Origin of the sequence: Massilia sp. CFBP 13721 (assembly GCF_014842025.1) — a bacterium.
In the GTDB taxonomy this organism is placed as follows: domain Bacteria; phylum Pseudomonadota; class Gammaproteobacteria; order Burkholderiales; family Burkholderiaceae_D; genus Telluria.
On the sequence record NZ_JACYUY010000010.1, the window covers coordinates 1 to 115343 of the forward strand.

The window sequence follows — 115343 nt, forward strand, 5'->3', positions numbered from 1 at the left end:
TGATTCCTCGGGTTAAAGTGAGCAATAAGCTCAGAAAGCATAATACAAGGGTGGGCTTCGCCCACGCGGTGATACGCGACGGTGGCATCATCGTGCGGGTAATCGGAGCCTTTAATGATCCCAACTAGATCATCGGGCGCGACATCGGAGCCTGCAGCGATCACGCGTGGAGTCATGAGTCCGGGGGACTCAATGACGCGTCCACCCTACATTAACGCAATGCCGGACCTACCTCAGGGCGTGACGGCGGCGCGCTCTTCTCGCGTCAGCACGCGCACCGTGCGCACCGGCGCGCCGTTGGCGTCAAAGAAGGGATTGTCGCGGTAGCCGCCGTCGAGCCGCGCCTTGATTAGCATGGTGCCGATCTTCGCCACCGCAACCAGCGTCGCGACCGGCGTCGTCTTCGTCGGCCCATGCGCCGAGCCGGTATTGGCGGTGATGTGCGAGCGCCCAAGCTGGCGGTCTAGCTCTTCCGGCGAAGCCGCGAAGCAGGTGCGCACCAGGCCGACGTAGGATGCTTTCGGATTACGCGGCGTGTTGCCGACCGGCGTATCGCAGCAGGACGCATACCAGCGGTAGATGCCCTTCGGGCTGAGCGACATGCAGGCCAGGTGTTCGAGGCCGCCCGTCAAACGCACGGCCGCCGGCAGCGCCGCCTCGACCTCGGTGCCGCCGGATGCATCGAGCACCCGGTCCTCGGCCTTCAGGAAGCGCGCAAAGGCCTGGCAATCCTTGCAATAGCAGATCGCCCGCGCTTTTACACGCGTTGCATCGACTTCGCCCTGCAGCTTGCCGCAACGGCAGCGCAACTGAATTCCCATCGTTCCTCCGTGAAGTTCGATACAAAAAGCAGCAGCTACGACAGTTCAGAAAAAATGGCGCCAGTCTTCCAGCCAGCCGGGGAAGGCGGACGCCTCCATCGGATTGGCGATGTGATAGCCCTGCGCATAGGTGCAGCCCAGCCCCTGCAGGAAGTCCCAGTCCTGGCGCGTCTCCACGCCGACGGCCACCGACATCCGGTCCAGGCTGTGCGCCAGGCTGAGGCAGGAGCGCAGCACGGTGCCGAGCGGGCGCCGTTTCGAGGCGCCATCGACGAAGCTGCGGTCGATCTTCAGCTCCGTGAACGGAATGCGCGCCAGCAGCTGCAGGTTCGAGCGGCCGGTGCCGTAGTCGTCGATGGCGAGGCCGAAGCCCATCATGCGCAGGCGCACCAGGCGTTCGATGAAGTTCGGGTCGGTATTCAGCACCGAGGATTCCGGCATCTCGAAGGTGATGTAGTCGGGCAGCAGCGCGTGGCGGCCGAGGCAGGCGCCGATCTGGCGCAGGAAAGCCGGGTGCGCCAGCGTCTCGGGCGCCAGGTTGATCGAAATCGAGATCGGCGTGCCCTGGTCGTGCAGCCAGCGGCAGCGTTCGACCGACAGCTCGATCATGCTCCAGTCGAGGAAATCGATGCGGTTGTTCTGCTCGAGCGCGTCGATGAAGGCGGACGGGCCGAGGGTGCCGTGTTCCGGATGGCGCCAGCGCGCAAAGGCTTCCAGGCCCTTGACCTGGCCGGTGGCCAGTTCGATCTTGGGCTGGAAGAAGGGTTCGAACTGGCGCTGTTGCAGGCCGCTGCCGATTTCGGCGAAGGTGAAGCGCGGCGTGTCGTCGACCGTTGGCGGCACTGGGGCCGGCGCGTAGTTGTCGATCAGCGGTTTGAGCTTGGCGGCGGTGACCGGCTTGGAGATCGACCCGAGCAGGTCGATGCCGTAGACCTGGGCCAGGGTCTCGACCGAGAACAGCAGGTTGGCCGGCTGGGCGCCGGTGACGATCAGGCTGACGCCGGCGTCCATGGTGGCCAGGTTGCGGATCAGTTCCAGCCCGTCCATGCCGGGCAGCGCCAGGTCGACGATGGCGATGTGCACGCGCGGCGTGAAGCCGGCCTGGAAGGTGCGCAGCGCCATGTGCCCGTCGGGCACGTCGGTGACGCGGCTGGCGCCGAGACGCCCCAGCATCTCGACCAGCGCGGCGCGCTGCGCGCCGTCGCCTTCGGCTACCAGAAAATGCAAGTGCGGCAAGTGCGCGATGTCCATCTCTGCTCCACGAATTATTAGCCGGAGCTTACCCTACCGGCGGCCCTACCGTCCATGTCGATCGACTAAGCGCGCTGGCGCAGCTGTTCGAAGAAGCAGATGGCGGCGGCGGCGGCTACGTTCAGCGACTCGACCTGGCCCGCGTGCGGGATCACCACCTGGTGGGTGGCGCGCGCCATCAGGTCATCCGCCACGCCCTGCCCTTCGTGGCCGAGCAGCCAGGCCACCGGACCGCGCAGGTCGACGTCATACAGCTTCTGTTCGGCATAGCCGCTCATCGCCAGCACGGCGATGCCCGAGTTGTCGATCAGGGCGCCGAGGTCGACGTTCTCGAAAATCTCGAGCACGAAGTGCGCGCCCATCGCCGCGCGCAGCACCTTGGGCGACCAGCAAAAGGCGGTGCCGGCGCTGCAGAACACTTGCGTGATGCCGGCGGCGCCGGCGCTCCTCAGGATCGAGCCGACGTTGCCCGGGTCCTGCACGCCGTCGAGCAGCACGGCCGACACCGTGAGCGCCGGCGGCTGGACCGGGGCCGGCGTTTCGACCAGGAACAGCAGGTTGACGCCATGCTCGACCTGGCTGACGGCGCCGAACAGCGCATCCGGCAAGGCGGTCACGTGGGCGCGCAGGCTTTCGCAGCGGGCGACGATGTCGGCCACTTCCGGATTATGCAGGGCGCCTTCGGACACCACGCAATGCGCCGGGGCGCCGCGCAGGTCCAGCCAGGACTGGCACAGGTGCACGCCGTCGAGCAGCGTGCGCCCGGCCTTGCGCCGCGCCTGCGAACTGGCGGCGAGCGCCTTGAGGTCTTTATAAAACGGATTGTCGCGCGAGGTGACCGACTTCATGCGAGGGCCACGCTTTCTTCGACAGGAGCGGCGAACAGGTCGACCTGCAGCAGGTTGCGCACCGGGGCGAACGAGCGGCGGTGCACGGGAGACGGGCCGTGCAGGCGCAGGCGCTCCAGGTGCAGCGCGGTCGAATAGCCCTTGTGCTGGTCGAAGCAGTATTCCGGATACTGCGCGTGCAGGCGCACAAGTTCGGCGTCGCGCGCGGTCTTGGCCAGGATCGAGGCGGCCGAAATCGCGTGGCACTTGTCGTCGCCCTCGATCACGGCATGGGCGCGGATGTCCATCGGCGGGCAGCGATTGCCGTCGATCAGGGCGATGGTCGGCAGCATCGAGAGCGCTTCCACGGCGCGGCGCATGGCCAGCATGGTGGCGTGCAGGATGTTGAGGGTGTCGATTTCCTCGCACGAGGCTTCGCAAATCGCCCAGGCCAGCGCGTATTCGCGGATCTGCGGCGCCAGCTCGTCGCGACGTGCCTCGGTCAGCTTCTTGGAATCGCGCAGCCCCTCGATCGGCCGCTTGGGGTCGAGGATGACGGCGGCGGCGAACACCGGCCCCGCCAGCGGGCCGCGGCCGGCCTCGTCGACGCCGCAGACGATGTCGAGGTCGGTGAAGGGGCGCAGGCGCGGCGGCAGGCCGGGGTAAAAGTTGACGCGTTTTTTGCTCATGGTGCCTGTGTTTTTGATTCGGTGGTCAAGGGATGCGATTCGATCGGGATGCGTTCGTAACGCGGGCATGCCCGCCCTACGGTGAACATCAGTCCGTGACTGCGATGTACCGTAGGGCGGGCATGCCCGCCGATTTTAACGGATGATCCGCAATACGGCTTCGGCACTCACCGCGGCGCTGTCGCGCAGGAGGCTATGATGCATCTCCGTGAAGCGCACTGCAAGCCGGTCGCGTCCCGCGGCGTCATTCAGTTGTTTCCACACCGCATCGGTCAGGGTGTCCGGGGTCACCGCGTGCTGCAGCAGCTCCGGCACCAGGAATTCGCGCGCCAGGATGTTGGGCAGGCCGATCCAAGGCTGGTAACCCATGTGGCGCATGATTTCCCATGACGCGCGCATGACCTTGTAGGCGATCACCATCGGCTTCTTGAACAGCGCCACTTCGAGCGTGGCCGTGCCCGAGGCCACCAGCACGGCGTCGGCGGCGGCGATCGCGGTGTGCGAATTGTCCACCAGGTGCAGGGCGATGTCCTTCAGGCCGGCCTGGGCCACGATTTCGCTGAAATAGGCGCGCTGCTTCGCGCCCGCCATCGGCACGACGAAATGCAGGCCGGGATCGCGTTTTGCAAGCAGGCCGGCGGCGCGCACGAAGGGCTCGGCCAGGTATTTCAGTTCGCCCATGCGGCTGCCGGGCATGACCGTCACCACGCGCGCATCCGGCGCCAGGCCGAGCGCCGCGCGGGCCGCCGCCACGTCCGGCACCAGCGGAATGGTTTCCGCCAGCGGATGGCCGATATAGGTCACCGGCACGCCGGCATCCTGGTAGATTTTTTCCTCGAACGGGAAGATCACCAGCATGTGCGACACCGCGCGCTGGATCTTCTTGATGCGCCCGCCGCGCCAGGCCCAGATTTGCGGGCCGACGAAGTGCACGGTCGGGATGCCGGCGGCGCGCAGCTGTTCTTCGAGGCCGAGGTTGAAGCCGGGGTAGTCGGCGCCGATGAAGGCGGCCGGCCGTTCTTCCAGCAAGCGATCCCGCAGGCGATTCTGGATGCCCTTGATTTCGCGATAGCGCGGAATGATCTCGAACAGGCCGCGCACGGTCAGGGTGTCGATCGGCACGTCCGACACGAGGCCCTGCTCGATCATGCGCGGCCCGCCGATGCCGTGGAACCGTGCGTGCGGCAGGTGCGGACGCAGTCCGGCCAGCAGGCGCGCAGCGAGCATGTCGCCCGAGACCTCGCCGGCGACCAGGGCCAGCGAAATCTCCCCGCCGGCTCCTTTAGCGGACGATGCCACGGGTGGCGCTGCCGAGGAAGTCGCGCATGGCGCGGATGTCCGCTGCCGCTTCCGGCATCGCCTCTTCCTCGCGTGCCAGCGCCGCCTTGGCTTCTTCCAGCGTCAGGTTCGAGCGGTAGATGTGCTTGTAGGCGGCGCGGATGCCGTCGATCTGGGCGCGCGTGAAACCGCGCCGCTTGAGGCCTTCGATGTTGACGCCGCGCGCGCCGGCCGGGTTACCCGATACCAGCACGAAGGGCGGCACGTCCTGGGTCAGGCTGGTGTACATGCCGATGAAGGCATGGGCGCCGATCTTGCAGAACTGGTGCACGCCGGCGTAGCCCGACAGGATCGCATGGTCGCCGACGATGACGTGGCCGGCCAGCTGGGCGTTGTTCGAAAAGATCGTGTGGCTGCCGACCTGGCAGTCGTGCGCCAGGTGCACGTAGGCCGAGATCCAGTTGTCGTCGCCCAGGCGCGTCACGCCCTCGTCCTGGGCGGTACCCAGGTTGAAGGTGACGAATTCGCGGATGGTGTTGCCGTCGCCGATCTCCAGGCGCGTCGGTTCGCCCTGCCATTTCTTGTCTTGCGGCGCGGCGCCGATCGACCCGAACTGGAAGAATTTGTTGTCCTTGCCGATCGTCGTGTGGCCTTCGATCACCACGTGCGGACCGACCACCGTGCCGGCGTCGATGCGTACATTCGGACCGATGATCGAGTACGGGCCGACTTCGACCGAGCTGTCCAGCTCGGCCTTCGGGTCGACGATCGCAGTGGCGTGAATCCTGGTCATTACTGCCCCGCGTTGTTCTCGTTCGCGCGGATGGTGCACATCAGTTCACCTTCCACCGCAACCTTGCCGTCGACGCTCGCCGTCGCCTTGTACTTCCAGATGCCGCGCGAGACGCGCAGGATCTCGACGTCCATCACCAGCTGGTCGCCAGGGCCGACCGGGCGCTTGAAACGCGCGTTGTCGATGCCGACGAAATACACGACCGAGTTCTCGTCCGGCTTTACATCCATCGTCATGAACGACAGGATGGCGGCGCTCTGCGCCATCGCTTCGATCATCAGCACGCCCGGCATCACCGGCTGGTGCGGGAAGTGGCCGTTGAAGAATTCTTCGTTGACGGTCACGTTCTTGATGGCGGTGATACGCTTGCCCACTTCGACGTCGAGCACGCGGTCGACCAGCAGCAGCGGATAGCGGTGCGGCAGGTATTCCTTGATCTCGGTGATGTTCAGGGTGCGCTTTGGGGTCGTCGTTTCGGTCATTTCGGTTCCGTAATCGTTTTAATTGTTTTTTCCAATGCGCGGATCTTGTCGCGCATGGTGTTCAGGTTGCGCACGATCGCGGCCGACTTCTCCCATTCGGCGTTTTTCGCGAGCGGATAGAAACCCGTGTACTGCCCGGGTTCGAGCACCGAGCGCGAGACCATGCTGCCCGACGAGATGTGCACGTTGTCGGCGATCTCGAGGTGGCCCAGCACCATCGCCGCGCCCCCGAAGGTACAGCGGCTGCCGATCTTCGCGCTGCCGGCGACGCCGACGCAGCCGGCCATCGCCGTGTGCTTGCCGATGTGGCAGTTGTGGCCGATCTGGATCTGGTTGTCCAGCTTGACGCCGTCTTCGATGACGGTGTCGGCCAGCGCGCCGCGGTCGATCGAGGTGTTCGAGCCGATGTCGACGTCGTCGCCGATCACCACGCGCCCGGTCTGCGGGATCTTGATGTAGACGCCGGCCTCGTTGGCGAAGCCGAAGCCGTCGCCGCCGATCACAGCGCCCGAGTGCACGATGCCGCGCGCGCCGATGATGCAGCCGCGGTGGAAGGTGACGTTGGCGAAGAAGTGCGTGCCCTCGCCTACCACGGCGCCCTTGCCGACGAAGCAGCCATGGTCGATGACGGCGCCGGCCTTGACGATGGCCCCGGCCTCGATCGTGACGTGCGGGCCGACGTGGGCCGATGCGTCGATCTCGGCCGACGGGTCGACCACGGCGCTCGGGTGGATGCCGGGCGCCGGCGGCGCTTCTTCGAGCGCCACGAAATACTGCGCGGCGCGGGCGAAATAGGCGTAGGGATTGGTCGTGACGATGCGCGCGCCGCCATAGGTGGCGGCGACCGACGGGTCGTCCAGCGGCGACAGGATCAGCGCCGCGGCCTCGCTTTGCGCGGCCAGCGCGCGCAGCTTGCTGTTGCTGAGGAAGCTGATCTGGGCCGGGCCGGCGCTGTCGAGCGGTGCAATCGATGCCACCACCAGGTCGGGGTCACCCGTCAGCTGGCCGCCGAAGCGCTCGACCAGGTCGCCGAGGCGTACGCCCGGCCGTGTGTGTTCGCGATGTTCCAAGTTACTTGTCCAGCAGTTTCAGGATCCTGTCGGTGATGTCGATGCGCGGGCTCGACCATGCGGCTTCCTGCAAGACGGCGTCGAGCTTTTCCTGCTCGGCGATCTGTTCGATCAGTTTATACGCCTTGGTGGCGATCGCCGCGCGCTCTTCGCTCTTGCGCTGCATGAGGTCTTCGGTGAACTCGCGGTTCATGCGCTGCACGTCTTTTTCCATGTCGAACAGTTCGCGCGCACGGCGGGTGCGCTCGACGTCGGTCAGGCGCGGCGCATCGGCGTCGAACTTCTCGCTCATCTGCTTGAACTTGGCGACCATCTCTTCGTTCGTCTTCTGGCGCTTCGAAAATTCGGCCTGGATCTTGGCGTCGGCCGCCTTGGCCATTTTTGATTCCGTCATCAGGCGCTCGGTGGTCACGAAGCCGATGCGGCTAGGCGCCGTCTGCGCCGCGACGAGCGGCGCGGCGATGCACAGGGCTGCCAGCACCAGCACGTGGGGGACCATGCGTGGCAGGGAGGCTATCGGATTTTTCAACATAGTTCTCCGCGGTGAATAAGGTAAAGCAGCCGGGCGCCGGATCAGAAGCCCGTGCCCATCTGGAACTGGAAGCGCTCGAGCTGGTCGCCCGGTTTCGCATTCAGGGGCTTAGCATAACTCAAGCGCAGCGGACCGACCGGCGAAATCCAGGACAGGCCGATACCGGCCGAGTAGCGCAGCTCGCCCAGGAAGATCTTCGACTTTTCCTGGTACACCTGGCCGCCGTCGGCGAAGGTGAACCAGCGCAGGCTGCGGTCCTTGGTATTGCCCGGGAACGGGAACTGCAGCTCGACGCTGCCGAGCACGCGCTTGGAGCCGCCGATGGCGTCGCCATAGACCGGGTCGACCACGCCCAGGGTCGAACTCTCGTAGCCGCGCACCGAACCGATGCCGCCGGCATAGAAGTTCTTGAAGACCGGGTAGGCGTTGCCGCCGATGCCCTTGCCGTAATCGAATTCGCCGCGCAGGGCCAGCGTCATCCACGAGGTCACCGGACGATACCACTGGTGCTCGTAGACCACGCGGAAGTACTTGGCGTCGCCGATCGCGTCGATCTCGAAGTTGGCGCGCTGGTAGCGGCCGATGCTCGGCGTGAGCGCGCTGTCGCGGCTGTCGCGGCCCCAGGCCACGGTCAGCGGGATCGAAATGCTCTTGCCGGTACCGATACCGAAGGTGTCCGGATTGCTCGCGTCGTTCGGTCCGCCGTTCTGGGCGACGAAGTTACGGTACAGGGCCGGACTGGTGGCATCGGTCTCGAGCAGCGTGCGCTCCAGGCCGGCGCCGAAGTAGACGGTGTCGGTCTCGGAGAACGGCACGCCGAAGGTCATGTTGCCGCCGGTCTGGCGCACCGTGTACGAACCGATGTTTTCCAGCGGCGGACGGGTCGTGCGCAGGTAGAGCTGGAAGGCGCGCGAAATGCCGTCGTCGGTGAAGTACGGATTGGTGTTCGAGAACGCGATCGTCTTGCTGTATTTCGAGGTATTCAGGTCGATGCCGACGGTCTGGCCGCTACCGGCGAAGTTGGCCTGCTGGACCGATGCCGTGAAGGTGAACTTCTCGGCCTGCGAGAACGAGCCGCCGATCATGAAGTTACCGGTCGGCTTTTCCTCGACGCTCAGGTTGATGTCGACCTGGTCGCTGGTGCCCGGCGACTCCGGGGTATCGACCTTGACTTCCTTGAAGTAGCCGAGGCGGTCGACGCGGTCGCGCGAGAGCTTGACCTTGTCGGCGTCGTACCAGCTGCTTTCGAACTGGCGGAATTCGCGCCGGATCACCTCGTCGCGGGTGACGGTATTGCCCGAGATGTTCACGTGGCGCACGTAGGCGCGCTTGCCCGGATCGACGACGAAGGTGAAGGCGACTTCGCGCTTTTCGCGGTCGATCTGCGGGTCGGCATTGACGTTGGCAAAGGCGTAGCCGAACTGGCCGAGGCGCGCGGCGATGCGCTTGTTCGAGGCTTCCTGCAGGGCGCCCGAATAGGTTTTGCCCGGCTGCAGCAGGATCAGCTGGCGCAGTTCGTCCTCGCGGCCGAAGGTTTCGCCTTCCAGCTTGACGCCCGAGACGGTGTATTTCTCGCCTTCGGTGATGTTGATGGTGAGGTAGATGTCCTTCTTGTCCGGCGTGATCGCGACTTGCGTCGATTCGACGGTCGCTTCCAGGTAGCCGCGGTCCAGGTAGAACGACTTGATCGCTTCCAGGTCGCCGGTCAGCTTGGTCTTCGAGTACTGGTCGGCCTTCGAATACCAGGTCAGCCAACCCGAGGTGGACAGCTGGAATACTTCGCGCAATTCCTTGTCCGAGAAAGCCTTGTTGCCGACGATGTTGATCTGGCGAATGCGCGCCATGTCGCCTTCGTCGACGTTAAACATGACGTTGACGCGGTTACGTTCGATCGGCGTGATGGTGGTCGTGATCTTCACGCCGTACAGGCCGTGCGACAGGTACTGGCGCTTGAGTTCCTGCTCGGCGCGGTCGACCGCGGCCTTGTCGTAGATCTTGGCCTCGCCGACGCCGATGTCGCGCAGCGCCTTGACCAGCATGTCCTTCTCGAATTCCTTGGTGCCGGTGAAATCGACGGTGTTGATGGCCGGACGTTCCTCGACCAGCACCACCAGCACGCCCTTCTCTTCTTCCAGGCGGATGTCTTTGAAGAAGCCGGTCGCGTACAGCGCCTTGATCGCGGCGACGCTCTTGTCGTCGTCGAAGGTTTCGCCCACGCGCACCGGCAGATAGCTGAACACGGTGCCGGCTTCGGTGCGCTGGATGCCTTCGATGCGGATGTCCTTGACGACGAACGGATTGACGGCAAGCGCGGGAGCGGCGCACAGCGCCAGCACGGCCGCGCCGATCAGGCTGCGGCGAATGAACGGCAGGGCAAAACGATCTGGTTGTGATTTCATTGGCTAGTCAGTCATTGGACAACGTAATATTCTTGTTTGACGGTGGCGCAGTGCCGCAGCTTCGGTTACAACCGCTGCGACAGGTCATTGAAGATGGCGAGCGCCATCAGCATGAACAGCAGGGCCACCCCTGCGCGCTGCGCGAATCCCTGGATTCGCTCGGACAGGGGACGCCCGGTCAAAACTTCCAGCGAATAATACAACAAATGCCCCCCATCCAGCACGGGGATTGGTAACAGATTCATGACACCGAGGCTCACGCTGACGACCGCGATGAAGCCCAAAAAGGTCGCCAGGCCCATGCGCGCGGTCTGTCCGGCGTAGTCCGCGATGGCGATCGGACCGGTGATGTTCTTCAGCGAAGCCTGCCCCGTGACGATCTTGCCGATCATCTTGAAGGTCAGCGCCGTCATCTCCCAGGTGCGGCGCGCGCCTTTCACGAACGCCTCGGCCGGGCCGGATTGCACCATGACCCGCTCCAGCGCCGGCGCCAGCGCGACGGCGGCCAGGCCCTGTCCTTTGGCGTCCGTCGATGGCGTCAGCGGCAGCACCAGTTCCTGGCTGCCGCGGCGTACCTGCAGCTGCAGGGTACGCCCGGGCGCGGCGCGCACCGCCTGCACGAATTCGGCCGCATGGGCGAACGGCTTGCCATCGGCGCCGAGCACGACGTCGCCCGGCAGCAAGCCGGCGCGCGCACCGGCGCCGCCCTCGACCGACTTTTCCACGACCGGCATGCCGATCCAGACATCCAGGCCCAGCGTCGACATCGGGTCGGCATCCGGCCCCGGCTCGCGCATGGCGGCGGCCGGAATCGTGGCCGCATACTGGCTGCCGTTGGCGCCGCGCACGTCGAGGTGGGCATCCTGCCGCTCCACCGCCAGGTGCGTGACCTGCCAGCGCAGGTCGGACCAGCCGGCTACAGGCTCGCCGTTGACGGCGACGATGCTGTCGCCGCCACGCAGGCCGGCGACGTAGGCCGGAGTGTTCGACGCCATCGGGCGCAGTTTGGTTCCCGGCTCTTCCAGGCCATGCATGAAGAGCGCGGCGAACAGCGCGATCGCCAGCAGCAGGTTGGCGGCCGGTCCGGCGGCGACGATGGCGATGCGCTTCCAGACGTTCTGGCGCATGAAGTCGCGCGCGCGCTCGGACTCTTCCGTCGGCGCGGTGGCCGGGTCGCGGCTGTCGAGGAACTGGACGTAACCGCCCAGCGGCAGCGCCGAGACGGCCCACTCCGTTTGATCCTTGCCGAAACGGCGCGACCAGACCACCTTGCCCATGCCGACCGAGAAGCGCAGCACCTTCACGCCGCAGGCGCGTGCGACCCAGTAGTGGCCGAGTTCATGGAAGATGATGAGCGGCCCCAACGCCAGCAGGAAGGCGACCGCGGTGTAGAGGAAGCTCATGCTCAGTTCCGGGCGATCGTGGCGACGATGCCGGAGGCGGCGGCGCGCGCACGCGCATCCTGGGCCATCACGGCGGCGATGTCGCTGGCGGCGCCATGTTCGTTCTCGTCCATCACGCGGCGTACGACGCGGTCGATGTCGCGGAAACCGATGCGCTCCTCCAGAAAGGCTTCGACCGCGATCTCGTTGGCCGCGTTCAGCAGCGCCGGGGCGGTGCCGCCGGCGCGCAGGGCGTCGAAGGCAAGCGCCAGGCAGGGGAAGCGGGCATAGTCGGGCTGGTGGAAATGCAGCGCGCTCATGCTGGTGAGGTCGAGCTGGGCCACGCCGGAAGCGATGCGCTCGGGATAGGCCAGCGCGTGCGCGATCGGCGTGCGCATGTCCGGGTTGCCGAGCTGGGCCAGCACCGAGCCGTCGACGTAGGACACCATCGAGTGGATCACGCTTTGCGGGTGAATGACCACCTCGATCTGGTCGGCCGGGGCACCAAACAGCCAGTGCGCCTCGATTACTTCCAGGCCCTTGTTCATCATTGTCGCCGAATCGACCGAGATCTTGCGACCCATCGACCAGTTCGGATGCTTGCAAGCCTCGGCCGGCGTCACGCTTTCCAGCGTCTCGACCGCGCGGTTCAGGAAGGGACCACCCGATGCGGTCAGCAGGATCTTCGCCACGCCGGCCGCTTCGGGGGCGCGCCCATAATGCGCGGGCAAGGACTGGAAGATCGCATTGTGTTCGCTGTCGATCGGCAGCAGGGTCGCCTTGTGCTCGCGCACGGCGTCCATGAACAGCTGGCCCGACATGACCAGGGCTTCCTTGTTCGCCAGCAGGATTTTCTTGCCGGTACGGGCGGCGGCCAGGGTCGGCGCCAGGCCGGCGGCGCCGACGATGGCGGCCATCACGGTGTCGGTGTCGGGACTGGCGGCGATCTCGCACAGGGCCGCTTCGCCGTACGACACGTCGACCGGCAGGCCGGCCAGCAGGCGCGTCAGTTCGGCGGCCGCTTCCGGCGTGCCGACGACGGCGCGTTGCGGACGGAACTGGCGGCATTGCACCGCCAGTTCGGCAACGCGGCTGTGCGCCGACAGCGCATACACCTGGTATTGCTCGGGATGACGCGCGAGCACGTCGAGGGTCGAGACGCCGATCGAGCCGGTGGCGCCGAGGATGGTGATGCGTTGCATGTTTAAATTCCTTACAGCGTACAGCCTACAGCCAGGCGCCGATCAGTGCCGCCAGCGGCAATACCGGGACCAGGCCGTCGACCCGGTCGAGCACGCCGCCATGGCCGGGCAACAGGTTGCTGCTGTCTTTCATGCCGGCGCGGCGCTTGAGCTGGGATTCGAAGAGGTCGCCGACGATGCTGGCGGCGACCATCAGGGCCAGCACCAGCCAGGTTGCAGCCCAGCCGAGGCTGGCCTGGACGCGGACCGGGAACGTGTTGGCAAGCTGTTCGCCGCCGAAGGCGATGACCAGCGTGGCGACCACCAGGGTGACGATGCCGCCGCCGATCGCGCCTTCCCAGGATTTACCGGGCGAGATCGTCGGTGCGATTTTACGCTTGCCGAAGGTCTTGCCGCAGACGTAGGCGAAGATGTCGGCCGACCAGACGATGGCCAGCACCGACAGCAGGTACAGCGGCGAATACGCGTACAGCGCGACGATCGCGGCGAAGCAGCCGACCAGCGACACCGCGTAGGTCAGGCTGAGCAATGTGTTGGCGACGCCGTCGAGCGGCGGCAGGCCCGTTTTCAGCGAGGGCACGAAACACAGCACCCAGACCAGCACGCTGATCACGAACCAGAAGGTCTGGGCCGCACCGCTATTGTTGAAGAAGAAGGTCCAGGCAAAGGCCGCGGTCCAGGCGGCCGCCACCACGATCGCCTTGTTCGACTTCGGGTTGAACAGGCGGAAGGTTTCCCAGACGGCGGCGCCGAAGAAGGCGGTCGCCACCACCGCGAACGCCGTGAAGTTGTTGGAATACAGGACTGGCAGCAGCACTGCCAGCAGCACAAGCGCGGTGAGGATCCGGGTTTTGAGCATCAGCTTTTTTTCGTGGCCACTTGTTCGCCGGTGCGGCCAAAACGGCGCTCGCGGCTCTGGTAAGACGCGATCGCCGCGTCCAGCGACTCGACCGAGAAATCCGGCCAGTAGGTGTCGGTAAAATACAGTTCGGAATAGGCCAGCTGCCACAGCAGGAAGTTGGAGATGCGCTCTTCCCCGCCGGTGCGGATGAACAGGTCGGGCTCGGGTGCATACGCCATCGCCAGGTGCGGCGCCAGCATCTCTTCGGTGAAGTCCGTGACACCCGGATTGCTTGCCACCATCTTGCTGGTGGCTTGCATGATGTCCCAGCGTCCACCGTAGTTGGCGCAGACCGTCACCGTCAGGCGCGTGTTGCCCGCCGTGCGGCGCTCGGCGTTGGCGATCATCTCGCGCAGCTTGGCGTCGAAGCGCGACAGGTCGCCGACGACTTTCAGGCGGATGTTATTGGCATGCATCTTCGCCACTTCGCGCTCGAGCGCGGTGACGAACAGGCGCATCAGGAGCGAGACTTCTTCTTGCGGACGGCGCCAGTTTTCCGAGGAAAAGGCAAACAGGGTCAGGTATTCGACCCCGCGCAGCACGCAGGCTTCGACCACGCCGCGCACGGCTTCCACACCCTTGACGTGCCCCGCGACGCGGGGCAGCAGGCGCTTCGTCGCCCAGCGGCCATTGCCATCCATGATGACGGCAATATGGCGCGGGACGGCCGGCACATCGGGAACTACGGTCGTGGAACTCTTAAAGATCATAAATCGATTGCCATCATGGCGTGTGCGGTAAAAACGCGAACAATGCGCGGACAATGCGCAAAGCGCAGACCCTCGCGCGATTGTGCGCGCGAATGGCCTGCATGCTGCTGCCGGTTACTTCTGCTTACGTATTGCTGGGTTGCCGGGTACGGGAAAGCGCCCTCTTCGGGCGCCCCTGGCCGGGCGCCCCTGGCCGGGCGCCCATATCTTACACGGTCAGGACTTCTTTTTCCTTCTCGGCCACCATCTTGTCGATGTCGGCGACGAACTTGTCGGTCAGCTTCTGGATTCCGTCCGACTCGCGGCGTTCGTCGTCTTCCGATGCCGTCTTGTCCTTGACCATCTTCTTGAGCTGCTCATTGGCATCGCGGCGGATGTTACGCACGGCGATCTTCGCGTCTTCCGCTTCCGACTTGACCAGCTTGACCATTTCCTTGCGGCGCTCTTCGGTCAGCGCCGGCGTCGGCACGCGCACCAGTTCGCCAAAGGTCGACGGGTTCAGGCCCAGGTCGGAATCGCGGATCGCCTTTTCGATCGTGCTCAGCATCTTCTTTTCGTAGGGCTGGACGCCGATCGTGCGCGCGTCGATCAGGGTGACGTTGGCCACGCCCGACAGCGGCGTCGGCGCACCGTAGTAGTCGACCGTGATGTGGTCGAGGATGCCGGTGTGGGCGCGGCCGGTACGCACCTTGGCCAGGTCGGCACGCAGGGTTTCGATCGACTTGTTCATGCGCTCTTGCGCATTCTTTTTTACGTCAGCTAAGGACATGCTGCTCTCCTGTCAGTCAGTGTTGCTGTTTATTGTTAAACGTGTACCAGGGTACCTTCGTCTTCGCCCATGATCACGCGCTTGAGGGCGCCGGGCTTGACGATCGAAAACACCTTGATCGGGAGTTTCTGGTCACGGCAGAGGGCGAACGCGGTGGCGTCCATCACCTGCAGCTGCTTCGAGATCGCCTCGTCGAACGAAATCGACTCGTAGCGGGTCGCGCTCGGGTCCTTCTGCGGGTCCGCAGTATAAACGCCATCGACCTTGGTTGCCTTCAGCACGATCTGGGCGCCCACTTCGGCGCCGCGCAGGGCGGCCGCGGTATCGGTGGTGAAGAAGGGGTTGCCGGTGCCGGCGGCGAAGACGACGACCTTGCCCTCTTCCAGGTATTGCAACGCTTTCGGGCGCACGTAGGGCTCGACCACCTGGTCGATGCCGATGGCCGACATCACGCGCGCGGTGATGCCGACGTGGCGCATGGCATCGGCCAGGGCCAGCGCGTTCATGACGGTGGCCAGCATGCCCATGTAGTCGGCGGTGGCGCGGTCCATGCCCTGCGCACCCGGCGCGACGCCGCGGAAGATGTTGCCGCCGCCAATCACGACCGCCAGCTCGACACCCAGCTTCGCCACTTCCGCGACGTCGGCGACCATGCGGTCGATGGTCACGCGGTTGATGCCGAACTGATCGTCGCCCATCAGCGCTTCGCCAGACAGTTTAAGGAGGACTCGTTGGTAGGCTGGTTTTGTCATGATGAAGCGCTCTCCTAAGTGTTTGGTTCGAATTCGGGTCTGGCCGCAGGCTGTGCCTGGAGCCTCATCTGCAAATGTACAGATGGCGGCGAAACTGGCGCGCACGCTCGGACGTGTGGCATCTCGCTTCGTAGGGTGGACTCCCGAGTCCACGCGGTGATACGCGACAGCGAGATCGTCGTGCACGAAAGCGGAGCCGCCAGGTATCACCGCGTGGGCGGAGCCTCTCGCGGCCCGGCCCACCCTACGCAACCCGGCACAATAAAGTGTCGGGTCAAAAAAACGGGCCTTGCGGCCCGCTTTCACATTACTGCTTGTTGGCAGCCATCTGTGCCGCAACTTCTGCTGCGAAGTCGTCGACCTTCTTCTCGATGCCCTCGCCCACGACGTACATCGTGAAGCCCTTCACCGTGGTGTTGGCGGCTTTCAGCATCTGCTCGATCGACTGCTTGTCGTTCTTGACGAAGGTCTGGTTCAGCAGCGAGACTTCCTTCAGGTACTTCTGGACCGAACCTTCGAGGCGCTTGGCCAGGATTTCCGGCGACTGCGCAGGCTTGCCGGCGGCAGCGGCCGCGTCGGCATCTTCCTGGGCCTTCAGCTGGGCGACCGAACGCTCTTTCTCGATCATTTCCGCTGGCACGCCTTCGGCCGACAGGGCGACCGGCTTCATGGCGGCGATGTGCATCGCGACATCCTTGCCGACTTGCTCGTCCGCGCCTTCGTAGTCGACCACGACGCCGATACGGGTGCCGTGCAGGTACGAGGCCAGCTTGCCGGTGGTCTCGAAACGCTGGAAGCGGCGCACGGTCATGTTCTCGCCGATCTTGCCGATCAGCGCCGAGCGCAGTTCGTCGAAGGTCTGGCCGCCGGCGTCGAGCGCCGACAGGGCTGCCACGTCGGCAGGGTTCTGCTCGGCGACCAGCTTGGCTGCCAGGTTGGCCATGGCCAGGAAGTCGTCGTTCTTGGCGACGAAGTCGGTTTCGCTGTTGATTTCGACCAGCGCGCCGACGTTGCCGGCGATGTAGGTCGCGACCACGCCTTCAGCGGTCACGCGTGCCGACGCCTTCGATGCCTTGCCGCCCAGCTTGACGCGCAGGATCTCTTCGGCACGGCCCATGTCGCCTTCGGCTTCGGTCAGTGCTTTTTTGCATTCCATCATCGGCGCATCGGTCTTCGCGCGCAGTTCGCCTACCATCGCTGCAGTAATCGCTGCCATGTTTCTCTCCTAAATGTGATTCAGAGTTGCAGGCGCCATCGGATGGCGCCCACTCGATAATTTCTTAATAATTCTGTGCTTAAAAAAAGGGGTGCGCAGCCACGGCCCAGCACCCCTTTTCAATCGCGGCAGGCGTCAAGCCGACCTTACGATTTATGCCTGCTCGGAGACTTCGACGAAGTCGTCGCCGCCAGCCTTGACCATCTCGACGACGTCGTTGGTGGCGCTGGCACGGCCTTCCAGGATCGCATCGGCGACGCCGCGTGCGTACAGGGTGATGGCCTTCGACGAGTCATCGTTGCCAGGGATCACGTGGGTGACGCCTTCTGGCGAGTGGTTGGTATCGACGATGCCGATGACCGGGATGCCCAGCTTGCCGGCTTCGGTGATGGCGCCTTTGTGGTAGCCGACGTCGACGACGAAGATTGCGTCAGGAACGCCGCCCAGGTCCTTGATGCCGCCGATCGATTTCTGCAGCTTGACCATTTCGCGCGAGAACATCAGCGCTTCTTTCTTCGACAGCTTCTCGACCGAACCGTCTTCGACTTGCGCTTCCATGTCTTTCAGGCGCTTGATCGAGGTCTTGATGGTCTTGAAGTTGGTCAGCATGCCGCCCAGCCAGCGCTGGTCGACGTAAGGAACGCCAGCGCGCGCTGCTTCAGCGGCGATGATGTCGCGCGCCTGGCGCTTGGTGCCGACCATCAGGATGGTGCCGCGGTTGGCCGAGATCTGCTTGATGGTCTTCATCGCATCCTGGTACATCGCCATGGTTTTTTCCAGGTTGATGATGTGGATCTTGTTGCGATGACCGAAGATGAACGGTGCCATCTTTGGGTTCCAGAAACGGGTCTGGTGGCCGAAGTGAATACCGGCTTCCAGCATTTCGCGCATAGTAACGGACATGTAATTCTCCAGGGTTAAATTCTTGAATATCGGCCAGTCACCCTTTGGGGCACCCTTGGCGGCCGACTTCGCGATTTTGAACAAATAAAATAGATATCTCAGTAAGCAACTGAGCAACATTGCTGAACCTCAGTTCAAGCAACCCGAGATTCTAGCGGAATTCGGGCATTATTTCAAGCGTTGCGTGCCTTTTGGCTCTGTAGCGGCGGGCATGCCCGCCCTACGGCTGCAAGATGCCGGACACCGTACGGTGGGCATGCCCACCGCTGCGGCGCATGAACATCGCAGCCGCATCCCCTGCCCCGCAACGCCCGGGCACATCCCTTATAATGCAAAGAATACTTACCGTTCGTTTGAACTGCTCATCCATGTCCATCTCCATCAAAACCCCGGAAGAAATCGAAGGCATGCGCCTGGCCGGCCGCCTCGGCGCCGAAGTGCTCGATTACATCACCCCCTTCGTCAAGGCGGGCGTCACCACCGGCGAACTCGACCGCCTGTGCCACGAATACATGACCAACGTGCAAGGCACCGTGCCGGCGCCCCTGAACTACGCGCCGCCGGGCTACCCGCCCTTCCCGAAGGCGGTCTGCACCTCGGTCAACGACGTCATCTGCCACGGCATCCCGGGCGACAAGGTGCTGAAGAACGGCGACGCTCTCAACATCGACGTCACCATCATCACCAAGGATGGTTTTCATGGCGATAACAGCCGCATGTTCCTGATCGGCGAACCGTCGATCCTGGCACGTCGCCTGGCGGAAGTGACCTATGAATGCATGTGGCTCGGCATCTCGAAAGTCAAACCCGGCGCGCACCTGGGCGATATTGGCCACGTGATCCAGCAGCACGCGGAAAAGAACGGCTACAGCGTGGTGCGCGAATTCTGCGGCCATGGCATCGGCCGCGTGTTCCACGAAGAGCCGCAGGTACTCCACTACGGCAAGCCGGGCACGCTCGACAAGCTGGAAGCGGGCATGATCTTCACGATCGAGCCGATGATCAATGCCGGCCGCCGCGAAATCAAGGAAATGCCGGACGGCTGGACCATCAAGACGCGCGACCGCAGCATGTCGGCCCAGTGGGAACACATGATCCTCGTCACCGAAACCGGCTACGAGATCCTGACCCAGTCGGCCGGCACCCCGCCGCCGCCGGCCATCGTCCTGCCTGCGCGGCCCGCCCATAAAGAAGCCGTCCAGGCATAAAGGAAGCGATGTCCGCCGCCCTCGATGACGCCCGCCCCGAACTGAAAAGCCGGCTGAAAGCCGAACGCCAGGTCCTGTTCGCGGCCTTCCACGAGGACGGCAAGCCGGAAAAACTGCTGCGCGGGCTGCGCCAGTGCGTCGACGACATCCTTGCCGAAGCCTGGGTGGCGGCACGCCTGCCGGTCAACACGGCGCTGGTCGGCGTCGGCGGCTACGGCCGCGGCGAACTCTTCCCCTATTCCGACGTCGACCTGCTGATCCTGCTGGGCGCCCGGCCCGACGCCATCACCGAGGCCAAGCTGGAAGGCCTGGTCCAGCTGCTGTGGGACCTGGGCCTGGAAATCGGGCACAGCATCCGCACGGTCGACGAATGCATGACCGAATCGGCGGCCGACATCACGGTGCAGACCAGCCTCCTGGAAGCGCGCCTGGTCACCGGCGACGCGGCGCTGTTCGAACAGCTGCAAACGCGCTACCAGGAAGCGCTCGATCCGCAAGCCTTTTTCCAGGACAAGACCGCGGAAATGCGCCTGCGCCATGCCAAGTACGAGTACACCGCCTTTGCGCTCGAGCCGAACTGCAAGGAGAGCCCCGGCGCGCTGCGCGACCTGCAGGTGATCCTGTGGGTGGCCAAGGCGGCCGGTCTCGCCAACTCCTGGGGCCAGCTCGCCGTGCGCGAACTGATCACCCAGGACGAAGCGCGCCAGCTGATGGAAAAGGAACGCGCCTTCAAGGACATCCGCGTGCGCCTGCACCTGCACACGGGCCGCCGCGAAGACCGCCTGCTGTTCGACGTGCAGACGGCGATCGCCGAATCCTTTGGCCTGGAATCGGACCCGCCCGGGCCCGGCGCCCGCCGCGCCAGCGAATACCTGATGCAGCGCTACTACTGGGCGGCGAAAACCGTGACCCAGCTGAACACGATCCTGCTGCAGAACATCGAGGCGCGCCTGTTCCCGCAGGCCACCGTCCCGGTACCGATCGACGCGTCCTTCAACAACGTCAATGGTTTCATCGACATCGTGCGCGACGATACCTTCGAGACCACGCCGTCGGCGATACTCGCCATTTTCGTCGTCATGACCGAACGCCCCGAGCTGCGCGGCATGACGGCGCGCACCACGCGCGCGCTCTGGCATGCGCGCAACCTGATCGACGAGGCCTTCCGCGCCGACCCGGGCAACCGCGCCAACTTCCTGCGCATCCTGAAGGCGCCGATCGGCCTGGTGCACGCGCTGCGCCGCATGAACGACTTCGGCGTGCTGGGGCGCTACCTGCCCAACTTCCGCAACATCGTCGGCCAGATGCAGCACGACCTGTTCCACGTCTACACCGTCGACCAGCACATCATGATGGTGGTGCGTAACCTGCGCCGCTTCACGATGGCCGAACACGCGCACGAATACCCGTTCTGCAGCCAGCTGATCGCCAACTTCCGCGACCGCTGGCTGCTGTACGTGGCGGCGCTGTTCCACGATATCGCCAAGGGGCGCGGCGGCGACCACTCCGAACTGGGCAAGATCGACGCCGAAGAATTCTGCCGCGACCATGGCATCTCGGAGCGCGACACCGAACTGGTGGTGTTCCTGGTCGAACGCCACCTGACCATGTCGCACGTCGCCCAAAAGCAGGACCTGTCCGACCCGGACGTGGTGCAGGCCTTTGCCGCGGTGATGAAGGACGAGCGCCACCTGACCGCCCTGTACCTGCTGACGGTGGCCGACATCCGCGGCACCAGTCCCAAGGTGTGGAATGCCTGGAAGGCCAAGCTGCTGGAAGATTTGTACCGCATCACGCTGCGCGTGCTCGGCGGCGAGGAGCACTCGGCCGACCGCGAACTGCGCACGCGCCAGCAGGAAGCCCTGGCGACCTTGCGCCTGTTCGGGCTGGAAGCCAATGCGCACGAGGCGCTGTGGAACCAGCTCGACGTGGTCTATTTCCTGCGCCACGACGCCTCCGACATCGCCTGGCAGACACGCTGCCTGTACGACAGGGTCGACAGCGCCAGGCCGGTAGTGAAAGCGCGCCTGGCGCCGGTCGGCGAAGGCTTGCAGGTGGCCGTCTACGTGAAGGACCAGCCCGACCTGTTCGCGCGCATCTGCAGCTATTTCGACCGCCAGAATTTTTCCATCCTGGACGCCAAGATCCACACCACCCAGGGCGGCTACGCGCTCGACAGCTTCCTCGTCACCCAGGAAAACTTCGCCCGCAACTACCGCGACATCATCAGCCTGATCGAGCACGAACTGTGCGAACTGCTGATCTCGCAAACGCCGCTGCCCGCCCCCACGCGCGGGCGCCTGTCGCGCCTGTCGCGCCACTTCCCGGTGGCGCCGAACGTGGAAGTGCGTCCCGACGAGCGCGGCCAGCATTACCTGCTCTCGATCACCGCCAACGACCGCACCGGCCTGCTATATGCGATCGCGAACGTGCTCACGCGCTACCGCATCAACCTGCATACCGCGAAAATCATGACTCTGGGCGAGCGCGTCGAGGACGTGTTCCTCGTCGACGGCCCCAACCTGAACAACCCGCGTGTGCTGGTGCAGCTGGAAAAAGAGCTGCTGGCCGCGCTGGCGATCTGAATCAGACGATCTGATACAACCTATCTCACTTAATAAGTAGTTACCAATGACCGAACCGCTCCGCCTCTCCAAACGAATGTCCGAACTGGGCCTGTGCTCGCGCCGCGAAGCCGATGAATGGATCGCGCGCGGCTGGGTGCGGGTGGACGGCAAGGTCGTCGCGGAGCTGGGCAGCAAGGTACTGCCGGACCAGCGCATCACGGTCGAGCGCCAGGCCGCGGCCGAGCAATCGAAGCGCGTCACGATCCTGATCAACAAGCCGATGGGCTACGTGTCCGGCCAGGCCGAAGACGGCTACACCCCGGCCGTCGCCCTGATCAAGCCGGAAAACCGCTGGCCGGACGATCCGGCGCCGGAACAGTTCCACCCGACCCAGCTGCGTTCGCTGGTGCCGGCCGGACGACTCGACATCGACTCGGTGGGCCTCCTGGTGCTGACCCAGGACGGGCGCATCGCCAAGCAGCTGATCGGCGAAACCACTTCGGTCGACAAGGAATACCTGGTGCGGGTCGAGTACACCAAACCGGGCAAGCTGCCCGAATCCGACCTCAAGAAACTCAACCACGGCCTCTGGATGGACGGCAAGCCGCTGCTGCCGGCCAAGGTGCGCTGGCAAAACGACGACCAGCTCAGCTTCACCCTGAAAGAAGGCAAGAAGCGCCAGATCCGCCGCATGTGCGACATGGTCGGGCTGAAAGTGGTGGGCCTCAAGCGCGTGCGCATCGGCCGCGTCAAGCTGGGCGACTTGCCGGTCGGGCAGTGGCGCTATTTGCGGGCGGACGAGCAGTTCTGACGGGCGCGGCGACTTTACAACAGGAAACAGTTGCTAAAAGGAACTTTTAGCTGAACTCTGCTATAGTTCCTTTCCCCGCGTTCGCCGAGCGCCCTCCTTCCGTTCCCCATCATGCGCAAGACCCTCCGGGCCGGCTTCGCCGCGCTCCTGGCTGTTTCGTCCGCCGGCCCCGCCGTGGCCGCCGATCATCCCGCCTATAACTTCTCGCCCGTCAACCAGTACAACCTGCAGGTATCGGCCAGCTTCTGGAACCCGATCATCCGCTACGTCTCGAACAAGAGCGGGGTGCGGCTGAACCTGAAACTCGGCCGTACCTCGGCCGACACCACCAGTTTCATCCTGGCGCGTGAAGTCGATTTCGCCTTTACCAACCACCTGTTCAGCCCGGAGCGGGCCAAGATGGGCTGGAGCGTGTTCGGGCGGCGCGACGCCGACCCGGTGCGCGCGCAGATCGTGGTGCCGGCCGACTCGCCCGTGCAGCGGCTGGAAGAACTGGCCGGCAGCACCGTCGCCTTTCCCGGTCCGGAAGCGCTGGTCGCCTACAAGGTCACGTACGCCGAGCTGCTGCGCCGTAAGATTCCGGTGACGGTGGCATTCGCCGGCAACATGGACGCCGCCTTTACCCAGCTCGCGAGCGGCCGCGCCCGGGCCGCCGGCGCCAATTCGCAACTGGTGCAGAATTATGGCGGGCGCGAGGACCAGTCCTTCCGCGTGCTGTGGAGTTCGGCGCCGTTCAATGACCTGGCGCTGATGGCCTCAAGCCGCGTGCCGGCGGCGCAGGTGCGCGCCGTGGCCGCGGCTTTCCTCGGCATGGGGCGCGATCCGGAGGGCCGCCGCATCCTCGACGCGGCGACGGCGCTGATCCACGCGCCGCAGCCGGTGGGCTTCGTCGCCGCCACGGAGGCCGACTATGCGGCCTACCGCCTCTTCTACCAGGCCGCCCCGGCCGAGCTGCGCTAGGCGGCCCGGCACCCCATGCTGAAACTGGTCACCCTGCTGCTTCCGCGCACCCTGGTCGGGCGCGTCTTCACCCTGTTCGCGCTCAGCATGCTGGTGTTCGTCGGGGTCGGACTGGGCATGTTCTATCGCCACCAGTACCTCGCGCACATCGAAGAAACCCAGGATGCGGCGAATACCCTGATCGAAGTGGCGGCACGCGCGGTCGAGGACAGCGCGGTGATCGGCGACTACGACACAGTGCGGCGCACCCTGGCGACGATGATGCTGCGCTCGCCGTTCCAGAGCGCGGTCTTCATCGACCTGGACGGCGGCACCATCCAGGTGCGGGCCGCGCCCGACCAGGCGCTGGCACCAGCCCCCGCCTGGCTCAGCGAACACGTGGCGCATGAACTCTACGACGTCAACCGGGTCGTCAACGTCGGCGGCACGGATTACGGCGTGCTGCGCCTGCATTTCGACGAACACCGGCTGGCCTCGCAATTGTGGCTGCTGCTGGTGCAGTCGGCCCTGCTGGCCGGGGTGATCCTCGCGCTCAGCCTGGCGCTGGCGCGCGCGCTGCTGGCACGCTGGCTGAAAAACCTAGGCCGCCTGCGCTTCGACGCCGGCGACGGCGAAGGCGGCGCTGCGATCTCCTCCGATACGCCGCTCGAGATCCGCGAAGCCATCCTGGCCGTGAACCGCAGCGCCGCCAGCATGCGCGACCAGTATGGCCAGCGCATCGACATCCTGATGGATTCCCTGGTCCAGCACAAGAGCGCGCTCGACCAGGCGGCGATCGTCTGCGAAGTCGACCGTGCCGGGCTGGTCATCGCCGTCAACGACCAGTTCGTGGCGCAGTCCGGCTACGCGCGCGAGGAACTGGTCGGGCGGCCGCTGCCCCAGGCCGGCAACGGCTGGACGCCGGCACGCACGGTCTGGCGCGGCGAAGTCGCGGTCGCAACGCGCACTGGCGAGCGCCAGTGGTACCGCACCATCGTGCCGATCTTCGATACTGCCGCCCAGGTCGAAAAATACATTTGCATCGATGTCGACATCAGCGAGCGCAAGCAATTCGAGGATGCGATCGTCTGGAACGCCATGCGCCAGGGCCTGCTCGCACGCCTCGGGCGCAAGGCGCTGGAAGGCGGTCCGCTGGCCGGCCTGTTCGACATGGCCGCGGCGGTCGCCTGCGAAGGTCTCAACGTACGCCACGCCGCGCTGTTCGGCTTCGACCCGGCGGCCGGCAGCGCCACCCTGCGGGCAGCGCACGGCTTCCCGGCCGCTGCCCTCGGCACGGCCTTTCCCTGCGCCCCCGACGCCGGCGCGGCGCTGGCCCACTGGAGCGCCGCCGTGCTCGGCTTCGAGGGCGCCAGCATCGAGTCGGCCGTCGCCGGCGGCGGCCGCGCCTTTGGCGCGCTGGCCGTCTACGCGCACGCCGCACGCACCTTCCAGGAAGACGAGGATGCCTTCCTGGGCAGCCTGGCCAACATCCTGGCCAGCGCCGTCGAGCGCGAGGAGGCACGCAAGCGCCTGACCTGGCTGGCGCAGTTCGACACCCTCACCGGCCTGCCGAACCGCCATCGCCTCGGCACCTGCCTGGAGGAAGCGATCGCCGGCGCGGCGCTGTCGGGGGAACGCGCCGGCGTCATGTTCATCGACCTCGACCGCTTCAAGAGCGTCAACGACATGCTCGGCCACAGTGCCGGCGATGCCCTGCTGGCGCAGGCCGGCGCGCGCCTGCAGGCCTGCGTCGGCGCCGTCGACGTGGTGGCGCGCCTGGGCGGCGACGAGTTTGCCGTCGTGCTGCCGCAGCTCGCGGCAAGCGGCCAGGCCGAAGCCATCGCGCAATCCATCGTCGAGGCGCTGGCCCAGCCTTTCCTGCTGCAAGGCCAGCAGCTGTTCGTCTCGGCCAGCGTCGGCATCGCCGCCTGGCCCGAGGATGGGATCGACGCGGCCACCCTGCTGAAAAACGCCGACACGGCGATGTACAGCGCCAAGCAGGACGGCCGCAACAATTACCGCTTCTACCGCGCCGAGATGAACGCGAATGCCGCATTGCGCCTGCAGACCGAATCCCAGCTGCACCTGGCGCTCGAGCGCGGCGAGTTCGAACTGCATTACCAGCCGAAGGTGAAGTTGGCCGGCAACTCACTGAGCGGCTTCGAAGCCCTGCTGCGCTGGCACCATCCCGAACGCGGCCTGGTGGCACCGATCGAGTTCATCTCGATCCTCGAAGAGACCGGCCTGATCCTGCCGGTGGGCGAATGGATCATCACCGAAGTCTGCCGCCAGGTGCAGGCCTGGTCCGCCCTGCATGCATCGGTGCCGCCGGTGGCGATCAACCTGTCGGCGCGCCAGTTGGCGCAGGCCGGTTTTGCCGGCACCGTGCGCGGCATCGTCGCCGACGCCGGCATCGACCCGTGCCTGCTCGAATTCGAGCTGACCGAATCGATGCTGATGGCGGACCCGGAAAGCGCCGTGCGCATCCTGTCCAGCCTGAAGGCGCAGGGCATGCGCCTGTCGGTCGACGATTTCGGCACCGGCTACTCGAGCCTGGCCTACCTGAAGCGCTTCCCGCTCGACGCTCTCAAGATCGACCGCACGTTCGTGCGCGACCTGCCCGACGACGCCGACGATGCCGCCATCACCAAGGCCGTGATCAGCCTCGCGCACAGCCTGAACCTGAAGGTGGTGGCCGAGGGTGTCGAGACGATCGCGCACCTGGACGCATTGCGCGCCTACGGCTGCGACGAGATCCAGGGCTACTACATCAGCAAGCCGCTGCCGGCGGATAAGTGTGGAGCCTTGCTGAACGAAGCCGCGCCGCTGGTGGCTTGAGCGATTCGTAGGGTGGACTCCTGAGTCCACGCGTATTCGCACGGCCACCATCGGTGTTTCGACACGCGGCGGCGCAACCCCGTGGACTCGGGAGTCCACCCTACATTATCTCGATTCGACCATCGCGACCAGATCAGCAGCCCTAGGGTGGATGGCCGTCCACGCGTCCCGCAACACAATTCGCGGGCAATTCGTCGAAATCGGCCGAGCCGTCCAGCCTGCGCCATCGGCAAGCACATGTGCGAAATACGGAACACGACTGCGCCGCCACTGTCAGGATTGCTTCTTGCGTTGTCGTGGCGTAGCATGCAACGGCTTGCCGCTGGTCATGAGCCGGAGGTAACGATTTATCCAACAAGGAGAGAAATTGAAAACGGAAATCCTGCCGACCAGCCAGACCCGCTCGTTCATGACGGTGGCGCTGATCGAACTCTGGGAGCGCTTCGGCTATTACGGCATGCAGGCGCTGATCGTCTACTTCATGGTCCAGCGCATGGGCTTCGACGACAGCCGCGCCAACCTGGTCTGGGGCGCCGCCGCCGCGCTGATCTACGTCGCGCCGGCCATCGGCGGCTGGATCGGCGACAAGGTCCTCGGCACGCGCCGCAGCATGGTGCTCGGCGCCATGATCCTGACCCTCGGCTACATGCTGATGGCGGTGCCGACCGCGAACTCGTGGTTCCTGTTTTCGGCGCTGGGCGTGATCGTGGTCGGCAACGGCCTGTTCAAGCCGAACACCGCCAACCTGGTGCGCAAGATCTACGAAGGCGACGATTCGAAAATCGACAGCGCCTTTACCATCTACTACATGGCCGTCAACGTCGGCTCGACCTTCTCGATGCTGGCCACACCCGCCATCAAGGACCACATCAACGCTGCCTACGGCAATGAATTGGGCTGGCACGTCGCGTTCGGCGTGTGCAGCGTCGGCCTGATCGTCGGCCTGCTGACCGTGATGATGATGCGCGCCACCATCCGCCACGTCGGCTCGCTGCCGGACGAGCTGCCGCTCGACAAGGGCAAACTGGCCATGGTGCTGGCCGGCGGCGTGGTCGCGGTCGGCCTCTCCGCCGTCATCCTGCAATACCAGAGCCTGGCGCGCATGTTCGTCTACCTGGCCGGCTTCGTGGTGCTGGGCATCTTCGTGCACCTGATCCGCAAGAGCGAGCCGAGCGAGCGCGCCGGCCTGATCGCGGCGCTGGTGCTGACGCTGCAGACCGTGTTCTTCTTCATCTTCTACCAGCAGATGAGCACCTCGCTGTCGCTGTTTGCGCTGCGTAACGTCGACCTCGAATTCAACGTGCTGGGCACCCACCTGTGGACCTGGTCGCCGGCGCAGTTCCAGGCCCTGAACGCGATCTGGATCATGGTGCTCTCGCCCGTGCTGGCCTGGATCTACACCCGCGCCGGCCGCGCCGGCACCGACCTCTCGATCGCCGGCAAGTTCGCGCTCGGCTTCTCGGTGGTGGCCGCCGGCTTCTTCACCTACGGCTTCGCTGGCGCCTTTGCCGTCAACGGCCTGACCTCGTCGTGGATCATGATCGCCGGCTATGGCCTGTATTCGCTGGGCGAACTGCTGGTGTCGGGCCTGGGCCTGGCGATGGTCGCGCGCTACGTGCCGGCGCGCATGGGCGGCTTCATGATGGGCGCCTATTTCGTCGCGGTCGGCATCTCGCAATACCTGGGTGGCGTGGTGGCGAACTACGCCAGCGTCCCGCAAGGCATGACCGACCCGCTGCAGACGCTGCCGATCTACACCAGCCTGTTCAACAAGCTCGGCATCGCCGCCGTGGTCTGCACCCTGATCGCGCTGTCGGTGCTGCCGCTGATGCGCAGGCTGACGGCGACGCACCACGCGCACCAGTAAGCGCGTGTTGTAGATGGAGGGCCGGTTCGCCGGCCCTTTTTCATATTCACCGCTCTTGTTCTCTGCGTTGACCGTCGTGTAACGTAGGGTGGACTCCGTCCACGCGGTGCATAGATCGCATCACGGCAACGTGGACCGTAGTACGCGGCAGCCGCGTTGAGAAATGGGCAGGCGACATGCATGCGCCGGACCGCGTGGACGGAGTCCACCCTACGGTGCACCGCTGCGAACGATATTGGAAAAGGTCGTGGCCGTTTTGGCCATCACGTGATTAAACCCGCGCGGCCACCAGCGCCAGTAGCGCGTCGGGATCGACCGGCTTGACCAGGTAGTGATCGAAACCCGCGCTGGCCGCGCGGGCGCGGTCCTCGGCCTGGCCGTAGCCGGACAGGCCGATCGTCACCGGATGGGCGCCGCGCGCCGAGGCGCGCAGGCGGCGCATGACTTCGAGGCCGTCCATGCCGGGCAGGCCGATGTCGCAGACGACGACGTCGAAACGCTCGTTCAACAGCAGGTCGAGACCGGCCTGGCCGTCGTGGGCGATGCTGACCGTGTGGCCTTCCATGTCGAAGAAGGCCTTCAGGGTGTCGCAGGCGTCGGCATTGTCTTCGATGATCAGCACGCGGCAGCAGTCGCCGGCGGGGGCTTGCTGCTCTACCCGCGGCGGGGCGGCTTCGGGCAGCGCGCAGGCCGGCAGGCGCAGGGTGAAGCGGCTGCCCTGGCCGACGCCAGCGCTGTCGGCCGTGATGGTGCCGCCGTGCATGCCGACCAGGTTGCGCACCACGTTCAGGCCGACGCCGAGGCCGCCCTCGGAGCGCGCCAGCGAGCGCGGCCCCTGGGTGAACAAGTCGAAGATATGCGGCAGCACCTCGGGCGCGATGCCGGTGCCGTTGTCGATCACGGTGGCGACGACCTCATTCCCTTCGAGCCTGACCTGCAGGACGATGCGCCCGCCGTCGCCGGTGTACTTGGAGGCGTTGCCGATCAGATTCGTCAACACCTGGGTCAGGCGTACGCGGTCGGCGCGCACCCCCAGCGCTTGCTTCTTCAGGTCGGCCGGCAAGTCGAGTTCGAAGTGCTGGCTGCGCTCGACGATGCGCGGCAGTACGGTTTCCAGGGCCTGGTCGATGGTGGCGACGACCGACAGCGGTTCCGGATTCAGGGTAATTTTGCCGCTGCTGATGCGGGCGGCGTCGAGCAGGTCGTCGAGCAGGTGCGCCATGTGGTCGACCTGGCGCCGGATCACCTTGGTGAAATTGAGCAATTGCGGCGTGGCGTTGGCCGAGCGCTCCAGCATCATCGACGACATGCTGATCGGTACCAGGGGATTACGCAGTTCGTGCGCCAGCATGGCCAGGAATTCGTTCTGGCGCCGGTTGGTCGCCTCGGCATCGTCGCGCAGGCCCTGGGCGCTGACGGCGGCGACGACCAAGTGCTCGTTCGCCTCGCGCAGGCGGGCCACGCTTTGCTCGAGCGCTTCCTTCTCCCGCAGGGCCGCGCGCAGGCGCGCCACTTCGTCTTCCAGCCCGCCGATGTGGCGCAGCAGCGCGCCGGTGTAGGCGTCCGTCTGGACGCGCGCATCCTGGGTGTCATGGGAACGCTGCATCGAACTCGTATCGTCGTTGTCGAACATTCCCTGTCTCCCTCAGCTTGGCGCCAGGTTGCGCGCCGCACCGCCGCCCAGCACCCCGCCCACTTCGGTGGGGAGTTCATCCACCTCGAGGCCGGCGTCGGTGATGCGGTAGCTGCGCAGGTCGGTACTATGGCTACTGCCGCGCACTTTTACCACCGACATGAATTTTTCGATCCTGCCGTCCACCTCGGCATAACGCAAGGCAAGAACGGCGTCGCACAGGTAGGAAATATTTGCCTGTCCAAAGCTCAACTCGGTGAATGAATCGTCCGTGCCGATCGTCACCATGGCGCTCACGCCGTGCTTGGCCACGACGGTCAGCAGGCGAAACACCGCCAGGCGCAGGTCGGCATGGAATTCCGGCGCCATGTACAGGGTGAGCTCGGACAGGGAATCGATGACCAGGCGCTTGGCCCCGGTGCGTCGCAAGGTGGCGCCCAGGTCGTCGATCAGTTCGTCCACCGTCAGGTCGAGCAGGCGGCTTTCGACCACGGACACTGCGCCGCTTTGCACCATCTCCGCCAGTTCGGCGTTGCGCAGGCGCGGCGTGCCCTTCTCGAAATACACGGCGACGCCCTTCTCGCCCAGGCGCTCCCCTTCCTGCAGGAAGCGGGTGGCGATGATCGTCTTGCCGGAGCCGGTCGGACCGACAACCAGCATGGTATGCCCTTGCGGTATGCCACCATGCATCAGTGCGTCGAGTCCGGTCACGCCAGTCGAGATGCGCCGCGGGTCGCGGTCGATGTCGACCCCCGGCTGGAGGTCGGGGGCCAGCGGCGGCAGGATGCGCGGGTAGGCACGCAGGCCGTCGTCGGTGATGCGGAAATTGTGCGAGCCGGACAGGTGAGCGCGGCCACGCATTTTCATGACGCGCATCTTGCGCACCACGGTATTGTGCTCGTGCACCTGGGTCAGCGACAGCATGCCGTCAGCCACGGTCATGATCGGATTGGCTTCCGGGTCGGAATTGAGGTACTCGCCGATCAGGAAGGTCGTGGCCTGCCAGCTGGTCATGCGCGTGCCGAGTTCCTGGATGAAGTACTGGAGGTCGGCCACGCCCTCGTTGCCCGCCTTGGCGGTCTGCACCACCGAACGGAACGAGTCGACGAACACCAGCGCGGGCGAAAACGTCTCGACTTCCAGCATGATGCGTTCCAGTACGCCGCTGAAGTCACCGGTGCGCAGGCTCTCGCCCAGGTTCACGTAGCGGATCGCCGGTCCAACCTTGCTAACGTCGAAGAAGGAAAACTGCTGCTGGTAACGCAGCATCTTCAGCGGCGGTTCACCCAGCACCGTGAAGAACAGCGCGCGCCGCTCGGGCGTGGCGAGCGTGAACATGATCTGGTGCGCGAGCGTGGTCTTGCCGCTGCCGGGCGGACCGGCCACGAGGTTGAACGAGAATTCGGGCAATCCTCCTCCGAGAAGGATGTCCAGTCCCGGTACACCGGTTTGCAAGAGCCCGAGGGCTACTTTATCGCTCATTTACTTCTGCTCCTGTCCATGCGTCTGCCCGTCCCCGCCTACCTGTGCGACGTGTAACAGCTGTTTCGTTAGCGCTTCGCCGATCAAGGTGCCCAGCAGCGTGGTGAATGTCTCGAGCAAGGCGCCATTCGCGGCGCTCGCTTGCCCGGGTCCTATCTCGTTCAGGGTTCTGGTCAGGGACATGAACAGGTCGGCCGCGGGCCGGGCGCTGTCGCAGGACGACAACCCTTCGAAACGCGGGCTCGACAGGCGCAGTGCGCGTCCAAACAGCGCACAGAAGCCACTCTCGCCAATCAGGGGCACGAGCTGCTCGCTCAGGCGCAGCCAGGGCAATACCAATACCGCGGCATCATCCTTGCTCGTCGTATCTGCCTCTGAAGGCGAACGGGGCCGCTGCCCCTGGGTGTGTTCCATGCTCGCTGTCGGGCTGTCGTTCGTTATAAGTTTTAGATGCCGTGTGGCCGGCTGAAGCGCAATTATAAAGGTTAAATGAACAATTTTAACTAGCTCACATGAAGACGGCATCCACTCCTACGCCTGGCCTCTTGTTTTTCCGAGAAAGTTTCTGACGTTCATTGCTCCTCGGGACATAATGCAGAATTGAACTCGCGGCGAGGAATGGAAGATGATGAGACAGACCCTGGCGGGCGCGCTGTGCGCGGCCGGAATGGCGCTGTGCGCAGCAGCGCAGGCCGCCGACCGGCCCGCGCCGGCGGCATTATCGGTAGCAACAGCGGCGGCGGCAGCGGCGGACGCACGCTTTGCCGCGCTCCACCGCGCCGAATGGCAATGGCGCGTGGCGCAGGGCCTGGCCGACGACGAGTCCGAACGCGGCCAGGTCGACGCCGATTTCGCCCGGGTCGACGCCGCCTCCCAGGCCGTGCGCCTGGCCTACTGGGAAGGCGTGCTGCGCCAGCTCGGCGCCCTCGACCCGGCCGCCCTGTCGGCGCCGCAGCGTATCGATTACCAGGTCTACCGGGCTCAGATCGCGGCCTTCGTCGAGGCGTTGCGCTTTCGCGAATACGAGCAGCCGGTCAATGCCGACAGCGCCTTCTGGACCGACGTCACCTATGGCGCGCGCCAGCCCTTCGCCCGGCTCGAGGATTACCGCAACTACCTGGCGCGCCTCGGCAAGATGCCGCGTTATTTCGCCGAGCAGGTCGAAAACATGCGCGCCGGCCTGGCGCGCGGCTTCACGCCGCCGCGCGTGACCCTGCAGGGGCGCGACGCGGCGCTGGCGTCGGTGGCCGAGGCCCAACCGGAAGACACGGTGTTCTACACGCCCTTCAAGACGATGCCGGCGGCGATTCCCGCCGCCGAACAGGCGGCCCTGCGCGCCCAGGCCGTCAGCGCGATCCGCACCCACGTGCAGCCGGCGTATGCGCGCGTGCTCGCCTTCGTGCGCAACGAATACATTCCCAACGCGCGCACCGCGCTGGCCGCGCACAGCCTGCCCGACGGCGCCGCCTATTACCAGTCGAAGATCGTCGAGTTCACCACCACCACCCTGCGCGCGGACGAGATCCACCGCATCGGCCTGGCCGAGATGGCCAAGATCCGCGCCGAGATGATGGCGACCATCGCCAAGGCGGGTTTTCAAGGCGACCTGCCCGCCTTCTTGCGTTTCTTGCGCACCGATCCGCAGTTCTATGCGAAGACGCCCGACGAACTGCTGATGCGCGCGGCCTGGATCGCCAAGAAATTCGACGCCAGGGCCGGCCAGTATTTCGGCTACCTGCCGCGCCAGCGCTTCGCGATCCGCCCGGTGCCGCCCGACCAGGCGCCCTACTACACGGCCGGGCGCGGCGGGCCCGGCGTCTACCTGGTCAACACCTGGAACCTGCCGGCGCGCGCCCTCTACAGCCTGCCGGCGCTGACCCTGCACGAGTCGGCCCCGGGCCACGCCTTCCAGATGCCGATCGCGCTCGAACAGAAGGGCGTGGCGCCGTTCCGCCGCGCCTACATCTCGGCCTTCGGCGAAGGCTGGGCGCTCTACACCGAGCGCCTCGGCACCGAAATGGGCATCTATGAAACGCCGTACGAGGAATTCGGCATGCTCAGCTACCAGGCCTGGCGCGCGGCCCGCCTGGTGGTCGACACCGGCATCCACGCCATGGGCTGGACGCGCGAGCAGGCGCAGGCCTACCTGCGCGAGAACACGGCCTTGTCAAGCCACGAAGTGACGACCGAAGTCGACCGCTACATCTCGTGGCCGGGCCAGGCACTGTCGTATTACCTGGGGCAGATGGCGATCATGGAGGCGCGCGCGAAAGCCGAAAAGGCGCTCGGGTCGCGCTTCGACATCCGCGCGTTCCACGACACCGTGCTGCAGCTGGGGTCGGTGCCGCTGCCGGTGCTGGCGGCGCGGATCGATGCGTTCATTGCCGAAGGTGGGAAGAGTCCGTATCCGCGCGATTGAACGTGATCGACGTAGGGCGGGATGCCCGCGTGATACGTGGCGGCGAGATCGTCGGGCACGACATCGGAGCCATTACGTATCCACGCGGGCATGCCCGCCCTACGTTGCCTCAAGGTTCCGGGCGGCGAACAGACACGTTGGCCGCCCTACGTTACCTCAACGTTCCGGGCTGCGAACAGACACGTTGGCCGCTGAGTACCGTAGGGCGGGCATGCCCGCCTGATACGTGGTGGCGAGATCGTCGGGCACGACAGCGGAGCCGGTGCCTATCGACGCGGGCATGCCCGCCCTACGTTGCCTCACGGTTCCGGGCGGCGAACAGACCGATCAATCGTCGGCGTTCGGATCGAGGTCCGGGAACATCACTTCGGTAAACCCGAAGCGCGAAAAATCGGTGATGCGCATCGGGTACAGGATGCCGAGCAGGTGGTCGACCTCGTGCTGGACGACGCGGGCGTGGAAGCCCTCGGCCTCGACCCGGATCGGCTTGCCGTACTGGTCGACGCCCTCGTAGCGCAGGCGCGTGAAGCGCGGGACGCTGCCGCGCAGGCCGGGTACCGACAGGCAGCCTTCGAAGCCCTCTTCGATCTCGTCCGACAGGGGCATCAGCACGGGGTTGAGCAGCACTGTTTCCGGCACCTGGGGCGCGTCCGGATAGCGCGCGTTATGCGCGAAGCCGAAGATCACCAGCTGCAGGTTGACGCCGATCTGCGGCGCGGCCAGGCCGGCGCCGTTGGCGGCGTGCATGGTGTCGAACATGTCGGCGATCAGCGCCTCCAGCTGCGGCGTGCCGAATTCGCGCACCGGTTCGGCCACGCGCAACAGGCGCGGGTCGCCCATCTTGAGGATTTCACGTATTGCCATAGCCCTTCTCCTTTGCCAGCCCTGCCAGGAAGGCCTGGAAGCCGGCCGCCGTTTCCGGGTGCTTCAGGCCCATCGCGGCGGTCGCCTGCAGGTAGCCCAGTTTCGAACCGCAATCGTAGCGCCGTCCGGCGTAGCGGTACGCCAGCACGCGCTCGGCCTGCATCAGGGCGGCGATGCCGTCGGTGAGCTGGATCTCGCCGCCGGCGCCGGTGCCGAGGTTTTCCAGGTGGTCGAAGATGGCGCCAGTGAGAATATAGCGTCCGACGACAGCCGATGTCGACGGCGCTTCTTCCGGCAGCGGTTTTTCGACGATGTTCGACACCAGCTCCAGAGTATCGCGGTAAGGCGCGGCCTTGACGATGCCGTACTGGCGCGTGTGCTCGCGCGCGACTTCCTGCACCGCCAGCACGCTGCATTTCTCGTAGCCGTAGACTTCGGTCATCTGGGCCAGCACCGGCGCGGTGCCGGGGTCGGTGTCCATGAAGTCGTCGGCCAGCAGCACGGCGAAGGGCTCGTTGCCGACCACCGGGCGCGCGCACAGCACCGCATGGCCCAGGCCCAGCGGCGCCGACTGGCGGATGTAGATGCAGGTGACGTTCTTCGGAATGACCCCGCGCACCAGTTCGAGCAGCGCCTGCTTGTTGGCCGCTTCCAGCTCGGCCTCGAGCTCGTAGGCCTTGTCGAAATGGTCTTCGATGGCGCGCTTGTTGCGGCCGGTGATGAAGATCATTTCGGTGATGCCGGCGGCGACCGCTTCCTCGACCGCGTACTGGATCAGCGGCTTGTCGACGATCGGCAGCATCTCCTTCGGCTGCGCCTTGGTGGCGGGGAGGAAGCGGCTGCCGAGGCCAGCGACCGGAAAGACGGCCTTGCGAATTTTATTCATCTTGTGTTCTCTGGGTTTCGGGATTCGTCATGACCGCGCTGCGGCCAGCAGGGCCAGCAGGCCGGCTTCGTCGAGCACGGTCACGCCGAGCGACTCGGCCTTGGCCAGCTTGCTGCCGGCATCGGCGCCAGCCACCACGTAGGAGGTTTTCTTCGATACCGAACCGGACACCTTGCCGCCGGCCGCCTCGATCAACTCGCCCGCCGCATCGCGCGACATGGTCGGCAGCGTGCCGGTCAGGACGAACGTCTGCCCGCTCAGCGCGCCCTCCTCGGCTTCGGCTTCCTGTGGCAACTGGGACAGCAGTTCGGCGCGCAGGTTCGCGAGCAGCGTCAAGTCCTCGCGATTGCCGGGCACCGCCATCCAGGCCTCGAGCGCGGCGACGACCGTGTCGGGCAAGCCGAACACGCTGAACACTTTCAGGTGCGCCAGGTCATCGAGCGTGCGCCCGGCCAGCAGCTGGCGCGCGCGCGGTTCGGTCAGTTTCGGGATGCCGAGCGCGGCCAGCAGCGCCACCTCGTCCAGGCGTTCGCGCAGCGCGGCCTTGGGCGCGTGTTCGCCCTGGGGCGCGACGCCGGTGGCCAACAGCGCGTCGAGCGCGGCCTGGTTCTTCGGCTCGGCGAAGAAGTCGGCAATCGACTCGGCCACGGTGCCGCCGATGTCGGGCAGCACGCGCAGCAAGGCTGCGGGGGCACGCCGCACCAGCGCCAGGCTGCCGAGCCAGTCGGCCAGGGTCTTGGCGGTCGATTCGCCGACGTGGCGGATGCCGAGCGCGAACAGCAGGCGTTCCAGCGGCGGCTGCCGGCTGGCGGCGATCGCATTCAGGAGGTTGTCGGCCCATTTGGTCGGCACCTTGCCGCCCTTGACCGTCTCCGGGGTCGCGTTGTTTTCCCCTGCGTCACGTTCGTCGGCGAGGCGCTTCATCCTGAGCAGGTCGTCCAGCGTCAGCGTGTACAGGTCGGCCACGCCGTGAATCAGGCTGCACTCGACCAGGCTGTCGATGTAGCGGTCGCCCAGGCCTTCGATGTCCATCATGCGGCGGCCGGCGAAATGGCGGATCGCTTCCTTGCGCTGGGCCGCGCACGACAGGCCGCCCGAACAGCGCGCCACCGATTCGCCTTCTTCGCGCACCACGTGCGAGCCGCAGACCGGGCAGGTCGCCGGCAGCGTGTAGACCAGCGGCTCCGGCGTCGGGCGCCGTTCCAGCACCACCGACAGCACTTCCGGGATCACGTCGCCGGCGCGGCGCACGACCACGGTGTCGCCCACGCGCACGTCCTTGCGCCGCACTTCGTCTTCGTTGTGCAAGGTGGCGTTGGTGACGGTCACGCCGCCCACCGACACCGGCACCAGGCGCGCCACCGGCGTGATGGCGCCGGTGCGTCCGACCTGCACGTCGATGGCCGACACCACGGTCAGCGCCTCTTCGGCGGGGAATTTATGGGCCAGCGCGAAGCGCGGCGCGCGCGACACGAAGCCGAGCGCGCGCTGGTCGGTGAGGCGGTCGACTTTATACACCACACCATCAATTTCGTAAGGTAGCGAGCCGCGCTTTTCTCCTATATCGCGGTAATAGCCGAGCAAGCCGTCGCGGCCGGTGACGACCGCACGCTCCTTCGACACCGGCAGGCCGAGGCGGTCGAACCAGTCGAGCACCTTCGAATGCGATTCCGGCATCTCGGCGCCTTCCAGCAGGCCGATGCCGTAAGCGAAGAAGCGCAGCTTGCGCTGGGCCGTGATGCGGGCGTCGAGCTGGCGCAGGCTGCCGGCGGCGGCGTTACGGGGATTGGCGAATTCCTTCTGGCCGGCGTCGCGCTGGCGCCCGTTCAGTTTCGCGAAGTCGTCCTTGAACATCAGCACTTCGCCGCGCACTTCCAGCACGGCGGGAATGTTCTCCCCATGTAAACGCAGCGGAATCACGCGCACGGTGCGGATATTCGCCGTCACGTCTTCGCCGGTATAGCCGTCGCCGCGGGTGGCAGCCTGCACGAAGACGCCGTTCTCGTAGCGCAGGCTCATCGCCAGGCCATCGAATTTCAGTTCGGCCGCATACGCGACTTCGCCGTTGGCGCTCAGGTCGAGGCCGTCGCGCACGCGGCGGTCGAAATTGTCGACGTCTTCATCCTGGAAGCCGTTGTTCAGCGACAGCATCGGCACCGCATGGGTCACCTGTTTGAACTCGGGGATGGGCGCGGCGCCCACGCGCGAGGTCGGGGTGTCGGGCGTCACCGCTTCCGGGTGCGCCGCTTCCAGCGCCTGCAGTTCGCGGAACATGCTGTCGTACTCGGCGTCGGGAATCGTCGGCGCGTCGAGTACGTGGTAGTTGTAGATGTGGCGGTTCAGTTCCTCGACCAGCGCCTGCATGCGGGCCAGATCATCTGCTTGTTCACTCATCCAGGCCTCAGCTGAACAGGCGCAGCGCGCGGGTCGAACCGGCCGGGATGTCGGCCGCTTCCATCTCGGTATAGAACTCCTTGACCTGCTCGGCGATCTCGGCCAGGGTCGAATCGAGCAGCGGCTGCTCGAAGTCGTCGACCATCAAGGCGTCCAGGCGCAGCATCAGGTCCTTGGCGCATTTCACCATGGCGCCGAAGCCGTCGCGGCTCGGGGCCACGCAGGGCACGTCGAGCAGCAGGGTCAGGCGGTCGGTGGTATCGGCGCCCAGGGTGACGTTGGTCGAGAGCGTGAACAGCTCGCCGCCGGCGCCGTCGGGCATGGCGAAGCGTCCGCTCGGACCGACGTCGAAGCCGGCGTTTTCGAGTGCGCCGATCAGGGTCGACATCGCCCATGGCGCGCCGTTCGATTTCAGGTTGACGCCCAACTGCGCGTCGTGGCCGGCGACGAACTTGTGCAGGGTACGCGCTTCGCTCATCACCTCGATCATGTCCGGCACTTCCGGCTCGGCGCCGATTTCGTCGGCCACCGCGCGCAGACGCGTGACCAGTTCCGAGTATTCGAGTTCGTTCAGCGCCGTCGTGCGCGTGGCCATCTGCACGCCGGCCTGCAGCTTGGTATAGACGCCGCCATGGGTGATCGGCGCCCACGCGCCGCCCTCGGCCTGGCCGATGTAGTGGATCGGCTTGTTGCCGACGCGGCGCAGTTTCTGCAGCGCCGGCAGGATCCTGTCGCCGCGCGTCGCGCCCTCGAGCGCCAGCGGAATCATGCAGTCGATCAGCGGGTCGACCAGGTTCTCGGCCAGTTCGCTCGGCTCGGTGTCGGCGGGGGCCTGGGGACCGGCCGGCGCCAGCGCGGCCGGCGCATCCGCGTCGCCGCCAGTGGCAGCCCCGGCAGCGCCGGCAACGGTTGCACCGGTGGCGGGCGCACCCGCGGCCGGCGCACCGGCGGCGGGCGCTCCCGTGCCGAAGCCCGGCTCGACCGGCCCGAGCGGCGGCGTCGCGCCGATGTCGAGCACCGGTTCGCTGCGCTCAGCGGGTGTGCCGTCGGGACGCATCAGCACGTCGTCATGGTCGGAGGCAAAGGCGCGCTCGACGCTTTTACGCGCCTTGTGCTCCTGCCACTTGTTATAGGAGATGACGCCGACGACGAAGACGCCGCCCGCCGCGATCAGGCTCATTTGAAGGTCTGTCATGCTGCTTGTGCCTCTTGTGCGAAGTTGGCGGCGGACTCCATGTCCACCGCAACGATGCGCGATACGCCCTGCTCCTGCATCGTCACACCGATCAGTTGATTGGCCATTTCCATCGCTATCTTATTGTGGCTGATGAAAAGGAATTGGGTATGTTCGGACATGCGCTTGACCATGCGGCAAAAGCGCTCGGTATTGGCGTCGTCCAGCGGCGCGTCGACCTCGTCGAGCAGGCAGAACGGCGCCGGGTTCAGGCGGAACATCGAGAATACCAGCGCCGTCGCGGTCAAGGCCTTCTCTCCGCCCGACAGCAGGTGGATGGTGGCGTTCTTCTTGCCCGGCGGCTGCGCCATCACCTGCACGCCGGCGTCGAGGATCTCGTCGCCGGTCATCACCAGCCGCGCCTGGCCGCCGCCGAACAGGATCGGGAACAGTTCCGAGAAATGCGTATTCACGCGCTCGAAGGTGTCCTGTAGCAGCTCGCGCGTTTCCTTGTCGATGCGGCGGATTGCGTCTTCGAGCGTGGCGATGGCTTCGTTCAGGTCGGCGTTCTGCGCGTCGAGGAAGCGCTTGCGTTCGGACGCGGTCGCCAGTTCCTCGACCGCGGCCAGGTTGACCGCGCCCAGCGCGGCGATCGCATTCGTCAGGCGCGTGACCTCGCCCTGCAGGTACTGCGGTTTCAGGTCCGGGTCGAGCTTGGTCGCCAGCGCCGCCTCGTCGGCGCCGGTGGCGGCCAGGGCTTCGGCGAACTGTTCCTGGTTCAGGCGCGCGGCCTGTTCCTTCAGCTGCATCTCGGTGATGCGGTCGCGCTGCGGCTGCAGGCTGCGCTCGGAACCCATGCGCGACTCTTCGGCATGGCGCAGCTGCTGCGCCACCTGGTCGAGTTCATGGCGCGCATCGGACAGCGCCTTTTCCTGCGCCGTGCGCCGCTCCAGCAAGTCCTGCAAGCCTTCGTGGGCACTGCCGGACTCCAGCGCCGCCAGTTCGGACTGGCCGCCGGCCAGCGCCGCCGCCACCTGCGCCGCCTGCTGCTGGGCGGTGGCGATGCTGCGGCGCAGTTCCTCGATGCGCGCGCGGCCTGTCTTCTCGGCGAACAGCGCTTCCTGGGCGCCGCGCTCGAGTTCGCGCAGCTTGTCGCGCGCCTCGGCCAGCGCCGCTTCGCGCTGCAGGAACAGGGTCTGTCCATCCTCGAAGCCGCCCTGCAGTTCGGCCAGTTCCATGTCCAGCTGCTCGAACTGCTGTTCGGCCTCCTGCTGGACCATGCGCTGCTCTTCTTCCTGGGCCGCGATCTCGGCCAGGTCGACGTCGATCTGGCTGCTGCGCTGGTTGAAGCGCGACTCGACTTCGTTCTGGCGCACGACCTCGATCTGCAGCGCATGGGTTTCGCGCTGCAGCGTGGCGATGCGCGCGCGCGCATCCTGCAGCCGGCGCGTGAGTTCGGTGACGGCCGCGTCGGCGCGGGTGGCGCGGGTGCGCGCTTCGTCGGTCAGCAGGGCCTGGGCGCGCAACTGTTTGCCAATGTTGTCGATGTCGTGCTGGCGTGCCAGCATGCCGTCCTGCTCGGCGTCGGCGGCGTAGAAGCGCACGCTCGACGCGGTGATGACGTGGCCCTGGCGCGTGACGAACGACCCGCCCTGCGGCAGGCGCGCGCGCTCGGCAAAGGCGTCGGTCGCCGTCTCGGCGGTGAACACCAGGTGCAGCCAGTCGTTGAGCACCCCGCGCAGGCCCGGATCGTTCAGTTTCAGCAGGCTGGCGAAGGATTTCAGGCCCATGACTTCGATCGCGGCCGGCGCACTCGGGGATGGCGCATACAGGGCCAGGCGCGCCGGCGGGGCATCGCCGACGAAGGCCTTGGCCCAGTCGATATTCGACAGCTCGAGCGCGCCGGCGCGCTCGCGCAGCACCGCTTCCAGCGCGGTCTCCCAGCCCTCCTCGACCTGTACCTTTTGCCACAGGCGCGGCAGCGTATCGAGTTCGTGCTTTTTCAGCCAGGGCGCCACCTTGCCCTGGGTTTGCACGCGCTCCTGCAGCTGTTTTAATGCAGACAGGCGCGCTTCGAGTTGCGCATTGGTGGTCGACTCGCGCTGGGATTGAGCGTGGGCTTCGCGGCGTTCGGTCTCGGCCGCATCCTGCAGCGCCGACGCTTCTTCCTGGAGCAGGGTCTGCTCTTCCAGCGCCTGCTGCTTTTCCTCGAGCTGCATGCGCAGGTTGGCCAGGTGCGCGCTGTCGGGCGGGGCCAGCGTCTTCTTTTCGGCTTGCAGCCGTTCGCGCCGGGTAGCCAGGCCGCTGAGGATGTTGCCGGCGTTGCGGCCGTGGGCGGCGGCCAGCTCGATGCGCTGGCGTACCTCGCCGATGCGCGCGCGCGCTTCGTCGCCGCGGCGCTGGGCGTCGCGCCAGGCGGCGTCGAGTTCGGGCAGGCGATCGCTTTGCGCCTCCACCGCGATCTGGGCGCCCTCGGCGCGCGCGGCCAGTTCCTCGACCTGGTAGCTCGCTTCCTCGATCTGTTCTTCGTATTCCTGCGCCTGCGCCAGCCAGCCGTCGCGCTGGGCGGTGAGCGTGCCGAGCTGGTTCTGCAAACGGGTGCGCGACTCGATCACGAACTTGATCTGCGCTTCCAGGCTGCCGATCTCGGAATTGGTCCCGTACAGCGCGCCTTGCGCCGTGTGCAGGCGGTCGCCGACGGCGAAGTGATGCTGGCGCAGGTGTTCTAGTTCGAGTTCGACGTTGCGCAGCGTCGCGGTTTGCGCTTCGAGGCTGTTCTGCGCTTCTTCCATCTCGCGGAACCAGCGCGCCTGTTCGGCCTTGGCTTCGTTCCTGCGCAAGAGCCAGAGCAGCTTCTGCTTTTCTTCCTGGTCCGCTTGCAGCTGGTGGAAACGGTTGGCGACCGCCGCCTGCGCTTCGAGTTTCTCGAGGTTGGCGTTCAGTTCGCGCAGGATGTCTTCGACGCGCAGCAGGTTTTCCCGGGTATCGGATAAACGGTTTTCGGTTTCGCGGCGGCGTTCCTTGTACTTCGAGACGCCGGCCGCTTCTTCCAGGAAGACGCGCAATTCTTCCGGACGCGATTCGATGATGCGCGCGATCATGCCCTGGCCGATGATGGCATAGGCGCGCGGCCCCAGGCCGGTGCCGAGGAAGATGTCCTGGATGTCGCGCCGGCGCACCGGCTGGCCGTTGATGTAATAGGTCGAGGTGCCGTCGCGCGTGAGCGTGCGTTTCACGGCGATCTCGCCGTACTGGCCCCACTGGCCTGCGGCCTTGCCAAGGCTGTTGTCGAACACCAGTTCGACCGAGGCCCGCCCCGAGGGCTTGCGGTGGGTGGAGCCGTTGAAGATCACGTCCTGCATCGACTCGCCGCGCAGCTCCGACGCTTTCGATTCGCCCAGCACCCAGCGCACGGCGTCGATGATGTTCGACTTGCCGCAGCCGTTCGGACCGACCACGCCAACCAGCTGCCCAGGCACCTGGAAATTGGTGGGATCGACGAAAGACTTAAATCCCGACAATTTGATGGAAGATAGTCGCACGTTGCTTCGGTGACTTGTGGAGCAATAAAGGACGCATCATACCATCTGTTGCTTGCTTTTCGGCTAAGTTTGCGGCACGCGGGCGGGCGTCAGGAAGCGGGTGTCAGGCGCTGTCGGCCCCGGCGGTGGCGCCGCAGGCCAGTGGCGAAGGCGGCAGCGCGGCGATTGCCCATGTCGAGCAGACTTACACCTGCTTGCAAAATGGCAAATGATGGGACGGGGCAGCGTGTGGCTCAGCCGGCGGCGTACAGCGGCGCCGGATCGTTCACCGCCTGCAGCGCCTCGGTCAGCACGCGCCCGACCACGCCTTCCGCCGCCACCACGCGCACGCTGCCGCTGCGCAGCGAGGCGACCAGTTTCTCGAACGGCAGCGAGAACGATTCCTGGCGCCCGCTGTGCGAGAAGATGAACAGCGTGCGCAGCGGGCTGACCCAGGCCAGCTTGACCTTGCGTACGCTGCGGTCGGGCTGGGTGAATTCGAGGCGCATGCCGCGCTCCAGGGCATCCACAGTGCGAGCGGCATCGTCTTGCGGCGGCGTCTCCTGCGCGGCGTCCTCTCCCTGCGCTTCCTCGATGGCGATGCGGCGCAGCGCATCCTGTCGGGCCGCCTCGACGGCAAGCTCGAGCTGGCGCTCGGGCGACAGATCCAGCGGCGCGCGCACGATCGAGAGGTGGCACTTCGCCAGGTCGGCGAAGAACTGCAGGCGTTCGGCATCCTGCCACTTGATCGCATCCAGCCATTTGTTCAGCGCGGCCAGCAGGCCGGGCAGCTTGGCGATCAGGGTCTTGCGCTGCTCCTGGGTCGCCTTGGGCTTCACGGTCCAGACCAGTTCGTCCATGGTGCGGGTGGCGTTCGCCAGGGCGCCGGGGCGCTCGTCCTCGATCAGCCAGGCGAAGGTGAGCACGTCGACCCAGCGCTGCTCGAGGAAGCCCGAGACGGTGGCGGTCAGTTCGCCGTCGGCCACGCGCACGCGCACCGCCTGGCGCGCCGAGCGGGCGGCGACGGCTTGCCGCTGCTGCTGTTTTTCCTGCTGCGTCGCGCGGGCGATCGGGGCGGCGATCGCTTCCTCGGCCGCGCGTGCTTCGAGCGCCAGCTGCGCCTCGAGGTCCGCCACCGCTGCGGCAAACGCGGCCGGGCCGGCGTCGGCCTTGCCCTCGCCTTCGCCATCGCCCGCACGCCCGATGCGCTCGACGCCGCGCTGCATGGCCTGCACCACCGGATCGTCCGCGCCCTTGCGCCCTTCCCAGCCCATGTGCGAGAGCAGGTCGATCATGCGCCGCGCCGGGTGCGCTTCCTCGAAGAAGAAGTTCTGGTCGCGCAGCGCCGCTTTCAGCACCGGCACCTGCAGGAAGCGGATCAGTTCGCGCGTCTCGGGCGGAATGCTGTCGTCGAGCAGCACCGTTTCGAAAACCCGCGCCAGCAGGTCGAGCGTGTTTTCTTCGCCGCGCGACAGCGAACCCTGGGGCAGGCTCTGCTTGAAGCGCGGCAGGTAGAAGACCTGATGCGCGAGCGCCGCCGGATCGATGGGGGCGCCGGGGCTGGATACGGCAGCGGCTGCCGCCGGCAGTTGCAGGCCGGCCAGCAGGGCCAGCAGCGAGGCCTGCGGCACCCCTGGCGGATGGGCCGCGCCTGGTGCGGCCGGCGCCGCCATGCCGGCGCCAACAGGGGTGGCCTCGCCGGGCAGGACCAGGAAGCCGGCGGCCGGGACGCTCGCCGGCCCCTGCCCGGCAACGAAGCCCGGATACGCGTGCGCGGCTGCCGCGCCGGCAACGGGGTGCGGACTCGCCGCCGCGGCAGCGCCGCCGGCGCCCTGCGGCGCCACGCCAAATCCGGCCGCCGCGCTCGGACGCCAGCCATTACCCTGCGGCATATTCGGCAGATCCGGTACCAGGGTCGCGGCAGCCTCGCCATCCCCGGCGCCAAGCAGGCTGCGCAGTTGCCGGGCCAGGGCGGCGTCCATGCCGGATTGACGCGGACGCGCGGCGTCCACCGTCTTGCTGATGTGGAAGCGTTCGCGCGCCCGCTTGCTGCGGGTGCGCAGGGCGGCGTCGAGGGCATCGAGGAGCGGCCCCAGGTCGAGGAAGAGTTCGGGACGCAGCAAGGGCGCCAGCAGCGGGTGGTCTTCCTCTTCCGGCGCAAAGGCGCGCCAGGCATCGTGGATCGCGGCCAGGAAGACGTCGGGGCGGAACGGATTCTGCTCGGGCCGCAGCAGGGAGCGCCCGAGCAGTTGGCCGATGCGCACGCACAGGCTGGCCAGCACCTCGGAATGGGCGATCTCGAAGGGACGGCACAGGGTGCCGAAGGCGACGCGGTTATCCATCACTTCCAGCGGCACCAGCGACAGCGAAACGGCGTCGGCCCGGGTTTTCGCACCCGGCACCAGCGCGTCTACCGCTTCGCGCAGCGCGCGCTCGACCGCTTCCCCGGCCAGGTGGACGAAGGCGTAGGTATTGTTTTTCAGGAGATTGCTGGCGCGGGCGCGGCGGTAGGCGGCTTGCGCATCGATGCCGGCCGTGGTCATGTCGGCCATCGCCGCCACTAGCCGCTCGACCATGGGCGTCAATTGCCCGTTGACCGCGCCGCAGGCATCGCGGACGAGTTCGGCCAGCACCTCGCGCGGGAGCGCGGGCGGCTTCGAACTTGCCTCATGCTTGGCGGTGGTGGCCATGGTGAATTCATCCTGTGGCGCGCTGCGCCGACACGTCATTGTTGCACATTATTTCCGAAAGGCAATAGTCTGCTCGGGTTTGTGGTGACACCTGCGGCTTTTTCGCCGCACCGGGCGAAAGTGCTCCACCCCTCGTTCATTCACGGCATATCTGGCGGCATCTTTAACTTTGCGATGACGCAAACGCCGCATATTTTTCTTTCCATAACATAACAAGGTCCCCTTTCCCCTATCCCGTCCGAGAAAGCTCTTATGAAACAGATTCGTCAACTGGGCATCAGGTTCAAGATCGCCGGCGCATTCGCGCTGCTGTTCGTACTCGGCGCCGCCAGCTCCCTGTGGCTGCTGGCGCAGACGGGAGAGGCCGCCGCAGCGCTGCGCGGCAGTGCCCTGCTCTGCCTCGGCGCCGGCTTTGCCGTCACGGTGCTGCTGGCCGGCTGGGTCGCACGCGAAGCGGCGCGGCCCCTGCGCGAGGCGCTGGCGGTGGCGCAACGGGTGGCCGAGGGCGACCTGCGCCTGCGCGCGGCATCCGTCGACGCCGCTGCCGGCGCCGGCGACGCCGCCGCGCTGATGGTGGCGCTGGGCACGCTGGCCGGCAAACTGGCCGGCATGATCGGCGAGGTACGCAGCGGCGCCGCCGGCATCGCCACCGGCACCACGGAAATCGCCAGCGGCAACATGGACCTGTCCAAACGCACCGAGCAGCAGGCCGCCTCGCTCGAAGAAACCGCTTCCTCGATGGAAGAACTGACCGCCACCGTGCGCCAGAACGCCGATTCGGCGCACACGGCCAGCAAGCTGGCGCTGTCGGCCTCGGAAGTGGCGGTCAAGGGCGGCGCGGTGGTAACCGACGTGGTCGGCACCATGGCCTCGATCAACGATTCCTCGAAACGCATCGCCGAGATCATCGGCGTCATCGACGGCATCGCCTTCCAGACCAACATCCTGGCCTTGAACGCGGCCGTGGAAGCGGCCCGCGCCGGCGAACAGGGACGCGGTTTCGCCGTCGTCGCCTCGGAAGTGCGCAGCCTGGCCCAGCGCTCGGCGGCGGCGGCCAAGGAAATCAAGGCCCTGATCGACGACTCGGTGGCCAAGGTCGATGCCGGCACCCTGCTGGTCGACAAGGCCGGGCGCACGATGGACGAGGTGGTCACCAGCGTCAAGCGCGTGACCGACATCATCGGCGAAATCGCCGCCGCCAGCGCCGAGCAGACCGCCGGCATCGAACAGGTGAACGGCGCGATCACCGCCATGGACCAGGCGACCCAGCAGAACGCCGCCCTGGTCGAGGAATCGGCCGCCGCCGCCGCCACGGTGCGCGAGCAGGCGGCAGCCCTGGGCCGCGCCACGACCGGCTTCGTGCTGGCGGGCGACACGGCGCCGGAACCGGCTCCCGCGGGCAGCGTGCGCCAGTTGCCGCCGGTGAAGAAAGCATCGGCCGCGCCGCGCAAGGCGGCGCCCAAATCGGTGGTCGCGGCGGCCGCGGCGGCAAAAACGGTCACGCCGATCCGCCGCGTGGCCACCAAGCCGGACGTGGATTGGGAGGAATTCTAAAAACTGATTCAAAAATCGTCATCGAAAAACATTGACGAATTCGAGGCATGGTTTATTTTCAATACGTAGGAGCCTTTCCTACACGGGCTCAGGCGATTATCCGATTCCGGTTCAACAGTCCGGCTCGCATGATTGCAGCACCGAAAAATACTGCTGAAATAATCAGTCATTCGGCGAGCAGGCAACTATTCCCCCTATTGAAAGGAAATAATCATGGCCTCGAATCAGAAAAAAGGTAAGCAGGGCGGCACCCCGGAACAGCACGCGGAAGCGGGCCGCCAGAGCCACAAGAACGACGCGAACAAACAGTCCGGTTCGGGCTCGGGTTCGCGCTCGGGCTCGTCGGGCTCATCGGCATCCCGTAGCGGCGCCCAGGAAGAGAACCTCGAGCTGGGCCGCCAGGGCGGCAACAAGCAGTCGGGTGCGGGCGCTGGTTCGCGTTCCGGCTCGGGTGGCGGCACCCGTGGCGGCACGCCCGAGCAGCATGCCGCTGCCGGCCGTCAAAGCCACAAGAACGACGCAAAGAAGTAATGTTGAATACGCCGCCCTCCCGGGCGGCAATATAGAAGAGCCTGGCGCCCGATTCGGCCCGGCTTTTTTATTATGCGGCGCAAATAATATCGGCGCTGCCCGGCATATTCTTATTGATTGCCGAACCGCCTGGCCTGCAAATATTCTTTGCAAGCGCAGCCTTATTTGCAAATACTATTTGCACGCGTTTTTCGATATATAAACAGGGCGGCTCAGATATTGCGCAGGATGGCGCCTTTCGGCGGCATGAAATCGGCGACGTCGTTGATCATGCCGGCCGCCTTGGCATCGCGCGAATTGAGGTGCAGGTCGGAATACTGGTGGATCGCCCATTGCTCGGGCGCCAGCTCGACGTGCTTGCGCAGGATCGATTCGGTGCGCGCGTCGTCGGCGCGCAAGCCTTCGACAATGATGTTGAGCGCATCCGGCCGTGAACCCGGCGAAGCGGTCGCGTGCGACTTGTGCACCATGAAACGCGCCGTTTCGCTGGCGTAGCGGCGCGTGCCCGCCAGGTACATGACGACCGCGATCGAGGCCACCGCCCCGGCGTTGTACATCACGAATTCGATCGGCGACTTCGACATGAAGTTGTACAGGCACAGGCCGTCGCTGACGTAGCCGCCGTTCGACTGCACCAGCACGTGCGCCGTCTCGATGCCATCCTCGGTCATGTGGCCGACCGCCTCGAATACCCGGTGCACCATGTCGCTGTTGACGTCGCCTGACAGGGTGAACCAGGCTTCCTTGCTGTGTTTCGCTTGATCTTCGCTCATGGTCTGTCTTTGTCCGCAAAGTGTGTATCCCAGTTTATCAAATCGAGGAAAAAGCTTGCGCGCACATCCTCGAACAGTGCGCCAACGTTGCGCGAGGTCAAGGTGAACACGGCATTTCGTTGCGTAGCAGCCTATGCCCCCGAGATTGACAGGGACACGAGGGTGACATATTCTCCACAGTCTTGATCGGGAGAGCGCAGCGCAAGTTGCCGCCGAAGGGGCATCACCCAAAAACTCTCAGGCAAAAGGACCGGTCAGGGGTCGGCGCGCACGGCGTGTCCGGTCAACTCTGGAGAGCGGCCCCGGCAACCACCCGGGCCCACCGAAGGGGCAGGCGATGGTAGTTTTTCACCTCATCGCTATCTCTCAGGTACCAAGGACAGAGGGGCGCGCAGCCCACGTTTGGCCATCGGCCACCGTGGCAGCTCTCCTATATTCTGCCCTGAGGATTCCATGACGCTCAAAGCGACCCCGCTCAATTCCGCACACCGCGCACTCGGCGCCAAGATGGTCGATTTCGGCGGCTGGGACATGCCCGTCAATTACGGCTCGCAGATCGAGGAACACAACGCCGTACGTACCGACGCCGGCATGTTCGACGTCTCGCACATGTGCGTGGTCGACCTCGAAGGCGAGCAGGTTCGCCCCTTCCTGCGCGGCCTGCTGGCCAACAACGTCGACAAGCTGCAGGTCCCGGGCAAGGCGCTCTACTCGTGCATGCTCAATCCCGAGGGCGGCGTCATCGACGACCTGATCGTCTACTTCTTCCGCGAAGACTGGTTCCGCCTGGTCGTCAACGCCGGCACCGCCGAGAAGGACGTGGCCTGGATGCGCCAGCAGAACGACGCCACCAACAGCGGCTTGAGCATCACTCCACGTCGCGACGGTGACAACGCGATTGCCCTGGTCGCGGTGCAAGGGCCGAACGCGCGCGCGAAAGTATGGGAAGTGCTGCCGACCGCGCAAGCCGCATCGCAGGACATGAAACCCTTCAACGTCGTGATCGTCCCCGACACCGCCTTTGGCGAAGCGATGGTGGCGCGCACCGGCTATACCGGCGAAGACGGTTTCGAGATCGGCGTGCCGGCCACGCACGTCGAGGCGCTGTGGAATGCGCTGGTTGCCGCCGGCGTCAAGCCGGCCGGCCTCGGTGCGCGCGACACGCTGCGCCTGGAAGCGGGCATGAACCTGTACGGCATGGACATGGACGACAATGTCAACCCGCTCGACGCCGGCCTGGCCTGGACCATCGACCTGGTGTCGGAGCGCGATTTCGTCGGCAAGGCGGCATTGCAGGCCAAGGGCCAGAATGCCCAGTTCCTCGGCCTGATCCTGCGCGAAAAAGGCGGCATCCTGCGCTCGCACCAGAAAGTCATCGCCGCCTCCGGCGCGACGGGCGAGATCACCAGCGGCACCTTCAGCCCGTCGATGCAGCAGGCGATTGCCCTCGCCCGCGTACCGCTGGACGTCGCCGTCGGCGACACCGTGCACGTCGAGATCCGCGACAAGAAGCTGGCCGCCACCGTGGTCAAGCTGCCGTTCGTCCGCAACGGCAAAGTTTTGGCTAGCTAAGATTTATAATAACGCCACCATCCACCCTGGAGTCTTTTACATGAACATCCCTACCGACCTGAAATACACCGAGTCCCACGAGTGGGTCCGCCTCGAAGAAGACGGCACCCTGACCGTCGGCATCACCGAGTACGCGCAGGACGCACTCGGCGACATCGTGTTCGTCGAACTGCCGCAGGTCGGCAAGGCTTTGACGGCGGGCCAGGACGCCGCCGTGGTCGAGTCGGTGAAAGCCGCCAGCGACATCTACGCGCCGGTCGCCGGCACCGTCGTCGCCGTCAACCAGCCGACCGCCGACGCGCCGGACTCGATCAACGAAGATGCCTACAGCGCCTGGCTGTTCAAGCTGCAGCCGACCGATCCGAACGCGATCAACGGCCTGCTCGACGCCGACGCCTACGGCAAGACGACCGACAATTAATGTTGTAATGCCTTGCGGTGTCCCCATCTGCACCGCAAGGCTGCTTTACGCACAAAGCTGCATCAGCGCCTGAATTCCCTACCATCGACCGGCCGGCCCCGCCAGCCACCGTCACTCATTTGGCCACCACCATGACCCGCTCCAGCCTCACCCAACTCGAAGCCCGCGATTCCTTCATCCCGCGCCACATCGGCCCATCGACCGCCGAAGAAGCGGCGATGCTGGCCACGCTCGGCTACCCGTCGCGCGCCGCGCTGATCGATGCCGTCGTTCCCGCCAACATCCGCCGCAAGGACAAGCTCGACCTGGGCGAATTCTTCGAGCCGCTGCCGGAGCAGGCAGCACTCGCCAAGCTGAAAGCCATCGCGGCGCAGAACAAGGTGATGAAGTCGGTCATCGGCCAGGGCTATTACGGCACCCACACGCCGCCGGTCATCCTGCGCAACATCTTCGAAAACCCGGCCTGGTACACCGCCTACACCCCGTACCAGCCCGAGATCTCGCAAGGCCGCCTGGAAGCGATCCTGAACTTCCAGCAGATGATCACCGACCTCACCGGCATGGGCATCGCCAACTCGTCGATGCTCGACGAAGGCACCGCCGCTGCCGAAGCCATGACGCTGATCCAGCGCGTCGGCAAGTCGGCGTCAAAAGTATTCTACGTGGCCGACGACGTGCTGCCGCAGACGCTGGAAGTGATCCGCACGCGCGCCGAACCGATCGGCGTCGAAGTGCGCACCATCGCCGCCGCCGAGATCGAATCGCTGGAAGAGACTTGCTTCGGCGTGCTGCTGCAATACCCGGGCGTGAACGGCGAAGTGCGCGACTACCGCGTCGCCTGCGAAAAGCTGCATGCGGCCGGCGCCATGGTCATCGTCGCCGCCGACCTGCTGTCGCTCACCATGCTCACGCCACCGGGCGAATGGGGCGCGGACGTGGTCGTCGGTAACAGCCAGCGCTTCGGCGTGCCGCTCGGTTTCGGCGGTCCGCACGCCGGCTACCTGTCCACGCGCGACGAATTCAAGCGCTCGATGGCCGGCCGCCTGGTCGGCGTCACCGTCGACGCGCAAGGCCAGTCGGCCCTGCGCCTGGCGCTGCAGACGCGCGAACAGCACATCCGCCGCGAAAAGGCGACCTCGAACATCTGTACCGCGCAGGTACTGCTGGCCGTGATGGCCGGCATGTACGCGGTCTACCACGGCCCGCAAGGCTTGAGCCGCATCGCCCGGCGCGTGCACCGCATGACCGGCATCGTCGCAAATGGCCTGCAGCAGCTGGGTTACAAGCTGGCCAACGCGACGTACTTCGACACGCTGACGGTTGCCACCGACCGCGCCGCAGAGTTGCACACTGCCGCTACCGATGCCGGCGTCAACCTGCGCCGCGTCGACGACAACCACGTCGGCCTGTCGCTCGACGAAACCACCACCCGCGAAGACATCGCCCTGCTGTTCTCGATCTTCGCCAACGGCCAACCGGTCCCGGACGTCGAGTCGCTGGACAAGGATGCGGCTGACGCTTTTCCTTCGACTTTGGCCCGCACCAGCGCCTTCCTGACCCACCCGACCTTCAACCGCTACCACGCCGAGCACGAAATGCTGCGCTACCTGCGCGGCCTGGCCGACAAGGACCTGGCGCTCGACCGCACCATGATCCCGCTCGGTTCGTGCACGATGAAGCTGAACTCGACCTCGGAAATGATCCCGGTCACCTGGCCCGAGTTCTCGAACATCCACCCGTTCGCCCCGGATGACCAGACCGTCGGCTACCGCGAGATGATCAGCCAGCTCGAAGCGATGCTGTGCGCCGTCACCGGCTACGCCGCCATTTCGCTGCAGCCGAACGCCGGCTCGCAGGGCGAATACGCCGGCCTGCTGGTCATCCAGAAATACCACCAGGCGCGCGGCGAAGGCCACCGCAACATCTGCCTGATCCCGTCGTCGGCGCACGGCACCAACCCGGCCTCGGCCAACATGGTCGGCATGCAGGTGGTCGTCACCGCCTGCGACGAGAACGGCAACGTCGATCTGGCTGACCTGAAGAAGAAGGCCGAGCTGCACAGCGCGAACCTGGCCTGCGTGATGGTGACCTACCCGTCGACCCACGGCGTGTTCGAAGAAGGCATCCAGGAACTGTGCGAGATCATCCACTCGCACGGCGGCCAGGTCTACATCGACGGCGCCAACATGAACGCGCTGGTCGGCGTGGCCGCGCCCGGCGCATTCGGCGGCGACGTCAGCCACCTGAACCTGCACAAGACCTTCTGCATCCCGCACGGCGGCGGCGGCCCCGGCGTCGGTCCGATCGGCGTCGGCGCCCACCTGGCCCCGTTCCTGCCGAACCAGCGTTCGACCGGCTACGTGCGCAGCGAAGACGGCATCGGCGCGGTCAGCGCGGCGGCCTACGGCTCGGCTTCGATCCTGCCGATCTCGTGGATGTACATCGCGATGATGGGCGCGGAAGGCCTGACCAACGCCACCGAGACCGCGATCCTGAACGCCAACTACATCGCGCGCCGCCTGGCCCCGCACTACCCGGTGCTGTACACCGGCCACGACGGCCTGGTCGCGCACGAGTGCATCATCGACCTGCGTCCGCTGCAGGACAAGACCGGCATCTCGAACGAAGACGTCGCCAAGCGCCTGATGGACTTCGGCTTCCACGCCCCGACCATGAGCTTCCCGGTGCCGGGCACCTTGATGATCGAGCCGACCGAGTCGGAGTCGAAGATCGAGATCGACCGCTTCATCGAGGCGATGATCACGATCCACGCCGAGATCGTCAAGGTCGAGCGCGGCGAGTACGACAAGATGGACAACCCGCTGAAAGGCGCGCCGCACACGGCGGAAGTGGTGACGGCGGACGATTGGCAGCACACCTATTCGCGCGAAGTGGCAGCCTTCCCGGTGGCCTCGCTGCGCAAGAAGAAGTACTGGCCGCCGGTGGGGCGTGCGGACAATGTGTATGGTGACCGCAACCTGTTCTGTGGATGTGCGCCGATCAGCGATTACGAATAATCGTCGGTAGGTGAATGAAACGGCGGCGCAGAGTTGTTCTCTGCGCCGCCGTTGTGTTTTTGCGGGCTGTGCGTCTGTGCACGCTTCACGCTGNATCGCAAATGCGGCCTTGGCGTTTTGCGCCGCTCCACCTTGGGCGCGCTGGCGTCGCGCCGGCCGTCCTTCAATACTTCGCGCATGTCGGGTTCGGCCACGCTCGACGAGCGCGGCGGCGGTTCGGGCGGCAGCACCGCCTCGTCGAGGCGGAAGGTCGCCACCGCGCGCGACAGGGTCAGGGCCTGCATCTGCAGGGTGCGCGCGGCGTCGGCCGCCTCTTCCACCAGCGAGGAATTGCGCTGCGTGACCTGGTCCATCTGCACGATCGCCTCGTTCACTTCCGACAGCCCGCTGGCCTGCTCGGCATTCGCGGAACTGATCTGGCTGATGATGTCGCCCACCTGCTGCACCGACATCGCAATCGTCGCCATGCTGCTGCCGGCCTGCGCGGCATACGCCGTGCCGCCCTCGATCTCGGCCACCGACTGGTTGATCAATTCGCGGATTTCGCGCGCGGCGCTGCCGGTGCGCAGCGCCAGCGAGCGCACTTCGCCCGCCACCAGCGCGAAGTCGCGGCCATGTTCGCCGGCGCGCGCGGCGTCGAGCGCCGCGTTCAGGGCCAGCGTGCCTGTCTCCACCGCGATCGCATCGATCTGCTGGGTGATCTCGCCGACCCGGCAGGCGCTGCCCTTGACCGACGCCATCGTCGTCACCAGCCGGTCGGCCACGTTCTCGCCCTGCTGGGCGACGCTCGATGCCGATTCGGCGAGCCGGTTGGCGGCTTGCGCGCTGTCCGCGGTGAGGTGGACGGTGGCGGCCAGTTCCTGCATCGAGGACGCCGTGTGTTCGAGCGAACTGGCGCGGAACACGGCGCGCGTAGTCAGGTTCAGGTTGCCGAGGGCGAGGTCGCGCGAGGCCGAACCGATCGAGCGCGCCGATTCGAGGATGGTGCGCAGCGTGCCGTTCAGGTTGCGGATGCTGGCGTTCAGGGCGCGCGAGGTTTCCGCGATCTCGTCGTTGCCATAGACCCGCTCCTTGACCGTCAGGTCGCCGCTGGCCAGGTCGACCGCGGCGGCGCCGATGCTGCGGATCTCGTCGAGCAGCGCACGCCGCACCGCCACCGTGATGCGCAGCGAGACCGCGCTGGCCAGCACGATCACCAGCGGCATCAGCCAGGTCATGGCGCGAAACTCGGCGGCGGCATTGTTCGACGCTTCCTGCGAGAGCTGTTGTTCGAGCTGGGCCAGCGCGTTCAGGCGCTGGGCGACGTCGGCAAACGCCGATTCCGCCTTGCTCATCGCATTCGCGCTGATCGACTGGTCGTCGCGCGCCAGTTCGATCACGTCGACCACGGCCTGCACGTAGCGGGCATAGGCGGACGCGGCGCCGTCGACGAAGCGGCGTTCGTCGCCGTTCAGGGGCGTCATGCGCGCCAGCTGCTGCAGGCCGGTGGTGGTCAGCGCATGCTGGCGGTGGATGTCGTGGATCAGCGGCTCGATCCGGCTTTTCGGGAAGCTGCCGCCGATCCAGGTTTGCAGCTGGTAGATTTCGGCGTGCCCGCGCTGGGCGCTGAACACCAGCGCGTTGGCGGCGCGCATGTGGCCCGCGCGGCGCCCGACGATGTCTTCCAGCGAGGCGTTCTGGCGCACCATCGCATACCAGGCGCCGCAGGACAGCAACACCAGCAGCACCAGCACGACACCCGGGGCCAGCAGCAGTTTGGGGCCGATCTTCAGGCGCGAGAGCATGTCAGCGCTCCTCGGACGGGACAGGATGTACGGCGCTGGCGGGCGCCACAGGGGAATGCAGGTGCTGGAACATGAGAGCCTCGCAAGTCGAGAATGCGCGATATTTCCTTAACGCATTTGACGAATCTACGGCATCGGCCCGGCGCCGCCCTTGCGCTAAATCAACACCGTCCCGTGGGTGGACAATTGCAGACAGGTCGGTACACTAGCGCCATGAACATTGCCGTCCACCTGGCCCGGCACCGGCGCCTGGCGGCGTGGGTCGGGCTTTCCCTGCTGTTGCACCTGCTCGCACTGGCCCTGATCGACACCCTGGTCCGTTCTCCTGCGCCGCCGGAGATCGGCACGCCGCTGGCGCTGCGCCTCGCCGCCACGCACGCGGCCGCCCCGCCGGCGGATATGCAGCCGACGCCGGAAGCGCCTGCATCGGCACCCACGGCGGCGCCCACCGAAGCGCCGACCGAGCTGCCGCCGACGCCGGTTGCCGTGCACCCGCGCACGCCTGTCGAGGATAGCGCCCCGGAAGCGCCATTGCCAGCGCCGGCCGGTCCCGCTGGCATTGCAGCGATGCCGATGCCCGGCCGCTACCAGGTCCGCCCGCCGCCTTCGGCGCGCCTGTCCTACGCGGTCACGCGCAGCGCACCCGGCCAGCCGGGCCTCGCCCGCGACAGCGCCAGCTTGGTCTGGGAAAAGAGCGGCGGCGCCTACCGCCTGCGCCTCGACGGCGTGCTGGGCAGCCTGCGCAGCGAAGGCGGCGAGGACGACGCCGGCATCGCCCCCAGCCAGGCAAGCCAGGAGCTGGCCGCCAGCGCGCAGACCACGCGCTTCGACCGCGAAGCGCAGCGCATCGAACACGGCGCCGCCAGTTCGCCGCTGCAGCTGGGCAGCCAGGACCGCGCCTCGGTACTGCTGCAACTGGCCGGCATGGGCCTGGCCGATCCGGACCAGCTGCAGGACGTGGTCGAGATCGTGGTCGCCGGCCCCGGCGGCGCGCGCATCGCGCGCTGGCAGGTCGTCGGCAAGGAAGCGCTGGATACCCCTGCCGGCGCACTGGCCACCGTGCACCTGGCGCAGCTGGCCGAACCCGGCGAAGCGCGCATCGAAGTCTGGCTGGCGCCGCAGCGCAATTGGCTGCCGGTGCAGCTGCGCGTCACCGGGGTTGACGGCAGCGTGGCCAACCAGGTCGTCACCGGCATCGAGACCGCATCGGTTGACGCTGCGCCCGCGTCCTAGAGCGTCATTTCGAGCGTGGTGCGCAGTTTGACACCCTCCGGATAAAGCCAGCCGCGCTTCTCGATGCCGCCCGCCGGATCGCTGTAACTCGGCTCGAAGAAGTTGTCCTCGCCGAGCAGGTTCGACAGGGCCACGCGCAGCTGCAGCTTCAGCGTGAACTTCCAGACCGCATAGGTCTCGAGGTCGGTGCGCGCATGCGAATAGAAGCCGCGGTTGGCCGCCACCCGCACCGGGCCGCCGCGCCGGTGCGCCAGGCTGGCGCCGGCCGACAGCGCCCCTTTCTGATAGTCGATCCCGAGGTTCGCGCTGAGCGGCGTCTGCTGCTCAGCGCGGTTATGCGGGCCGGGCACCGAGGCTACGCGCGACCAGTTGCGGCTGACGCTGGCGCGCAGGTCGATCGCCGGCAAGCCATCGCCGAGCGCCGACAGCGGGAATTTGGTCTCCAGATCGAGGCTGCGCATGAGCGCGCGGTCCTCGTTGAAGGGCGTGTAAATCCAGCGCAGGCCGTCGAAATAGATGCGGTTGCTGGTGTAGTTGTCGATGCGCCGCAGCGCTGTGCTGGCCGAGACCATCGCGCCTTGCGCCCAGTAATGCTCCCATGCCGCGTCGACGCCCCAGGCCAGTTCCGGCTTCAAGGCCGGATTGCCCTGGTAGTCGGCTTCGGTCGGACTGTTGTTCTCCCATTCCGCGCGCCGCGGCACCAGGCTGTACAGGTCGGGCGCCTTGTAGGTGCGGCTGACGGCGAGGCGGAACTGGTGGCCGGTCTGTTCGCCTTTTTCATCCGCCAGCTTCCACAATGACTGCACGATCGGGCTGAGGACACTCGACCGCACCCGGGTTGGCGCGATGGTATTGCCGTTGACGTGGGTGCGCACGCCTTCCCAGCGCGCGCCGAGATACACGGACCAGCGTGGCGTCACTGTCCATTCGTCCTGCGCGTAGGCGGCGGCGCGCAGCACGCGCGCGGCGAAGGTCTCGACCTCCGGCTGGCCCGGCGGCAGCACCCGTACCGCGTCGCGCTCGGTGCGCAGGTCCTGGCTCTCGTTGAAGCCGGCATCCCAGCCGATGGCCAGCACGTGCCGGGCGCCCGCCTGGCGCGCGAACTTGCCGGTGCTGGTCGCGCCCTTGGCACGCGTCCCGGTGCCGACGCTGCCATGCGTCGCCAGGCGTCCCGCCGCATCGAACCCGGTGCGCCGCACCAGCGTCTGTGCGCGTGTGCGCTCGACGCCGAGTTTGGTCTCGAACTTGGCGCCGGAGGCCAGCGCCCGGCTCCAGCGCAGGTCGGACTTGAGCATGCGGTCGTCGAACTTGCCGTAGGTGTGCAGGTCGGGAACCGGCGGCGCGCTGCCGATCGAGGTCGTGACCAGCCCGTCGGCCGCGTTGCGGAAGCTGCTGCCGTTGACCAGGCTTTCCCATTCGAGGCTGTCGCCGTTCTCCAGCGTCCACTTGAACTGGGGCGCGAGGTTGAGACGATTCATGCGGCCGTTTTCCCCGGTCGCCGTGGCCCGGTCCAGGTCGACCACGCCGTCGGGCCGGGTATTGAGCTGGTAGCCGGTCCAGGTGCGGGACAGGCCATCGTGGTTGCCGCTGGCCACGAACGACCAGGACGAACGCTCGCCGCGGTCGGCCAGCTGGGTGCTGAAGGTCGGCCCGCGGAAGTCTTCCGACAGCAGGTAGCCGAGCTTGGCCTCGCGCTCGCGCTTGCGCACCTTCTTGCGCAGCACGAGGTTGATGGTGCCGGCCACCGACTCGGTCGAGAATTCGGCCGTGGCCGTGCGCAGCACTTCGATGCGCTCGATCATTTCGGGTGGCAGGCTGTCGAGCGTGAAGCCGGCCGGGGCGCGCACGCCGTTCACCAGCACCTGGGTATAGCCGCCGCCCAGCCCGCGCATGCGCACTTCCATACTGCGGCCGGAACCCGTGGTGACCGTCACGCCCGGGATGCGCTTGAAGACATCGAACACGCTGGCGTCGCCATGGCGTTCGATCTCTTCGCGGCCAATCAAGAATTTCGAGGCCGTATCGTCGCGGCGCGGATCGTAGGCCGCTCCCTTGACGTCGACCCGGGCAATGGCACCGTCAGCGGTTTGCTGGGCCAGGGCCGGGGCAGACAATCCGGCAAGGAGAATGACGAGATAACGGCGCTGCGGCAGCTTCATGCTCCAGTGCTCCAGTAAAGTTGTTCGACTTGTCAGAACAACTATATGCCACTAATGAGCAACATGTAAACTTGATTTGGAACTTTTTATTGCTATTAAATAGCAATTTAATCTTCCCAATGGGAGAATAAAAAGTCGCTGTCACCGTTCGCTATGGATGAGGATTGAACTGCTGAGCTGTTTCGTGGTCGAACCCGTATCGCCATCGATAGGGATCTGCCATGAAAGCGCCAGGGTTCAAGAAGTGGTTCGCGGCTTTACCGACACTGAATCAGCCGCAGCGGCTACGGGTACTTGAGGCCTTGCGGCCGGCGGCCGGGCTGCACCAGCTGCTCGCGCTGATCGACCAAGTGCGCGGCCCCGTGCGCCGCTGCCCGCATTGCTGCTGTTCCGGCTGGCACCGTCATGGCCACGCGAACGGCCTGCAGCGTTATCGCTGCCGCCAGTGCCGGCGCACCTTCAACGACCTCACCGGCACGCCGCTGGCAAGGCTGCGGCTGCGCACCAAATGGCTGGACTACCTCTCTGCGCTGCTCGCGTCGCGCCCGGTGCGTGCAGCGGCAGAGCAGCTGCAAGTGCACCGCAATACCGCATTCAGATGTCGCCACCGTTTTCTCGAGCGGGTCAAGGACGACCGGCCCGTGTGCCTGAACGGCATCGCCGAGGCCGACGAAATGTTCCTGCTCGAATCACAGAAAGGGTCGCGCAAGCTCGACCGGGCACCGCGCAAGCGCGGCGGCGCAGCGGGCAGGCGCGGCATCTCGCGCGAGCTCGACTGCATCCTGGTGGCGCGCGACCGCAGCGGCCGGACAATCGACGCCGCCACCGGGCGCGGCGCCCTGAACAAGGCGCAGCTCGAACGCCATTTGCTGCCTTACCTCGACCGGCAAGTGCTGCTGGTCACCGACGCGCATGCGGCCTACCGCGCCTTCGCACGTGCGCACGGCATTGCGCACCAGGCCGTCAATCTGCGCGCCGGCGAACGCATCCGGCGCGAGGCCGCGGGCGCTATCCACGTTCAGAATGTGAATGCCTATCACCGCCGCTTGCGTGAATGGCTGGCGCGGTTCCACGGCATCGCGTCGCGCTACCTGCCGAATTACTTGGGCTGGCGGCGGGCGCTCGATGGCGGCAAAGTGACTTCTGCAGGTCAATTGTTGCGCCTGGCGATCGGACCCATCCACAGCGAACGGTGACAGCGCCAATAAAAAAGGACCCACGTTTTACCATGAGTCCTTTCTGGCACCGGCGGCGAAGTTGCCGCCACAGTGAACGTTTTTAGCCCAGCTTGGCCGCGTGCTCGCGCGTCGCGTGGAAGGTCAGCTTCGGCCAGCGCTCCTGGGTCAGGCGCAGGTTCACGCCCGAGGTGGCCAGGTAGGCCAGGTTGCCGGCCGCATCGTAGGCGACGTTGTGGCCGAGCTGCGTCTCGAAGTCGGCCAGCGACTTCTTGTCGTCGCTCGACACCCAGCGCGCGCTGCTGATGCTGGAACCCTCGAACACGGCATCGACGCCGTATTCGTTCAACAGGCGGCTCGCCACCACTTCGAACTGGAGCACGCCGACCGCGCCCAGGATCAGGTCGGAACCGAGCACCGGCTTGAACACCTGCACCGCGCCCTCCTCACCCAGCTGCTGTAAACCCTTGTGCAGCTGCTTCATTTTCAGCGGATTCCGGATGCGCACCGTGCGGAACAGGTCCGGCGCGAAGTACGGGATGCCGGTGAAGGTCAGCATCTCGCCTTCGCTGAAGCTGTCGCCGATCTGCATGTTGCCGTGGTTCGGCAAGCCGATGATGTCGCCCGCGTAGGCTTCCTCGACCTGCTCGCGCGAGGAAGCCATGAAGGTCACCACCGACGACAATTTCACTTCTCTGCCCAGCCGCAGGTGCTTGACCTTCATGCCCTTCTCGAAGCGCCCCGAACACACGCGCAGGAAAGCGATGCGGTCGCGGTGGGCCGGGTCCATGTTAGCCTGGATCTTGAAGACGAAGCCCGAGAACTTCGGCTCGGCCGGCTCGACGGCGCGCACCGTGGCGTCGCGCTCGCGCGGACCCGGGGCCCAGTCGACCAGCGCCGACAGGATCTCGCGCACGCCGAAGTTGTTGATCGCCGAACCGAAGAACACCGGCGTCTGGATGCCGGCCAGGAAGCGCTCGAGGTCGAACGGGTGGCTGGCGCCGTGCACCAGCTCGACTTCCATTTTCAGCTGCTCGATCTCGAGCGGGAACATCGCGGCCAGCTTCGGGTTGTCGATGCCCTTGAGGATCTCGAAAGCGCCGTCGGCTTTCTCTTCGCCGGCCTTGAACAGCATGATCTCGTCGCGCAGCAGGTGGTAGACGCCGCGGAAGTTCTTGCCCATGCCGATCGGCCAGGTCACCGGCGCGCATTCGATCTTCAGCACCGATTCCAGCTCGTCGAGCAGTTCGAGCGGGTCGCGCGTTTCGCGGTCGAGCTTGTTCATGAAGGTGACGATCGGCGTGTTGCGCATGCGGCAGACGTCGAGCAGCTTGATCGTCTGCGCTTCCACACCCTTGGCGGCGTCGATCACCATCAGCGCCGAGTCGACCGCGGTCAGCACGCGGTAGGTATCTTCCGAGAAATCCTGGTGGCCCGGCGTATCGAGCAGGTTGATCACGTGGTCGCGGAACTCGAACTGCATCACCGAGGAGGCGACCGAAATGCCGCGCTGCTTCTCGATGTCCATCCAGTCGGAGGTGGCATGGCGGCCGCTCTTGCGGCCCTTGACGGTACCGGCGAGCTGGATCGCGCCCGAGAACAGCAGCAGCTTCTCGGTCAGCGTGGTTTTACCGGCGTCGGGGTGGGAAATGATGCCGAAGGTGCGGCGGCGTTCCACTTCGCGCGTGATTGCGGCGGCGGCGGTTGTGGATACAGGCGTGCTGGTAGCAGCGTCGGGCGTGTCGTCGCCAGGGACGCTTGCGGCGAGGATGTCAGGATCGTTGGACATAGTCGAGCCCCATTGGCCCAGATAAAGAAAACCCTCGATTTTACCGATTCCGGGGCGCATCGTGTGAAGAGAATGTAGCGCGCCAAAGCAAAAGCGCGGCTGCATTGAAGCAGCCGCGCCTGGAGAGCTTACCTATGGGTACAAGTTATTCGCGCACCCGGCGCCAGCCAGCGCGCGAGGCGCCCTCCGAATTGGCGGCCGCCACCTGGGTCGTGATCATGGTGCCGTCGGCATTCGTGGTGATCTGCTTGAGTTCACCCGACGGCAGGCTGATCACGATCGAGCCGACCGCCGCCGCAGTGTTCGACAGTGCCTGTCCTGCCACCATCATCATCTTGACGCCGTCGGTATCGTCGGTATCGACCGCCACCAGCGGTTCGCCGGTGCAGACATTGACCTGGTAGACGTTGCTGGTGCCGCCGACTTCGCAGGCCGATGAGCTGCTCGGCATGTTGGTGACGACGTTGAGCGAACCGGCGACGATCTTCGGGTCGAGGTTGACGCGCTCGCCGGCGTTCTGGTCGAAGTCGATGAACCAGCCGTTCTGGGTCGCGAGATCGACCTTGACGCCGTTGATCGTATAGATCGACGTCTTTGCAATCCGGCTCAGCTTCTGCTGCGCCATGCTCGAGGTCGCGCGCAGGTCCGGAATCGTCTGGCCCTTGTCGACCAGGACATAGGCGCTCTGGGTCGCCAGGTTGCCGATGTCTTCGATCGCCAGCAGGCGCCCGGTGCCGAAGGCGACCACGCGCTTCAGTTCACCCGTCTCGGTCCCGGTAGCGGCGTTGCCGCTCGGACGGCACTGGGTCACGTCGGGGCGCGTCGTCACCGGACGGCTGCTGCCGGCGTCGCCCATCTTCAGAAGCTTCGGTGCGCCGCCGGCGGTGAAGTCGAAGCGCCACATGCGGCCCAGGTTGTCGCCGCCGTAGATGTAGGTCACCAGCGGATCGGTGTTCGGGTTGGCGCTGATCGCCGTGATGCGCGCCAGGCCCGAAGGCGTGGTCGCGGTGACGTCCTTGGTGCCGGTGCCGCTGCCCTCGTACACGCGGCCGGTGCTGGTCTTCGAGAGCACCGCGCCGGTGGCCACGTCGACCACGTACAGGTAGCCTTCGCCGCTGCCGTTGTCGATCTCGTCGGTGCCCTTGATGTTGTTGTAGCCCGAGGTCAGGAACACCACCCAGCGCTCGACGCCGCTGCCATCCTTCCAGGTGCCGAACTGCGGATTGCCAAAGGAGAGGCCGATGTCGGCGTCGAAGTTGACGCCGCTGCACACGGCCGCGTCGGCGCACAGTTCCCACAGCGCCTTGGGCGCGGCCGGGTCGGTGACGTCGAGCGCATAGTAGCCGCGCCCGCCTGCATTCAGGCCGCCCACCAGCACCGAGCGCCACGCGCCGCCGATCTTCACGTCCGCCACTTCGGGCGAGCCGTCGACCGTGAACTGGTGGCTGCTGGCATAGGTGGTGCTGGCCTGCCGGTACAGTTTTTTCATGGTGATGCGCGGCGCATAGGCCCAGAGTTCGTCGCCGTCGGCGGCATCGAACGCATGCAGCATGCCGTCGTTGGCGCCCACGAACACGGTCGCCTTGCGGCCTGCATTGGCGGTCCTGAAGTCGAGATAGTCCCGGTCCGGGTAGGCCTTGCGCGGGTCGCGCAGGTAAGCGGGCTTGGACGAGGCGACGTCGCCCAGCACCAGCGGCAAGGGCACCGCTGGGCCGCCCTTGCTGGCGTCGGTCATGGTGTAGGCGCGCAGCAGCTTGTCGTCAGCGTGCTGCTGCTGGCCGCGCAACCAGTTGACGATGTTGGCGCCGTCGTTGACCTTGGCGCGATCGAGGGCGGTCAGGGTCACGCACTGCGCCAGCTGCGCGCATTTGTCGTCGAACCAGGCCTGCTCGGCAGCGGTCATCTCGTCGAACTTGAAGTTCTTGAGGACACGCGCGGCCGAATCAAACATCAGGATGGTGCGGCTATCGGCGGCGGCAGCGACCTTCTTGCCGAGCGTTTTCGACGAGGTCCACTCTGGCTCCGCGTTGACGACGCCGTCGACCGGATTGATCTTCTTGCCCTGCAGTTCGCCGAACCAGCGCACCGTGGTGAAGGTGGCCGCGAAGATGTCGTTGTCTTCGGCCGAGATGTTCGGGGTCGAGGTCGCGGCCGCCGCCGCGGCGCCGAGCGTGACCTCGATGTCCGAGAGCGCCTTGCCCAGGCCGTCGATCACCTGCAGCGGATCGGAGGCGCTGAAATACTTGCCATGGCCGTTGATGGCGGCATGCCACAGGTCGTCCACGCGCGACTGGTAGGCCGCGCTGCCGGAATCGTCGCCGGTGGACGGGTTCGGCCAGATCCAGGGGCCGTTGTTGTTCCACGGGCAGCCACTGGCGACGCCGGTGATCAGCTTGTGGAAGTCGCTGCCCGACTCGGGTTGTTTGTCGTAGTCCTTGTCATAGGTCATGAGACCGTCCACGCCGAGGCCGAGCGCATAGGTGTTCATGTGCAGGCGCGTGTTGCCGCCGGCGCCGGCGGCGACGTTGCCGTTCGGCGCGTCCCAGTTCTCGAGCGTGGGCCGCAACGAGCTCACCTTGTCGTTCGAGCCGCCGTTGTACCAGTACAGGGCGACGTCGGCCAGCGAATTGGCAGTCTGCGCGCTGGGGTCGACGCAGCCGGTGGCGCGCGAGCAGAAGCGCGCCACGCTCTCCTTGTTGTCGTTGTTGACCACGTCCGCGGCGGCGGCGCCGTTCCAGTAGCCGTCGGTGGTGACGAAGGTGAAGTTCTGCTGGCACGGGAACTGGATCACCTCCTTGCCCGACGCGTAGTTGTACGGCGCGCGGTTCGCATACATCTTGCCAACCGAATGCAGCGCCTGGCGGATCGGGGTCGAGCTGGTGCCGGTCATCGCGTACAGCGCGCTGTACCAGCTGCTGCGCGCGGCGCCGGTGAACGGCTTCGGTCCGGTCATGGCGCCTTCGGCGGCGGCCACCGACAGCGCGACGATGCCGACGTTGTAGTTGTCGCCGATCGGCCGGAAGGCCTGGCCGACGGCCGTCTTCATCATCTGGTTGCGCGTCTTGTAATAGGCATACCAGTTGGCGAAGTTGGTCATCTCTTCGTCGTAGGTGCAGGTGGCGCCGGCGCAGTCTTCGCGGGCCGCGTCGCGCGGATAGCTGTCGCGACTGGCGACGATGTCGGTGCGCACGAAGACCGAGGCGCCGAGCGGCGTCACCGTGGTCGGGATGCCGTTGCTGACCGCGGCCTGGGCGGTGAAGCTCAGGTAGACACTCTTGCCGTTGGCGTTGTTGGTCAGCGTGCCGAGCGTGATGTTCTGGCCTTCGCGCGACAGGCTGTCGGCGACGAGGCAGACCGTATTCTTGGCGGCGTCGGCGCAGGCGAGCGATTCGGTGGTTTTGCCGACATAGGCCCTGACGGCGTTCTTGGTGCCGATCTGGCCGGCGATCGCGGCCGCCACCGCCTCGGCGTTGATGCCGCGGCCAAATTGCAGTTTGCTGCCGAACAGCTGGGTGCCGCCCAGCGCGACGCCGCCCAGTTCCTGGTTCTTGCCGCTGTTGTTGTTCGCCGTGCCCGACACGGTGAGGAGCGCCGTCACGTTGGTGGCGCCCGAGACGATCAGGCTGCGGCCGGCGCGGCTGCCGTCGGTCACGAGATCGCATTGGCTCTTGTTGCTGACACCGGTCGCACAGTTGATCGGCACCACCGCCACCACGTTGTTGGTGTCGAGGGTGATGCCGTAGCTGGAGCAGGCCGGCACGCCGGCCAGCGTCGGCACGCGCACGCAGGCGGTGTACTGCTCGCCGGTGTTTTTCTTGGCGACGATCGACAGCGCCAGCGCGTTGGCGGCGGCGGCCTGGCGCGTGGCGGTGTTGGTACCGTCGTTGGCGACGACCTCGCCGTTGGTCAGCACCTGGGTTCCGCTCGGCGTCACGACCTGCACCTGGCTGATGCGCGTCCTGCTGTCGGAACTCGAGGCGCCGATCGTGATGGTGCCGTAGAAATCGGGATTGCGGGCGGGGTCGGAATAACGCGGGTACTTGTAGTTGCCAACGTACTTGGCCTGGCAATTGGTCAACGCGCGGGTGTCGCACCAGCGTACCGGCGCCGCCACCGGATAGCCGCTTGGCGCCGGTGCGCCGACGGCGGTCACCTTGCAGTTGGTGAGCGTGGCGTTGGTGCAGTATTCGGCGACGTTGATCGTGTAGTAATACGGATTGGCGAAGAAGTACTGGGCCGCGGTGTGGGTGGCGTCCGGATAGGCGTAGCCGGCCGTGTTATAGCCGCAGTTGTTGCTGCTGTCGCACCAGCGCAGGTCGGGGAAGCCGGCCACTAGATTGGTCGCGACGACGGCGTTGCCGAGCAGGTCGACCCGGTCGACGTTGAAAGCGTCGGTCGGCACCCATTTCCATTCCAGCGTCTCGGCGCTCGTCATCGACTTGAACGGATTGCCGGCGGCGTCGACCGGCGGCAGGTAGCGCACCTTCGGGTTGTAATACTGCTTGTTGAAATCGGCGCTGGCGAAGGGCGGGTCGCCGATGCGGCAGCCGCGCGAACTGGCCATCGTGTCCTTGGCGCGGCAGCTGGTGGTGTCGTCGACGTAGTCGGGCGTAAAGGCGCTCTTCATCGAGCCCGAGTTATCGTACAGGAGCATCAGGTTCGGCTTGACCGTGCCGGTGCCAGTGATGTTCAGCAGCGGCAGCGTGGCGATCGCGGTCGGGGCGGCCTGCGCGCCGGGGACCAGAAGCAGGGAAAAAAGCGGGGAAAGTAGCGGGGAAATAAGCAGCGGCGCAATGGCGGCGAGCACTCGGTTCATCATGCGTGTTTTCATTTTCATTGTGCGGGACGCCATCAGGCGCCGATCTGCACCACCAGCTGGTTGACGACATTGCCACCGCGCGCGCCGGCGACGCGGGCGGTGACGACGTAATGCACTTTCGGGATCGCCGCGAAGCGCGGCGCGTCCATGGCCAGGCTCTCGCCGGCCTTGACCGACGAGCCCATGGCCGACGGATTGTCCGAGGTCTGGACGCAGGCGTTGTCCTTGTGGTCGTACGGCAGGTTGCGCGAGCACATGCGGTGGATCACGTACTCGATGCGCTGGTTGTTGACCGTGACCACGCGCCCGCCTTCCCAGAACGCGTCCGAGCGCGTGCTCTGCCCGGCGATCAGGAAGGAAACGTAGCCGTTGGCGGAAGAGTCGCTGTTGAGCAGGGCGCGGTTGCTCTTCGCGGTATCGCTCAGCCACTGGAAGCCCTGGTGCAGGCCGGCGTCGACCGCCCTGCCCTGGGCCGAATCGTAGGCCAGGTTGGCGGCCGTGAGCGTGGTCGAATTGCTCGACTTGAGCAGGTAGATGCTGGAGACGAGCATCACCAGCAGGATGATCAGCACCACGGGCAGCGCGATGCCGCGCTGGGCGCGGCGCGCCGTCGTCGATCGGTTCAGGACTCGGTTCATGTCACGGTCTCCACAACGCATTCTTCAGCGGCACGATGGTTTCGAACACGCGGTAGCGGTAGCAGCGCCAGCCCTCGCTGTCGCCCTCGCCGGCCACGGCCACGTCGACCTTGATCGGCACGGGCGTGACGTCGAAGGGCTCGGCGCTGGCGAACACGGTCGGCAGTACGGCGGTGGCGCCGCAGGCGCCGGCCGCGTTCGGCCGTTCGCGTGTCTTGCTGCGCGCGACCACGGCAATGCGCAGCGCGGCCATGTGTTCGTAGTCGCCGGCGCCGCCGACCTCGCCGTCGCCGTCGGCATCGATCATCGTCGCCGACCATTTGCCGACCCGCAGGCCATCCTTGGGCGCGAAGGCGCCGCCGGTACGCGTGTCGAAGCCGTACTGCGCCTTGATCGAGACGATGTTGTCGGCCACCGTCGCCGGCGCGGCGGCGGCGCCGGCCATGTCGGTCGCGCGCAGCCGCAGGAAGCCGTTGGCGACCGACCAGGTATGCAGCGACAGCCCGGCCGCCGGACCCAGGTTGAAGACGCGCGTGGTGCCGCCACTGAAGTTGCGGCCCAGCGAACCGGTGGCGTAGCGCAAGCCCGAACCGCCGGCCACCGACAGTTTCGCCTTGGTGCCGGGCGCTTCCGACACCTGCGTCAGCGCGCACTTGCCGACCCTGTCCTCGGGCGCCACCACGACCACGTCGCCATTCGCGAAGCCGTACGCTTGCCGGTCGAGGTCGAGGTTGGTGCCGCCGATGTAGTTGGTGATCATGCGTACGGTGCCGGTGCCGCTGAGCGAACTGCCGGAATACAGGCTGATGCGGTCGGAGCCGGTGCCGCCGGACTCGATGATGGCGGCGGCAAGCGGCTTGACCGTGGCGGCGCCGCGCGGCGCGTCGGCCAGCACGAAGCCCTCGTTGTCGACGAACCGGGTATCGCAGCCGAGCAGGATCGGGTCGTTCAGGCCGAAGCCCGCCTGCTGGGCGTCGCCGCTGATCGAGAACATCGCCAGCATCCCGTTCTGCATCGAGTCCGAGCTGCCCAGGGCCGCCGACTTGGCCTGCTCGGACCCGGTAACCAGGCGCGTGGCAAAGCCCAGCGCCAGCAGGCCGATGACCAGGCTGACCAGCAGTTCGACGACCGAAAAGCCGCCGGTGCGCGGATTGGTTCGCATGCGCCCTCTCCTAGATCCAGGCGCGCACGGCGTGGCGGTTGGCCGGCGCGTCGGCCTTGCGTTGCCAGCCGATCGTGATCGCCACCAGGCTGGGCGCGCCGGCGCCGCTGCCGGCGCTGACGGTCACGCTGACGGTCGCGCCGGGAATGTTCTTGCGGGTCGCGCTGTACCACGGCGCCAGGCGCTCGCCCGGCTGGCCGCCGGCGGCCAGCACATAATCGTTCAGGTGGCCGGCGTCGGTCGTCATCACGCCGATCAGGCGCTCGGCGGCGATGGTTGCTTCGGAGCGCATGCCGGCATCGGACAGGGCCGAGTAGGCGCGCGCCTGCAGGCCGATGGTGCCGAGCAGGCCGATCGCTAGCAGCACGGCGGCGAGCAGGGCTTCGAGCAGGGCGACGCCCTGCTGGTGATGAGGCAGATGGCGTGACGGGATCATGGTGGGCACCTTTGAGGATCGGTAACGGCGACGCCGGGCTTGCAGCGGGTGGCGATGCCAGCCAGCGTCAGCACCAGCGCGGAGGCCGGCGCCTGGCCAGCCATCTTCGTGGTCGGTTGCAGGTCGATGCGTTGCAGGCGCGGGCCGATGGCCGGATTGACCCAGCCGAGCGGCGTGAAATACACGGCGCGGGCATTCTCCGCGCCGGTCGATATCGCCAGTTCGCCGCTGGGGGGCAGCGCGTCGGCCACGCGCACCACCGACCTGAAACCGACAGTGGCGCCTTCGGGGTCGGCGCCGGCGGCGGCGAGCGGCGTGGACCAGTTGCTGCTGCTGTCATTGCACGGCGTCTCCGGGCTCGGGAAGCAGACGTCGACGCGCCAGTCGAACTGGCCGTTGCCCGCATTCTTGCTCAGCACCAGCCGGCTGGCGCCGTTGTGGGTCAGCGCCTGGTTGCGCGCCAGCGTGAAGCCTTCGGCATAGAACTGGCCGGCGGCGGCGACCTTGCCGGCGTAGATCCAGGCGTTCATGCGCGGCATGCCGATCGACAGCACGATGGCGAGGATGGCCAGCGCGATCATGGCTTCGATCAGGGTGAAGCCGCGGGTGGGGCCGCAGTGCCTCATTGACTACACTTCCCGCTCTTGTCGCGCACCCAGCAGGTGGCGTTCGCGGTCCAGCCGGTTGGCACCTTGGTCGTGGCGCGCTGGCCGTTCTGGTCGATCGTGAAGACGAAGTTGCTGGTGACATTCTTGCCGGTGGCGGTGATCAGGTAGGCGGTCTCGCTGGCGCTGGCCACGGCAAAGGTGAAGTTCTCGGTATTGGCCGGCAGCCGATTGAAGTCGACGTAGGAATTCGTGTTCGACCAGTGCTGTTCCGCCTGCGGCTGCACGCCTGCAAGGCCGGCATAGGCATCGGTCAGGCGCGCGCGCAGCACATAGCTGCCGTATTGCGGCACCGCGATCGCGGACAGGATGCCGATGATCGCGACCGTGATCATGAGTTCGATGAGCGTGAAGCCAGCCTGAGGTTTCATGTCGGTTCCGAAGGTGAAGGGCACGTAGGAAATCGCCGCGCCGGAAAGAATAGTTGCCGTGGAGAATAATACCGACCGAAGCTTGCATTACCCTGAGGAAATGCTGACGGGAAGCTGACAACCAGATGCTACCGGGTGATTTGTGTCTCAGGGAAATGCAATTGTGAATACTGCGCCGCCGCCGGGCGCGTCGGCAAGGCTCAGTTCGGCGCCATGCAGATTGGCGATGTCACGCACGATCGCCAGGCCCAGGCCGCTGCCATGCGTGCCTTCGTCAAGGCGCACGAAGCGCTCGAAGACCTGCTCGCGCAGGTGCGCCGGGATGCCGGGGCCGTTGTCTTCGACGCGCAGCATGCTGCCGCCTTCGGCCAGCCCGGCGCACCCGACGGTGACGCGTCCGCCGTGCGGGGTATAGCGCAAGGCGTTGTCGACCAGGTTGTCGACCAGGTCGCGCAGCAGGAAGCGGTCGCCCTGCACGGGCGCCTCCCCGAGTTCGAAACCGAGATCGATGTCGCGCTGCGCCGCCTGCTCGACGAAATGCTGGACGCTGCCCGCCACCAGCTCGGCCAGGTCGAGCGGCGCCAGGCGGGCGCGCGCAAACCGGTTCGGTTCGGCGCGCTCGAGCGAAAGCAGCTGGTTGGTCTGGCGGATCATGCGCTCGTTCGCGCCCAGCATCAATTCGACCGAACGGCGGGTATCGGGATCGTGCGCGTGGCGCGCCGCCAGCCATTCCAGTTGCAGGCGCAACCCGGCCAGCGGCGTGCGCAGCTGGTGCGCGACGTTCGCGCGGAACTCGTCCTGGGCACGGGCGCCGGCATCGATGCGGCCCAGCAAGGCGTTGAAGGCGTCGACCACCGGCACCAGTTCGCGTGCCATGCCGTCGTCGTCGAGCGGCGCCAGGTCGCCGCTGCCGCGCGCATCGAGACGGGCGCGCAGGCGCGCCAGCGGCGCCAGGCCATTGCCGACCGAAAACCAGACCAGCCCGACCAGCGCCAGGCTGAACAGCACTTCGAGCAGCACCAGCGAGCGCACGATGGCGGCTTGCACCCCCTGGCGCGCGCGCGTGGTGCGCGCCAAGCTGAGGTGCTGACCGTTCGATCCGGGCACCACGGCCACCGCCACGCGGACCGGCTCGCCGTCCAGCTGCACATCGTGCATGCCTGGGCGCCGCCGTCCTTCCAGCTGGGCCGTGCCGGCCAGCAGCTTGCCGCGACCATCGTGCAGGGCGGCCCAGCTGGCCTCGCCCGCGCCGCTGTCGGCAAGGGCGTTCGCCAGCACGGGTGCGCCGCCGACACGGACACGGGCGGCCAACGCGGCGGCGTCGCCCTGCAAGCCCTCGTCGAAGGCAAGCTGGGCCGGGGTCCAGGCCAGCAGGTAAGTCAGTGCGGCCGCGCCCAGGTTGACGACCAGGATCGGGCCGACCAGCCACTTGAGCAGGCGGATGCGGATGCTGGAAATACTGCTCATCTCAGGCGGCGGGCGCGGCGGCTTCCAAGAGGTAGCCGAAGCCGCGGATGGTGCGCAGGGCGATGCCGGCGCCTTCGAGCTTGATGCGCAGGCGCGAGACGTAGACTTCGACCGCGTTCAGGGTCAGGTCTTCGCCCCAGGGCGCGATGGTATCGATGATCTGCTGTTTGGACACCACCCGCCCCGCCTGCTGCAGCAGGTATTCGAGCACGGCCCATTCGCGTGCCGACAATTCCAGTGGGCGCTCGCCGATGCGTGCGCGCCGTGCGCCGGAATCGAAGACCAGGTTGCCGAGGACGAGGATGCCGGTCTTGGGCGCATTGCGCCGGCCCAGCGCGCGGATGCGCGCCACCAGTTCCGGCGTCGCGAAGGGCTTGATGAGGTAGTCGTCGGCGCCGAGTTCGAGGCCGCGCACGCGGTCTTCGATGGCGTCGCGCGCGGTGAGCAGTAGCACCGGCGTCGTGTCGCCGCGCGCGCGCAGGCGGCGCACGACCTCGTAGCCGTCGATGCCGGGCAAGCCGATGTCGAGCACGGCGACCTGGGGCGGATTGCGCTGTAGTTGGGCGTCGGCTTGCAGGCCGTCGGTCGCCAGTTCGACCTGAATGCCGTGACCCTGCAGGGTACGGGTCAGGCCATCGGCCAGGACGGCGTCGTCTTCGACGAGTAGGACATGCATGCGCGGGCCGGAAGAAATATGGTTACAGGAGCAATCATTATGCGGCAATTCCCTGCGCCACCTGAACAAAAAGCCCGTAAAAAGCCTGATCTACAGCATTTTTCCCAGTAGGACTGGGCTGACACGACACCATGCATAGTGCCTACACAGGGGCAACCCCAAGTCTTATGTTCGCCAACAGACGGAAGCCGTATCGTACACACATCGCGATTAAGACATTGTCAACTTCTAGCAGGTGGCAAGAAAGTCTCGGTAATCGCACTCCATGCAGCAAGTCAGATAAGAGGACAGAAAATGAACAACGCTCAACTCGGTGGTGTCACGCAAAAAGCACAATCGGTCAACCAGCTCCTTTCGACCAAAGACGATATCAAAGCGGCGTCCCGTCCAGTTGTCAGTTTCTCCGGTACCCAGCAAAACGAATTGCTGGGCGCCCTTCCCCGCCAGGACCTGGAAACCCTGTTCGAGCACCTCGAGCTGGTTCCTATGCCTTTCGGCAAGGAACTCTTTGAGTATGGCAGCAAATTGGAATACGTGTATTTCCCTACGACTTCAATCGTGTCGCTGCTGTATGTGATGGAAGACGGCGCCACCACCGAGATCGCCGTCGTCGGCCACGAAGGCGTGGTGGGCGTGTCGCTGTTCATGGGTGAACGCGCCATGTGCAGCGCCGTGGTCCAGAGCGCCGGCTACGGCTATCGCCTGAAAACCCAATACCTGCGCGACGCCTTCATGAAGGGCGGCGCCCTGCCCCAGCTGCTGATGCGCTACACCAACGCCCTGTTCGCCCAGATGGCCCAGAACGCCGTCGGCGGCCGCCACAGCTCGATCGAGCAAAAGCTGTGCCGCTGGCTGCTGGATCGCCTGGACCGTTCGCCAGGCAACGAGCTGAAAGTGACCCAGGAACTGATTTCGATCATGCTCGGCGTGCGCCGCGAGAGCATCACCGCAGCGGCCGGCAAGCTGCAGGACGAAGGCTTGATCCAGTACCGCCGCGGCAACATCACGGTGCTCGACCGCGCCGGCCTGGAAGAATATGCGGGCGAATGCTACAAGGTCGCCAAGACCGAATATGACCGCCTGCTGATGGACGTCGCGGCGCGCTAATACCGTCGGGTGGCGGCTCCACCCGCCACCGCATCACGTTGTTGTTCCATGTTCCGCCCGCGCATTCAAGCGGCGCACTTCCCCAGATCGCCACTACCCACCGCCGGCATGACCGGCGATGGGTCCGGCGGCATCAACGCCAGGCTGCCCGCCTGGGACCCAATTGCCGGAATCCGGGCGCGCACGCACGTGCCCACCCCGTTCACGCCGCGCTCGACGTCGAGTTTCCCGCCCAACAGCAGCGCGCGCTCGCGCATGCCCAGCAAGCCGTGCGACTTCGACCGTGCCAACGCATCCGGTGCGATGCCGACGCCATCGTCGGTCACCTCCAGCGCCAGGCTGTCGTCTTCGCGCGCCAGGTGCACGATCACGCTGCGCGCCCGCGCATACTTGGCGATGTTGTTGAGCGACTCTTGCACGATGCGGAACAGCGCGATCGCATGCATCGGCCCGGCGGAATCGACATCGCCGTCGATCAGCACGTCGCAATCGAGCCCTGTGATGCGCGCGTAATCCTCGCAATAACTCTGCAGGGCCGCGCTCAGCCCCAGGTTGTCGAGCAGGCTCGGGCGCAGGTCTTCGACGATGCGGCGCTTGAGTTGCACCGTGTCGACCAGGGTCGCACGGGCACGCCCCAGCATCGCCGCCAGGTCGGGGCGGCTGGTACGCAACTGCTCGCCGACGGTAGCGAGATCCATGCCGATCGCCGTCAGGTTGGCGCCCATTTCGTCGTGCAGTTCGCGTGCGAGGCGCGATTTCTCTTCTTCCGAAACATGGATCAGGTGACGAGACAGCACCGACAACTGCTCGGTACGGCGCGTAACCGTCGATTCAAGTTGTTCGTTGGCCGCCTGCAAGGCTTCCTCGGCACGCGCACGCGCAGCAAAACTGCGCTGCACCAGCTGGTAGAACAGCAAGAGCACGGCAATCGCCGCGGCATTGATGCCCAGCCCCAGGATCACTGCGTGACGGTACTGGTCGTAAAAGGCGGCGCTGCGCGCATTCAGCAATTCGTTCTGTTCTTTCAGCATGATCACCACCTGCAGGCGGATCTCGTCGCTGTCGCCCTCGGACGGAGCGCCGGTGATGGTCAGGATTTCCTTCAGGCCGCCATCGCGGTAGATCGTCAGCGCCTCGTTCATCATCTGCAGCTGGTGCTCGACCAGCGTGCGCAGCTGGGCCAGGTTCTTTTGCTGCGACGGATTGTCGGCCAGCAGCGCACTGAGTTTGCGCAGCTGGCTGTCGATCTGGGCCGGCGCCCCGTTCACGGTGCCCAGGTAGAGCGGCGAACCGGAGAGGAAATAGCCGCGCAGACTGCTCTCGGCATCGGTGACGAGCAGGTTCAGGTGCTGCAATTCCTCGGTCACCCTGGTGGTCTGGTCTTGCAGGGAGTTGGCCGCCTTGATCGCATCGAGGTTGCGCAACAGGCTGATGCCGTTCGCCAGCAGGATCGCCACGCAGGCGAAGCACAGCAGCGTCTTATAAAGAGGCAAGGAGCGGGGGCGCTTCGGGACGGGGTCGGTGGAGAGATACATCTGCTGGGTTCCTTTCGCGGAACTTGCCGCACCGAGCTGATTATAGTGCTTACAGGCCATTAATGCAGCCTGGCAATCTTACTGTGGTGGTGGGATCAGACAGATGTGCGGCAGTGATCGGCGCCGTGCACAGTCGCTCGGGACAGTATGGCACGGTGCGGACTAGCGCGGTGACGCTCTTGCGGCCGAGCCCGCAGGCCGGCTGTTAGATGCCGGCAAAGGGCGAGCGCCGGGCGGCGCTCGCAAGCCTGCGTGGATCGAGGTTTAGTCAAGCAGGTTGTTCTTCATGGCGTAGTAGGTCAGGTCGCTGTTCGACTGCAGGCCCATCTTTTCCATGATGCGGGTACGGTAGGTCGACACGGTCTTGATCGACAGCGACAGCGCATTCCCGATATCGGACACGGTGGCGCCTTTGGCCAGGCGCAGGAACACTTGGAACTCGCGGTCCGACAGCTCGGTATGCAGCGCCGTGTTCGGATCGCGGTCGAAGCTCTGCGCCAGCAGTTCGCCGACGGTCGAGCTCACGTAGCGGCGCCCCTGGAACACAGTCCGTACGGCCGTCTTCAGCTCATCGGCATCGCATTCCTTGTTCAGGTAGCCGTTGGCACCCATCTTGAACAGGTTCAGTGCGTACTGTTGCGCAGGGTAGCCGGAGAGAATCAAGACCGGCAGGTTCGGCTGACCCTGGCGAATGGTACGCAAAATGTCGATCCCGCTCTGGTCGGGCATGGCGATGTCGAGCAACAGCACGTCGCAAATTTCGCGACGGGCAATGTCCAGTGCCTCGCGGCCGGTGGCGCCTTCAGCGACGACTTCGAAATCGCCGGACGAGGAGAAAATCTGTTTGAAACCTGCTCGAACTATCTGGTGATCGTCACAAATGGCAACGCGTATCATTATCTTCCCTTAAATTTTCCTGGCACAGGAAAGTGCCGGGATAGCGCATCCCGGCTGTCGTGCGTTGGTATCCAAGCCGCATGTAACATTTTAGCACTCATGCGCCCTACTACAACAGCGCACGACTGCAGCGTTAACGCTACGTTAAGCCTGCGGTATGCCCTGCTTGCATAAAGCAATAATGTCGAGCAGATCGGCACGCAATCTGGCCGTATCGACGACAGGCATTTCCTCGACCAGTACTTCCTCGATGCCAGCGGCCAGGTTGCTGGCACGGCTGTCGAGTTTGTTACGGGCGCCGCTGATCGTGAAGCCCTGTTCGTAGAGCAGTTCGCGGATGCGCCGGATCAGCAGCACTTCGTGGTGCTGGTAGTAGCGGCGGTTACCTCGGCGTTTGACCGGCTTCAGCTGTGTAAATTCCTGCTCCCAGTAGCGCAATACGTGCGGCTTGACGCCGCACAATTCGCTGACTTCGCCGATCGTGAAATAGCGCTTGGCCGGGATCGGCGGCAACGCGGTCAGTTCAATCTTGTTCGGACGATCGTTCATAATTCACTTTTCAAACGCACTTCGCAAACGCACTCGGCACAGGCAATGGCGGACGCGGCCGGCACGGCGCAATCAGGCGGCGCGCGCCAGCGACGATGCCGGGCTGGTTTCTTCAACCATGCCCTTCAGTTTCTGGCTGGCGTGGAAAGTCACGACGCGGCGCGCCGTGATCGGGATCTCTTCCCCGGTTTTCGGATTGCGGCCCGGCCGCTGCGGCTTGTCGCGCAACTGGAAGTTGCCGAAGCCGGACAGCTTGACCGCCTCGCCGCGCTCGAGCGCGTTACGGATTTCATCGAAGAAGGTCTCAACCATGTCCTTGGCTTCGCGCTTGTTCAAGCCGACCTGCTCGAAGAGCAGTTCGGCCAGCTCGGCCTTGGTCAGGGTCGGCAGGTCTTTCTCCGCTTCCTTCCGTACCCGCGCCACCTGCATTGCACGATGCAGGTCGGCCGCCAGGGCCTCCTGGAATACGGCCGAATCAACGTCGTTGTTATTAATTTTGAAGCCCTGCCTTCGATCTGGACATGTTTTGGATTGTTTAGAACCTGCCGGAACAGGTGCTAACCGCGCATTTTGGCGCTGTGTTTTTCTCTTGCGGCCTCAGCCACGCAAGCCATGACGGCCTCCACGACATCGTCCTGCAAGGTCGATTGAGTATCTTGCAAGCTAAGGCGGAAAGCAAGCGATTTTTCGTCCACCTCCAATCCCTTGCCGCGGTATTCATCAAATAAAACAATGGCTTGCACGATCTTGCCATTGGGATGAGCAGCCCCTGCCGCGGCCAGGGTGTCGATCACGGACTGGGCCGGAACGTCCTGTTTGACCACCAGCGCGAGGTCGCGCGTGGCACCCGGAAACTTCGAAATCTCGGCATACACCGGGACCGTGCGTTCGCGCAGCGCATCGGCATCGACCTCGAACAGGACAGGCGCCTGCGGCAGGTCGTATTTCTGCAACCAGCGCGGATGCAGCTCGCCGATGAAGCCGACGGTGCGGCCATCGAGCTCGACGTTGGCGCAGCGGCCCGGATGCAGCGCCGGGTGCTCAGCCTTGACGAAGCGTACCACACGCGGCGCGAACAGCGCCTCGAGGTCGGCCTTCACGTCGAAGTAGTCCACGGCGCGGCTCGGCACGCCCCACTGCTCGTCCAGCGCCGGGCCGTAGGCCATCGCCGCCACGCGTTTCGGCTGCTCGAAGCCGGCCACGCTCAGCGGACCGTCGGCAATTGCCTCGTTGCGCTTGAAGATGGCGCCGATCTCGAACACGCGCACCCGGCCCGCCTTGCGGTTCAGGTTATAGCGCACGTTGGCCAGCAGGCCGCCGATCAGGGTCGAGCGCATCACGCTCATCTGGCTGGCGATCGGGTTCTGCAGCTTGATCGGCGCGTCGTTGTCGGCGAAATCCTGCTCCCAGACGCTTTCCACGAAGCTCATGTTCACCACTTCCTGGTAGCCAAGGTCGGCCACGCGGTGGCGGATCGCGAACAGCGAGCGGGTGTTTTCCGGTTCGATCAGCATCGCGCTCGGCGCGACCGGCGGATTGGCCGGGATGTTCTCGAAGCCATACACGCGCGCGACTTCCTCGATCAGGTCTTCCTCGATCTCGATGTCGAAACGGTAGGATGGCGCCGTCACCGCGAACTGGCCTGCCTCGTGGGTGAACGGCAGGTGCAAGCGCGTGAAGATGTCGGCCACCATCTCGTCGGTGATCGGCACGCCGATGACCTTTTGCGCGCGCGCCGTGCGCAGCACAACCGGCTGGCGCTGCGGCAGGTTGGCGACCTGGTCGTCGATCGGGCCGACTTTCGTCGCCTCGGTGCCGCAGATCTCGAGGATCAGCGCGGTGATGCGCTCGATGTGTTCGACGGTGGTGGCGTAATCGACGCCGCGCTCGAAGCGGTGCGCCGCATCGGTCGAGAAATTGTATTTGCGCGCACGGCCCTGGATCGCGTTCGGCCACCAGAAGGCCGCTTCCAGGTAGATGTCGGTCGTGTCGAGCGTGACCGCGGTGGAATCGCCGCCCATGATGCCGGCCAGCGATTCGATTTCCTTCTCGTCGGCGATGACGCCGACCCACTCGTCGACCTCGACCGTGTTGCCGTTCAAGAGCTTGAGGCTTTCGCCCTGCTTGCCCCAGCGCACGTCCAGGCTGCCGTGGATCTTGTTCATGTCGAACACGTGCGATGGACGGCCGACTTCGAGCATCACATAGTTCGAGATGTCGACCAGCGCCGACACCGAGCGCTGGCCCGAGCGTTCGAGGCGCTGCTTCATCCAGTCCGGGGTGGCGGCGCGTGCATCCAGGCCGCGGATCACGCGGCCGGTGAAGCGGCCGCACAGGTCCGGCGCGGAAATCTTGGCAGGCAGGATCTCGTCCATCGTGACCGGCACCGGCACCGTCGTCGGCAGGTGCAGCGGGGTGCCGGTGAGCGCCGACACTTCGCGCGCCACGCCCAGCACCGACAGGCAATCGGCCTTGTTCGGGGTCAGCTTGATGGTGAACTTCAGGTCGTCCAGGCCGAGGTAGTCGCGGATGCTGGTGCCGACCGGCGCGTCCGCGGGCAATTCCATCAGGCCACTGCTCTCTTCCGAGATTTTCAATTCCTTGGCCGAACACATCATGCCCTGCGACTCGACACCGCGCAGTTTACCGACCTTGATCTCGAACGGCTTGCCGTCCGCGCCCGGCGGCAGCACGGCGCCGGCCTGGGCGCAGATCGCCTTCATGCCCGCGCGCACGTTCGGCGCGCCGCAGACAATGTTCAAGAGCGTGCCGCTGCCGACGTCCACCTGGCAGACGTTCAGGCGGTCCGCATTCGGATGCTTGGCCACCTCGACCACTTCGGCGACGACCACGTTCGAGAACGGCGGCGCGACCGGTTCGACTTCTTCGACTTCGAGGCCGGACATCGTCAGCAGGTGGGACAGCTCATCCGAACTCATGGATGGGTTGACCATGGAACGGAGCCAGTTTTCGGAGAATTGCATAATCTTTTACCTCGTCACCGCGTGACTTTTCAGGTTGATGAATGACCGTCTGTTTAAGCGAACTGCTTGAGGAAGCGAAGATCGCCCTCGTAGAACAGACGCAGGTCATTGATGCCATAGCGCAGCATCGTCAGGCGCTCGAGACCGGAGCCGAACGCGAAGCCGATGAACTTTTCCGGATCGAGTCCGAAGTTGCGCACGACCGTCGGGTGTACCTGGCCGGCGCCCGACACTTCCAGCCAGCGGCCCTTCAATGGCCCCGAACCGAAAGCGATGTCGATCTCGGCCGACGGTTCCGTGAACGGGAAGTAGGATGGACGGAAACGCACCTGCAAGTCGTCGGTCTCGAAGAAGGCTTTGACGAAATTCAGGTAGACGCCCTTCAAGTCGGCGAAGGAAATGTCTTCGCCGATCCACAGGCCTTCGACCTGGTGGAACATCGGCGAGTGGGTGGCATCGCTGTCGACGCGGTAGGTGCGGCCCGGCGCGATCACCTTGATCGGCGGCGTGTGGGTGCGCGCATAACGCACCTGCATCGGGCTGGTGTGGGTGCGCAGCAGCAAGGGCTTGCCGGTGGAATCATTGCCTTCGATATAGAAGGTGTCCTGCATCGACCGCGCCGGGTGGTTTTCCGGGCTGTTCAGGGCGGTGAAGTTGGTCCAGTCCGTTTCGATTTCGGGGCCGTCGGCCACGTCGAAACCGATCGAACGGAAGATCTGCTCGACGCGCTCCCAGGTGCGCATCACCGGGTGGATGCCGCCCATGGCGCGGCCGCGGCCCGGCAGGGTAACGTCGATCGCTTCGGCGTTCAGGCGCTCTTGGAGCTGGGCATTCGCAAGCGCATCGCGGCGACCAGTCAATGCGTTTTCGATTTTTACTTTTGCAGCATTGATCAGGGCGCCCTGCGCCTTGCGCTGCTCGGGGTCGAGCTTGCCGAGGCCCTTCATCAGTTCGGTTACCTGGCCGGTCTTGCCGAGGTATTTTGCTTTTGCATTTTCCAGCGCGGCCGCATCGGGCGCGGCGCCAAAGTCAGCCTGGGCCGAGACGACGAGTTCTTCGAGCGAGTTCATCTTTGTTCTTTTCCTGTAGGGGATGGCAGGAGCCACGGAGTCACCGTGAATTGTCCGCAATTTGTCGCAATTTGGCAACGCGTTGGTAAATTCACAGCAATCCAGAATCAAAAACGGGGCATAGGTCTGCACCGATGCCCCGCTCTTTTTGCGCTACGTTACCGTAGCGCTAACTTGCAAAACCGGATGCCTTAGGCAGCCAGCTTGGCCTGGACGGCAGCGACGATCGCGGCGAAAGCCGGCTTGTCGTGCACGGCCATGTCGGCCAGAACCTTACGGTCCAGTTCAATCGCGGCTTTTTTCAGGCCGTTCATGAATGCGCTGTAGGTCATGCCGTGCGAACGCGATGCCGCGTTGATACGGGTGATCCACAGTGCGCGGAAGACGCGCTTCTTGTTGCGGCGGTCGCGGTATGCGTACTGGCCAGCGCGCATGACTGCTTGCTTGGCAATACGGAATACTTTTGAACGACGACCACGGTAGCCTTTGGCTAGCGCAAGTACTTTCTTATGACGGGCACGTGCAGTAACCCCACGTTTTACTCGAGGCATATTAGCTCCTTAGTGTGAGATTAAGCAGATGGCATCATGCGGAGAACGCTGGTCACGTCCGACGCATTGATGTTACGGGTGCCGCGCAGCTGACGCTTGTTCTTGGTGGTCTTCTTGGTCAGGATGTGACGCTTGAACGCCATACCCGATTTCACAGTACCGCCCGGACGCACGCGAAAACGTTTCTTCGCGCTGCTTTTGGTTTTCATTTTTGGCATAGTCTTCTGTCCTTTTGACGGACAGCCTCATATAACAGGATTGCAGGTGGCAACGTGGTGCTGCGCTTAGATGCCTGCTTTCACTTGTTTTGCAGCAGGTGTTGGACCTGCTACAACCTGCTTCGAAAAACAGGAACCGCAGATTCTAACACAGGTTGAGGGAAAACGTGTTGCCATAGGGCCGCAAAAATGACGTAGGGTGGGCACTCGTGCCCACGCGTGACGCCCGCACGGTGTTGGCAGGGCTTTTTCTCAACCCGAGCCAACAATGTGCGAAGTTCACGCGTGGGCACAAGTGCCCACCCTACAAATCGGAGAATTATTTCTTCTTTTTCGGAGCAATCACCATGATCATCTGGCGGCCTTCCATCTTCGGGAACTGCTCGACCTGGCCATACGGCTCCAGGTCACCCTTCAGACGTTCGAGCATGCGGAAGCCGATGTCCTGGTGGGCCATCTCGCGGCCGCGGAAGCGCAGCGTGATCTTGGTCTTGTCGCCTTCGTCGAGGAACTTGATGAGGTTGCGCAGCTTGATGCTGTAGTCGCCCTCATCCGTACCTGGACGGAACTTGACTTCCTTGACCTGGATGATCTTCTGCTTCAGCTTGGCTTCGTGGGCCTTCTTCTGCTCGGAGTACTTGAACTTGCCGTAATCCATGAGGCGGCAGACCGGTGGAACCGCGTTCGGCGCGATTTCCACCAGGTCGACGTTCTTTTCCTCAGCCAGGCGAAACGCCTCGGCCAGGCTCACAATGCCCAGCGGCTCGTTGTCCACACCCGATAAACGCATTTCCGGGTGATTGATTTCGCCATTGATGCGATGCGACGACTTGTCAGTAGCTATGTTGTTTCCTTTTAATGTCTGAATAACCGGCCGGCTTACTTGGCTTTGGAATGCACTTCGCCAAGCAGGCGCTCGATCAGGGCATCGACGGACATGGTGCCCAAATCGACATTGCCCCGTGCGCGCACGGCCACGGTGTTTGCTTCACGTTCCTTGTCGCCAACAACTAAGATGTATGGCAGTTTTTGGACGGAATGTTCACGTATTTTATAGGTAATCTTCTCGTTCCGCAAATCAGCGTGAACGCGCAGGCCGGCCTTTTTCAGTCGCTCTTGCACCTCTTTCACATAGCTTGCCTGTGCGTCAGAAATGTTGAGAACCGCCACCTGCACTGGCGCCAGCCACAGCGGCAATGCGCCGGCGTAGTTCTCGATCAGGATACCGATGAAGCGCTCCATCGAGCCGACGATCGCGCGGTGCAACATGACCGGCACCTTGCGCGTGTTGTCTTCCGCGACATATTCGGCGCCAAGGCGGCCCGGCATCGAGAAGTCGACCTGCATCGTGCCGACCTGCCATGGACGGCCAAGGCTATCCTTCAGGTGGTACTCGATCTTCGGACCATAGAAGGCACCCTCGCCCGGCAATTCCGTCCACTCCACGCCGCAGGCGCGCAGGGCCGAACGCAGCGCTTCTTCCGCTTCGTCCCAGATTTCGTCGCTACCGATGCGGCTGTCCGGACGCAGCGCCAGCTTGACGTCGATGTTGTTGAAGCCGAAGTCGTCATAGACTTCCATCGCCTGGGCGTGGAAGGCGGTCACTTCCGCCTCGATCTGCTCTTCGGTACAGAACACGTGGCCGTCGTCCTGGGTAAAGCCGCGCACGCGCATGATGCCGTGCAGCGCTCCCGACGATTCGTTGCGGTGGCACTGGCCGAACTCGCCGTAGCGCAGCGGCAGGTCGCGGTAGCTCTTCATGCCCGAGTTATAGATCTGCACGTGGCCGGGGCAGTTCATCGGCTTCAGGGCGTACGAACGGTTCTCCGACTCGGTCGTGAACATGTTTTCGCGATAGTTGTCCCAGTGGCCGGTCTTTTGCCAGAGCGTGACGTCGAGGATTTGCGGCGCTTTCACTTCGTCGTAGCCGTTGACCTGGTACTTGTGGCGCATGTATTGCTCGACCTGCTGCCAGACCGTCCAGCCTTTCGGGTGCCAGAAGATCAGGCCCGGCGCCTCTTCCTGGAAGTGGAACAGGTCGAGGGCCTTGCCGAGTTTGCGGTGATCGCGCTTTTCCGCTTCTTCCAGCATGTGCAGGTATTGCTCCTGGTCTTCCTTCTTGGCCCAGGCGGTGCCATACACACGCTGCAGCATCTCGTTGTTCGAGTCGCCGCGCCAGTAGGCGCCGGCCAGCTTCATCAGCTTGAACACTTTCAGCTTGCCCGAGGATGGCACGTGCGGGCCGCGGCACAGGTCGGTGAAGCTGCCTTCCGAATACAGCGAGACGTCTTCGTTGGCCGGAATCGAGGCGATGATCTCAGCCTTGTACTCTTCGCCGATCGATTTGAAGTACGCAACGGCTTCGTCGCGCGGCAGCACCTTGCGCGTGACCGGCTCGTCCTTCTTGGCCAGTTCCGCCATTTTCTTTTCGATCTTGGCCAGGTCGTCCGGCGTAAACGGGCGCTTGTACGAGAAGTCGTAATAGAAGCCGTTTTCGATGACCGGGCCGATCGTGACCTGGGCTTCCGGGAACAATTCTTTCACCGCATGCGCCAACAGGTGGGCGGTCGAGTGGCGGATGACGTCCAGGCCTTCCGGGTCCTTGTCGGTGATGACCGCGAAATCGGCATCCTGCTCGATCAGGAACGAGGTATCCACCACTTTGCCGTCGACCTTGCCGGCGAGCGCCGCCTTGCCAAGGCTGGGCGCAATCGACGTCGCCACCTGGGCGACCGTCACGGGGCCGTCGAACTGACGGCTGGAGCCATCGGGAAGTCGCACGTTAAGCATAGTGATCTCCAATTGGCGCGGACGCCGCTAATGTTGAGAAATTTGAAAGATAAAAAGTTGAGACGAAAAAAAACGCGCACCAGGCGCGTTTATTTCAGTGTGTTGAGCAAAAGAACACCATACCGCGTCTAGCGATTCCCCCACAACCAGGTTGTAGTTCGCGGTGTCATAACCGTAGATGCCTTTCTCGCTCTTACAAAGTCGGCCCCATCAATAAGCTACTGCGCGTTGCACTTTCGGCCTGCGATGCTCGCTGTACTTCCGTACAGCTGCGCTTCTCAACCGAAATTGCTGCCGCTCGCTACGCTTCTTGATGGAGCCTTGCTATTCTGGTGGGCGGTGCAGAATTCGAATCTGCGACCCCTTGGATGTCGACCAAGTATTCTAACCAGCTGAACTAACCGCCCAATGACGTGCATTATAGGGGCTGCATCGGCGTCGCGCAAGTCTTGTCCAGAATTAAGTGGTTAGGTAGCAAAGTTGCTGCCGGCGCCATCGCTTTTCGGCCCCGGTTATCCTTTACACTGCCGCCCTGTCCAATCCGCCGAACCACCATGTCCGATCACGCCGCACCGACTTCCGAACACCTGCACGCCCACCTCGACGGCGACGCCAGCCATGGCCACTTCATCGAGGCGCGCAGCCAGAAGGCGCTGGCCATCGCACTGGCGCTGACGCTGCTGTTTGCCGTGATCGAAGCCGTCACCGGCGTCATGAGCAATTCGTTGGCGCTGATCTCGGACGCCGGCCACATGGTCACCGACGCCGCCGCGCTCGGCCTGGCCCTGCTGGCGCAACTGGTCGCCAAGCGCCCGCCGTCTTCGCGCCATTCGTTCGGCTTCGTGCGCGCCGAGGCGCTGGCCGCGTTCGTCAACAGCCTGGCGATGCTGGTGCTGGTCGGCTGGATCGTCTACGAAGCCTCGCAACGGCTGATGCATCCGCAAGCCGTGCAAGGGGGCGTGGTGCTGGTGGTGGCGGCGATCGGCGCCTGTATCAACATCCTGGTGGCCTGGGTGCTGTCGCGCGACACCCAGAGCATCAATACGCGGGCGGCGCTGGTGAACGTGATGGGCGACCTGCTCGGCTCCGTGGCCGCGATCGCCGCCGGCGCCATCATCTACTTCACCGGCTGGGTGCGCATCGACCCGATCCTGTCGATCTTCGTCTCGCTGCTGATCCTGCGCTCGACCTGGGGCATCCTGCGCGAGTCGTCGCACTTCCTGATGGAAGCCGTGCCGCACGGGATCGATTACCTGCAGGTCGGCGCCGACCTGGCCGAGATCGAAGGCGTGCTCTCGGTGCACGACCTGCACGTGTGGGACATGTCGCCCGGCCACCCTGCCCTGATCGGCCATCTGGAAATCCGCAGCTTGGCCGAGTGGCCGGCGGTGCTGCAGCGCGTGCGCGACATGCTGTTCACCAAACACGGGATCGACCACGTCACCCTGCAGCCCGAAGGCCCCGACGGCCATCCGCTCGACGCCAGCATCTGTAAGCCTGCACTTACCCGGCCTGGGCACGCGCGCCGATAGGACATCATGGCGTCTATCCCGATAATCGGGGCATGAGCGAACTTGCCAACCCCATTACCGAACGTGTTTTTGATTCCCTGATCATCGGCGGCGGCCCCGGCGGGCTGACCGCCGCCATCTACCTGCGCCGCTTCACGCGCAACGTCGTCGTCGTCGACAAGGGTAACAGCCGCCTGTGCCTGATCCCGGTCTCGCACAACTACCCCGGCTTTCCCGAAGGCGTACCGGGCGGCCAGCTGCTGACCAACCTGACCCACCAGCTGCGCAACTATGGCGGCGACGTGCTGCACGGCGAGATCACCGACCTGCGCCTGGAAGACGGCCTTTTTGTCGGCGACTACCAGGACGATGCCGGCGTCACCCACCCGATCCGCGCCCTGACCGTGCTGCTGGCCACCGGCGTGGCCGACGCCGGCCTGCCGATCGAGAACTGGCGCGAGGCCGTCGCCAGCGGCGCGGTGCGCCTCTGCCCCGTGTGCGACGGTTTCGACGTGATGGACCGGCGCATCGCTGTCGTCACCAACGACACCAACCCGGTCGGCCACGCCCTCTTCATGCGCTCGTTCAGCGAGCACGTGACCCTGTTCGACCGCAGCGACGAGCCGATCCTGAGCGAGGACGAACGGCGCCAGATCGCCGCGGCCGGCGTGCGCTACATCGAGTCGCCTTTACTGGGCGTGACCATGAGCCCGGACATGAAGCCGGTGCTGAATACGGCCGACGGCGAGCGCCGCGAGTTCGACGTGTTCTATCCGATGCTGGGCGAGTCGGCCCGCTCCGGCCTGGCGGCGAAGCTGGGCGTGGAGACGGCGGAATGCGATAAGGTCGTGGTCGACGACCACCAGCGCACCTGCGTGCCGGGGCTGTATGCGATCGGCGACGTGGTGCGCGGGCTGAACCAGATCGCGGTGGCGGCGGGACAGGCGGCGATTGCGGCGACGACGATTCATAATGCGTTGCCGTGGGCGCTGCGAAGTGTCCCGAGGCGCGAGGAAGCGGCCTGAGCGTGGCGCTTAGGTGCCCTGCGCCGGCGCCGGGTCGCGCAGCCCGTCCAGCATGCGTCCAAACTCGGCAACCGGCAAGGGCCGGCTGAACAGGTAGCCCTGCACTTCGTCGCAGCGGCGCGTGCGCAGGAAGTCGCGCTGCGGCGCCGTTTCCACGCCTTCGGCGATGACGCGCATGCCCAGGTCGTGCGAGAGCGAGATGATCGCCCCCACCATGGCGGCACTGCCGGCATCGGTTTCGATGTCGCGCACGAAGGACTGGTCGATCTTGAGCACGTCCACCGGGAAGCGCTTGAGGTAGGCCAGGCTCGAATAGCCGGTGCCGAAATCGTCGATCGCAAGCTGCACGCCCATCGCCTTCAGTTCGCGCATGGTCGCGATCGCGCGCTCCACCTCGTCCATCACCAGGCTCTCGGTCAGTTCGATCTCCAGGCACGACGGCGCCAGCTGCGCCTCGGCGAGGATGGCGCGGATCATGCCGGCCAGGCCGGTCTCGCGGAACTGCAGCGACGACAGGTTGACCGCGACGCGCAAGGGTCCATGCCCGGCCCGCTGCCAGGCCGCCGCCTGCAGGCAGGCCGTACGCAGCACCCAGGCGCCGATTGGTACGATCAGCCCGGTGTCCTCGGCCAGCGAGATGAAGCGGTCGGGGCGCACCATGCCCAGTTCCGGATGGCGCCAGCGGATCAGCGCCTCCATGCCAACCACCGCGCCGCTGTCGAGTGCGACCTGCGGCTGGTAGTGCAGCTCGAACTGCGCACCGTCGAGCGCCCCGCGCAGCGCGTCGGCCAGCGCCATGCGCTCGCGCACATGCTCGTTCATGCCCGGCAGGTAGGAGCGCACGGTGTTGCGGCCCGCTTCCTTGGCGCGGTACATCGCGATTTCGGCGTTGCGCACCAGGGCTTCCGCGTCCTGGCCGTCGGACGGAAAGGCGGCGATGCCGGCGCTGCAGGTCAGGTGCAGGCGCTGGCCCTCGCCCTCGAAGGCGAGGCTGAGCGCGTGCAGGACGTCGTTGACGGTGGCCAGCGCCTGGTCGTCGTCGTTGCGGTCGACCAGCAACAGCACGAACTCGTCGCCGCCGGTGCGGGCGACTGTGTCCGCGGGCCGCACCGCCGCCACGATGCGCGCCGCGGCCTGGCACAGCAGGCGGTCACCGACCGGATGGCCGAGACTGTCGTTGACGTACTTGAAGTGGTCGAGGTCGAGCGCCACCACCCAGGCCGCACCGCCGCGCGAACCGGCGAACACCATGGCCCGCTCGATGCGGTCGGTCAGCAGCAGGCGGTTGGGCAGGCCGGTCAGCGTATCGTAGCGCGCCCGGTGGCCGAGCTCCTCCTCGTAGCGCTTGGCGGTCGTCACGTCGTATTCGGTGATCACGAAGTGTTCGGTGCTGCCGTCGGCGCCGTGCACCGGCGCCACGTACACCTCGGCGAACAGTTCGCTGCCGTCCTTGCGCACCAGGCGCAGCATCGCATGGCCTTCGCGCTGCGCGCGCATCGTATTGAGCAGTTCATGCACGGCGGCCTGTTCGGGCAGGCCGACGACGAAGTCCTCCAGCGTTTGTCCGGCCAGCTCGTGGGCAGCGTAGCCGCGCATCCGCTCGAAGGCCGGGTTGACGTACTCGATCGGATAGCCGGCGCGCTTGGCATCGACCAGGATCACGGCATTGGCGCTGGACTCGATCGCCCGGAAATACAGGCGCATCGCTTCGGAGGCATGCTTCAGGTCGGCGGTACGCAGCGCAACCAGCTGCTCGACCCGGCGCCGGCGCGTGACGCTCGCATTCACGTAGGCCGTCAGCGCCAGCGTGAACATCAGGCAGACGAACAGCAGTGTGCTCGATCCGACGTGCACCCCGGCCGTCTCGACCGCATGCGCGCGCAGTTCCCAGGCTTGGCCATACACGTCGAAGCGGCGGGTGCGCTCGACCACGTGGGCGCCGACCAGTGTGCCCCACCAGACAGGTTCGTCCGGGACCGCATTGCCATAGCGCGCCACCTCCCGCATGGTGGCCGCGCCGTCGACCTGGCCGGACAGCACCACCTCGACACCGCGATGGCGCAGCAAGGTGGCGCGCCGCAGGTTCTCTTCGATCAGCCTGGGGACGTGAATGACGACTTCGGTGACGCCGCCGGCGCCGCCCGGGCCCGCGCCACCGCTGCCCGGCGCGAGCGGCATGGCGATCACGATGCCGTGCGCGCCGCGCGGCTCGATCAGCGGGATCACGCCGCTTGCCGTCGGCTGGCGGCGCACGAGCGCGCGTTCGACCAGCGCCCGGTGCGGCGCGAAGGCCCAGATGTCGTACCCGTGCGCCTCATGGTCGGTCGGGACCGGCTCGACCATCTCGAGCGGCAGGTAGAGGGAGCGTTCGCCCGCGCGTACGAAGCCTTGTCCGCCGCGTTCCCTGATGGCGAAATTCGGCCAGTTGGCGGCGCGCCCTGCCTCGTAGGCGGTCCGTCCTGCCCCCGGCACGAAGCGGAACACCGTCAGCGCCTGGATATACGGATGGACGGCCACTAGGGGCGCGGCGAACTTCGCGAACTGGGCGTCGGTCACGGCGCCCGTGGCGCCCAGCAGCAGGTTGACGGCACGCATCGCGTTGGCGGCATCTTCGAAACTGTTCGTCACCGCTGCCGCGCGCGCCTGCACCCGGCGATCGACCTCGAAGTCGTAGCGCGCATCTTCGGATGCCTGCAGGATGAAGAACAGGAGCGCACTCACCCCAAAGCCGCACAGCAGCGTGGCCAGCGTTGCTGGATGCAAGGCGCGCACCCGTCTCCCGTGAGATGTCTGGGTGGCGGTCATGGGCACAGTCTAGCAGAAGCGCCAGCGCGGCCGCCCGCCGGCCGGCCGGCTCAGCGGCCCGACGCGAGCGCGATGCGGCGCTCGATCTGCGCCGCCGCGGCGGCATCGCCAGCTGCACGCGCGCGCTGCAGCGCCACGCCCAGCCACATCAGCAAGGGCCGGCGCCAACCCTGCTGCGAGGCCGTTTGCGTGGCCGCCTCGATCGCTTCAGGACCGATCCGCCCTGCCTTGAGCGAAGCGCCGGCGGCAACCAGCCGGGCCAGCGGGTCGGCCATGCCGGCAATCGCACTGCCGGCGACGACCGGCCGGTGCTGCTCGGGCAAGGCCGCCAGGTCGAGTCCTTGCCAGCGTCCGTCGAGGTAGGCGGCATAGGTGCGCTGCTGCGGCGTGGCGTCGGGCGCCAACGCGACAAATCCGGGACAACCGTCGAATTCGAGGCTTGCAGACAACACTGCGCAGCGCACCAGCTCTACTTGTGCGACCAGGTCGGCGCGCCCGGTGCTGCTGGTCTCGCGCCGCGCGCGCGCAAACTCCGCATTCGCCGCGGCGGTATTCCCGCGCAGGTAGTCATCGGTAAAACCGTCGAGCGCATCCTTGGCATTCGGCTGCCAGCTCGGGGGCGCCGGCTTGCTGGCGCAGCCGGCCAGCAGCAGCGCGATCAACAACGTGGTCGTCTTCATGGCAGCTTGATCTCCTCGGTCTTGCCGGCGAATGGCCACTTGCTGTTGACCTGGTCGACCAGGCGGTTCACCTTGCGCAGGCTGGCCTCGACTTCGCCGCGCAGCGCGCCCAGGTCGTCGGTGGCCACGCGCGCATTCGCGCCGACCGCTTGCGCCTCGACCAGCACGGCGTCGACCTTTTTCAGCGTCGTGCGCGCATCCTGCAGCACGCCCTGCAGCTCGACCACCGCCGCCTGGGCATCGTCGACCATGCCCTTCTTGCCGTACAGGCGCTGGTCGGTTTTCGCCAGCAGCCCGTCCAGCCGCCCCAGCGTGCCGACGAACTTTTTCGCTTCCTCGTCGCCGAGCGCGCCGCTCAGCAGCCCGTACTTGCCCGACAGGCGCCCGGTCAGGGTCTGCAAATTCTCCAGGCTGCCGGCCACGCTCGAATCTTCGGCCGTCATGCTCTCCAGGTTGTCCAGCAGCGCCTTGGCGGTGGCCACCAGGCCCGGAATCTCGGCGGTCACGTCGCCGCGCAGGATCGGGCGCACGGCGCCGCCCGGCAGCGGGGCGTCCTCGAGCACGCCGGTGAACGCGCGCAGGCGCGTTTCACCCACCACGCTGCGCTCGAGCGTGAAGACGCTCGACGTGCGCAGCCACTTGGCGTCCGCTTTCGACACGTCGACCACCACCTGCACCTTGCCGTCCTGCGCCAGTTCGACCAGGCGCACGCGCCCGATCGGAAAGCCGGCGAAGGTCATGTCCATGCCGGGAATGACCCCTTCCGAATTCTCGGTCGTCAGGATCAGCTTCTGCGTCGCCTCGAACACGCCGCGCGCGTACATCACGTACAGGACAAAGGCGACGAGCAGCGCGGCGACCAGCGCCAGCAGGATCAGGGCCCTGGTTTCGACGTGGGCCGGTTCATGGACAGATTCGTCCGGTGGGGTATGGGTCATGGGCAAAGGATGAATGAGGGTCAGATGTACTTCAGGGCCAGCGAAGCGCCTTCGATCAGCAGCAGCACGAACAGCAGGCGCAAGGCGCCCGGCTGCACGCTCGACCGGAGGCGGCGCGGATAGCGCTGCAGTTCGAGGATGGCGGCGGTCGGGATCACCGCCACGGCCAGGCCGAACAGCACGGTTTTCACCATGAAGCCGATGGCGACGACCGGCTCGAACACGCGGCCGACGGTGCGCGTGTAGTCGGGCAGGCCCCATGGGGACAGGCCGTACACGTTCAGGTAGGCCAGCAGCAGCACGATGGTCGAACTGACCATGGCCAGGCTGAGCACCGAAAAGGCATTCGCGAACAGCTGCGGCACCAGGTCGCGGCGCAGGCGGCGCAAGGCTTGCGCGTTCACCTCGCCCTGGGGCAAACCCGCGCGCGCCAGGCCCAGCGCCGAAGCGTCGAAGGCCATGCTCGAGCGCAGCGCGGCGAACAGCGCCGCCGACAGCGGAATCAGTTCCAGCACCAGCACCCGCACCACCATCTCCAGCGCATAACGCGACAGGCCGTAGCTCATGGCGGTGACCAGCACGATGCGGATGATGACGAGGCTGATCAGCGCCGACAGCAGCGTGAACCAGGGCAGCACCTGCCAGGTGCTGGCGTGGATGTAGCGTGCCGTGTTCAGGCGGTTGGCGCGGCGGTCCGCACCACGATAGCTCGAGGGCGAGAACGCGCTGACGATGGCCACCGCGCCGAGGAACAGCATGTACCACCAGCTGCGCAGGTAGCGGACCAACGCACGGCCCCAGAGGCTGGGGCGGGTGGCAAGGTGGGAGGTTCGGCGCATGGTTATATGATACGGTTTTGATGGGCTGGCATCGCAATTTGTATCATGTAGGGTGGGCGCCCCGTGCCCACGCGTGGAGCCAGCACCGTGTTGGCTGGGTCTTTTCTAAAACGGAGCCAACATGATGCGACGTTCACGCGTGGGCACAGGGCACCCGTTAAACCTGTCATTCGTCCCATTGGTCCGAATGACCCCTACGACCTGCGGGCCTCTTGCACGCCGCCGACTTCGGCAATCGCGCTCAAGGCCTTCTGCAACTGCGCCGTCGACCCGATCTCCGCCGTAAACACCATGCGCGCCTGGCCCTTGGTCGTCTGCGTATTCACACCCGTGACGTTGATCTTCTCGCGCAGGAAGGCGTCCGAAATATCGCGCAGCAGGCCCTGGCGGTCGATCGCGAGAATGAAGATGTCGACCGGGTACACGGTCTCGATCACGCTGCGGCCCCACTCGGTCTGGATCACCCGTTCCGGCGCCTTGGAGCGCATCTCGGCGAAATTCTTGCACGACAGCCGGTGGATCGACACGCCCTTGCCGCGCGTGACGAAGCCGACGATCGGGTCCGGCGGCGCCGGTTTGCAGCAGCGCGCCAGCATCGTCATCAAGCCCTCGGTGCCGACCACCAGCACGCCCGATTTCGCGCCCTGCTCCACGCTCGAGGCGCGGCTCTTGTTGACCACCGCCGCATCGTCCAGCGGCGGCGCTTCCACGGCTTCATGCAGGGCCGCTTCCACATGGCGCAGGCTGAACTTCTCCTTGCCGACCGCGATGAACAGGTCGTCGACCTTGGCGAAGCCGAGTTTATGGGCCAGCGCTTCCAGGTTGACCGCGGTCTTGCCTTCGCGCTGCAGCGACTTTTCGACCAGCGCGCGGCCCTGCGCCAGCGTCTCGGCCAGCTCCTGCGCATGGAACCAGGCGCGCACTTTCGAGCGCGTGCGGCTGCTGACCGTGTAGCCGGGACTGAGCCAGTCGCGCGACGGTCCCTGGCTGCCGGCCGGCCCCTTGGCGGTGATGATCTCGCAGGTCTGGCCGTTCGCCAGCGGCGTATTCAGGGGCACCATCACGCCGTCGACCTTGGCGCCGCGGCAGCGGTGGCCGACTTCGCTGTGCAGGTGGTAGGCGAAGTCGATCGGGGTCGCGCCCACCGGCAGCTCGAGCACGCGCGCCTGCGGCGTCAGGACAAAAATGCGGTCGTCGAGCGTGGTCGCTTTCAGCTTTTCGACCCATTCCTTCTGGTCTTCCTCGGCGGCGGCGACGTCGGCGCTGTTGGTGATATCGGTTTTCCAGGCCAGCAGCTGGCGCAGCCAGGCGATCTTCTCGTCGTATTTCTGGCTCTTGAAGTTGGAGCCGCCTTCTTCCTTGTAGCGCCAGTGCGCGGCCACGCCGTACTCGGCGAAGCTGTGCATTTCCTGGGTGCGCACCTGCACTTCCAGCGGGCGTCCGTCCTCGGCGGTGACGACCGTGTGCAGCGAGCGATAGCCATTGGGCTTCGGGCGCGCGATGTAGTCGTCGAATTCGCTCGGGATCGGCGTCCAGATGTTGTGCACCAGGCTCAGGACCGTGTAGCAGGTTTTCTCGTCCTGCACGATCACGCGGAAGGCGCGCACGTCGTACAGCGACGAAAAATCGAGGTCCTTGCCGCGCATCTTGTTGTAGATGCTGTAGATGTGTTTCGGGCGTCCGCTGACTTCGGCCTTGATGCCGGCCGCTTGCAGCTCGCGCTCGAGCCGTTCGATCGAGGACGCGACGAAGCCCTCGCGCGCCATGCGCTTTTCTTCCAGCATTTTGGCGATGCGCTTGTAGGTATCGGGCTCCATGAAACGGAAGGCCAGGTCTTCCAGCTCCCATTTCAGCTGCCAGATGCCGAGGCGGTTCGCCAGCGGCGCATACAGGTCCATCACCTCGCGTCCATAGTCGTGGGTGAGTTCGTCGAAGCGCTTCTGCTCGGCGAACCAGCGCAACGCCGTCACGCACGAGGCGAGGCGGATCAGGACCACGCGCATGTCGGTCGCCATGGCGAGCAACATCTTGCGCAGCGTTTCCACCTGCGCCACGGCTTGCTGGGCCGCGTTCTTGCCGCGCCCGACCGTCTGCTGGCCGACCGTCAGGTCGCGCAGGCGGATCAGCTGCTGCACGCCGCGCACCAGGCTGGCCACCTCGGGCCCGAACAGGCGCTCGAGCGTTTCCACCAGCGGCGGCTCGACGATCACGAGTTCGAACAGCAATCCGGCGATGCGGGTTTCGACGTCGCTGCGCAGGTAGGCCAGCGTGCCGGCCACGCCCAGCGAAAACTCGAACGCGTTCTGGCCGGACCAGCAGGCGCGTTCGCCATAGGCGGCCGAAGCGTAATCGAGCGCGTGCTGGACGCGCACGCATTCCTCGGGATTGAGACCGTTGACCAGTTGCGTGGTGGCGTCGCCGAGTGCGGCGGTGGAAACCATCGACGATTAACGCAGTGCGGCGGTGACGACGATCTCCACCAGGCAGGCCGGATTGGCAAGCTTTGCTTCGACGGTCGCGCGCGGCGGCGTGTGGCCGGAGGCGACCCATTCGTCGTAGACCGCGTTCATGCCGGCGAAATGCGCCATGTCGGCGATGTAGATCTGGCACATCAGGATGCAGGTCTTGTCGCTGCCAGCCTCGTTGAGCAGGCGGTCGACGTGGCCCAGCACTTCGCGCGTCTGGCCTTCGATGTCTTGCGTCGTGTCTTCGGCGATCTGCCCGGCCAGGTAGACGGTGTCGTTGTGGATGGCGGTTTCGGACAGGCGCTTGCCTACGTGAAGTCGTTTGATTTCCATGGTCTCTTTCGTGTTCTGGCTGCCGAATCAGGCAGCCGTTAAAAATGTGCGTGCGATGGCAATCTGTTCGGGCTGGACAAAGGTCGGTGCATGACCCACGCCCGCGATCTCGACCAATTGCGGCTTCGGCCCGCGCGTCGTCATCAGCTGCGCCGTCTCGTGCGACAGCAGGTCGGACAGTTCTCCGCGCACCAGCAGCGTCGGGCAAGCGATCGCATCCCAGGCGTGCCACAGCAGCGCCTCGTCCTGCCTGGCCCGTTCCACGCCCAGGGCCTTGAAGGGCTGGGCCAGCGCCAGGTCGTAGTGGCGCACCCATTCGCCGTTCGGCTGCTGGCGCAGCACGTCGGCGGCCAGCTTGTCCCACTGTTCGTCCGAGTGCGGCCCGAACGACGCCGACACCTCGCGCACGAAACGCGCGCCGCTGGCGTAATCGGGAAAGCGCAGGTCCTGGCCGATGTAGTCGGCGATGCGGTTCAGGGCCGCGCCGTCCAGCGTCGGGCCGATGTCGTTGAGCAGCAGGCGCGTGATCGGCGAACCCGGCAGCGAGGCCAGCACCATGCCGATCAGGCCGCCCATCGAGGTGCCGAACCAGTGCACCTTGTCGGCGCCGCCGGCGGTGACGCGCGCGACCAGCGTCACCATGTCGGCCACGTACTGCGGCAGCGCGTACAGCTGCGGATCGGCGAGGCGGTCGGAGCGTCCGCGTCCGGCCACGTCGGGACAGACCACGCGGTAATGGTCGCACAGCTCGCGCGCCAGCGCATCGAAGTCGTCGCCCACGCGGGTCACGCCGTGCACGCACACCAGCACGCGCGGGTTGTCCGGGTCGCCCCACTCCTTGTAGGCGATCCGGTGCAGGCCGGCCGGCGAGGCGCACTGCACGTTTTTCACTCTCGGTTCGCTCATTGCGGCTCTTGCTCCAGATGACAATATCGGTACGTCGCTCGGGTACTCAATTGAGCCCAGCCTCACATTTTAACTGCCCGAGCGATTAGAATTCTACCAATTCCGCGCAAGAACCCTGAACACCCACTTACAGAGGACAAGATGAAATCCAGTATGCTCAGCGGTAAAACGGCACTCGTCACCGGCTCGACCTCGGGCATTGGCCTGGGTATCGCCCGCGCACTGGCCGAACAGGGCGCCAACCTGGTCTTCAACGGCTTCGGCGACGCCCAGCAGATCGAAAAGCTGTACACCGACATCAGTCAGGAATTCGGCGTGCAGACCGCCTACCACAATGCCGACATGTCGAAGCCCGGGCAAATCGAGGCGATGATGGCCTTCGCGCAGGAGAAATTCGGCGGCGTCGACATCCTGGTCAATAACGCCGGCATCCAGCACGTGGCCACTGTCGAAGACTTCCCGGTCGAGAAATGGGATGCGATCATCGCCATCAACCTCAGCTCCGCCTTCCACACCACGCGCCTGGCCCTACCCGGCATGAAACAGAAGAACTGGGGCCGTATCATCAACCTGGCGTCGGTGCACGGCCTGGTCGGCTCGGCGCAAAAGTCGGCGTATGTCGCGGCCAAGCACGGCCTGGTCGGCTTCACCAAGGTCACCGCGCTGGAGACGGCGCAGACCGGCGTGACCTGCAACGCGATCTGCCCGGGCTGGGTACTGACCCCGCTGGTGCAGAAACAGGTCGACGACCGCGCGGCGCGCGAGAACGTGACGAACGACGCGGCAAAGCGCGCGCTGCTGGCCGAAAAACAGCCATCGGGCGAATTCGTGACGCCGGACGAACTGGGCGCGCTGGCCGTGTTCTTCTGCTCGCCGGCGGGGTCGCAGGTGCGCGGTGTGGCGTGGAACATGGATGGGGGTTGGGCGGCGCAGTAAGGTGTTGCTTCGCCGCTGATCGGGCGGTGATGACGCGTGGGCGGAGCCCACCCTACGGCACGCCGCCGCCAAGGGCTTCGGCCACAGTGCTTGATCACATCTGACGTAGGGTGGGCTCCGCCCACGCGGATCACCGCATGCGCCGACGCGGCGTGGCTTCGGCCCTATGTGCGAAAATGGCGCCCTTTGCCTCACACGCACAACCATCATGCACAACTTCGACAAGCGGCGCGACCGCTTCGAGCTCTTCGACCGCATGGACAGCCCCGCGGTCAACCTCTGCTTCACGCTCGACCTGCCCGACTATCGCCCCTGGTGCAAGGCGCAGGGCCTGCCGCCCTTCCACGTGCTGCTGTGCGCCGTGCTGCGCGCGGTGCTGAAAATCGAGAATTTCCGCTACCGCGTGTTCGAGGGCGAGGTCATCGAAATCGACCGCCTGATGCCCTCCTTCACCGTCGTCAACCACAACAACGATTTGAACTTCGCCCTGTTCGACTGGTCCGACGACCTAAGCGAATTCGTCGCCCGCGGCATTGCGGCGCGCGACCAAGCCTGCGCCATGACGGCCCTGAACAACGCGTACGCGACCCTGACGCCGCGCCAGTGCAAGGACCAAGTCTTCATCACCTGCATCCCCTGGCTCGATTTCACCTCGATCCAGCATCCGGCAGCAACCCTCGCTTCGCCCGACATCCCGTCGCTGGCCTGGGGCCGGTTTAAGGATGGCCCTGGTGGCCGCCTGCAGCTGCCGTTCTCGGTGCAGGCGCACCACGGCTTCGTCGACGGTTTTCACATTCACCAGCTGGCGCAGCAGATCGCGGCCGAGCTGGACGGCTTCATGCAATAACCGGCTCTACTTCAGCACCTTCTGCACATCCACGATATCCACGCCCTGCAGCTGCCCCAGCCAACTGTCGAACCACGGCTTGTGCGACGCGCCGACCACCGTCAGCACGCGTGCGCCGGGACGTTCGCGGAAGGTTTCGCGGATGTTGGCGACCATGCGCAGGTTGCGGATTTCCCAGCCGGCGACCCAGATCTGCGGATAGCCTGCCTTCGATTGCGCGCGCAGGGCCGGGACGACGTTGGCTTCGGCGAGCGCGCGCAAGCCTTCCGGTTCGTTGACGGCGCGGTAGAGCGGCAGCAGGTCGGACGCGCCGCTCAAGGCTTCCTCGCGCTTCTTGCGCGGCTCGAACGTCGCCCCGCCCTGCGCCCATGCCGCTTCGATCTCGCGCACGAAGGCCTTGATGTCGGGCACCTCGGCGAGATCGCCCGTATGGTTGTCGACCGCATGCACGCGCGCCAGGCCGAGGCGCGCGGCCAGGCGCGCGGCGATCTGGTAGCTCTCGTCGTTGCGCTTGCCGAGCTTCTCTAGCTGGGCGACCAGCGCCGCGTCCAGCCCGTCGCCACTGCGGCGCTCCCCGGGAGCAAGCTGCACCCACTGCACATAGGCCGAGGCGCTGTCATAGGACGCCAGGAACAGGGCGGCCAGGCGGCGGCGCCCCTGCGGCGTGGGATGTGCAGGCCAGGCCTTGAGCAGCTGGCGCGCTTCTTCCATCGCCGCCGGCACGTCCAGCCCGGTGGCGGCGCGCGCGGCCGCCACCGGCTCGCAGTAATCGGCGCCGTACCTGGCGGCGTGGCGCGCCGCCAGGTCGCATTCTTCGCCGTTCTCGTCTTCGATGGTGATGATCTCCGGCCTGAAGGCGGCCAGCTTGTCGAGCACCGGATCGAGCGCGGCCGGGTTGAAGCCTGGCGGCAGGCCGCGCAGGTGGATCGTGCCGAGCACCAGCACCTGGGCGCGCGGCCCGGCCATGTCACGGTCGAGGCTGGTCAAATCGACCTGGGCCGAAACCGGGGTTGAGGCGAAGGCGAACAGCGGCAGCAGGCAGGCGGCGAGCCGGTGCGGTACGCGGATATTTCTCATCGAGCGTTCTCCAAACAATTTTGTTAGGCGAACAATATAAAAAGACCGCGCGTGACCACAACAGGATCACGACAGGACGCCCATTTCACGGTCAAGGCCGTTGCAAAAGCCGCTTGACTTCAAAATATGATGCACATAATATGAAGATCATCATATTTTCCAGGCACCTGTCATGAACGCCGAATCGAAACAGAGCCGCCGCGAGCAATCGCACAGCCGCATCCTCGACGCCGCCGCGCGCGCCGTGCGGCGCCATGGCTATGCCGGCGTCGGCGTGGCCGAGGTCATGAAGGAAGCCGGCCTCACCCATGGCGGTTTCTACGCCCACTTCAAGTCGCGCGAGGCGCTGCTCGCCGCTGCCATTGAGCACGCGGGTGCGGACAGCACTAAATCGCTCACCCGCCGCATCGCCGCCCTGCAGGAAGCGGGCGCGACTCCCGTGGCGGCGCTGGTCGAGGCCTACCTGGCCGACGTCCACGTGGCCAACTGCGAGCGCGGCTGCGTCGTCGCCGCCCTCGGTTCCGAGATGCCGCGCCAGGACGCCGCGCTGCTGGAAGCGTCGCGCCAGCGCGTCGGCGCCCTCGTGGAACGGGCACGTACCGCCTTGCCGCCGGACGCGCCGCCCGAACGCGCCTTCCTGCTCGCCAGCGCCCTGGTCGGCGCCCTGCAGCTGGCGCGCGCACTCGGCGACGCAGGCCGCGCCTTGCTGCCGGCCACCCGCGCCGCGCTGATCGCACAGTACGACCACTGAGACGAGCGGCTGCCCGGACGCAGCCGTTTTTTTTGACACGGAAATATGACGATCATCATATTCACAAACAGCAGTCCACCTTGAAAGGAACGACCATGAAACTCGAGAACGCCACCGTCCTTATCACCGGCGCCAACCGCGGCCTTGGCCTCGCCTTTGCCCGCCATGCACTGGCGCACGGCGCGCGCAAGGTCTATGCCGGCGCGCGTGATCCGGCCTCGGTCACGCTACCCGGCGTGACGCCGATCGCGCTCGACGTCACCAATCCCTCGCAGGTGGCGGCCGCCGCGCGCGACTGCGCCGACGTCACGTTGGTGGTCAACAATGCCGGCATCGCCGACCTCGGCAACCTGCTGGACGAGGGCAGCATCGGCGCCACCCAGCGCATGATGGAGACCAACGTCTACGGCCTGCTGCGCGTCAGCCAGGCCTTTGCGCCGGTGCTGGCGGCGAATGGCGGCGGCGCTTTGCTCAACGTGCTGTCGATCGCGAGCTGGCTCAGTGCGCCGGTGCTGGCGGCCTACGCGGTCTCGAAAGCGGCCGCCTGGAGCGCCACCAACGGCTTGCGCAACGACCTGCGCGCGCAAGGCACGCAAGTGCTCGGCATGCACGTCGGCTTCATCGACACCGACCTCACGCGTGGCATGGACGTGCCCAAGAACGCCCCGGACGACGTCGTCGCGCGCGCCTTCGACGCGCTGGAACGCGGCGACAGCGAAGTGGCGATCGACGAGCTGACGCGCCAGATCAAGCGCGGCTTGTCGAACGAGCCGGGCATCTACATCGATTTCACGCGCTGATCGGATCACGTCATGACCACGCTCGCCACGCCATCCGCCGATACGGCGTCACAACCGGCCGTCTCGCCCTGGCCAACCTTCTGGATCGCCTGCATCGCCGTGTTCCTGGTGTCGATCGACAGCACCGTCCTGTTCGCCGCCTTCGGCGCGCTGCAGGCCGCCTTTCCCGCCGCCACGCCGGCCGACCTGTCCTGGGTGCTCAACGCTTACACGGTCGTCTATGCGACCATGCTGATTCCCGCCGGCGGCCTGGCCGACGCCCATGGCCGCAAACGCGTGTTCCTGTTCGGCGTCACCCTGTTCCTGGCGGCGTCGGCGGCCTGCGGCATGGCCGACAGCGTGGCCTGGCTGATCGTGGCGCGGGTGCTGCAGGCGCTCGGCGCGGCCCTGCTTACGCCGGCCTCGCTGTCGATCATCCTCGACGCTTTTCCGAAGGAAAAGCGCGCGGTCGCGGTCAGCCTGTGGGGCGCGGTCGGCGGCCTGGCGGCGGCGATCGGGCCGAGCCTGGGCACCACCATCGTCGAGCACCTGGGCTGGCCCTGGGCCTTCTACATCAACCTGCCGCTGGGGGCGGTGTCGCTGTGGTTCGGCGCGGCGCGCCTGCGCGAAGCGGTCGTCAGCGGCAAGCGGGCGCGGGTCGACCTGGTCGGCATGCTGCTCCTGATCGTGGCGGTGGGCGCGGTGGCGATGGCGATCACCCAGCTCGACTCGCCGCGCTGGAGCCGACTCGAACTCGCTGCGCTGGCGGCCACCAGCGCGATCGCCTTCGGCGCCTTCGTCGCCTGGGCGCGCACGGCGGCGGCGCCGCTGGTCGACCTGGCCCTGTTCGCCAACCGCAGCTACAGCGCGGTCAACCTGGCCACGCTCGCCTTCGGCACGGCCTTTGCGATGATGTTCTTCGCCTTTTTCGCCTACATGACGCACATCTGGCATTTCAGCCTGCCGCTGGCCGGCCTGGCGGTAACACCCGGTCCGCTGATGGTGGTGCCGACGGCGATCGTCGCCGGCCGCATCGCCGCGCGCAAAGGCCACCGCCCGCTGCTGGTGACCGGCTCGCTCGTGTATGCGGCCAGCGGCCTGTGGCTGCTGCTGGTGCCGGGGACGGAGCCGGCCTATGTCACCGATTGGCTGCCGGGCCTGTTCCTGTCCGGGATCGGCGTCGGCATGGTGCTGCCCTCACTCTCGGGCGCGGCGGTGGCCGGCCTGCCGCAGGCGCAGTACGCGGTCGGAAGCGCGGTCAACCAGGCCACGCGCCAGCTCGGGTCGGTGCTGGGGGTGGCGATCACGGTGCTGCTGGTCGGGCATGCCGGCGTGACCCGCGCTGACTTCCTGCCGCTCTACGGCATGCACGTGGTGCTGGCGCTGGTGACCGGGGCGCTGTGCCTGGCCGTCAAAACGCGTCCCGCGCCCAGGTAATCAGTGCGCCTGCAGCACCAGCAAGTAGCCGTCGATGCCGGCGCCGTTCTCGCTGCGCACGACGGCACGCACGGCTTCCAGTACTGCGAAGCCGTGCTGCGCAGCGAGCCGCTGCAGGTAAGGCAGCGTGTGCGCGTAGCGGTTCGACGGCAGCAGCGTGTAGCCGGCCTCTTCGCCCGCCTCGGTCGAGCAGCAGAACCAGCCGCCGGGCCGCAAGGCATGGCGCACCGCGCCGAACAGCGCGTCCAGGTCGCCGAAATACACCAGCACGTCGGCGGCCACGGCCAGGTCGACCGTGCCCGCTAGCGGCGCCAGCCAGGCGCCGATGTCGGCGCACGCCAGTTCGTCGTAGAGCCCGGTGGCGCGCGCCTGCGCCAGCATGTTGGCGGACAGGTCGACACCGGCCAGACTGCGCGCCAGCGGCCGCAGGAAAGGTGCGCACAGGCCGGTGCCGCAGCCCAGGTCCACCACGACCAGGTCCCCGCGGTCGACATGGCGGCGGATGGCCGCGTCGATCAGCGCCGGCGTGCGGTAGCCCAGCACGCCGGTGAGGTGCTGGGCGAAATGGCCGGCGTACTGGTCGAACAGGGCCTTGACGTAGGCTTCCGGAGCGCGCTCGGGCGCCGTACCGACACCGAGCGCGGCGAGTGCAAACTCGAGCTGGCTGGCGTCCTCGCCGGCTTCAAGCGCCAGCGTGCGTGCCCGGGTGTAGGCGGCAATCGCCTCGTCGCGCCGGCCAAGGGCCAGCAAGGCGTCGCCGCGCTGCCGCTGGCTGTGCGCGTGCGCCGGGCGTAGCGCCAGGGCGGACTCGAACGCGGCCAGCGCTTCCTGTGCGCGGCCGAGTTTGAGCAACGCCAGGCCACGTCCGGTGTGCGCCTCGGGCGCCTGCGCGTCGAGCGCGATCGCCTCGTCATAGCCGCGCAACGCCGCGTCGAACGCGCGCAACTGGAACAAGGCATTCGCGCGCACGCAGGCTGCTTCCGGATACGGCCGCTTTTCCCGCAGCGCGCGCTCGCAGCTCTCCAGCGCGGCGCGCGCGTCCCCCAGGTCGAGCAGCGCGATGGCGCGGTTGCACCAGGCTTCCGCGTAGTTGGGGCGCAACGCAAGCGCGCGCTTGTAGCTGTCCACCGCTTCAGGCAGGCGGCCGAGTTTGCGCAGGGCGTTGCCGCGGTTGCTCCAGGCCAGCGGGTAGCCGGCATTGCGCCCCAGCGCCGCCTCGAAGCTGGCCAGCGCCTCGCCGCTGCGGCCCAGGTCCTGCAGCGCCGCGCCGAGGTTGCAGTGGGCGGTCGCCTGGTCCGGATTGACGGCAAGCGCTTGTCCGATCAGGCGCACCGCTTCCTGCGCATCGCCCTGCTGGCGCCGGACCACGCCGAGCAGGTGCAGCGCATCGAACTGCTCCGGCGCGCGTGCCAGCACCGCGCGGTAGCGCTCCGCCGCTGCCGCCAGCTGCCCCGCCTGGTGCAGCGCCAGCGCTTCCTTCAACAGCGCCGTCACTCCTGCATCCGCCATACGTCCCTCTCCGAATGAATGTGGCCGCCAGCATAGCGCACGCAGGCGCGGATGGCTCCGCTATGATGGAAGATTCACAATTCCAAAAAAAAAGCCATGCCGAAGTGGAAACTTGCCCTCGCCATCCTCACCCTGCTCGCCAGCGCCTGTGCGCAAGCCTTCGAAGCGCGCAGCCTGCTGCTCTCGGCCGACCGTGTCTGGACCGGCGACGGCAAGCCGCATGCCGGCTGGGCGGTGCTGGTGGTCGACGGCCGCGTCAGGGAAGTCGGCCCGGCGGCCGCGGTCAACGCGCCGGCGGATGCCGAGCGCATCGACCTGCCCGGCAAGACCCTGATTCCCGGCCTGATCGACCTGCATTCGCACGTGCTGCTGCACCCGTATAACGAGACCAGCTGGGACGACCAGGTGATCAAGGAGCAGGTCGAGTACCGCACGCTCCTGGCCGGCAAGCACGCGGCCGACACGCTGCAGGCCGGCTTTACGACCCTGCGCGACCTCGGCACCGAAGGCGCGAACTATGCCGACGTCGGCATCAAGCGCGCCATTGAACAGGGCGTGGTGCCGGGCCCGCGCCTGCTGATCGCCACCAGGGCGATCGTCGCCAGCTTCAGCTATGGCCCGGCCGAACGCAGCTACCGGCCCGACATGGAGATTCCCTACGGGGCGCAGGCGGCATCCGGCATCGACGAAGTGACGAAGGCGGTGCGCGAACAGAGCGCGCGCGGCGCCGACTGGATCAAGATCTATGCCGACTATCGCACCGGCGTCGACGGCACCAGCCGCCCGACCTTCACGATCGAGGAGATGAAGGCGATGGTGGCGGCCTCCCACGTCACCGGACGCAAGGTGGCGGTGCATGCCAGCACCAACGCGGCGATCCGCATGGCCGTGCTGGCCGGCGCCGACACCATCGAACACGGCTATGGCGCGTCGGAAGCCACCATGCGCCTGATGAAGGAGCGCGGCACCGCCTACGTGCCGACCTTGACGGCGCCAGAAGCGATCGGCGAATACTTCCAGAAGCACGTGCGCGGCGGCGCCCCGACCCCGGCGATGGCGGACGCGGCGCGCGCCTTCGGCCTGGCGCGCAAGGTCGGCGTCGTGATCGGCAACGGCAGCGACGTCGGCGTCTTCGCGCACGGCACCAATGCGCGCGAGCTGGAGTGGATGGTGCGGCTGGGGATGACGCCGCTCGAGGCCCTGCGCGCGGCGACCGTGGTCGCGGCCGGCATCCTCGGCAAGGACAGGGAGCTGGGCCAGCTGGCGCCGGGCGCGCTGGCCGACGTGGTGGCGGTCGAGGGCGATCCGACCGCGGACATCGCGGCGCTGCGCAAGGTGCGGTTCGTGATGAAGGGTGGGAAGGTGTACCGGCGCGAGTAACTCGTCTGGATGAGCAGGGACGTAAGGTGGGCGGCTCCACCCGGACGCGTGCCCCTACGCAGCTCGAACGCCGCCCACGCGTTCAATGCACAGTCGAGTCGTCGCGACAGATCATGCGCCGGTTGAACGCGTGGGCGGCGTCACGGTCGCGTCAATCCAACCGCCTTCGGTAGAGCCGCCCACCTGACACGTCTACTCTTCCGTATCGGCTCATAATGCAACACCTTCATCACAGCGTCCGATACCCCGCCGCAACTGCGACATCAGGAATCATAATGACCGTCATTCACTGCGTTGGGATGTCCACATCAAAAACCGTAATGACGGATATTCATCCGCTTGGGGATATCCACAATAGCGGCCGCAGTGAGAAATCGTGATCATGCCAACACCATCAACCTCTCGTGAAGAGTTGTCATGAAAAAGCCTTTCTATAAAATCCTGTACGTCCAGGTGCTGTTCGCCATCGTGATGGGCGTCCTGCTCGGCGTGTTCTATCCCGAGCTTGGCACCAAGATGAAGCCATTGGGAGACGGCTTCATCAAACTGATCAAGATGATCATCGCCCCCGTCATCTTCTGTACCGTCGTCGCCGGTATCGCCGGCATGCAGGACATGAAGAAGGTCGGCCGCGTCGGCGGCAAGGCGTTGCTCTACTTCGAAGTCGTGTCGACCTTCGCCCTGGCTATCGGCCTGGTCGTGGCCAACGTCGCGAAACCGGGCGCCGGCTTCAACGTCGACGTCGCCCACCTCGACGCCAGCGCCATCGCCCAGTACACCGACAAGGCGAAGTCGCAGTCGACCGTTGACTTCCTGATGAACATCATCCCGAACACCTTCATCGATGCCTTCGCCAAGGGCGACATCCTGCAAGTGCTCCTGATCGCGATCCTGTTCGGCGTGGCGCTGTCGATGCTGGGCGAACGCGGCCGCGGCACGACCAAGATCATCGAGGACTTCTCGCACGTGATCTTCGGCGTCGTCAACATCGTCATGAAGCTGGCTCCGATCGGCGCCTTCGGTGCGATGGCCTTCACCATCGGCAAATACGGCTTGGCCTCGCTGATTCCGCTGGCAAAGCTGATGGGTTCGTTCTACCTGACCTGCGGCCTGTTCGTGGTCGTCGTGCTCGGCACCATCGCCAAGATGACCGGCTTCTCGATCTTCAAGTTCATCGGCTACATCAAGGAAGAACTGCTGATCGTGCTCGGCACCAGCTCGTCGGAAAGCGCCCTGCCGGCCCTGATGCGCAAGCTCGAAAAGCTCGGCTGCTCGAAGTCCGTCGTCGGCCTGGTGGTCCCGACCGGCTACTCGTTCAACCTGGATGGCACCAACATCTACATGACGATGGCGGCCCTGTTCGTTGCCCAGGCAACCAACACCGAACTGACCCTGATGCAGGAACTGACCATCCTGGCCGTGGCCATGCTGACCTCGAAAGGCGCATCCGGCATCACCGGCGCCGGCTTCATCACCCTGGCGGCGACGCTGGCCGTGGTGCCGACCATCCCGGTTGCCGGCATGGCCCTGATCCTCGGCATCGACCGCTTCATGAGCGAATGCCGCGCCCTGACTAATTTCGTCGGCAACGGCGTGGCCACGGTGGTGGTGTCGAAGTGGGAAAACGAGCTGGACAAGGGCCGCATGGACGCGGTGCTGGCGGGTACCTATGTCGAAGACCATGCCAAGCATGCGACGCCGATGCGCGAAGCAGCGTAATCAGGTACCGTGACATCCTGAAAACCGCGCTTCGGCGCGGTTTTTTTATGGGCCCGTCGGCTCCGTGCTACGCTCGCGCCATAACTAAAACTGGAGACATCCCGATGCGCCTGCCTGCCCTCGTCCTCGCCACCCTGCTCGCCCTTCCCTTTGCTGCCAGCGCCGTCGAACCTGCCACGGCCACGACCCCAACTTACGACGCCGACCTCGCCAAATCCCTCGGCGCCGACGAGCACGGCATGCGCCCCTACGTGCTGGTGATCCTGAAAACCGGCCCCAACAAAATGGCCGCCGGCGAAGCACGCACCAAGATGTTCGAAGGCCACTTCGCCAACATGGGCAAGCTGGCCGGCGAAAAGAAACTGGTCGTCGCCGGCCCGCTCGACGGCAAGGAAGGCCGGCGCGGCATCTTCGTCTTCAACACGCCCGACATCGAGGCGGCGAAAACCTGGGTCGCCACCGACCCGGTCATCATCAATGGCGAAATGGTGGCCGAGTACCACAAGTTCTATGGTTCGGCGGCGCTGATGATGGTGAACGAGGTGCACGGCAAAATAGAAAAGAAGTAGTTACTCCAGCCGGAACACCACGTCCACCGGCTGCACCAGCTTGAGCGCATCGTTCGAGAGGAAGTTGCGCGCGTCGACGTTCGACGCCTTGACGCGGGTAAAGCCGACGTCCGCACGTACCAGCCCGATCGTCGCGCCGACATTCTTCACGCCGCCTGGCGTGACCGCGGTGACTGCGCCCAGCTTGCGCTTCGCTCCCTTGGGGATGATCCCGGCGCGGCGGCGCGCGTCGGCCAGGGCGTTGGCCATCAGCTCGGCCTCGACCTGCTCGCGCTCGACGATATCGAACGAGGTCGAAGGGTTAAGTAGATTCGTCGAGCAGGTTCGGCTTGTCGAGCAAGGGCGCCACCACGGCCTGCCATTTCGACAGGTCGCGCACGATCAGGTGCACGCTGACGCGCAATTCCTGCGCCGACGCTTCGGCCGCCGCATTCCTGCCCGGCTCGCGGCGCACGTCGCGCGTTTCCATGTCCTCAAGCGGAATCCCCTGCTCCTGCAGCAAGGCGCGCACCTCGGCAATGCGCGTCTCGACGGTCGCGCGTGCCAGCGCCGGATCGGCGTCGGCCGCCGCCACGATGAAGTCGAGCGCGCCGATGTTCGGCGTCGTCTAGCGCGAGGCGTCGGCGCTGACGTGCACGAACGGATAGGCCGGCAAAGGCGAAGCCTGGGCCGCGGCCGGGCTGGCAGCGGCGGTGAAGAGGACGGCTGCGAGGGCGAGCGGTTTCAGCATGAAGTCTCCTGTCGGTGTTCTTTAACAACAAGAATAAGCGCATCTAGACAATATTGTCTATTTATCTCTGCCGACGGGCGCACGCGATAAAATCATCTAGACATTCTTTTCTAGACAAGATAATCTAGATCCATCTACCCTGCATTTGAGAGAACCGCCATGGCCACGCCTCCCGAACTTCCGAAGCCCACCGCGGCCGAACTCGACCTGCTGCAAACCCTGTGGCCGCTGGGCGCCGCCACTGCGCGCCAAGTGCACGAGTCGATGCAGCAGACACGTCCCGACGTGACCTACGCCACCGTCCTGCGCCTGATGCAGATCATGCACACCAAGGGCTTGCTCACCCGCGACGAAAGCGAACGCTCGCACGTCTACGCACCGGCGCAGCCGCAAGCGTCGCTGCAGACCAACCTGCTCAAGGACCTGATGCAAAAGGCCTTTGCCGGCTCGGCCAAGGCGCTGGTGCTGGCGGCCCTGAAAAGCGGCATCTCGAAAAAGGAACGCGCCGAAATCGAAAAGCTTCTGAAAGAGGACAAGCCGGAGGACAAACAATGACCGGGCCCGAACTGATCGGCCACATCGGCGCGACCTTGCTCGACTCGGTCTGGCAGGCGGCGCTGGTCGGCCTGGAAGCCTCGGTCGCGATGATCGGGCTGCGCAAGGCGCGTCCGCAAACGCGCTACCTGAGCCTGTGCCTCGCGCTGCTGCTGTGCCTGCTCTGGCCGGCGGTGCAATTGATCGCCCGCCTGCACGGCGCCGCCGAGGGCGCGAGCGGCACGCCGGTGCTGGTGCAGATGCTGCCCGGTATCGCCGGCACCGATGCCGGCGGCTGGCAAGCTTTCCTGCAGGCGCACCTGGCCTGGATCGTGGCCGGCTGGGCGGTGGTGGCCGGCGCACTCGGCCTGCGTCTGGCACTGGGCATGGTGTGGATCGGACGCGCCGGCCGCAGTAACCGCACCGATGCGCACTGGGACGCGCGCTTGTCAAACATGGCCGTCCAGTTCGGCATCGCGCGCAAGGTACGCCTGCGCGTGGTCGATGCGCTGGCCAGTCCGGTCACGGCCGGCTGGTGGCGTCCGGTGGTGCTGGTGCCGGCGTCGCTGGTGGCAGGCATGCCGCCGCAGCTGCTGGAAGCGCTGCTGGCCCACGAACTGGCTCATGTGCGCCGCCACGACTACCTGGTCAACCTGGCGCAGAGCGTCATCGAAACGATCCTGTTTTACCACCCCGTGGTCTGGTGGCTCTCGCACCGCATTCGGGTCGAGCGCGAACTGATCGCGGACGATATCGCGGCAAGGCAACTGGGCGAACCGCGGCGCCTGGCCCTTGCGCTTTCCGAACTGGAACGTCTCCAGTTTTCAACCCACCACCTGGCCCAGGCGGCCAACGGAGGAGATCTTATGACCCGTATCAAACGATTGGTTCGTCCCGACACACCCGCATCGAACTGGAAAGCCGCGCTTCCGGTCCTGGCCATGGCGGCGGCTTGCCTGGCCGGCTGTGCCGGAACGGCCACCCGCGCCGGCGGCGACGCGCTCGAACACGGCGCCCTCGCCAGCAAGCCGATTGCCCAGTTCAATTCCTGCGCGAAACCGGAATACACACCCGATGCGCTCGCCCGCCGCGCACAGGGCACGACCTCGCTGCGTTTCCTGGTCGATACCGACGGCAGCGTGGCCGAAGCGCAAGTGTCGAAGTCGAGCGGCGATGCTTCCCTCGACGAAGCCGCGCGCGCCGCGATCGCCAAGTGCCGCTTCACGCCGGGGATGGCGAATGGCAAGCCGGCGCGTGCCTGGGCGCCGGTGCAGTACGTCTGGTCGTTGGGTTAACAAGACAAGGCCGCTCCCCAATCACTGTGCATGCAGCGCCCCGCGCTAGAATAAAGACGCGACGGTTCGCCGTCGCCGACTGTTCAGCGGAGGGCGCGATGCAATACGGCGAAAGGTTCAACACCATTTCCCACCTCGGCGGGGCACTGCTGGCCTTTGGCGCCAGCATCCCGCTGCTGGCGCGCGCCTTCGACGCCGGCGGCCAGCGTGGCCTGTTCAGCACCGCCGTGTACGCCCTCTCGCTGGTCCTGATGTATGCCTGCTCGACGGCTTACCACAACGCCAGCGGTTCATGGAAACAGCTTTTACAGCGCTTCGACCACCTCAGCATCTACCTGCTCATCGCGGGCAGCTACACGCCCTTCTGCATGCTCATGTTGACTGGCAGCACCGGCTGGATCCTACTCGGCGTGGTCTGGGGCCTGGCGCTTGTCGGCATCCTGCAGGAAACCCGACCGCGCAAGGGTGCACGCGTGTTGTCGATGCTGGTCTACCTGGCAATGGGCTGGTCGGCGGCGACAATGATCGGACCGCTGCACGCCGGGCTCGGTACGGCCGGCTTTGCCTGGCTGCTGGGCGGCGGCATCGCCTATACGGCGGGGATCGTTTTCTACGTGCTCGACACCCGGCTGCGCCACGCCCATGGGATCTGGCACCTGTTTGTGCTGGCGGGGAGCGCGGCGCATTACGTCACGATTTACTGGTACGTGCTGTAACCCAAATAGGCCTGTCAGTGTGGACAGCTTGTTTCTTGACGGATAAACTCATCGCTCTGCTCGCTGCCTCACGGCGATTTTGCGTCACCCCATTATCGAAAGTCATCATGCACGGAAATGACAGGCGCCACTCCACCTGCCGGAGCATCGTCGGATTGCTACTTGCCGGCGCCGCCCTGGCAGCCTGCTCGACCCCGGCTCCTGTCGTGTCGAACACGGGTGCACTGGCCTTGTTCTCCACCTGCACCAAGCCGCTCTATCCGCGAGAATCCGCGCTGCGCGGCAGTCAGGGTACAACGGCAATGAATTTGCTCGTCGAAGCAAACGGACGCGTGTCGGACGGCAAGATCGATTCGTCGAGCGGCGATGCCATGCTGGACGATACGGCCATGAAGGCCATGAAGACATGCCGCTTCAAGCCGGCGATCAGCGACGGCTACGCAGTCGCCCAATGGACGCCGCTGATGTATGTGTGGACGATTGAAAACCCCGATCAGGCGCCCGGGCGGCCATAAGGCCACCGCAGGAGCGCCGCGCTCGCTATTATCATTGCAAGGGCCAGCAGGTTGACGATCAACACACCGGCGGGCAAGTGCACGACGTACGCCAGGCTCAAGATACTACGCAAGGGGTAGATGTCGATCGCATCATAGGAATGGTAGCCGACAAGCTGCAGCGCATAGAACAGCAGCCCTGCTCCATGGCCACCGGCATGCCTGCGCCATACGAGTGCCCCCGACAGCAGTCCGAGCAGTGAGAGCAGCGGCAGTGCACTGTTGCTTTGGTCCGCCATCAGCGACACGAGCAGGCCGACAAGCGCATTGACGATGGTGAAGCCGGCGAGGATTCGTTCGATACGCGCCCAGCGCCGGTGTGGTGTGATCGCGGCGCTATCGGCCGTGGTGTGTTCAGGATGAAGCAAGCGCAACGCCGAGCCGTCCAAAACAAGTTTTGCAATATTTTTCGAAGTGTCTTCGTGTCTATCTTCAAGCATGTTTGACTATCGGTTTTATGACTGGAGTTCAGCTCTTCACTACTTACTTATCACTACTCTACACCCCAGTACAGTCCCGTCAATTTCTGACCAGTCGAAAGCCAGTAGCTTAGCGCCTCCATCGCAACATCGCGTGGAATCGTCGCATTTTCGTCCACCTCAAATGGACAACCATCCGCCACAAATCGGACTGTTTTGCCCGCCGCAGTTTGGCTTCTTGCTGCATGAAATCCTTGATGCTCCAGCAGGCGGACGTAAGCCAATTCCATCCTATTCAGGAATATCAAGAACTCGCCATGGTCCACGCCATGCTTCATTTTCGTGACGATGAGCACCGAATCCGGCTTCAGCAGCTGCATAGCAAGCGCTTGAGCCTCGATCACCGAATCGACCACGGTATCGGTCGACACCGGATCGACACCGGCGCTGAGTTCGAGCCGATACACACATGATTCCATCTGCCTCTTTCTTGTCCGGTCGAATGCAAAAAGCCCGGCAACCGCCGGGCTTCGAATCTACTACAGAAACCGGCATGTACCGGCTTCCACTTGCTGCATAGCGCCTTTACACCCCCGACACGTCCAGCTCCGCAGCCGTCGCTTCCACCACCTGCTCCCTGGTCACGCCCGGCGCCAGTTCGACCAGCTTCAGGCCGCTGTCGGTGATGTCGATCACACCCAGGTCAGTGATGATGCGGTCCACCACGCCGACACCGGTCAGCGGCAGATCGCATTTTTTCAGGATCTTGTGCGAGGTCGAGCCATCCTTGGCGGTGGCGACGTGTTCCATCACCACGACCACGCGCTTGACGCCGGCGACCAGGTCCATCGCGCCGCCCATGCCCTTCACCATCTTGCCCGGGATCATCCAGTTGGCCAGGTCGCCGTGTTCGGAGACCTGCATCGCGCCCAGGATGGCGAGGTTGATCTTGCCGCCGCGGATCATGCCGAAGGAATCGGCCGAGCTGAAGTAGGCGGCGCCCGGCAGCGCGGTGACGGTCTGCTTGCCGGCGTTGATCAGGTCGGCGTCCACCGCATCGTCGGTCGGGAACGGGCCGATGCCGAGTAAACCGTTTTCCGATTGCAGGAAGACTTCGATGTCTTGCGGCACATAGTTGGCGACCAGGGTCGGCAAGCCGATGCCCAGGTTCACGTAGAAGCCGTCCTGCAGCTCTTGCGCCGCGCGCGCGGCCATTTCATCACGAGTCCATGCCATGTTCTGTCTCCGAAGGTGTTCTTAGTTCGCGCGCACGGTGCGCTGTTCGATGCGCTTTTCCGGCGTTGGATTGTGGACGATGCGGTGCACGAAAATGCTCGCGGTATGCACCTGGTCCGGATCGATCTCGCCGATCTCGACCAGCTCTTCGACTTCGACGATGCAGACCTTGCCTGCGGTGGCGACGTTCGGGTTGAAGTTGCGCGCGGTCTTGCGGAACACCAGGTTGCCGGCTTTATCAGCCTTCCAGGCCTTGACCAGCGACACGTCCGGCACCAGGGCCAGTTCCATCACATAGTGTTCGCCGCCGAATTCGCGCGTTTCCTTGCCGTCGGCAACGATGGTGCCGTAGCCGGTCTTGGTGAAGAAGGCCGGGATGCCGGCGCCGCCGCAGCGCAGCTTTTCGGCCAGCGTGCCCTGGGGCGTGAATTCGAGTTCGAGTTCGCCGGCCAGGAACTGGCGTGCGAATTCCTTGTTTTCGCCGACGTAGGACGCGATCATTTTCTCGATCTGGCGCGTTTCCAGCAGCTGGCCGAGGCCGAAGCCATCCACGCCCGCATTATTAGAAATGGCAGTGAGCTGCTTCACGCCCGAGTCACGCAGCGCTTCGATCAGCGCTTCCGGAATGCCGCACAGGCCGAAGCCGCCGACGGCGATGGTCTGGCCGTCTTGCACGACACCAGCCAGCGCCGATGCCGCGTCAGGATACACTTTGTTCATACCCGTCCCTTTTATGAATGAAGCCAACAAGCTCGATGTTGGAATCCCGGATACTGGCGCTGCGCGCCGCCTCCAGGCATTCCTTTATGTACCGCAGAGTAGAATCCCAGCATAGAATACGCCGATTCAAAGCACAATACCGTAGAACTACCGGCCATGGCCCTGCCCCCGCCTCTCTCCCTGCCTCAAGACCCGCTCCAGATGAACCCATCCTGCGCCATCGATTACGAGATGATTTTCCAGCATGCACCGGTCGGCATGTGCATCTCGGTCGATCGCGTGATCCAGTCCTCCAACCTGGCGCTGGCCGCCATGTTCGGCTATGACCGGGGTTACCTCGACGGCCAGTCGTTTGCCGTGCTGTATCCGACGATGGACGAATTCCTGCGCACCGGCGACCGCATCGTGCCGATCATGAACACGAAGGGACGCTACTCGGACGAGCGCATCATGCGCCGCGGCGACGGCGAGCTGTTCTGGTGTCACGTGACGGGGCGCGCGCTGAACCCGGCCGAGCCGCTGGGCGCGGGCGTGTGGACCTTCGAGGACGTGAGCGAAAAGCGCCCGGTGACGGCGGAACTGACGCCGCGCGAACGCGAGATCGCGGCACTGCTGGTGGAAGGGAAAACAAGCAAGGTGATCGCGCGCGAGACCGACCTCAGTCCGCGCACGGTGGAGATGCACCGGGCGAAACTGATGCGCAAGTTTTCGGCGTCGACTTCGTCGGAGCTGGTGCACAAGCTGGTGGGCGTGGCGCGCTAAGGCCCTACGCCGCCCCCCACCGATTTCCTCAATCAGAAGCGCACTTTGACGAACGCCGACGGCCCGGTCAGCTTCAGGTCGAGATCGGCATTGCTGTCGCCATTGCGGTGCAGGTCGATCTTCTGGATGCCGTAGTCGAGCACCACGGCGACGTTTTGCGTCGCTGCCCATTCGACGCCGGCCGAGGCGTTGTAGACATGGCCTTCGACGGTGCCGCCGTTGCGCTTGATGCCGCTCGCTTCGGCGACCAGGCGCACCTTGTCGTTCAGGCTGTAGCGCCAGGCGGCGTCGATGGTCGGCGCCCAGACGCTTTCTTTGGCCGAATCCGCACCGCTCCAGGAATAGTTCACGACCGGCGCTGCGGTGCTGAGGTTGGCCGAGACCGAACCCGAGATCTTGGCGCGCAGATAGGCGGCGCCGAGGCCGACGCCGAATGCGTGCTTGTCGTGGGTCAGCCAGTATTTGTACGACAGGCGCGCCATCTCGATGCGCAGGTTGGCGTCGCCGCTGATGTTGCCGCTGACCGGACGCCCTTCGTACACGGTCGCGCCACTGGCGGCGCCGGCATAGTCTTCGTCGAAACGGAAGTAGTCGAAGGCGATGCCGTGGTTGTCGCCGATGAGGAAGTCGGCTTTTACGCGCGGCAGCGTGGTGTCGCTGATCTTTTCGTCGGGCGTATCGACGCGGCCGTAGCGGGTATCGCCGCCGACGTGGATCTTCGGCTCGGCGCGGAAGGCGCCGACCGACACGCTCATGCGGTCAAGGGCGGACGACTGCTGCGCCTGGGCCAGGCCGGTTGCGGCGGCGCCCAGCAGGATGGCGCATTTCAGGGCGATGACGGATGGGCGAGCGGCGGTCGATACGAGGCGGGACATGGGTTCTCCGATAAAGTGTAGTCAAGGGGGCCCGCCAGACTGCGTCTGACGCGGCACACTTTATTATCGCCAATGTCACAATAACAACGCGCACGATTGCTGACTATGCGGTCAGTAGCTCATTCAAGCCTGCGGCAACAGTGCGCGGATCGCCTTCGGCAAGGGCACCGATTTCTCCGCCCTGAAATCGACCCACACGATTTTCGCCGCACCCTCGGCATGCAAGGCGCCCGCCGCGCCATCCGCATCGACCAGGCGGATTTCGTGCGACACTTCGAAACTCGACCGTCCCGGCGGCCCGACGTACGAGCTGACTTCGATCTCGGCCGGATAGGTCAACTGCTTCAGGAACGAGCACTGGGCATTGACCAGCACCGGTCCGGTGGCGGTCGGATCGGGCAAGGCGCCGACCTGTTCCAGCCAGGCGATGCGCGCCGTTTCGATATAGCGGAAATAGACCGTGTTGTTGACGTGGCCCATCGCATCCATGTCGCCCCAGCGCACCGGCATGCGCATCGTGTGTACCAGTTTCTTGTTGCTCATACGTGTGAATGTCCTGAAAACGAAAAAAAATGGCGCCGCTGCCGGCGCCACTTTCATCATTCTACGACGACCGTTATTGTGCCGTCATGCCGTCGTCCGCGGTGATGATCGCGCCGTTGATGAAATGCGCTTCCTCGGCGGCCAGCAGCAGCAGCAGGCCATCCAGGTCTTCCGGCTTGCCGGGGCGCTTGCGCGGCAGCAGGTCGATCAGCTTCTTGCCCTGCTCGGTACCGAAGTAATCCTCGTTCATCTCGGTGGCGATGTATCCGGGGCAGATGGCATTCACGTTGATGCCGAACTTGCCCCATTCGACCGCCATCGCTTTCGTCATCTGCACCACGGCCGCCTTGCTCATGCAGTACACGCCGATCTGCGGCAGCACGCGCAGGCCGGCCACCGAGGCGATGTTGACGATGCGGTGCTGTTTGCGCGGGTCTCCCTTGGCGCGCTGGATCATGCGCTTGGCCGTCTGCTGCGCCACGAAGAAGGCGCCGCGCAGGTTGGTGTCCATGATGTACTGGTAATCGTCCTCGGTCACGTCGAGCAGGCGCTGGGTGCTTTGCACGCCCGAGTTGTTGATCAGGATGTCGATCGGACCGGCCTCGGTTTCGGCGTGGGCGATCGCCGACTTGATGCTGGCCAGGTCGGTCACGTCGAGGTTGACCACGTGGGCGGCGCCGCCGTCGGCCTCGATCTCGGCGCGCAGTTCCTTGAGGCGTTCGGTCCGGCGCGAGGCCAGCACCACCTGCGCGCCGGCGCCGGCCAGGGCTTTCGCAAAGCGCGCACCCAGGCCGCTGGAGGCGCCCGTGACCATCGCAATCTTCCCTTCAAAATTCACTTCGATGCCCACGTTGGCTCCTGTCCTGTCGTGCTCCGGCACGGATGATGTCGAAGGCATAATGATGTCACAGATTGCAGAGATTAGATCGCTTCGCCTGATAATCGCCGAAATACGCCAAAAGCGCGCCAAAAACGCGCCTAGAATGGCGGGCGACATTGCATTCGGGCGCAAAAACCCGCACACTCGTGCTTAAATTTTTTTAACCATACCAAGACCATGACTGAGACAACCAACCTTCTCGAACAATACGGACCGCGCGAGGCGATGGAGTACGACGTCGTCGTCGTCGGCGGCGGCCCGGCGGGCCTGTCGGCAGCGATCCGCCTGAAGCAGCTGGCGAGCGAAAAAGGCCGCGAGGTCTCGGTCTGCGTGCTGGAAAAAGGCGGCGAAGTCGGCGCC

The 115343-nt window shown here is 65.6% G+C and carries 98 protein-coding genes, 1 tRNA gene, 1 pseudogene and 2 riboswitches (1 of these 102 running past the window's edge); of the genes and pseudogenes, 31 read left to right on the top strand and 69 right to left on the bottom strand.

Annotated features, from left to right (window positions below):
- Positions 1-233: 233 nt before the first annotated feature.
- The 18 genes from IFT60_RS11330 to rpsB form a co-directional block, all read right to left on the bottom strand.
- The gene (locus tag IFT60_RS11330; RefSeq protein WP_192052086.1) at positions 234-821 is read right to left on the bottom strand and encodes a DUF6151 family protein; all 588 of its coding nucleotides are present in this window, start codon (positions 819-821) and stop codon (positions 234-236) included.
- Positions 822-866: 45 nt separating this feature from the next.
- Complete coding sequence (locus IFT60_RS11335) at positions 867-2072, bottom strand: EAL domain-containing response regulator (RefSeq protein WP_192052087.1); 1206 nt, start codon at positions 2070-2072, stop codon at positions 867-869.
- A 65-nt stretch (positions 2073-2137) separates the two neighbouring features.
- A complete protein-coding gene (locus IFT60_RS11340; protein ID WP_192052088.1) occupies positions 2138-2920 on the bottom strand; it encodes a TrmH family RNA methyltransferase in 783 nt (260 codons plus the stop codon).
- Entirely contained in the window at positions 2917-3588 is a 672-nt protein-coding gene (rnhB, locus tag IFT60_RS11345; RefSeq protein WP_192052089.1) for a ribonuclease HII, read from the bottom strand. The genes IFT60_RS11340 and rnhB overlap by 4 nt, the downstream gene beginning before the upstream one ends.
- A 135-nt stretch (positions 3589-3723) precedes the next feature.
- A complete protein-coding gene (lpxB, locus tag IFT60_RS11350) occupies positions 3724-4887 on the bottom strand; it encodes a lipid-A-disaccharide synthase (RefSeq protein ID WP_192052090.1) in 1164 nt (387 codons plus the stop codon).
- Positions 4871-5659 carry an acyl-ACP--UDP-N-acetylglucosamine O-acyltransferase gene (gene lpxA / locus IFT60_RS11355; protein ID WP_192052091.1) on the bottom strand — a complete coding sequence of 263 codons (789 nt, stop codon included), beginning with the start codon at positions 5657-5659 and terminating at the stop codon, positions 4871-4873. Before lpxA ends, lpxB begins: the two co-directional genes overlap by 17 nt.
- Entirely contained in the window at positions 5659-6141 is a 483-nt protein-coding gene (gene fabZ / locus IFT60_RS11360; RefSeq protein ID WP_192052092.1) for a 3-hydroxyacyl-ACP dehydratase FabZ, read from the bottom strand. The genes lpxA and fabZ overlap by 1 nt, the downstream gene beginning before the upstream one ends.
- On the bottom strand, positions 6138-7211 hold the full coding sequence (lpxD, locus tag IFT60_RS11365; protein ID WP_229510816.1) for a UDP-3-O-(3-hydroxymyristoyl)glucosamine N-acyltransferase: 1074 nt from the start codon (positions 7209-7211) through the stop codon (positions 6138-6140). Before lpxD ends, fabZ begins: the two co-directional genes overlap by 4 nt.
- A 1-nt stretch (position 7212) precedes the next feature.
- Positions 7213-7743, bottom strand: coding sequence for an OmpH/Skp family outer membrane protein (locus IFT60_RS11370; RefSeq protein WP_192052093.1), 531 nt, complete (start codon positions 7741-7743; stop codon positions 7213-7215).
- A 41-nt stretch (positions 7744-7784) separates the two neighbouring features.
- Positions 7785-10142 (bottom strand): outer membrane protein assembly factor BamA, encoded by a 2358-nt coding sequence (bamA, locus tag IFT60_RS11375; protein ID WP_192052094.1) that lies wholly within the window; start codon positions 10140-10142, stop codon positions 7785-7787.
- Between the two features lie 65 nt (positions 10143-10207).
- Positions 10208-11545, bottom strand: a complete 1338-nt coding sequence (gene rseP, locus IFT60_RS11380; RefSeq protein WP_192052095.1) for an RIP metalloprotease RseP — start codon at positions 11543-11545, stop codon at positions 10208-10210.
- Between the two features lie 2 nt (positions 11546-11547).
- Positions 11548-12726, bottom strand: coding sequence for a 1-deoxy-D-xylulose-5-phosphate reductoisomerase (gene ispC / locus IFT60_RS11385; RefSeq protein ID WP_192052096.1), 1179 nt, complete (start codon positions 12724-12726; stop codon positions 11548-11550).
- Between the two features lie 25 nt (positions 12727-12751).
- A complete protein-coding gene (locus IFT60_RS11390; protein ID WP_192052097.1) occupies positions 12752-13585 on the bottom strand; it encodes a phosphatidate cytidylyltransferase in 834 nt (277 codons plus the stop codon).
- The gene (gene uppS / locus IFT60_RS11395; RefSeq protein ID WP_192052098.1) at positions 13585-14337 is read right to left on the bottom strand and encodes a polyprenyl diphosphate synthase; all 753 of its coding nucleotides are present in this window, start codon (positions 14335-14337) and stop codon (positions 13585-13587) included. Before uppS ends, IFT60_RS11390 begins: the two co-directional genes overlap by 1 nt.
- A gap of 208 nt (positions 14338-14545) precedes the next feature.
- Positions 14546-15106, bottom strand: coding sequence for a ribosome recycling factor (gene frr, locus IFT60_RS11400; protein ID WP_192052099.1), 561 nt, complete (start codon positions 15104-15106; stop codon positions 14546-14548).
- A gap of 35 nt (positions 15107-15141) precedes the next feature.
- Positions 15142-15858, bottom strand: a complete 717-nt coding sequence (gene pyrH / locus IFT60_RS11405) for a UMP kinase (protein WP_192052100.1) — start codon at positions 15856-15858, stop codon at positions 15142-15144.
- A gap of 307 nt (positions 15859-16165) precedes the next feature.
- Complete coding sequence (gene tsf, locus IFT60_RS11410; RefSeq protein WP_192052101.1) at positions 16166-17074, bottom strand: translation elongation factor Ts; 909 nt, start codon at positions 17072-17074, stop codon at positions 16166-16168.
- Between the two features lie 153 nt (positions 17075-17227).
- Positions 17228-17977, bottom strand: coding sequence for a 30S ribosomal protein S2 (gene rpsB / locus IFT60_RS11415; protein ID WP_192052102.1), 750 nt, complete (start codon positions 17975-17977; stop codon positions 17228-17230).
- A gap of 368 nt (positions 17978-18345) precedes the next feature.
- Here rpsB and map point away from each other — a divergent pair, with 368 nt between their 5' ends.
- The 6 genes from map to IFT60_RS11445 all read left to right on the top strand — a co-directional run bounded on the left by map (position 18346) and on the right by IFT60_RS11445 (position 28207).
- Positions 18346-19185: a type I methionyl aminopeptidase gene (map, locus tag IFT60_RS11420; RefSeq protein ID WP_192052103.1), complete on the top strand. Its 840-nt coding sequence runs from the start codon at positions 18346-18348 to the stop codon at positions 19183-19185.
- An 8-nt stretch (positions 19186-19193) separates the two neighbouring features.
- Positions 19194-21770, top strand: coding sequence for a [protein-PII] uridylyltransferase (locus tag IFT60_RS11425; RefSeq protein ID WP_192052104.1), 2577 nt, complete (start codon positions 19194-19196; stop codon positions 21768-21770).
- Between the two features lie 46 nt (positions 21771-21816).
- Positions 21817-22563, top strand: a complete 747-nt coding sequence (locus IFT60_RS11430; RefSeq protein WP_192052105.1) for a pseudouridine synthase — start codon at positions 21817-21819, stop codon at positions 22561-22563.
- A gap of 111 nt (positions 22564-22674) precedes the next feature.
- Positions 22675-23523 carry a phosphate/phosphite/phosphonate ABC transporter substrate-binding protein gene (locus IFT60_RS11435; protein WP_192052106.1) on the top strand — a complete coding sequence of 283 codons (849 nt, stop codon included), beginning with the start codon at positions 22675-22677 and terminating at the stop codon, positions 23521-23523.
- A gap of 15 nt (positions 23524-23538) precedes the next feature.
- A complete protein-coding gene (locus IFT60_RS11440) occupies positions 23539-26340 on the top strand; it encodes a putative bifunctional diguanylate cyclase/phosphodiesterase (RefSeq protein WP_192052107.1) in 2802 nt (933 codons plus the stop codon).
- Positions 26341-26707: 367 nt separating this feature from the next.
- Positions 26708-28207, top strand: coding sequence for a peptide MFS transporter (locus IFT60_RS11445; protein ID WP_267874594.1), 1500 nt, complete (start codon positions 26708-26710; stop codon positions 28205-28207).
- A gap of 271 nt (positions 28208-28478) precedes the next feature.
- Here IFT60_RS11445 and IFT60_RS11450 read toward each other — a convergent pair whose 3' ends face one another.
- The 3 genes from IFT60_RS11450 to IFT60_RS11460 are packed head-to-tail and all read right to left on the bottom strand — an operon-like array spanning position 28479 to position 31736.
- Positions 28479-29840, bottom strand: coding sequence for a hybrid sensor histidine kinase/response regulator (locus IFT60_RS11450; protein ID WP_192052108.1), 1362 nt, complete (start codon positions 29838-29840; stop codon positions 28479-28481).
- 12 nt (positions 29841-29852) lie between these two features.
- On the bottom strand, positions 29853-31322 hold the full coding sequence (locus IFT60_RS11455; protein ID WP_192052109.1) for an ATPase domain-containing protein: 1470 nt from the start codon (positions 31320-31322) through the stop codon (positions 29853-29855).
- Positions 31323-31736 carry a hypothetical protein gene (locus IFT60_RS11460; protein ID WP_192052110.1) on the bottom strand — a complete coding sequence of 138 codons (414 nt, stop codon included), beginning with the start codon at positions 31734-31736 and terminating at the stop codon, positions 31323-31325. It lies immediately after the preceding gene.
- Between the two features lie 211 nt (positions 31737-31947).
- Here IFT60_RS11460 and IFT60_RS11465 point away from each other — a divergent pair, with 211 nt between their 5' ends.
- Positions 31948-33741, top strand: a complete 1794-nt coding sequence (locus tag IFT60_RS11465) for a DUF885 domain-containing protein (protein WP_229510817.1) — start codon at positions 31948-31950, stop codon at positions 33739-33741.
- Between the two features lie 327 nt (positions 33742-34068).
- Here IFT60_RS11465 and def read toward each other — a convergent pair whose 3' ends face one another.
- The 6 genes from def to IFT60_RS11495 all read right to left on the bottom strand — a co-directional run bounded on the left by def (position 34069) and on the right by IFT60_RS11495 (position 45270).
- A complete protein-coding gene (gene def / locus IFT60_RS11470; protein ID WP_192052111.1) occupies positions 34069-34605 on the bottom strand; it encodes a peptide deformylase in 537 nt (178 codons plus the stop codon).
- A complete protein-coding gene (galU, locus tag IFT60_RS11475) occupies positions 34592-35491 on the bottom strand; it encodes a UTP--glucose-1-phosphate uridylyltransferase GalU (protein ID WP_192052112.1) in 900 nt (299 codons plus the stop codon). Before galU ends, def begins: the two co-directional genes overlap by 14 nt.
- A 27-nt stretch (positions 35492-35518) precedes the next feature.
- Entirely contained in the window at positions 35519-37885 is a 2367-nt protein-coding gene (ligA, locus tag IFT60_RS11480; RefSeq protein ID WP_192052113.1) for an NAD-dependent DNA ligase LigA, read from the bottom strand.
- A gap of 7 nt (positions 37886-37892) precedes the next feature.
- Positions 37893-39080: a cell division protein ZipA C-terminal FtsZ-binding domain-containing protein gene (locus IFT60_RS11485; RefSeq protein ID WP_192052114.1), complete on the bottom strand. Its 1188-nt coding sequence runs from the start codon at positions 39078-39080 to the stop codon at positions 37893-37895.
- The gene (gene smc, locus IFT60_RS11490; protein ID WP_192052115.1) at positions 39077-42601 is read right to left on the bottom strand and encodes a chromosome segregation protein SMC; all 3525 of its coding nucleotides are present in this window, start codon (positions 42599-42601) and stop codon (positions 39077-39079) included. The genes IFT60_RS11485 and smc overlap by 4 nt, the downstream gene beginning before the upstream one ends.
- Positions 42602-42834: 233 nt before the next feature.
- A complete protein-coding gene (locus tag IFT60_RS11495; RefSeq protein ID WP_192052116.1) occupies positions 42835-45270 on the bottom strand; it encodes a DUF1631 family protein in 2436 nt (811 codons plus the stop codon).
- Positions 45271-45522: 252 nt separating this feature from the next.
- On the opposite strand from IFT60_RS11495, the gene IFT60_RS11500 reads away from it, so the two are divergent.
- Together IFT60_RS11500 and IFT60_RS11505 are read left to right on the top strand one after the other, a co-directional pair.
- Positions 45523-46824 (top strand): methyl-accepting chemotaxis protein, encoded by a 1302-nt coding sequence (locus IFT60_RS11500; RefSeq protein WP_192052117.1) that lies wholly within the window; start codon positions 45523-45525, stop codon positions 46822-46824.
- 213 nt (positions 46825-47037) lie between these two features.
- On the top strand, positions 47038-47355 hold the full coding sequence (locus IFT60_RS11505) for a hypothetical protein (RefSeq protein ID WP_192052118.1): 318 nt from the start codon (positions 47038-47040) through the stop codon (positions 47353-47355).
- A 212-nt stretch (positions 47356-47567) separates the two neighbouring features.
- Here IFT60_RS11505 and IFT60_RS11510 read toward each other — a convergent pair whose 3' ends face one another.
- A complete protein-coding gene (locus IFT60_RS11510) occupies positions 47568-48128 on the bottom strand; it encodes an ATP-dependent Clp protease proteolytic subunit (protein ID WP_192052119.1) in 561 nt (186 codons plus the stop codon).
- A 177-nt stretch (positions 48129-48305) separates the two neighbouring features.
- A riboswitch (glycine riboswitch) is annotated at positions 48306-48391 on the top strand.
- 16 nt (positions 48392-48407) lie between these two features.
- Positions 48408-48521, top strand: a riboswitch (glycine riboswitch).
- Between the two features lie 60 nt (positions 48522-48581).
- On the opposite strand from IFT60_RS11510, the gene gcvT reads away from it, so the two are divergent.
- The 3 genes from gcvT (at position 48582) to gcvP (ending at position 53138) form a co-directional block, all read left to right on the top strand.
- Positions 48582-49700, top strand: a complete 1119-nt coding sequence (gene gcvT, locus IFT60_RS11515) for a glycine cleavage system aminomethyltransferase GcvT (protein WP_192052120.1) — start codon at positions 48582-48584, stop codon at positions 49698-49700.
- Between the two features lie 40 nt (positions 49701-49740).
- Positions 49741-50121, top strand: a complete 381-nt coding sequence (gene gcvH, locus IFT60_RS11520) for a glycine cleavage system protein GcvH (protein ID WP_192052121.1) — start codon at positions 49741-49743, stop codon at positions 50119-50121.
- Positions 50122-50252: 131 nt separating this feature from the next.
- On the top strand, positions 50253-53138 hold the full coding sequence (gcvP, locus tag IFT60_RS11525) for an aminomethyl-transferring glycine dehydrogenase (protein ID WP_192052122.1): 2886 nt from the start codon (positions 50253-50255) through the stop codon (positions 53136-53138).
- Positions 53139-53232: 94 nt separating this feature from the next.
- Here gcvP and IFT60_RS11530 read toward each other — a convergent pair.
- Positions 53233-54922 (bottom strand): annotated as a pseudogene (locus tag IFT60_RS11530) (methyl-accepting chemotaxis protein); the annotation flags it as partial.
- Positions 54923-55135: 213 nt separating this feature from the next.
- Between IFT60_RS11530 and IFT60_RS11535 the strand changes: the two are divergent.
- Positions 55136-56155, top strand: a complete 1020-nt coding sequence (locus IFT60_RS11535; RefSeq protein ID WP_192052123.1) for a DUF3108 domain-containing protein — start codon at positions 55136-55138, stop codon at positions 56153-56155.
- Here the strand turns inward: IFT60_RS11535 and IFT60_RS11540 are convergent.
- The gene (locus IFT60_RS11540; RefSeq protein WP_192052124.1) at positions 56152-58314 is read right to left on the bottom strand and encodes a TonB-dependent receptor plug domain-containing protein; all 2163 of its coding nucleotides are present in this window, start codon (positions 58312-58314) and stop codon (positions 56152-56154) included. The genes IFT60_RS11535 and IFT60_RS11540 overlap by 4 nt on opposite strands.
- A 221-nt stretch (positions 58315-58535) precedes the next feature.
- Here IFT60_RS11540 and IFT60_RS11545 point away from each other — a divergent pair, with 221 nt between their 5' ends.
- On the top strand, positions 58536-59510 hold the full coding sequence (locus IFT60_RS11545; protein WP_192052125.1) for an IS1595 family transposase: 975 nt from the start codon (positions 58536-58538) through the stop codon (positions 59508-59510).
- Between the two features lie 82 nt (positions 59511-59592).
- Here the strand turns inward: IFT60_RS11545 and IFT60_RS11550 are convergent, their stop codons facing one another.
- The 9 genes from IFT60_RS11550 to IFT60_RS11590 all read right to left on the bottom strand — a co-directional run bounded on the left by IFT60_RS11550 (position 59593) and on the right by IFT60_RS11590 (position 71512).
- Positions 59593-61278 (bottom strand): peptide chain release factor 3, encoded by a 1686-nt coding sequence (locus IFT60_RS11550; RefSeq protein ID WP_192052126.1) that lies wholly within the window; start codon positions 61276-61278, stop codon positions 59593-59595.
- A gap of 145 nt (positions 61279-61423) precedes the next feature.
- On the bottom strand, positions 61424-66097 hold the full coding sequence (locus tag IFT60_RS11555; protein ID WP_229510818.1) for a pilus assembly protein: 4674 nt from the start codon (positions 66095-66097) through the stop codon (positions 61424-61426).
- Between the two features lie 32 nt (positions 66098-66129).
- The gene (locus IFT60_RS11560; RefSeq protein ID WP_192052127.1) at positions 66130-66735 is read right to left on the bottom strand and encodes a pilus assembly PilX family protein; all 606 of its coding nucleotides are present in this window, start codon (positions 66733-66735) and stop codon (positions 66130-66132) included.
- Position 66736: 1 nt separating this feature from the next.
- Positions 66737-67897: a PilW family protein gene (locus IFT60_RS11565; RefSeq protein WP_192052128.1), complete on the bottom strand. Its 1161-nt coding sequence runs from the start codon at positions 67895-67897 to the stop codon at positions 66737-66739.
- A 10-nt stretch (positions 67898-67907) separates the two neighbouring features.
- Positions 67908-68333: a PilV family protein gene (locus IFT60_RS11570; RefSeq protein ID WP_192052129.1), complete on the bottom strand. Its 426-nt coding sequence runs from the start codon at positions 68331-68333 to the stop codon at positions 67908-67910.
- Positions 68330-68959, bottom strand: coding sequence for a pilus assembly FimT family protein (locus tag IFT60_RS11575; RefSeq protein ID WP_192052130.1), 630 nt, complete (start codon positions 68957-68959; stop codon positions 68330-68332). The genes IFT60_RS11570 and IFT60_RS11575 overlap by 4 nt, the downstream gene beginning before the upstream one ends.
- The gene (locus IFT60_RS11580) at positions 68956-69369 is read right to left on the bottom strand and encodes a type IV pilin protein (RefSeq protein WP_192052131.1); all 414 of its coding nucleotides are present in this window, start codon (positions 69367-69369) and stop codon (positions 68956-68958) included. The genes IFT60_RS11575 and IFT60_RS11580 overlap by 4 nt, the downstream gene beginning before the upstream one ends.
- A 147-nt stretch (positions 69370-69516) precedes the next feature.
- Entirely contained in the window at positions 69517-70836 is a 1320-nt protein-coding gene (locus tag IFT60_RS11585) for a sensor histidine kinase (protein WP_197986299.1), read from the bottom strand.
- Position 70837: 1 nt separating this feature from the next.
- Positions 70838-71512 (bottom strand): response regulator transcription factor, encoded by a 675-nt coding sequence (locus tag IFT60_RS11590; RefSeq protein WP_192052132.1) that lies wholly within the window; start codon positions 71510-71512, stop codon positions 70838-70840.
- A 294-nt stretch (positions 71513-71806) separates the two neighbouring features.
- Between IFT60_RS11590 and IFT60_RS11595 the strand changes: the two genes are divergently transcribed.
- Positions 71807-72619: a Crp/Fnr family transcriptional regulator gene (locus IFT60_RS11595; protein WP_192052133.1), complete on the top strand. Its 813-nt coding sequence runs from the start codon at positions 71807-71809 to the stop codon at positions 72617-72619.
- Between the two features lie 65 nt (positions 72620-72684).
- Here the strand turns inward: IFT60_RS11595 and IFT60_RS11600 are convergent, their stop codons facing one another.
- From IFT60_RS11600 to IFT60_RS11650, 11 genes are all read right to left on the bottom strand, one after another.
- Complete coding sequence (locus tag IFT60_RS11600) at positions 72685-74154, bottom strand: CHASE3 domain-containing protein (protein ID WP_192052134.1); 1470 nt, start codon at positions 74152-74154, stop codon at positions 72685-72687.
- Positions 74155-74418: 264 nt separating this feature from the next.
- Positions 74419-75051: a response regulator gene (locus IFT60_RS11605; protein ID WP_056334485.1), complete on the bottom strand. Its 633-nt coding sequence runs from the start codon at positions 75049-75051 to the stop codon at positions 74419-74421.
- 144 nt (positions 75052-75195) lie between these two features.
- Positions 75196-75600: a MerR family transcriptional regulator gene (locus tag IFT60_RS11610; RefSeq protein WP_192052135.1), complete on the bottom strand. Its 405-nt coding sequence runs from the start codon at positions 75598-75600 to the stop codon at positions 75196-75198.
- 72 nt (positions 75601-75672) lie between these two features.
- Positions 75673-76029 carry an integration host factor subunit alpha gene (locus IFT60_RS11615; protein ID WP_192052136.1) on the bottom strand — a complete coding sequence of 119 codons (357 nt, stop codon included), beginning with the start codon at positions 76027-76029 and terminating at the stop codon, positions 75673-75675.
- 128 nt (positions 76030-76157) lie between these two features.
- Positions 76158-78584, bottom strand: a complete 2427-nt coding sequence (gene pheT / locus IFT60_RS11620) for a phenylalanine--tRNA ligase subunit beta (protein WP_192052137.1) — start codon at positions 78582-78584, stop codon at positions 76158-76160.
- Positions 78585-78637: 53 nt separating this feature from the next.
- Positions 78638-79654, bottom strand: coding sequence for a phenylalanine--tRNA ligase subunit alpha (pheS, locus tag IFT60_RS11625; protein WP_192052138.1), 1017 nt, complete (start codon positions 79652-79654; stop codon positions 78638-78640).
- Positions 79655-79845: 191 nt separating this feature from the next.
- Entirely contained in the window at positions 79846-80205 is a 360-nt protein-coding gene (gene rplT, locus IFT60_RS11630; RefSeq protein WP_192052139.1) for a 50S ribosomal protein L20, read from the bottom strand.
- A gap of 20 nt (positions 80206-80225) precedes the next feature.
- On the bottom strand, positions 80226-80423 hold the full coding sequence (gene rpmI / locus IFT60_RS11635; RefSeq protein WP_057262756.1) for a 50S ribosomal protein L35: 198 nt from the start codon (positions 80421-80423) through the stop codon (positions 80226-80228).
- Between the two features lie 319 nt (positions 80424-80742).
- Positions 80743-81291, bottom strand: a complete 549-nt coding sequence (infC, locus tag IFT60_RS11640) for a translation initiation factor IF-3 (RefSeq protein ID WP_374000786.1) — start codon at positions 81289-81291, stop codon at positions 80743-80745.
- 11 nt (positions 81292-81302) lie between these two features.
- On the bottom strand, positions 81303-83213 hold the full coding sequence (gene thrS / locus IFT60_RS11645) for a threonine--tRNA ligase (protein WP_192052140.1): 1911 nt from the start codon (positions 83211-83213) through the stop codon (positions 81303-81305).
- A 330-nt stretch (positions 83214-83543) separates the two neighbouring features.
- A tRNA-Val gene (locus IFT60_RS11650) sits at positions 83544-83620 on the bottom strand.
- Between the two features lie 147 nt (positions 83621-83767).
- On the opposite strand from IFT60_RS11650, the gene IFT60_RS11655 reads away from it, so the two are divergent.
- Both IFT60_RS11655 and IFT60_RS11660 read left to right on the top strand, forming a co-directional pair.
- Positions 83768-84745, top strand: coding sequence for a cation diffusion facilitator family transporter (locus IFT60_RS11655; RefSeq protein ID WP_192052141.1), 978 nt, complete (start codon positions 83768-83770; stop codon positions 84743-84745).
- 32 nt (positions 84746-84777) lie between these two features.
- Entirely contained in the window at positions 84778-85749 is a 972-nt protein-coding gene (locus tag IFT60_RS11660) for an NAD(P)/FAD-dependent oxidoreductase (protein WP_192052142.1), read from the top strand.
- Between the two features lie 9 nt (positions 85750-85758).
- On the opposite strand, the gene IFT60_RS11665 is transcribed toward IFT60_RS11660, so the two are convergent.
- From IFT60_RS11665 to IFT60_RS11695, 7 genes are all read right to left on the bottom strand, one after another.
- A complete protein-coding gene (locus IFT60_RS11665; RefSeq protein ID WP_229510819.1) occupies positions 85759-88512 on the bottom strand; it encodes an EAL domain-containing protein in 2754 nt (917 codons plus the stop codon).
- 92 nt (positions 88513-88604) lie between these two features.
- Positions 88605-89234 (bottom strand): hypothetical protein, encoded by a 630-nt coding sequence (locus IFT60_RS11670; protein WP_192052144.1) that lies wholly within the window; start codon positions 89232-89234, stop codon positions 88605-88607.
- Positions 89231-90172: an MlaD family protein gene (locus tag IFT60_RS11675; protein WP_192052145.1), complete on the bottom strand. Its 942-nt coding sequence runs from the start codon at positions 90170-90172 to the stop codon at positions 89231-89233. The genes IFT60_RS11670 and IFT60_RS11675 overlap by 4 nt, the downstream gene beginning before the upstream one ends.
- Before the next feature lie 20 nt (positions 90173-90192).
- Positions 90193-91011 carry an MlaE family ABC transporter permease gene (locus IFT60_RS11680; RefSeq protein ID WP_192052146.1) on the bottom strand — a complete coding sequence of 273 codons (819 nt, stop codon included), beginning with the start codon at positions 91009-91011 and terminating at the stop codon, positions 90193-90195.
- A 194-nt stretch (positions 91012-91205) separates the two neighbouring features.
- Positions 91206-93452 carry a RelA/SpoT family protein gene (locus tag IFT60_RS11685; protein WP_192052147.1) on the bottom strand — a complete coding sequence of 749 codons (2247 nt, stop codon included), beginning with the start codon at positions 93450-93452 and terminating at the stop codon, positions 91206-91208.
- A 6-nt stretch (positions 93453-93458) separates the two neighbouring features.
- Positions 93459-93809, bottom strand: coding sequence for a RidA family protein (locus IFT60_RS11690; protein WP_192052148.1), 351 nt, complete (start codon positions 93807-93809; stop codon positions 93459-93461).
- A 27-nt stretch (positions 93810-93836) separates the two neighbouring features.
- Positions 93837-94715, bottom strand: a complete 879-nt coding sequence (locus IFT60_RS11695; protein ID WP_192052149.1) for an alpha/beta fold hydrolase — start codon at positions 94713-94715, stop codon at positions 93837-93839.
- Positions 94716-94856: 141 nt separating this feature from the next.
- Here IFT60_RS11695 and IFT60_RS11700 point away from each other — a divergent pair, with 141 nt between their 5' ends.
- A complete protein-coding gene (locus IFT60_RS11700) occupies positions 94857-95651 on the top strand; it encodes a 3-hydroxybutyrate dehydrogenase (RefSeq protein ID WP_192052150.1) in 795 nt (264 codons plus the stop codon).
- A 208-nt stretch (positions 95652-95859) separates the two neighbouring features.
- Positions 95860-96498, top strand: a complete 639-nt coding sequence (locus IFT60_RS11705; RefSeq protein WP_192052151.1) for a CatA-like O-acetyltransferase — start codon at positions 95860-95862, stop codon at positions 96496-96498.
- Positions 96499-96504: 6 nt separating this feature from the next.
- On the opposite strand, the gene IFT60_RS11710 is transcribed toward IFT60_RS11705, so the two are convergent.
- On the bottom strand, positions 96505-97575 hold the full coding sequence (locus IFT60_RS11710; RefSeq protein WP_229510820.1) for a DUF5694 domain-containing protein: 1071 nt from the start codon (positions 97573-97575) through the stop codon (positions 96505-96507).
- 172 nt (positions 97576-97747) lie between these two features.
- Between IFT60_RS11710 and IFT60_RS11715 the strand changes: the two genes are divergently transcribed.
- The 3 genes from IFT60_RS11715 (at position 97748) to IFT60_RS11725 (ending at position 100542) form a co-directional block, all read left to right on the top strand.
- Positions 97748-98326, top strand: coding sequence for a TetR/AcrR family transcriptional regulator (locus tag IFT60_RS11715; RefSeq protein ID WP_192052152.1), 579 nt, complete (start codon positions 97748-97750; stop codon positions 98324-98326).
- Between the two features lie 95 nt (positions 98327-98421).
- Positions 98422-99126, top strand: coding sequence for an SDR family oxidoreductase (locus IFT60_RS11720; protein WP_192052153.1), 705 nt, complete (start codon positions 98422-98424; stop codon positions 99124-99126).
- 12 nt (positions 99127-99138) lie between these two features.
- On the top strand, positions 99139-100542 hold the full coding sequence (locus tag IFT60_RS11725; protein WP_192052154.1) for an MFS transporter: 1404 nt from the start codon (positions 99139-99141) through the stop codon (positions 100540-100542).
- Here the strand turns inward: IFT60_RS11725 and IFT60_RS11730 are convergent, their stop codons facing one another.
- Complete coding sequence (locus IFT60_RS11730; protein WP_192052155.1) at positions 100543-102051, bottom strand: tetratricopeptide repeat protein; 1509 nt, start codon at positions 102049-102051, stop codon at positions 100543-100545.
- A gap of 96 nt (positions 102052-102147) precedes the next feature.
- Between IFT60_RS11730 and IFT60_RS11735 the strand changes: the two genes are divergently transcribed.
- The 3 genes from IFT60_RS11735 to IFT60_RS11745 all read left to right on the top strand — a co-directional run bounded on the left by IFT60_RS11735 (position 102148) and on the right by IFT60_RS11745 (position 105719).
- Entirely contained in the window at positions 102148-103431 is a 1284-nt protein-coding gene (locus tag IFT60_RS11735) for a metal-dependent hydrolase family protein (protein ID WP_192052156.1), read from the top strand.
- 417 nt (positions 103432-103848) lie between these two features.
- A complete protein-coding gene (locus tag IFT60_RS11740) occupies positions 103849-105150 on the top strand; it encodes a dicarboxylate/amino acid:cation symporter (protein ID WP_192052157.1) in 1302 nt (433 codons plus the stop codon).
- A gap of 104 nt (positions 105151-105254) precedes the next feature.
- Complete coding sequence (locus IFT60_RS11745) at positions 105255-105719, top strand: YciI family protein (RefSeq protein WP_192052158.1); 465 nt, start codon at positions 105255-105257, stop codon at positions 105717-105719.
- Here the strand turns inward: IFT60_RS11745 and IFT60_RS11750 are convergent, their stop codons facing one another.
- The 3 genes from IFT60_RS11750 to IFT60_RS26805 are packed head-to-tail and all read right to left on the bottom strand — an operon-like array spanning position 105720 to position 106449.
- Positions 105720-105968: a hypothetical protein gene (locus IFT60_RS11750; protein WP_192052159.1), complete on the bottom strand. Its 249-nt coding sequence runs from the start codon at positions 105966-105968 to the stop codon at positions 105720-105722. It abuts the gene before it with no gap.
- Between the two features lie 52 nt (positions 105969-106020).
- Positions 106021-106314 (bottom strand): hypothetical protein, encoded by a 294-nt coding sequence (locus IFT60_RS11755; protein ID WP_374000783.1) that lies wholly within the window; start codon positions 106312-106314, stop codon positions 106021-106023.
- 12 nt (positions 106315-106326) lie between these two features.
- The gene (locus IFT60_RS26805; protein WP_267874589.1) at positions 106327-106449 is read right to left on the bottom strand and encodes a hypothetical protein; all 123 of its coding nucleotides are present in this window, start codon (positions 106447-106449) and stop codon (positions 106327-106329) included.
- Positions 106450-106608: 159 nt separating this feature from the next.
- Between IFT60_RS26805 and IFT60_RS11760 the strand changes: the two genes are divergently transcribed.
- The 4 genes from IFT60_RS11760 to IFT60_RS11775 all read left to right on the top strand — a co-directional run bounded on the left by IFT60_RS11760 (position 106609) and on the right by IFT60_RS11775 (position 109509).
- Positions 106609-107004: a BlaI/MecI/CopY family transcriptional regulator gene (locus IFT60_RS11760; protein WP_192052161.1), complete on the top strand. Its 396-nt coding sequence runs from the start codon at positions 106609-106611 to the stop codon at positions 107002-107004.
- Entirely contained in the window at positions 107001-108278 is a 1278-nt protein-coding gene (locus IFT60_RS11765; protein ID WP_192052162.1) for a M56 family metallopeptidase, read from the top strand. The genes IFT60_RS11760 and IFT60_RS11765 overlap by 4 nt, the downstream gene beginning before the upstream one ends.
- A gap of 98 nt (positions 108279-108376) precedes the next feature.
- Positions 108377-108994: a PAQR family membrane homeostasis protein TrhA gene (gene trhA / locus IFT60_RS11770; RefSeq protein ID WP_192052163.1), complete on the top strand. Its 618-nt coding sequence runs from the start codon at positions 108377-108379 to the stop codon at positions 108992-108994.
- Positions 108995-109101: 107 nt separating this feature from the next.
- A complete protein-coding gene (locus IFT60_RS11775; protein WP_192087963.1) occupies positions 109102-109509 on the top strand; it encodes an energy transducer TonB in 408 nt (135 codons plus the stop codon).
- Here the strand turns inward: IFT60_RS11775 and IFT60_RS11780 are convergent.
- The 4 genes from IFT60_RS11780 to IFT60_RS11795 all read right to left on the bottom strand — a co-directional run bounded on the left by IFT60_RS11780 (position 109488) and on the right by IFT60_RS11795 (position 111923).
- Positions 109488-109988: a hypothetical protein gene (locus IFT60_RS11780; RefSeq protein WP_192052165.1), complete on the bottom strand. Its 501-nt coding sequence runs from the start codon at positions 109986-109988 to the stop codon at positions 109488-109490. The two genes, IFT60_RS11775 and IFT60_RS11780, sit on opposite strands and share 22 nt — an antisense overlap.
- A 53-nt stretch (positions 109989-110041) precedes the next feature.
- Positions 110042-110434 (bottom strand): hypothetical protein, encoded by a 393-nt coding sequence (locus tag IFT60_RS11785; protein ID WP_192052166.1) that lies wholly within the window; start codon positions 110432-110434, stop codon positions 110042-110044.
- Between the two features lie 118 nt (positions 110435-110552).
- Positions 110553-111203, bottom strand: a complete 651-nt coding sequence (locus tag IFT60_RS11790; RefSeq protein ID WP_192052167.1) for a 3-oxoacid CoA-transferase subunit B — start codon at positions 111201-111203, stop codon at positions 110553-110555.
- A gap of 21 nt (positions 111204-111224) precedes the next feature.
- Entirely contained in the window at positions 111225-111923 is a 699-nt protein-coding gene (locus IFT60_RS11795; protein WP_192052168.1) for a CoA transferase subunit A, read from the bottom strand.
- A 201-nt stretch (positions 111924-112124) separates the two neighbouring features.
- Here IFT60_RS11795 and IFT60_RS11800 point away from each other — a divergent pair, with 201 nt between their 5' ends.
- Complete coding sequence (locus IFT60_RS11800) at positions 112125-112685, top strand: PAS and helix-turn-helix domain-containing protein (protein ID WP_192052169.1); 561 nt, start codon at positions 112125-112127, stop codon at positions 112683-112685.
- A gap of 32 nt (positions 112686-112717) precedes the next feature.
- Here the strand turns inward: IFT60_RS11800 and IFT60_RS11805 are convergent, their stop codons facing one another.
- The 3 genes from IFT60_RS11805 to IFT60_RS11815 form a co-directional block, all read right to left on the bottom strand.
- Positions 112718-113560, bottom strand: a complete 843-nt coding sequence (locus IFT60_RS11805) for a hypothetical protein (RefSeq protein ID WP_192052170.1) — start codon at positions 113558-113560, stop codon at positions 112718-112720.
- 123 nt (positions 113561-113683) lie between these two features.
- The gene (locus tag IFT60_RS11810) at positions 113684-114103 is read right to left on the bottom strand and encodes an acyl-CoA thioesterase (protein WP_192052171.1); all 420 of its coding nucleotides are present in this window, start codon (positions 114101-114103) and stop codon (positions 113684-113686) included.
- A 73-nt stretch (positions 114104-114176) separates the two neighbouring features.
- On the bottom strand, positions 114177-114953 hold the full coding sequence (locus IFT60_RS11815; protein WP_192052172.1) for an SDR family oxidoreductase: 777 nt from the start codon (positions 114951-114953) through the stop codon (positions 114177-114179).
- Between the two features lie 207 nt (positions 114954-115160).
- Between IFT60_RS11815 and IFT60_RS11820 the strand changes: the two genes are divergently transcribed.
- Positions 115161-115343, top strand: the beginning of a protein-coding gene (locus IFT60_RS11820; protein ID WP_192052173.1) for an electron transfer flavoprotein-ubiquinone oxidoreductase. Its footprint extends 1494 nt past the window's final position; the window shows 183 of its 1677 coding nt (coding positions 1-183); the start codon lies at positions 115161-115163; the stop codon falls past the right edge of the window.

Excerpts from the sequence above, each read along its gene's own strand:
- IFT60_RS11730 (WP_192052155.1), bottom strand. The coding sequence starts at position 102,051 with ATGGCGGATGCAGGAGTGACGGCGCTGTTGAAGGAAGCGCTGGCGCTG.
- rpsB (WP_192052102.1), bottom strand. The coding sequence starts at position 17,977 with ATGTCCGTTACTATGCGCGAAATGCTGGAAGCCGGTATTCACTTCGGC.
- IFT60_RS11335 (WP_192052087.1), bottom strand. The coding sequence starts at position 2,072 with ATGGACATCGCGCACTTGCCGCACTTGCATTTTCTGGTAGCCGAAGGC.
- IFT60_RS11600 (WP_192052134.1), bottom strand. The coding sequence starts at position 74,154 with ATGTATCTCTCCACCGACCCCGTCCCGAAGCGCCCCCGCTCCTTGCCT.
- tsf (WP_192052101.1), bottom strand. The coding sequence starts at position 17,074 with ATGGCAGCGATTACTGCAGCGATGGTAGGCGAACTGCGCGCGAAGACC.
- IFT60_RS11690 (WP_192052148.1), bottom strand. The coding sequence starts at position 93,809 with ATGGAAATCAAACGACTTCACGTAGGCAAGCGCCTGTCCGAAACCGCC.
- IFT60_RS11735 (WP_192052156.1), top strand. The coding sequence starts at position 102,148 with ATGCCGAAGTGGAAACTTGCCCTCGCCATCCTCACCCTGCTCGCCAGC.
- IFT60_RS11655 (WP_192052141.1), top strand. The coding sequence starts at position 83,768 with ATGTCCGATCACGCCGCACCGACTTCCGAACACCTGCACGCCCACCTC.
- rpmI (WP_057262756.1), bottom strand. The coding sequence starts at position 80,423 with ATGCCAAAAATGAAAACCAAAAGCAGCGCGAAGAAACGTTTTCGCGTG.
- IFT60_RS11775 (WP_192087963.1), top strand. The coding sequence starts at position 109,102 with ATGCACGGAAATGACAGGCGCCACTCCACCTGCCGGAGCATCGTCGGA.
- trhA (WP_192052163.1), top strand. The coding sequence starts at position 108,377 with ATGCAATACGGCGAAAGGTTCAACACCATTTCCCACCTCGGCGGGGCA.
- IFT60_RS11760 (WP_192052161.1), top strand. The coding sequence starts at position 106,609 with ATGGCCACGCCTCCCGAACTTCCGAAGCCCACCGCGGCCGAACTCGAC.
- IFT60_RS11450 (WP_192052108.1), bottom strand. The coding sequence starts at position 29,840 with ATGTTCGACAACGACGATACGAGTTCGATGCAGCGTTCCCATGACACC.
- IFT60_RS11560 (WP_192052127.1), bottom strand. The coding sequence starts at position 66,735 with ATGAACCGAGTCCTGAACCGATCGACGACGGCGCGCCGCGCCCAGCGC.
- IFT60_RS11540 (WP_192052124.1), bottom strand. The coding sequence starts at position 58,314 with ATGAAGCTGCCGCAGCGCCGTTATCTCGTCATTCTCCTTGCCGGATTG.
- IFT60_RS11570 (WP_192052129.1), bottom strand. The coding sequence starts at position 68,333 with ATGATCCCGTCACGCCATCTGCCTCATCACCAGCAGGGCGTCGCCCTG.
- IFT60_RS11615 (WP_192052136.1), bottom strand. The coding sequence starts at position 76,029 with ATGCAGGTGGCGCGGGTACGGAAGGAAGCGGAGAAAGACCTGCCGACC.
- IFT60_RS11595 (WP_192052133.1), top strand. The coding sequence starts at position 71,807 with ATGAACAACGCTCAACTCGGTGGTGTCACGCAAAAAGCACAATCGGTC.
- lpxA (WP_192052091.1), bottom strand. The coding sequence starts at position 5,659 with ATGACCAGGATTCACGCCACTGCGATCGTCGACCCGAAGGCCGAGCTG.
- def (WP_192052111.1), bottom strand. The coding sequence starts at position 34,605 with ATGGCAATACGTGAAATCCTCAAGATGGGCGACCCGCGCCTGTTGCGC.
- IFT60_RS11765 (WP_192052162.1), top strand. The coding sequence starts at position 107,001 with ATGACCGGGCCCGAACTGATCGGCCACATCGGCGCGACCTTGCTCGAC.
- galU (WP_192052112.1), bottom strand. The coding sequence starts at position 35,491 with ATGAATAAAATTCGCAAGGCCGTCTTTCCGGTCGCTGGCCTCGGCAGC.
- IFT60_RS11440 (WP_192052107.1), top strand. The coding sequence starts at position 23,539 with ATGCTGAAACTGGTCACCCTGCTGCTTCCGCGCACCCTGGTCGGGCGC.
- IFT60_RS11430 (WP_192052105.1), top strand. The coding sequence starts at position 21,817 with ATGACCGAACCGCTCCGCCTCTCCAAACGAATGTCCGAACTGGGCCTG.
- pheT (WP_192052137.1), bottom strand. The coding sequence starts at position 78,584 with ATGCAATTCTCCGAAAACTGGCTCCGTTCCATGGTCAACCCATCCATG.
- IFT60_RS11725 (WP_192052154.1), top strand. The coding sequence starts at position 99,139 with ATGACCACGCTCGCCACGCCATCCGCCGATACGGCGTCACAACCGGCC.
- pheS (WP_192052138.1), bottom strand. The coding sequence starts at position 79,654 with ATGAACTCGCTCGAAGAACTCGTCGTCTCGGCCCAGGCTGACTTTGGC.
- IFT60_RS11455 (WP_192052109.1), bottom strand. The coding sequence starts at position 31,322 with ATGAGCGATAAAGTAGCCCTCGGGCTCTTGCAAACCGGTGTACCGGGA.
- IFT60_RS11590 (WP_192052132.1), bottom strand. The coding sequence starts at position 71,512 with ATGCATGTCCTACTCGTCGAAGACGACGCCGTCCTGGCCGATGGCCTG.
- IFT60_RS11535 (WP_192052123.1), top strand. The coding sequence starts at position 55,136 with ATGAACATTGCCGTCCACCTGGCCCGGCACCGGCGCCTGGCGGCGTGG.
- IFT60_RS11810 (WP_192052171.1), bottom strand. The coding sequence starts at position 114,103 with ATGAGCAACAAGAAACTGGTACACACGATGCGCATGCCGGTGCGCTGG.
- IFT60_RS11330 (WP_192052086.1), bottom strand. The coding sequence starts at position 821 with ATGGGAATTCAGTTGCGCTGCCGTTGCGGCAAGCTGCAGGGCGAAGTC.
- IFT60_RS11460 (WP_192052110.1), bottom strand. The coding sequence starts at position 31,736 with ATGGAACACACCCAGGGGCAGCGGCCCCGTTCGCCTTCAGAGGCAGAT.
- ligA (WP_192052113.1), bottom strand. The coding sequence starts at position 37,885 with ATGAGTGAACAAGCAGATGATCTGGCCCGCATGCAGGCGCTGGTCGAG.
- IFT60_RS11670 (WP_192052144.1), bottom strand. The coding sequence starts at position 89,234 with ATGAAGACGACCACGTTGTTGATCGCGCTGCTGCTGGCCGGCTGCGCC.
- IFT60_RS11485 (WP_192052114.1), bottom strand. The coding sequence starts at position 39,080 with ATGACAGACCTTCAAATGAGCCTGATCGCGGCGGGCGGCGTCTTCGTC.
- IFT60_RS11715 (WP_192052152.1), top strand. The coding sequence starts at position 97,748 with ATGAACGCCGAATCGAAACAGAGCCGCCGCGAGCAATCGCACAGCCGC.
- IFT60_RS11705 (WP_192052151.1), top strand. The coding sequence starts at position 95,860 with ATGCACAACTTCGACAAGCGGCGCGACCGCTTCGAGCTCTTCGACCGC.
- IFT60_RS11675 (WP_192052145.1), bottom strand. The coding sequence starts at position 90,172 with ATGACCCATACCCCACCGGACGAATCTGTCCATGAACCGGCCCACGTC.
- ispC (WP_192052096.1), bottom strand. The coding sequence starts at position 12,726 with ATGCAACGCATCACCATCCTCGGCGCCACCGGCTCGATCGGCGTCTCG.
- IFT60_RS11575 (WP_192052130.1), bottom strand. The coding sequence starts at position 68,959 with ATGAGGCACTGCGGCCCCACCCGCGGCTTCACCCTGATCGAAGCCATG.
- IFT60_RS11495 (WP_192052116.1), bottom strand. The coding sequence starts at position 45,270 with ATGGCCACCACCGCCAAGCATGAGGCAAGTTCGAAGCCGCCCGCGCTC.
- IFT60_RS11740 (WP_192052157.1), top strand. The coding sequence starts at position 103,849 with ATGAAAAAGCCTTTCTATAAAATCCTGTACGTCCAGGTGCTGTTCGCC.
- IFT60_RS11505 (WP_192052118.1), top strand. The coding sequence starts at position 47,038 with ATGGCCTCGAATCAGAAAAAAGGTAAGCAGGGCGGCACCCCGGAACAG.
- IFT60_RS11745 (WP_192052158.1), top strand. The coding sequence starts at position 105,255 with ATGCGCCTGCCTGCCCTCGTCCTCGCCACCCTGCTCGCCCTTCCCTTT.
- IFT60_RS11580 (WP_192052131.1), bottom strand. The coding sequence starts at position 69,369 with ATGAAACCTCAGGCTGGCTTCACGCTCATCGAACTCATGATCACGGTC.
- gcvH (WP_192052121.1), top strand. The coding sequence starts at position 49,741 with ATGAACATCCCTACCGACCTGAAATACACCGAGTCCCACGAGTGGGTC.
- IFT60_RS11700 (WP_192052150.1), top strand. The coding sequence starts at position 94,857 with ATGAAATCCAGTATGCTCAGCGGTAAAACGGCACTCGTCACCGGCTCG.
- IFT60_RS11555 (WP_229510818.1), bottom strand. The coding sequence starts at position 66,097 with ATGATGAACCGAGTGCTCGCCGCCATTGCGCCGCTGCTTATTTCCCCG.
- IFT60_RS11340 (WP_192052088.1), bottom strand. The coding sequence starts at position 2,920 with ATGAAGTCGGTCACCTCGCGCGACAATCCGTTTTATAAAGACCTCAAG.
- IFT60_RS11610 (WP_192052135.1), bottom strand. The coding sequence starts at position 75,600 with ATGAACGATCGTCCGAACAAGATTGAACTGACCGCGTTGCCGCCGATC.
- IFT60_RS11805 (WP_192052170.1), bottom strand. The coding sequence starts at position 113,560 with ATGTCCCGCCTCGTATCGACCGCCGCTCGCCCATCCGTCATCGCCCTG.
- IFT60_RS11800 (WP_192052169.1), top strand. The coding sequence starts at position 112,125 with ATGAACCCATCCTGCGCCATCGATTACGAGATGATTTTCCAGCATGCA.
- IFT60_RS11565 (WP_192052128.1), bottom strand. The coding sequence starts at position 67,897 with ATGCGAACCAATCCGCGCACCGGCGGCTTTTCGGTCGTCGAACTGCTG.
- map (WP_192052103.1), top strand. The coding sequence starts at position 18,346 with ATGTCCATCTCCATCAAAACCCCGGAAGAAATCGAAGGCATGCGCCTG.
- IFT60_RS11510 (WP_192052119.1), bottom strand. The coding sequence starts at position 48,128 with ATGAGCGAAGATCAAGCGAAACACAGCAAGGAAGCCTGGTTCACCCTG.
- IFT60_RS11500 (WP_192052117.1), top strand. The coding sequence starts at position 45,523 with ATGAAACAGATTCGTCAACTGGGCATCAGGTTCAAGATCGCCGGCGCA.
- rplT (WP_192052139.1), bottom strand. The coding sequence starts at position 80,205 with ATGCCTCGAGTAAAACGTGGGGTTACTGCACGTGCCCGTCATAAGAAA.
- IFT60_RS11425 (WP_192052104.1), top strand. The coding sequence starts at position 19,194 with ATGTCCGCCGCCCTCGATGACGCCCGCCCCGAACTGAAAAGCCGGCTG.
- IFT60_RS11605 (WP_056334485.1), bottom strand. The coding sequence starts at position 75,051 with ATGATACGCGTTGCCATTTGTGACGATCACCAGATAGTTCGAGCAGGT.
- IFT60_RS11465 (WP_229510817.1), top strand. The coding sequence starts at position 31,948 with ATGATGAGACAGACCCTGGCGGGCGCGCTGTGCGCGGCCGGAATGGCG.
- IFT60_RS11370 (WP_192052093.1), bottom strand. The coding sequence starts at position 7,743 with ATGTTGAAAAATCCGATAGCCTCCCTGCCACGCATGGTCCCCCACGTG.
- gcvP (WP_192052122.1), top strand. The coding sequence starts at position 50,253 with ATGACCCGCTCCAGCCTCACCCAACTCGAAGCCCGCGATTCCTTCATC.
- IFT60_RS11435 (WP_192052106.1), top strand. The coding sequence starts at position 22,675 with ATGCGCAAGACCCTCCGGGCCGGCTTCGCCGCGCTCCTGGCTGTTTCG.
- IFT60_RS11790 (WP_192052167.1), bottom strand. The coding sequence starts at position 111,203 with ATGGCATGGACTCGTGATGAAATGGCCGCGCGCGCGGCGCAAGAGCTG.
- IFT60_RS11750 (WP_192052159.1), bottom strand. The coding sequence starts at position 105,968 with ATGGCCAACGCCCTGGCCGACGCGCGCCGCCGCGCCGGGATCATCCCC.
- rseP (WP_192052095.1), bottom strand. The coding sequence starts at position 11,545 with ATGAGCTTCCTCTACACCGCGGTCGCCTTCCTGCTGGCGTTGGGGCCG.
- IFT60_RS11390 (WP_192052097.1), bottom strand. The coding sequence starts at position 13,585 with ATGCTCAAAACCCGGATCCTCACCGCGCTTGTGCTGCTGGCAGTGCTG.
- IFT60_RS11720 (WP_192052153.1), top strand. The coding sequence starts at position 98,422 with ATGAAACTCGAGAACGCCACCGTCCTTATCACCGGCGCCAACCGCGGC.
- IFT60_RS11780 (WP_192052165.1), bottom strand. The coding sequence starts at position 109,988 with ATGCTTGAAGATAGACACGAAGACACTTCGAAAAATATTGCAAAACTT.
- IFT60_RS11795 (WP_192052168.1), bottom strand. The coding sequence starts at position 111,923 with ATGAACAAAGTGTATCCTGACGCGGCATCGGCGCTGGCTGGTGTCGTG.
- IFT60_RS11685 (WP_192052147.1), bottom strand. The coding sequence starts at position 93,452 with ATGGTTTCCACCGCCGCACTCGGCGACGCCACCACGCAACTGGTCAAC.
- gcvT (WP_192052120.1), top strand. The coding sequence starts at position 48,582 with ATGACGCTCAAAGCGACCCCGCTCAATTCCGCACACCGCGCACTCGGC.
- uppS (WP_192052098.1), bottom strand. The coding sequence starts at position 14,337 with ATGATCTTTAAGAGTTCCACGACCGTAGTTCCCGATGTGCCGGCCGTC.
- frr (WP_192052099.1), bottom strand. The coding sequence starts at position 15,106 with ATGTCCTTAGCTGACGTAAAAAAGAATGCGCAAGAGCGCATGAACAAG.
- IFT60_RS11695 (WP_192052149.1), bottom strand. The coding sequence starts at position 94,715 with ATGAGCGAACCGAGAGTGAAAAACGTGCAGTGCGCCTCGCCGGCCGGC.
- pyrH (WP_192052100.1), bottom strand. The coding sequence starts at position 15,858 with ATGACAAAACCAGCCTACCAACGAGTCCTCCTTAAACTGTCTGGCGAA.
- rnhB (WP_192052089.1), bottom strand. The coding sequence starts at position 3,588 with ATGAGCAAAAAACGCGTCAACTTTTACCCCGGCCTGCCGCCGCGCCTG.
- IFT60_RS11585 (WP_197986299.1), bottom strand. The coding sequence starts at position 70,836 with ATGAGCAGTATTTCCAGCATCCGCATCCGCCTGCTCAAGTGGCTGGTC.
- thrS (WP_192052140.1), bottom strand. The coding sequence starts at position 83,213 with ATGCTTAACGTGCGACTTCCCGATGGCTCCAGCCGTCAGTTCGACGGC.
- IFT60_RS11680 (WP_192052146.1), bottom strand. The coding sequence starts at position 91,011 with ATGCGCCGAACCTCCCACCTTGCCACCCGCCCCAGCCTCTGGGGCCGT.
- IFT60_RS11660 (WP_192052142.1), top strand. The coding sequence starts at position 84,778 with ATGAGCGAACTTGCCAACCCCATTACCGAACGTGTTTTTGATTCCCTG.
- IFT60_RS11550 (WP_192052126.1), bottom strand. The coding sequence starts at position 61,278 with ATGTCCAACGATCCTGACATCCTCGCCGCAAGCGTCCCTGGCGACGAC.
- fabZ (WP_192052092.1), bottom strand. The coding sequence starts at position 6,141 with ATGACCGAAACGACGACCCCAAAGCGCACCCTGAACATCACCGAGATC.
- IFT60_RS11710 (WP_229510820.1), bottom strand. The coding sequence starts at position 97,575 with ATGAGAAATATCCGCGTACCGCACCGGCTCGCCGCCTGCCTGCTGCCG.
- IFT60_RS11545 (WP_192052125.1), top strand. The coding sequence starts at position 58,536 with ATGAAAGCGCCAGGGTTCAAGAAGTGGTTCGCGGCTTTACCGACACTG.
- bamA (WP_192052094.1), bottom strand. The coding sequence starts at position 10,142 with ATGAAATCACAACCAGATCGTTTTGCCCTGCCGTTCATTCGCCGCAGC.
- IFT60_RS26805 (WP_267874589.1), bottom strand. The coding sequence starts at position 106,449 with ATGCTGAAACCGCTCGCCCTCGCAGCCGTCCTCTTCACCGCCGCTGCC.